This is a genomic window from Stutzerimonas stutzeri (assembly GCF_024448895.1).
In the GTDB taxonomy this organism is placed as follows: domain Bacteria; phylum Pseudomonadota; class Gammaproteobacteria; order Pseudomonadales; family Pseudomonadaceae; genus Stutzerimonas; species Stutzerimonas stutzeri_Q.
This window is the reverse complement of record NZ_JAMOIC010000020.1, coordinates 1-85153: the sequence shown is the minus strand read 5'-3', so window position 1 is coordinate 85153 and position 85153 is coordinate 1. Positions and strand designations below refer to the sequence as shown.

Sequence of the window (85153 nt, the reverse complement as noted above, 5' to 3'; positions counted from 1 at the left end):
ACACAGACCAATAAGCGACGCCGAATGCCCCATCAGGAGGGTGAGTGGAATCGTTGCGTAAGGGGTTGAGCCGCATGGATGCGGCGAAAGGCTTATAGGGCCATGGATGGCCCTTGTAAGCCGACCCCTGAAGCAGCGATGGAGCGAACGAACCCGGAGCGAAGCGCAGGGCCGTATGCAGGGGCACAGCGTTTTTGGTTACTTTTTCAGCGTTTGGAAAAAGTGACTCGCCCAGCAGGGCGAAACCAGCATTTCAGACCATGCCGAAAAGGGCAGCGGCACGAACCGAGCTCCCACAAATGCGTCACCCCGCCATCACCAGAACAGGTCATATCGGCAGCGTAGGGTGGGTTTCAGCCCACCGTGACGGAGTGGCTCCGTGCATGCGGTGGGCTAAAGCCCACCCTACGGGCTGAGCGCTGCGTCTCGAGCTGGTGGCAGGTCATATCAGCTCAATCCGTACCCCAAACCACCCCAATAACCGCCATCTGGCGCCCCAGCAAAAACCGCTGTCACAGAACCGCCATATCCCCCACCTACCGTCCGCTCCAGTTCCGGGATGGACCCGGTAAACAGCGTTCGGGGGATTGTTCATGAGCACATACCGCAGCGGCATTCGTCATGCAGGATTTCGCATCAGCCTGCTGGCGCTGGCCATCAGCGCCGGTTCGGCCTGGGCCGAGGAGCCGCTTGTCATGGAGCACGTCGAAGTGATCGGCCAGGCCGTCAGCATCGACGAAGCACTGAAGGAACAACGCAGCTCCGACAGCGTGAAAAGCGTGGTGCACGCCGACGGCATCGGCCAGCTTCCGGACGACAACGCCGCCGAAGCCCTACAGCGTATCCCCGGCCTGTCGGTCGAACGCGACCAGGGCGAAGGCCGCTTCGTCAGTGTGCGCGGCATCGCGCCGGATCTGAACAGCGTCACCATCAACGGCACCCTGGTGCCTTCACCGGAAAGTGGCCGTCGCGCCGTTGCGCTGGACGTGCTGCCTTCCGAGCTGGTGCAGTCACTGTCGGTGGTGAAGACGCTGACGCCGGACATTGACGCCAACTCCCTGGGCGGCACCATCGAGGTGGAGAGCCTGTCCGCCTTCGATCACGACGGCCTGTTCTACAGCCTCAGCACTGAAGGGAGCTACGACGAGAATGTCGGCGAGACCAGCCCAAAGTTCTCCGGCGCCTTCAGTAACCGCTTCAGTCTGGGTGACGGCGTGGACAACTTCGGTGTTGCCGCGGCGCTGAGCTGGCAGGAGCGCGACTTCGGTTCGGACAACGTCGAAACCGGCGGCGCCTGGGACTTCGAGGATGGCGCTCGACTTGGCGAGCTGGAGCAGCGTGACTACCAGATCACCCGTGAGCGCGCAGGGGTCGGTCTCAACTTCGATTACATGCCCGACGACGTCAGCAGCTACTACCTGCGCACGCTTTATAGCCGCTTCAAGGACACCGAGACCCGCAACGCGGCGGGTATCGAGTTCGAGGACGCGCAGCTGGCCGGCGAGCTCGGCGATGCGGAGGGCTGGCGCGAGGTGAAATCTCGCGAGGATACCCAGACCATCCAGTCCTACGTGTTTGGCGGCGAACGCATGATGGGGCTGTGGACCCTCAGTGGTCAGGCGGGTTACAGCGAGGCTCGCGAGCGCAACCCGGGTGGCATCTCCGGCGCGACCTTCGAAGGTGACTTCGGCGATGTCGGCTTTTCCAGCACGCGCAAGCCGCGGCTGACGGTCGATCCGTCCTTCTATGATCCGGCCAGCTTCGAGCTGGACGAGGTGGAGTGGGAGAAGACCGACGCGCGTGACAAAGAAAAGAACATCCGTCTGGATCTCGCCCGTGAATACGACATTGCAGGCTACGCCTCGCAGGCGAAGTTCGGCAGCAAGCTCAGCCGTCGCGACAAGAGCAACGAAGTCGATGTCTGGGCCTACGACGATTTCGATGACCTGACCCTGGCCGATTTCCAGGCTGGCAATGTTGACTACGCGCTCGGCCGCTTTGGCTCAGGCATCAGCGCCGGTGCCCTGGAAGGCCTGATTGGCGGGCTGGATGCCAGCGAGTTCTATGACGCAGAGCAGTCGCGCATCGGTGACTTCGACATGAGCGAGGACATCAACGCCGCCTACTTCATGAACACCCTGGACCTCGACAAGTGGCGCATCATCGCTGGACTGCGTTACGAGGGCACCGAGTTCAAGGCCAAAGGCACTGGGCTGCGCGACGATGAATTCGAGGCTGTTTCCAGCGATAACCGCTATGACCATTGGCTGCCGGGCTTGCACGCTCGCTACCAGCTGACGGACGACACCCTGCTGCGTGCGGCCTGGACCAACACCGTGGTGCGTCCAACCTTCGAGCAACTGGCGCCAGGGTTCGTTATCGACGGCGAGGATGCCGAGTTCGGCAACCCGGACCTCAAGCCGCTGGAGTCGATGAACTACGACCTCGGCATCGAGCATTACATGGGCCGCGCGGGCGCTGTGTCGGCCTATCTGTTCTACAAGGACATCGACAACTTCATCTACAACACCGATCTGGCGGGCAGCGGCCAGTGGACCGACTTCGACGAAGCGCTGAGTTTCGAGAACGGCAGCAGTGCCAAGCTCTACGGCGTAGAGCTGTCCTATTCGCAGAAGCTCGACTGGCTGCCGGCTCCCTGGAACGGTGTGTTGCTGGGCGCCAACGCCACCTTCAGTAAATCCGACGCGGACATCCAGGGCCAGGGCAGTAGCCGCAGTATCGACCTGCCGAACCACTCCGACACCGTCGGCAACCTGATGGTTGGCTGGGAAAATGACGTGTTCAACATGCGTCTGGCGGCCAACTACAAATCCGAATATCTGGCCGAGGTATCCGGTGTGGATGACGCCGCCTATGACCTCTATGCCGATGAGCAACTGTTCGTCGATTTCAAGGCCGGGTACTTCATCACGCCCAACCTGCAGTTGACGGTCGAGGCGCTCAACCTCACTGACGAGTCCTACTTCGTCTACACCGGGCGTAGCAACTACAACGCCCAGTACGAGGAATACGGTCCGACCTACAAGCTCGGCCTGACCCTGACGCACTTCTAACCGACCCCTTATTCATTTGCCGTCCCGCCATCGAACGACCTCCCGCTGGGTGGTGATGGCGGGCGGCTGCTGATTGGAAAAACCATGTACGTGACCTTGCATAAACCTTTGCTGCTGAGCCTTTGCATCGCGCTGGCAGCTTGCCAGTCCGGTGCGCGTGAGCCCGGTAAGCCTGTTTCGCCAAGCCTGACGCTGCCCGAAACCGCAATGCTGGACGCCGAAAGCGCTCAACTGATTGGTGACTCTGATTTCATGCCTGCAGCCTCTCAGCTGGTCGTTTGGCCGGATTCGCGAGGCCTGCAGATACTCGATGGCAATGGCGTTGTACTCAGCGCATTCGAGGGTCGTTTCGAGGCGCTCGATCACCGGGTCGGAAAGCGTGGACTGCTGGTCGCCACACTCGACCGCAAGCGCCAGCAGGCGATGCTGGTTGGATTGGACCGCCAGCATCGTTGGAGCCAGCCGCTCTTCATCCCGAAAACCAGCTTCGCCATCGAAGGGCTGTGCCTGTACCGCGATGCTGCGCAGAACGGTTTTGTCTTTCTGGTCGGCGAAGAAGGAATCGGCGAGCAGTGGCTGGTTGCTACCACACAACGCCTGCTGGCCCAGCCCAAGCGCGTGCGTGGGCTGAGCCTGCCGCCGGAAAGCGGTCATTGCCAGGTGGACGATGGTGCTGGCGAGCTCATCGTCAATGAAGAAGCCGTCGGCCTCTGGAGCTACGCCGCCGATGCCGAAGCACCGCTGCTGCGTCATCCCGTAGATATGGTTCAGCCATTCGGGGGCATGGCCAAAGCCGCCGCCGGCATGGCGCTGGTGCCGGGTGGCTTGCTGGCTCTTGACCCCGAAGCGGGCGCTCTGCATCTGTATGGGCGCGATGGCGGCACCTGGCGTAGCCATGCAGTGCTGTCGCTGGAAGGCTTCGACGAGCCGGAACAGGTCAGTGCCAGGCCGACCGCTCACGGCCTCGAACTGCTGCTCATCGACGAGCGCGGCGTGAACGCGGCAAGTATCGACTGGCAACCAGATGTACCCGCCGCGACGCCGGTTATCCCGGTGATTCCGGCGCAGATTCAGACCGATCCGGTGCCACATCTCGGCGATGCGGCGGATGACCCGGCAATCTGGATCAACCCGACCGATCCGGCTCGCAGCCGGGTGCTGGGCACCGACAAGAAGGGGGGGCTGGGCGTTTACGACCTGTCCGGTAAGCAGCTGCAGTATCTGCCGGTCGGGCGGCTGAACAACGTGGACGTGCGGCCCGGCTTCGTCCTTGGCGGCAAGCGGATCGACCTTGCCGTGGCGAGCAATCGCAACCACAACAGCCTGCACCTTTTCGCCATTGATCCGCGCCACGGTGAGCTGACCGATATCGGTCAGATCCCCACGCCGCTCGGTGAAATCTACGGCCTGTGCATGTTCAAGGACGCCCAGGGCGATATTCATGCGATAGCCAACGACAAGGACGGCACTTTCCAGCAATACCGCCTCGATGGTTCAAGCGGCTCGCCGCGCGGCGAGCTGGTGCGGCAGTTCAAGGTCGCCAGCCAGCCCGAAGGGTGCGTTGCAGACGACCGTAATCAGCGGTTGTTCGTGGGCGAGGAAGACGCGGCGGTCTGGACGCTGGATTTGAAAGGCGATGCGTCCGCGGCCCTGGGAAAAGTCATCGACGTTGGCGGCCCGCTGCATGACGACGTCGAGGGTCTTGCGCTGTACCAGGGTGAAAACGCTGACTACCTGGTGATCTCCAGTCAAGGCAACGACAGCTATCTGGTGCTCGACGCCCAGGCGCCCTATGCCGTGCGCGGCGCTTTTCGGGTTGGCTTGAACGCCGAACTCGGCATCGACGGCGCTTCGGAAACCGACGGTCTTGAAGTGACCTCGGCCAATTTGGGTGGAGTCTGGAGCCGCGGGATGCTGGTGGTTCAGGACGGCCGCAAGCGCATGCCCGAGGGCGCGCAGAACTACAAGTACGTGCCCTGGACTGCGGTTGCCGAGGCGTTGGGCCTGGACTGATTGCGGCTTAACCACAGGGTTACGCAGTGCTGTCATCGAGCGTAACCCCCCAGCACATTCAATGAGCGCCGTCATATAGGGCGGCCGGAGGAACACCGATGCAAAGTGAACACATGTCGGTCTGGGGCTTGGTCACCGAGGCCAGCCTGGTCGTACAACTGGTAATGGTCACGCTGGTGCTGGCTTCCGTTGCCAGCTGGTACCTGATCATCCAGCGCGGCACCGCGCTGCGCCGTAGTGAACGTTTGCTGAAAGACTTTCTGCAGCGCTTTCGCAGCGGCGGCGAGCTGGCGCAGCTGTATCGCGAAGGTGACGCGCAGACACTTCCTCGCGAGGCTGCGCTGCAGAGCATCTTTCTTGCCGGTTACCAGGCGTTCAGCCAGCTGCAGCGCGAGCCAGGCATCGCTCCCGATGCGGTGATCGAGGGCGTCGAGCGCAGTCTTTACGTCGCCATCTCCGAGCAGGAAGAGCGGCTAGAAACCGGGCTTCAATTCCTTGCCACGGTCGGCTCAGTCAGCCCCTATATCGGGCTGTTCGGCACTGTCTGGGGCATCATGAACTCATTCCTTGGTTTGTCGATGGTCCAGCAGGCGACACTATCAACCGTTGCACCGGGCATCGCCGAAGCGCTGATTGCCACGGCTATCGGCCTGTTTGCGGCGATCCCGGCGGTGATGGCCTACAACCGCTTCTCCGCCCGAGGGCAAACCCTGAGCGCACGCTACTACAGCTTTGCCAACGAGCTGCAGGCGCGTCTGCATCGTCGCCTGCATGCCGGTTCGCCCAACGTCGCCGTAGCCGCCTGATAGGAGCCAAGCCATGTTGGTCAAGCCGCAGCGTAAACACGGCCCCAAGGCCGAAATGAATGTGGTGCCCTACATCGACGTGATGCTGGTGCTGCTGGTGATCTTCATGGTCACCGCGCCGATGCTGGTGCAGGGCGTGAAGATCGAACTGCCCAAGGTCGCCGCCGAGGCCATGCCCGCAGAAAACGAGCGGCAGATCCTCACGTTATCGGTCAAGGCCGATGGGGGCTTCTACTGGAATCTCGGCAGCGAGCTGAATGCCGAGGACCAGACCGACAGCGCCATCAATCTGGAAGAAATGCGCGATAAGGTTGCAGCGATCATCGCAGCTCGCGGTGACACCCAGGTCTACGTGCGTGCCGATGACGCTGCGGATTACGGTCGTGTGGTGGCCGGGATTGCCGAGCTGCAGCGTGGGGGCGTGGTGAATCTTGGTCTGATCACCGAGGCGCCGCCTGGGCAGACGGCGCCATGAGCAGCCTGGCCATGACGTTGCCCGCGAGCTTTCCCGTCGCCCGTGCGCCGTGGCGCAGCCATGCCAGTGCAGCAGCGGTGACCTTGGCATTGCATGCGGCGGTCGCCGGCTTGCTGCTGCACGGCTGGACACCCGAACTGAGCGCGCCCGCAGCCACGCAGGTACTGAAGACGCAGCTGGTCAGCCTGCCGTCGCCTGAACCGGTAGCAGACACGCCAGTCGAGCCTGAGCCAACACCTGCGCCGGCTGAAGCGGTGGTCGAGGAGGTCGTTGAAAAAGTCATCGAGGAACCGCAGATCGATCCACGAATCGAACAGCAGCGTCTGGAGCAGGCTGAGCTCGCATACAAGCGCGCCGAGCAGGAGCGGTTGGACGAAGAGCGTCGCATCGAAGAGCAGCGTGCTAGAGAACAGCGACGCAAAGAGCAGCTGGAGCGCGAGAGCCAGGAGCGCGTTGAAGCCGAACGTCAGCAGCGTGAAGCTGAGCGCCGCGAGCAGTTAGCCCGTGACGCGCAGCAACGTGAGCAGGCGGCCCAGGCTGAGGCGACAGCCGCCGCCGAGCGGGCGCGTCAGGCTGAAGCCGAGGCGGCCGCCAGTCGCCAGTACCTGCCCATTGCCAAGGATGCGCCAGCCTATCCGTCACGTGCGCTGGACAAGGGCATTGAAGGCAGTTGTACGGTGAGTTACTCGGTCAATCCGCAAGGGCGAATCGAGAACCCCAAGGCGCTGGACGATTGCCATCCACTGTTCATCCGACCTTCGCTCACAGCTGCCAAGAGCTTTCGCTACCAGCCCCGAATCATCGACGGTCGCCCGGTGGCCGTCCCCGAAGTAAAGAACACCTTTCATTACCGCATCCAGTGATGCGCAGTAGAGCCATTTGCCAGACGAGCCATTGATGAAACAGGATTTTCAGAGTTTTCACGCCGACCTTTCCGCCCTCGACGATGAGGCGATCAACCCCAGTGGCAATGCGACGTTGGGGCAGGTGGTCGACCGCAGTCGCCGTAACCTCCTCAAGGGCGGCATGGGATTTGCCGCCCTGGGTTTTCTCGGCGGCAGTCTGGGTGCCTGTCGTGGTGCGGTGCAGAGCGATTCGCTGATTGGCTTCAGCGGCCTTCCTACTCAGCTCGATCCGACATTCGACGGGGTGCAGGTGGCGCCCGGTTACAGCGCGCGGACCTTCTTCTCCTGGGGCGACGCCGTGCTGGCCGACGCTCCGGAATGGAACCCCGATGCCAGCGACGATTGGCAGGCGCAGCTCAAGCAGGCCGGCGACAACCACGATGGCATGCATTTCTTCCCGTTCGCGGAGAACCCCGACAGCCACGGCCTATTGGTGATGAACCACGAATACGTCAACCCGCCGCTGCATCCCAACGGCATGACGTTCACCGATGGCAAGCGCCCGCTGGATGAGGTGCGCAAAGAGCAGGCGGCCCACGGCGTCAGCGTCATCGAAGTGAAAAAGGATGCACAGGGCCGATGGCAACGGGTCATGCCGTCACGCTACAACCGCCGCATCTCGGGCATGACGCCGATGGCAGTCGGCGGCCCGCTGGCTGGCAACGATGCCTTCAAGACCGCTTCCGATCCGAGCGGTCGCGAGATCATCGGCACGCTGAACAACTGCTCCAGCGGTTTCACGCCGTGGGGCACCTATCTGGTGTGCGAAGAGAACTGGCACAACTACTTCGTCAACCATGATGTCGCCGACATGGCCCAGCGTGTATCGCACAGGCGTTACGGCATCGAGGGCAAGGGCATGAGCAAGCTGTATGGCTGGGAGACCGCCGACGCCCGTTTCAATGCCACGCCGGACCCAACGCAACCTCACGGCGGTCATGTGCATGAGCCGAACCGGTTCGGCTGGGTCGTCGAGGTCGATCCGTTCGACCCAGAGAGCAAGCCGGTGAAGCGCACCGCCCTCGGCCGGTATTGCCGAGAATGCTCGGTGCTATCGCTTGGCGAAGATGGGCGCATGGCCTTTTATTCCGGCGACGACACCAAAGGTGAGTACGTCTACAAGTTCGTGCCCAGCGGGCGCTACGTGCCGGGCGCTGATCAGGCCAACCGCCAGCTGCTCGACAGTGGCACCGTTTACGTGGCGCGCTTCAATGCCGACGGCAGCGGCGAGTGGTTGGCGCTGGTCCACGGGCAGAATGGCCTGACTTCCGAAAATGGCTTCGCAGACCAGGCCGAGGTGCTGCTCAATGCCCGCGCAGCAGCCGATAAGTTGGGCGCGACGCCCATGGACCGGCCTGAGTGGGTGGCGGTGCATCCTCGCAGTCGTGAGGTCTATGTGACCCTGACCAACAACGATGGCCGCGGCGTAAAGCAGCCAGTCGATAAGGCCAACCCCCGGCCGAACAACCTGCACGGCCAGATCCTGCGCTGGAACGAGGAGGGCGCCGACCCGACCGCGACTGCTTTCACCTGGGAGATCTTTCTACTGGCTGGCGAGCAGCCAGGCGCCAAGGATGCGAACGGGCAGCCGGTGCCGGCCAATCTTACCGGCACCATCAACGGCGACATCTTCTCTTCGCCAGACGGCCTGGCGTTCGACGAGGCGGGGCGCTTGTGGATCGAGACGGACTACGGCGACGAGGAATCCGTAATGCAGGCCATGGGCACCAACCAGCTCCTCTGCGCCGACCCGCGCACGCGTGAAGTGCGCCGCTTTCTGGTCGGACCGCGCGGGTGCGAAATCACTGGCATCACCTGGAGCCCGGATTACCGCGCCATGTGGATCAACGTGCAGCATCCGGAGCTGAGCTTCCCTGCCAGTGATGGTAAGACGCGCCCACGATCCTCCACCGTCCTCATTACCAAGAATGACGGCGGCATTATCGGGACCTGAAACTACTGACGCTGAGTCCTCACGGCGAACGTTTTATAAACCCCCACCTCTAAAACATACGGATACATTTCTTTTTGTATGTAAAGGAGCTGGGCTATGACCATTCCGCAGCTGCGCGCACGCATCTCTCTCGCTGTCATCACTGCCTGCGTTCCGCTGGTAAGTCAGGCGGATCTCTACTCGCTGAAAATAGAAAACGACATCATCTCCACCGGCAGTGACGGTCACTACACCAACGGCTTCGAGCTGATGCGCTCATTCCAGCCTGATGCTGATCACTGGTCCCGACGGTTTGCAGAGTTCATGCCGGGCTGGCGTGCCGATCAGGTCGATAATGTTGCCTACCGGTTGGGACATCAGCTCTATACCCCCGATGATATTGACCGAGAAGGACTGATTGAGGACGACCGCCCTTATGCGGCGCTGCTGTTTGCGGGCATGTCGATCTTCTCCGATGACCAACATCAGGGCTGGCGAGGCGCAAGTGGCTTGCATCTGGATATGGGTATTGTCGGCCCTGCCGCTGGCGGTAGGAAGATCCAGCGTCGGGTGCATGAGATCACCAATAGCGACGAGCCGCGTGGCTGGGACAATCAGCTGCGCAACGAACCCTTCATCAACCTTGCTTATCAGCACCGCTGGTGGTTGCAGCAGCGCTTGGGCGGGCTGGAGTTCGAGTACGGGCCGAGCGCCGGATTTGCTCTGGGCAATCTCTACACTTACGGCTCTGCAGGATTCGGATTTCGCTTCGGGCAAGGTTTAGCGCGCAGTTTCAGCATTCCCGCAGTGGCACCGGCGCAGAGCGGAAGCATGTTTTTCGATCAAGGCGGTGGGTTCGCCTGGAGCCTCTTTGCCAACGTGGAAGGCCGGTACATGGCGCAGAACATGTTGCTTGAGGGCAATACCTTCAACAGCAGCCATTCGGTGGACCCGAACGAATGGGTCGGGGATGCAAAAGCTGGTGTGGCGCTGACCTGGAACAGCTGGCAGCTGGCGTTTGCCAGCGTCTGGCGTACGCGGGAATTTCAGGGGCAGGACGAACACGACCAGTTCGGCTCTTTGACGGTGTCGACTTGGTTCTGAGAGGTCCGCTCTGCAGAGTTAGATTGCGTGCCACGAAAGCCGATAAACAAAATTTAATGAAACAAAATATTTCACGAGCAGTCCCTTGAGTACCCAGACGAAATCTAGGCATCGGCGAGCAATAGTTGATTGATCTCGATAGTTCCTCGTTTCGCCAGTCTGGTGAGTGCATGGCCAGTTCGGTCTGCACATCACTTCAAGGGGCCCCGCATGAAACAGAACACTCCTCATGGACTGACTCGTCGTCAGCTGATTTTTTCGTCAATAACAGGCCTGGCTGCCGGCGCTGCGGCGACTGCCAAAGCCGCAACGCTCACTGGCATTCCTCCCTGGCAGCCGTTCAATCACAACGGCCCCATGCATTACGACTCGCCGGGTTGGCGGTTCTTCACTGAAGACGAGGTTCGCGAGGTGACTGCTATCGTGGATCGGCTTGTTCCGGCCGATCAGCTCAGCGTCAGCGGCAGTGACGCGGGCTGTGTAGTGTTCATGGATCGGCAGCTCGCAGGCAGTTATGGCGATGCCAGCCGTCTCTACATGGCTGCGCCTTTTCAGGAAGGAACACCGGAGCAGGGCGATCAATCCCGTTTCACGCCGAGAGAACGTGTGCGGCTGGGACTCACTGGGCTCGAAAAATTATGTCAGTCGCGCCATCAGCAGTCGTTTAGTGGCCTTACAGCTGAGCAGCAGGATGGACTGCTCGCCGACTTGGAGGAGGGCGGTATCGCTCTTGAAGGCATGGACTCGAAACTGTTCTTCGAACAGGTGCTCGGGAACACCATGGAAGGTTTTTTCGGGGACCCGATCTACGGCGGCAACCGCGACATGGTGTCCTGGAAAATGATCGGTTTTCCCGGCGCGCGATATGACTACCGTCGCTACATCACGCTGCATAACCAGAAGCTCGACCTGGTGCCGTTATCGATCATTGGCGGCGACTCCTGGAATGCGAGGGCGTCGAAATGATCAAGAAGCTTCCTTCAACAGACGTCGTGGTCATCGGACTGGGCTGGGCCGGATCGATCATAGCCAATGAACTGGCCGATGAGGGGCTCGATGTCATCGCCCTCGAACGGGGCCCCTGGCGCGACACGGCGCGCGATTTCAACATTGCTTCGGTGACCGATGAATTGCGCTACTTGCGCCGTCAGGAACTGATGCTGCGGCCGATGCAGAACGCCGTCACGGTGCGCAACAGCCCTTCCCAAACGGCGCTGCCCATGCGCGATTGGGGTTCGTTCCACCCCGGTAACGGTGTCGGCGGTGCCGGCAATCATTGGGCCGGCATCACTTTTCGCTTCCAGCCCGAGGAGTTTCGCCTCAAGAGCCACCTGACCGAGCGCTATGGCGCCGATGCCATACCCGATGAGCTGGTGCTGCAGGACTGGGGTACTGACTGGGCCGAAATGGAGCCGCACTACAGCGCGTTCGAGCGCCTGGCCGGTACGTCAGGCAAGGCAGGCAATCTGAACGGTGAACTTCAGGAGGGCGGCAATCCTTTCGAAGGCAGTCGTTCGATCGAGTACCCGACGCCACCGCTGGCGCAGCCATTCGGTCCCACCCTGTTTGCCGAAACGGTGCGCGAGCTGGGCTACAAGCCTTTCCCGGTGCCGTCATCGCTGGCCTCTCAGGCGTATACCAATCAACTCGGCGTCACCATGGGGCCTTGTACCTTCTGCGGCTTCTGCACCAATTACGGGTGCGCCAACTATTCCAAGGCCAGCGCGATCGTCAACGTACTGCCGGCGCTGATGCGCAAGCCTAATTTCACGGCGGTCACTCACGCCGAAGCGCTGCGCGTTACCCTCGACTCCAGCGGCAAGCGCGCCACCGGCGTGGTTTATGTCGATACCTCTGGCAACCAGTACGAGCAACCGGCGGACCTGGTGATTGTCAGCGCCTTCACGTTCGAAAACGTACGCCTGATGCTGCTCTCGGGGGTTGGTCAACCCTACGACCCGGTTACCAATACCGGCACTACCGGGCGCAACTACGCCTACCAGACAGCGAACAGCGTGCAGCTGTTCTTCGACAACAAGAACTTCAACCCCTTCATTGGTGCCGGCGCGGTCGGGATGGGTATTGACGAGTTCAACAATGACAATTTCGATCACTCGGGACTGGGTTTCTTTGGTGGCGGCAGTATCCGGGTCACTCCGGTTGGGGCATCGCCGATCGGCACGCGTCCGGTGCCGCCGGGCACCCCGCGCTGGGGCTCGAAATGGAAGCAGGCCACGGTCGACAATTACCTCAGCACGATGTCCATCGGCTGTGAGGCGAGCAGCTACACCACACGCAGCAATTATCTGTCGCTGGACCCGACCTACACTGATCCGCATGGCCGACCGCTGCTGCGTATCACCTTCGATTTTTCCGAGAACGATCGCAAAATGTCGCGCTTCTCGATCGAAAAGCTGGCCGAAATCGCCGCGCCAATGAATCCCCGGCATGTGGTCAAGACCTACCAGGACGGACACTGGAACAGCGGCCCGTATCAGTCATCCCATGTGGTCGGCGGCTTCGTCATGGGGGCCGACCCTTCCACTAGCTCGGTCAACAAACATTTGCAGGTCTGGGATGTTCCGAATCTGTTCGTCGTTGGGGCGAGCGCTTTCCCGCAAAACCCTGGCTATAACCCAACCGGGACGGTTGGTGCGCTGGCATTCAAGGCGGCCGACGCGATTCGCCGGCTCTATCTGAAAAATCCAGGGGAGATGATCGCCGTATGAGGACTCTTCCCGTTTTGTACGCCGGCATGCTCGGCCTCACTGCAAGCTTGGCGCAGGCAGGCGATGGTAGCGACTCCTATGATCTGGTGGCGCGTGGACGTTACCTAGCGGTGCTGGGCGACTGCACCGCCTGCCACTCGTTACCTGGCCAGCCAGCCTTTGCCGGTGGTGTGGCCATCGACACGCCGTTTGGCACGGTGCTGGGGGCCAATATCACCCCGGACCCTGATACCGGCATTGGGCGCTGGTCGTTCGAAGACTTCCAGAACACCATGTCCAACGGCCACGCCCGGGGTGGCAAACGCCTCTACGCGGCAATGCCTTATACGGCGTATACCAAGGTGACACGTGAGGACAATCGCGCGCTGTGGGCCTATCTGAATTCCCTGGAACCAGTCAGGCATGAAGTTGAAACCAATCAGCTGCCGTTCCCGTTCAACATTCGAGCAAGTCTGATCGCATGGAACTGGCTGGCATTCGAGGAGGGTGAATACGAGCCGGACCCTGATCAATCCGCCGAGTGGAATCGAGGCGCTTACCTGGTTCAGGGCCTGGGTCACTGTGGCAGCTGCCATACACCCAAGAGCCTGATTGGTGGCGACAAGGGTGACGAGTTCCTCACCGGCAGTGCCTTGCAAGGCTGGATGGCACCGGATATCACCGGCAACGCTCATGCCGGGCTGGGCAGTTGGAGCGAGGCGGAAATCGTTCATTACCTGAAAACGGGCGCCAACCGCTTCGATATGGCCTCCGGCCCCATGGCCGAGGCGGTGGAGCACTCGACCCAGCACTGGAAAGATGAAGATCTTTCTGCGGTGGCCACATACATCAAGAGCTTGGGCGATGAGCAACAGCCTCGGCCAGAGCCGTTGGCTGCAGAGGACGCGACCATGCGCACGGGCTCGCTCATCTACGAAGATCAGTGCTCGGCTTGTCATACTCCGGATGGGGAGGGCATCACCAACCTGTTCCCGCGCCTGGCGCAGGCGCCGCTGGTCAACAGTCGGGATGCAACGTCGTTGATTCGGGTGGTTCTCGCTGGCAGTCGTGCGGTTGCTACGGACGCCGCACCCACGGGGCCCGCAATGCCATCTTTCGCATGGAATATGTCGGATGAGCACATCGCCGCAGTCCTGACCTACGTTCGCAATAGCTGGGGTAACGCGGCCGAGCCGGTGTCCACGGGTGATGTAAAGGCTATGCGCGACGACATGAAGCCCTGAGGCAAGCGCAGAGACGGCGCGTGTGCCGCCTCTGCGGTCAGGTTTATTTCCTCACCCAGCTTCCGTTGAGCTGAATGATCTGGCCGGAAGGCGTCTTCTCGATGGCCTTCTTGCCGGCAATGGCTTCAACGTCGCTGACCTTGATGCCATTCTTCTGTGCCAACCGATGGTATTCAGCACGCCGCGCCTGGTTGATCTGGCTGGCGATTTCTTCTGCCTGACCGCTTGACTCGACGACGCCAAGGTAGCCGTCCGGCCGTTCGCCAAGCTGCCCGCTGGCCTTGGCCTGGCCCAGCGCCGACATGGCTTCGTTGAGTGACATGGCGGCAGCCGGCAGGGCGAGGCACAGCGCCATGAGCAGGGTTCCGAGTTTCAGATAGGTTTTCATGGTCAGAACAGTCCGCTGTCTTCGTTGATGATCGAATCGAGCTGCTTGTCGACCTTGATGTAGATCTCGTGCTCGATCTTGACGTTGAGATTGATGTTGATCGGCTCGTTGGGCACGGCCAGTTCCACCCGAGGGGTGCAGGCGCTGGCCAAGAGCGCCAGTGCCAGAATGCTGATGGGATTGCACAACCGCATGACCGTCTTCTCCTGATCGGTGTCGCCGCTACAGTGCCTCATCTAAGGCGCTCCTGCACGCGTCGTTGTATGGTTTCGCTGACGCGGTCGGACAATTGCAGACTGGTCAGCAAGGCGGGGATGTCTTCCTCGAGGTTGATCGAGAAGTTGATCGGTCGTCCTCCTTCCAGCGCCGGGTTGCGCCCGTGCAGCTTCAAGCCCAGGTCCAGCTTTCCGTCCGCTCCGTAGTGCAGGTCGCTGGAGAGCAGATCGTAGTGGAAGTCATCGAGTGCTTCGGTTACCAGGCGCATGGCCGGGTTGGACTGGCCCAGCGCCTGGATTTTCGCCGAGCGGAACTGCAGTGCACCACCCGGCTCCCGAGCCTTGAGCGAGCCTTGCTCGATGCTGATCCCGGCTTCGGCCCGCTGTAGCAGCATGTTGCCGTCGATCACGCCGGTGCCGGTCAGACCGTCCGCTGGGTAAGCTTCGAGCAACAGGGGTAATTGCAGGCCACGAAGATGCGCCTGCAGCCGCTGGGTATCTGCGGCAAGGTCGGCAGCGCCGGGCTCGAGCCAGAGGCGTCCGCCCAATAACCGCACTTCGGCGATGCTCCAGGCGAGGCGTCCTTTGGCGAGATTATCCAGGGGAGCGAGAAACTCGCCATTGAATCGTAGCGGACCAAAGGTGAAGCCCGGGTTGGCCTCGCGCAGTGTCAGCTCGGTGATATCCAACCGAAGCTGATCGCGCTGCAACGTGGCCGACAGCTCGGCATCCAGCCCGCTCAGCTCGGTACGGTCGTAGATCCCGCCCAGCCCCTTTGCACTGATTGCAGCAGTAGCGCCGAGCGGGCCGCTCGCCGGCACGTTCAGCTGTGCCTGGCCCTGTAGCCGGCCATTGCTCAACTCCAGCGCCTGCGGCCATTGGGCAAGGGTGGCGGCCAGGGGATTGCCGGCACGCAGGAATACTTCGGGGAGCGTAACGTCGAGGCGAGTCGAGCGGTTGGTCAGGTTCTGTGCAAGGGTGAGCGGCAGTGTGAGACCGGAATCATTGCTCAGCGGGCCATTCAGCGAGAGCTGCGACTGATCCGCGGCCAGGGTGCCGCTCCAGCGCCATCCCTGGGGGCGTAGTGCTGGGTGTTTCAACTCGCCCACGGTCGCTGCTGTCTTGCCCTTGGCCGCGAGGTTCTGCAGCCTTCCATCGGTGAAAGCGGCATCGATGCCGATCCCGGCAAGCTCTATCCGCAGGTTGCTGGCGACCAGATCCGCTCCGCTGGCAAGGCTGCTCAGGGCCAGCTTCGAGTCCTTGTCGAAGCGGATGCTGGCGGCGTTCTGGGAGACTTGTCCGCTCAAGCGCAGGTCCGTGTCGAGGCCCTTCAATACGATGTCCTGCTCTGTCAGCGACGGGCTGCGCAGGCGTAGTCGAGTCTTTTCGAATGACATGGAGTAGGGGTCGGCGGTGTTGAGCAGCACGGGGCCCTCGAGCGAGAGGGTCGTGGGGCCGGCGGTCGCCACCTGAATCTGCAAGGGCAGCGTCGTCGCATCGGTCGTACCCGTCGAGCGCGGGGTGACTTTCAAGCTGACGGCGGCCGGGCGCAGCGGCGCCGGCAGTTCGTCGGCAATCGCTTTCTCCGGGCGCAGCTGCAGATCCGCAGATAACGCGGTAGGTAACCAGAAGCCCTGGTCGGCTTTGGCGGCGATATCCAGTTGACCCTGAACCTGCCCGATGCCGAGAACCGGCCAGGGCCCAGGCAGGTTGGCAGACAGCCGAAACTCGCCATCCAGCGCGGCCCAGGTGCGGGACAGGTCAGTGGTGTCGATGTGCGTCGCCCAGCCTGCGCCGATCCGCATCTGCTCGGGCAGTTCAGGCAGCGTCTGGGGTTCATAGGGCAGCCACCTGTTGAGCCACTCCAGCAGCCATGGGGCTTCGGGTAGCTCGCTCATTGCCAGCGTTCCGCGCCACAAGGTCGAGTCGTCGTCTGGAGCGAACTGGTTCTGCATGGAAACCCGCTGCTGTCCATCCAGTAGTAGCCCGAGATCAATGTGGGTTTCGGACCGCTGCTCGGAGGCATTGACGCGTAGCTCGAGACGATGGGCCAGATGATCCAATTGCAGGTCAAATGAAGCAGCAAGCGGTTGGATGTCTGCAATCTGCCAGCCCAGTTGCCCATGTTCGGTGCAGTCGGAATTCCTGCATGGCATCGTCACGGCGAACGATTTGATCTGTCCCTCACGCGGCAACCAGGTCGCCCAGCGCTCCAGTTGCTGGCGGTCAGGCAGCGTCACGGGTTGGTCGGCCTCGACATCGTCGTCAACAGGTGCGGGCTGCCATTGGGCGTCGAGATGATCGATGGAAAGCGTCCGCAGCGGCAGCAGGCGCCAGGCATCGGCAAAATCAAGGCGGAGCTCCGTGAGGGTGACGGCCTGCCGTTCGTCGGCTGAGGGCTGCCGAACAAAAATGATTTCGCGGACTGCCACGTGCTGGGCTGACAGCCTCACGCCACTTATATCGAGCGAGACGATGCCCTGTTCACGCTTGAATTGTTGCCAGCGAAGGCTACCGTAAATCCCTGCGCCCAAAACGAGCAAAGCCACGCCAGCAACCGCCCAGACGAGGAGTTTTCGTCGCTTGGTCATGAGCCGTCCCGTAGAAATCGATGACCTAGCATAAGCCGGGTAGACGCCCGGATGCGATCTGCTCCTGATTAGCGCAGGCGATACCCGATTAATGCTGAAAAGTTCCGAAGCGAGCGGTTTTAGAGTCTCCTCATGTGCATTTCGGGGCGCTTGCGCACTACTGCGCCAAACTTGTGCACATTTCGCCTCAGCCCTTGTCAAGCGCTTATGACAATCTGTCGCAAACCGGCATGCGCGATAGATCGATAATAACGTACTGAAAAATAACGAGTTTTCCGTTTGGCCAAAAAAGCGCCAGTTTAACCGCAGCCCCCTGAACACAGGCGCTGCGTAAATCTGTAACCTGTTTGTCCACTGAGTTACCCACAGGATCTGTGGATTAAATTTAGATGTGATCTAGATCGCGGTTTTTCGGTTTTTGCAAGACTTTAACTCTGTAAAAAAAGGAGTAGAGTGCGCGCCCTTGTCCCCCCGAAGCATTCGGTGACCATGAGAACGCGTCCTACCGCCTCGACCAATGTCGAGAGCACTACATCTTCTCCACGCCTGCCCATGCGCATGGCGTTGTGGCTGCTGGACAGCCAGCGTCTAGGACAGACCAAAAGCGTCAAACGCATAGCCGGCCGGATGCTCAAGCAGCCGGCGCTCGAAGGCGTAGTCGAAGCACAGAGCCGCCTGGGACGGTTGCTTTGCCACGATTGCGACAGTCAGCGCGACCGGCGCATCGGCTTCGAGTTGCTGCGCCAGGCAGCGCGCGCTGGTGATCGGCAAGCTCAGCTCGAGCTAGGGCAGTTGTACTTCCAGGGCCAGTACCAGGAGCTGACAAAGGCACGCCACTGGCTTGAGCTGGCTGCGGCTCAAGGCTCAATCGACGCATCGCGCCTTCTTTCGCGGCTGATTGCCACGCGCTAAAGCTGCAGCGTAGACCGGCTGGCCTGACCTGCCGGGCCATGCTGGCTATACTGCCCGGCAATTCAGCCGGAGCCGTTCATGCCTCTCGATCCCCTCTATCTATCTGCCGCTCTTGGCGCGCTCTGCCTGGTACTGGCTGGTGTAGCGGTGCTGCTACAGCGGCGCCTGTCCCAGCAGCAGGCTGATTTGTCGCTCCTCGATGAGCGGCTCAGCCAGGCAGTGATGGCGCAGGAAGGCTTGAGTGCACAGCTCGAAACCAGCCGCCAGGATCAGGCGGATCTCAACGAGTCCCGCGCGGCACTGCAATCCGAAGCTGCCGTCCTGCGGCGTGAGTCCGAATGGTTGCAGGCCCAGCGCCTTGAAGCCCGCGAAGCCTTTGATGACCTGCAAGCCGAACGCGATGCACAGCAGGCCGAGCTTCGCGCACTGAGCGCTGCCCATGCGGCCGTCAAGGCAGAGCTGAATGAACAGCAGAAAACCCATGAACAGCGCCTCGAGGACCTTCAGGGTGCGCGTGATGAACTGCGCGCGCAGTTCGCTGAGCTGGCAGGCAAGATCTTCGAGGAGCGCGAGCAGCGTTTTGCCGAGACCAGCCATGAGCGGCTTGGCCAGCTGCTCGACCCGTTGAAGGAACGCATCCAGTCATTCGAGAAGCGGGTCGAGGAGAGCTACCAGAACGAGGCGCGCGAGCGCTTTTCACTGGCAAAAGAGCTCGAGCGACTGCAGCAGCTCAATCAGCGTCTGGGTGACGAGGCAACCAATCTGACACGGGCCCTGCAAGGGCAGAAGACTCAGGGCAACTGGGGCGAGCTGATCCTCGAACGCGTGCTTGAACATGCCGGCCTGGAGAAGGGACGCGAATATCACACCCAGGTCAGTCTCAAGAGCTCGGACGGCGAACGCTTCCAGCCGGACGTCTTGATCCAGCTGCCTGGCGACAAGCAGGTGGTGGTGGATGCCAAGGTCAGCCTCACGGCCTACCAGGCGATGATCAGCGCCGAAGACGATGCCAGCCGCGCGCTGGCGCTCAAGCAGCACGTGCTGTCGCTGCGCAATCACCTGAAAGGCTTGTCACTCAAGGATTATCAGCGTCTCGAAGGGCTCCAGAGCCTGGATTTCGTGCTGCTCTTCGTACCCATCGAGGCCGCTTTCGCAGCCGCGTTGCAGGGCGATCCCGAGCTGTTTCAGGAGGCCTACAGCAAGCACATCGTGATCGTCAGCCCGACCACGCTGCTCGCCACACTGCGGGTGATCGACAGCCTCTGGCGCCAGGAGCGGCAAAGCCAGAACGCCCGGGAAATCGCCGAGCGGGCGGGGGCGCTGTATGACAAGTTCGCGGCCTTCATTCAGGATCTCGACGAGATCGGGACGCGGCTGCAGCAGCTGGACAAGGCTTACCTGGGGGCGCGTAACAAGCTGACCGATGGGCGCGGTAATCTGGTAGGGCGCGCTGAACAGCTCAAACTGCTAGGCGCGCGGGCGAGCAAGCGGCTGCCGGCCGACTGGCTGGAGCGCGCTGGAGCCGAGACGCCCTTGGAAGAGTCCGAAGACTAGCGTCTGTCATCGACTTCAGACCAGCCACAGCACCGCAAGCCCGGCCAGCAGGCCGCCAAGCACGAACGGCAGCGTCAGCATCGCGATCGCACGCCCGCCAATGAACAGGATCAGTCCGGCTTTGACCAAGCTGTTGCTCAGCGCCGCGAGGAAAATGCCACGCACTGCGACTTCTTCGCTCAGATCCGTCTTGGCGCTGTTGGACAACGACAGGGTGATCGCATCGACGTCGGTCAGGCCGGAAAGTAACGAGACCAGATAGACCCCCGCATCGCCCAGCCACCGCTGGGCACCCTCAACGAGAAACAGAATGATCACCAGCAGCCCGGCAAACCGTAGTGCGGGGCCGAGCTCGAATGGATTCTTCAAAGGTGGTTCGGTGGCATTTTCCGGCTGCTTGCCGGCGCCCAGGTAATAGAACAGCGCGCCTGCGGCGTAGATCAGCCCGGCCGTCAGCATTGGTGCCAGCAGCGAGGGCAGCAGCGCCCGGTTGATCAGGCCGACCTCCAGCAATACCCGAGGAAACATCAGCGCCGATGTAGCCAGCAGGCCGGCCGCCAGTGCATGCCGTAGCTTTGGTGAGTCGAGTCGGGCAAGCGTGATGGTCATCGCCGTGGATGAAACGATGCCGCCCAGCAAAGCGGTCACCATCAGACCGTGACGAGTCCCCAAGAGTCGGATGGCCACATAGGCAGCGAAGCCGATGCCAGCGATAAGCACCACCATCCACCAGGTGGTGTATGGGTTGAAGGCTTCCCAAGGGCCATAACCCTGATTGGGCAGCGCCGGCAGTAGCACCACCGAAATGAACAGCAGCTTCAGCGCGCCGCTCAGCTCGACTTCGTTGAGTTTGCGCAGGGCACCATGCAGGCGCGATTTCAAACTCAACAGCAAAGCCACTACCACTGCGACCGAAGCGGCCAATATCCGGCTTTCAGCGACTGCCAGGCTGCCCAGCAGGAAGGTTAACAACAGCGCGACTTCAGTGGTCATGCCGCGGTCGGCATTGGTACGCGACTCGACCACATAGCCGGCGATCGTCAGCAAGGCGAGCACCACGAACATCGAAATCCAGGCGGCAGCACCGAAATGGCCGGCGCTCAGGGCCGCCAACCCGCCGAACAGACCGGCAAGGCCAAAGGTGCGTATTCCGGCCATTTCCTCGCCGTTCTGGTCACCGCCGCTCCAGCTGCGCTCCGTACCGATCAGCAGACCGACGCCCAGAGCGGTGGCCAGGTTCAACAACAGCTCGAGGGTCATCTTCAGGGTACGCCTGCGATCGAGGATTGCTTAAGTCTAGCCGTCTCGCTGCGCCAGCACATGCGGTGACGCTCTTCGGTCTAACTGCAGCGGCCGGTGACGGCATAACAGCACGACCGGTTCGACCGGATTGGCGCCGGGATCCAGTCCTGCCGCATGGATCGCTCCAATCAGCGAATTAGGTGCCCAGCGCGTTGGGTGGTGCCACGGAGCGCGGGCCTGAAGAGTATTCGTATCGGCCGATGTCTCCTTAATCTGGTTTCAGCCTGCAAGACACCTGTACGCAAGCGCGCCGCATAACATGTGGCTAATTCGGCCTGTAAAAAAAGCCCGGCCAAGGCCGGGCTCATATTGCGTGTCGCGCCTTACTGCTGAGTGAGGTTTGCTACGTTGCCATTGCCGGTCTGGGTGATCGAGGCAAGGTCGCCAATGGCTGACTGAGTGACGTTGGCAAGGTTCAGAGAGCCGGCCTGATCAATCATGGCTTCGTTCTGCGAGCCGGTTTGGGTCACATTCAGCTGGTTGTAGTCGCCGTCCTGAATCGCTATGGCGGAGTTGTCGACGCCTGCCTGATCCAGCTCGGAATCGTTTCCGACGCCGTACTGAACGAATTCAGCCTTGCCCAAATCGCCAGCCTGGCTGACATCGGCTTTGTTGCTGAAGCCATTTTGCTCAACGAACGCATCGGAATCACTAGCGTCTGGCGTCTGGCTGATGAGAGCGGAGTTCAGGTCGCCGGACTGGATGACGTCAAGTGAGTTGTTATTGCCGTACTGGCCAGCGCGCATGTAGTTGTCAGTGCCGTTCTGGTCAACGTAGGCCGTATGGAAGTTGCCGCCTTGAGCCAGCGACGTATCGTTAGAAGTGCCAGTCTGCAGGACGTCTGCAAAGTGGTCACCGCCGCCGCCTTGAACCACGCGGGCTTCGTTCAGATCGCCTTCCTGGGTGATGACCGAATTGTTGTTGCGAGAGGCTTGCAGTACCACATCAACCAGGTTTCCGTTGCCGGTTTGGTAGATGGCCGAATTTGAGTTGACGCCGCGCTGATTGGTCGTCGCATCGTTGGCAACGCCGTCCTGATAGATCGAAGTCGTGTTGCCGGCATTGGTCTGATCGACCAAGGCTTTGTTTGAATCACCACCTTGAACGACTTCTGCTGCCTGAGAAGTGCCAGCCTGGTTTACGGTCGCTTCTTGCTGCGTTCCATCCTGATCGACTGTTGCCGTGCTTCCAGCAGCCATGGCATTTGCTGAAGCGGCAGCGATAACCAGGGCAAGTAGCGTTTTCTTGTTAAACATGGTGTAGCTCCATATGAAAAGGGTGGTGACCATCCTGCTCCCACGACCAACCCATGCGGATTGGGGAATTTGGATCTAGGTGACGCGTTGGGAAAATAGCCCTTGTTGCGAAATGCCACCATGAACCGAACGGTTGAAAATTGATGGGTGCTCGGTTTTTTCGCATGCGGAGGCGCCTAAGCAACTAGAACCAGATTCAACAAGGTTCAAGGGCAGTCTTCAGGGCGCGAGTCGCGGGGGATTGCTCAAGTCTGGATGTCTCGCTGCGTCAGCATTGCGCTGACGCAGCTGGGCCTCAATGCAGCGGCAGGTGGCGGCTCATCAGGGCGCGCAGGGCAGCCGGTTTGACTGGTTTGGCGAGGAAATCCAGACCCGCTGCATGGATCGCTGCGATCAGCTCCGGTCGGCCGTCCGCACTGATCACCACGCCCGGCACCGGTTCGCCGAGACGGGTGCGCAGCCAGGCCATCAGCTCGGAACCGGTTTCGCCGTGGTCAAGGTGGTAATCGACCAGTACCAGCTGCGGCCGCACGTCTTCGCGCAGCAGTACCTCGCATTCGGCCCGGTTGCTGGCTGTCCAGACCTGGCAACCCCAGCGCGAAAGCAGGCTGTTCATGCCCACCAGAATGCTGTCTTCGTTATCGATGCACAGCACCTGAGTACCGGTCAGTGCGGTCTGCTGTGCTTCGCCTCTGGCGGCGATCTGCCGCACCACCTGGCTGGCGACCGGGACAGTGACGCTGAAGACACTGCCCTTGCCCGGCCAGGAACGTACCGAGAGCGGATGGTTGAGCACCTGGCAGAAACCGTCCGCAATGGCCAGTCCGAGTCCCAGACCTTTCTCTGCGCGGGTCTGATGGCTGTCCAGGCGTTTGAATTCCTCGAAGATCACGCGCAGCTTGTCCTCCGCGATGCCTGGGCCGCGGTCCCAGACTTCCAGACGCAGGGACGAGCCCTGGCGCCGCACGCCCAATACCACGCGACCCTTGGCGTAGCGGAATGCATTGGTGAGGAAGTTCTGCAGCACCCGGCGCAGCAGTCGGATGTCGCTGTCGACCCGCAGTCGGCTGCCATGTACGCGGAAGTCTACCCCTTGTTCCGCGGCGAGCACGGTGAACTCGGTGGTCAGGGTGTCGAACAGCGTCGCCAGCGGGAAGGGATTGCGGTCCGGAGTGATACGCCCGTTTTCCAGGCGTGAAATATCCAGCAGGTCGGAGATCAGGTCTTCGGCCGAACGCAGTGAGCTGTCCAGATGGCGGACCAGGTCCCGCGCCTCGGTCGGTAAGGCGTCGTGCTGATGCGACAGCGCCGCAGAGAACAGCCGTGCGGCGTTCAGCGGCTGCATCAGGTCGTGGCTGACAGCGGCCAGGAAGCGCGTCTTCGACTGACTCGCCGCTTCGGCCGTGCCCTTGGCTGCCGTCAGCGCCTGGTTCAGCTCGGACAATTCCTGGGTGCGCTCACTGACGCGCTGTTCGAGCCCTTCGTTGGCATCTTTCAGCGCACGTTCAGCGTCGCGGTACGCGGTGATATCACTGAAACTCATGACGAAGCCGCCACCCGGCATAGGATTGCCGATCAGCTCGACGACCCGGCCATTGGGGAATGTCCGCTCGGACGTATGCGCGCGGCCCTGGCGCATCCAGTACAGCCGTTTGGCCACATGGGTATCGGGGTCGCCGGGGCCGCAAAGCCCGCGCTCGGCGTTGTAGCGGATGATGTCGGCGATGGGGCGGCCGATGTAGACCAGGCCCTCGGGGTACTCGAACATTTCCAGGTAGCGGTGGTTCCAGGCCACCAGCCGCAACGACTGGTCCACCACGCTGATGCCCTGGGTGATGTTCTCGATGGCGCCCTGCAGCAGGGCCCGGTTGAACTGCAGTACCTCGGAGGCTTCGCCGACGATACGCACCACATCGTCGACCTGCATGTCGCGACCTTCCAGCGCGGCCTTGACCACTGCCCGGGTCGACGAAGCGCCCAGAACGCCGGCGAGCAAGCGCTCGGTATGGGCGATCCACTGACCGTCCGCTTGCTGCTTGGGCGAGTAGTCATGGCCGTGACGTCGGGCGAAGCGCTGGAAGCTAAGCTCCGCGCGTTCGGCACCAACGAAGCGTGAGGCCAGCAGGAGCAGATCCTCGACCTGCACGGCCAGCAACCGACGGCTGCTGGCAGACGCGTGTATTTCCTGGCCGATGAAACGGCTGGCCTGCCAATGCTCGGCGACCCGGGTCTGCGACAGGATCGACACCCAGAAGAACAGCGTCGCGTTGCCCACCAGCGACAGGGTGACGCCCAGGGTCAGCGCGCTGGTGTTGAAAGGCAGATCAGTGGTGTACATCCACAGCAGGCCGGGGAACATTTCCAGCGGCCAGCCGAGCAGCGGCAGGATCAGCGTGTACACCCAGATCAGCGCACCGGCGGCAAGGCCGGCAAACACACCGCGGCGGTTGGCCTGCTTCCAGTACAGCGCGCCGACCATGGCGGGCGCGAGCTGCGTCAGGGCGGCGAACGCGATCTGGCCGATGGTTGCAAGGCTGGCGCTTGAACCCAGCAGCCGATAGCTGACATAGGCCAGCAGCAGGATCGCGACGATGGTGATGCGTCGTACCGAGAGCATCCAGTGGCGGAACACCTCGAATGGCTGTTCGGCTTCCTTGCGACGCAACAGCCAGGGCAGCAGCATGTCGTTGGAGACCATGGTCGAAAGCGCGACGCTGGCGACGATCACCATGCCCGTCGCTGCCGACGCGCCGCCGATGAAGGCCAGCAAGGCCAGCGCCGGGTGCGATTCCGCCAGCGGCAGGCTGATCACGAAGGAATCCGGGCTGACGCCGCTGGGCAGCAGCAATTGCCCGGCCAGCGCAATTGGGATGACGAACACGGCAGCCAGGATCAGATACAGCGGGAATACCCAGCGGGCCAGGCGGAAGTCGCGCGGTTCGATGTTCTCTACCACCGTCACATGGAACTGCCGGGGCAGGCAGACAATGGCCATCAGCGCCACGGTGGTCTGCACCATCATTGCGGGCCAATTGACCGTTTCTTCCCAGAATGCCGACAGCTCCGGTGCGTCGTGCGCCTGGTTGAACAGATCGCCGAAACCGTTGAACAGGCCAAAGGTGACGAACGCACCGATCGCCAGAAAGGCGAACAGCTTGACCAACGATTCGAAGGCGATGGCCAGCACCATGCCGCGGTGATGTTCGGTGACGTCCAGGTTGCGCGTGCCGAACAGTACGGTGAACAGCGCCAGGGCCATGGACACGATCAGCGCGGTGTCCTGCGTGCCTGCGCCGGCGACCGCCTCGCTGTGCTTGCCGATCAGCAGGTTCACGCCGAGCACGATGCCCTTGAGCTGCAGTGCGATGTAGGGCAGCACGCCGACCAGGCAGATCAGCGTCACGACCACGGCCAAGGTCTGCGACTTTCCATAGCGCGCGGCGATGAAGTCGGCGATGGAGGTGATGTTTTCCTGCTTGCTGATCATGATCATCTTCTGGATGACCTGTGGCGCCAGCAGCATCAGCAGGATGGGCCCGAGGTAGATCGGCAGGAATGCCCAGAGTTGTTCGGCCGCCTGGCCGACGGCGCCGAAAAATGTCCAGCTGGTGCAATAGACCGCCAGCGACAGGCTGTAGACCCAGGCGCGCACCCGTGGAGACAGCTGGCCGCGGTTGCGATCGCCGTAGAAAGCGATGGCAAACAGCAAGGCCATGTAGGTAAAGGCGACCAGCGCAATCAGCCCACCAGACAACGACATGCGAACTCCATGACACACATATAAAAGCGGGCTCAGCCGTCCATTCCGACGGAACGGACAAGGACCGTGCAAGGCAGTGTCAGCGCATTCCCAAGGGTGAGCCGAGCGCGCCGCAAAGGCGGGTCAGCGGCTGCCGACGTGTTCGGGTCGGTCACCTTAGGGTTGCGCGAGGGCGCTGCTCTAGCTCGGCAGGTTATTGGATAACCGGAAGCTGCCACTTACTTGATAGAAGATTCTGCAAAGTTTCGCAGTAAAAGGGGGCGAGGTGTCGCGGCTGCGACCATGGTCGCATGAGGTGAGTGGTCGCGCCCGTCGCCGCTAAAAGGACTGCGCTAGACGACCCGCTAGGCCAGCTGATGCATTCATGAAAGCGGCTCGCTCGAATGATCGCTGGTGCCGGTGTGACCAAAGCCGGTAGCAATCCAGCCGACGCATCGCCGGGCACTTCCTGCCGGTGTTGCGATCACAACAGCGCCCCATCCACTTGCTGGAGAAGATCTGATGTTCACGCCGCGCCCGGTCACGTTGCAGAGGGGCGCCCTGCGCCTCGACCCACTGACGGAATCAGATATCCCGTCGCTGGTTGAAATCGCCGAGCGCAATCGGGACGAACTGATCTATCTGAACGGCCCGCTGCGCCCGGACTGGTATCGACTTGCTCTTGCCGATCAACGGGAAAGTCGGGCGGTGGTGTTCACGCTGCGGATGGCGGAGCGCATCGTCGGCACCACGCGTTTCGCCGACTTCAACCCCTTGCTACCGGCAGCCGAACTGGGCTGGACTTGGCTGGACAAGGCAGAGCATGGCAGTGGCCTGAATACATCGATCAAGTTTCTGCTGCTCCGGCATGCCTTCGAGGAGTGGCAGCTGGTGCGTCTGCAGTTGAAAACTGCCGCCAGCAACCTGCGCTCGCAGCGTGCCATCGAAAAGCTCGGCGCCCAGCGCGAGGGGCTGCTGCGCAACCATCGTCGACTTGCCGACGGACGTCTGGACGACACCGTTCTCTACAGCATCACCGACCGTGACTGGCCGGCGGTGAAGTCAGCTCTGGAAGCGGGCACCGCCGGATAATCAGCGCAGCAGGCACAGGTTGCCGGCGCACGAAACAGGAACAGAATCTACCCAGCTCCGGCGCTTCGACTCGGGCGTCGTCGCCCTCGACCCACGCATTAGGGTAATGTCTACCGCTTTCGCGGGCGGCTCGTCCCGCGTCATCTGTTCGACTTCGTATTCCCTTACGCTCCGGCCTCGATGGCGGTGCGTAGCTCATTTTTGTTGCGGTGCACAGCTAAGGAGCCCCGATGTCCCGCTCGCAAGAGTTCCTGCATGGTTGCCGCGATATTCTGCCGCTTATCGTTGGCGCCATTCCTTTCGGCATCATTTTCGGGACCCTGGCCGTTGGTGCGGGGCTGTCCGGCTGGCAGGCAATGGGCATGTCGGCCTTCGTGTTCGCCGGCTCCGCGCAGTTCATCGCTATCACACTGATCGCCGGAGGCGTGGGTGCGGCGGTGGTATTGCTCACCACCTTCGTGGTCAACCTACGCCACGCCCTATACAGCGCCTCGATGCAGCCCTTCGTGCGGCACCTGCCGAGCCGCTGGCGTGTGCCGCTGGCCTTCTGGCTGACCGACGAAGCCTTCGCCGTCATTCAGCACCGCTATGCGCGGGACGACACTTCCGCGCTCAAACATTGGTACTTCCTGGGCGCAGGTCTGACCATGTATCTCAGTTGGCAGCTCGCGACCCTGGCAGGCATCGCGTTCGGACAGGCCGTACCCAATGTCGCCAGCTGGGGACTGGATTTCGCCATGATTGCCACCTTCATAGGCATCGCCGTTCCCATGATGCGCACTCGGCCTCAGGTGGCATCAGCACTGGTGGCCGCGGTCGTCGCACTGCTGACCTGGGACCTGCCTTACAAACTCGGCCTGATCGCCGCAGCGCTGGCCGGTATCGTCGTTGGTGTCTGGCTCGAGCGTCGGGCCGAGCGTCAGCTGCAAGGGGAGGCCTGCTGATGCAAATCTGGCTGCTGATTCTGGGCATGCTCGCCATCACCTTCCTGACGCGATACAGCTTTTTCGCTTGGCCCAATCTGCGCTTTCCACGCCTGGTTGAGCAGGGGCTGCATTACGTGCCCGTCGCAGTGCTGACCGCCATCGTGGTGCCAGGAATGCTGATGCCTACCGGCGAATGGGCGCTGGATTGGCGCAACGCCTATCTGCTAGCGGGTGTGCTGTCGATTCTGATCGCAGCCTTGACGCGGAACCTGCTGGCGACCATTGCCGGCGGGCTTGTCTGCTTCTTTCTGTTGCGCTGGGCGCTCGGGCAGTTGCCGCTGTGACGGACCGCGCAGCCCGTGACATGACGGCAATAAGCATGTGCCCCTGGCCGAACTTTCAGGCTCCAATAACAGACGTCTTTTCCATGGAAGCGGATCGATGACCAAGCCCCATTCCCAATTCACCCTGTTCGGCAAACGGCGCTTTCTGCCGTTCTTTCTGACCCAGCTGTCCGGCGCCTTCAACGACAACCTGTTCAAGCAGGCGCTGATTCTCGCGATCCTCTACAAGATCGGCTCCAATGCGGACAGCAGCCTGCTGATCAATCTGTGTGCGCTGCTGTTCATCCTGCCGTTCTTCCTGTTCTCTGCCCTGGGCGGCCAGCTCGGCGAGAAGTACCCGAAGGAGCGACTGATCCGGGCGATCAAGGCGGGCGAGATCGCCATCATGCTTGCCGGTGCGGCGGGCATGCTGCTGGGCAACTTACCGTTGCTGTTGGCCGTGCTGTTCTGCATGGGTACTCAGTCGGCGCTGTTCGGGCCGGTCAAATATTCGGTGCTGCCCAAGCTGCTCGAGGATCATGAGCTGGTCGGCGGCAATGCGCTGGTGGAAATGGGCACCTTTCTGGCGATTCTCGCCGGCACCATCACCGCTGGCGTGATGATGGCCAGCGAGGGCTACGCCCAGCTCATCGCCGGCAGCGTAGTGCTGGTGGCTGTCGCCGGTTACTTTGCCAGCCGCAAGGTGCCGGCCACCGGCGCGTCATTTCCAACATTGCAGATGGACTGGAACCTGTTTCGCCAGACCGGCGCGATTCTGCGCATGGGCTTGGGCCAGCGCCTGTCAGTGTCGCGCTCGCTGATCGGCAACTCCTGGTTCTGGTTTCTCGGCGCGACCTACCTGACCCAGATCCCAGCCTATTCGAAGGATCTGCTGCATGGCGACGAGACTGTCGTCACGCTGATTCTGACGGTGTTCTCGGTCGGGATTGCCCTCGGCTCGCTGCTCTGCGAGCGGCTCTCCGGCCACAAGGTTGAAATCGGGCTTGTACCCTTCGGCGCCATGGGCCTGACGCTGTTCGGGCTCCTGTTGTGGTGGCATTCGGGCGGCTTTCCCCAGGGTGCGCTGCCCCACGACTGGCTGGCTTTGCTCAGCTTTGGTCAGGCCTGGTGGATTCTCGCCTCGGTGCTTGGCATCGGTGTATTCGGCGGCTTCTATATCGTGCCGCTGTATGCGCTGATCCAGTCGCGTACGGCTGAGCACGAGCGGGCGCGAGTGGTCGCGGCAAACAACATTCTTAATGCGCTGCTGATGGTGACCTCCGCGATTGTTGCCATCCTGCTGTTGAGTGTTGCGGGTCTGTCGATTCCGCAGCTGTTTCTCGTGGTGTCGCTGATGAACGTGGCGGTGAGCGCCTATATCTTCAGCATCGTGCCCGAGTTCAGCATGCGCTTTCTGGTATGGCTGCTCGGACATTCCATGTACCGGGTGCGCCAGCAAGGGCTCGACGCGATACCAGACGAGGGGCCGGTGGTGCTGGTCTGCAACCATGTGTCCTTTGTCGACGCGCTGCTGATCGCCGGTGCGGTGCGCCGGCCCGTGCGCTTTGTCATGTACTACAAGATCTTCCAGATCCCGGTGCTGAACTTCATCTTCCGGACTGCGGGGGCGGTGCCGATTGCCGCCCGACATGAAGACGAGGCGATCTACACCGAGGCGTTCGAGCGCGTCAGCCACTACCTCAGCAAAGGCGAAGTGGTGTGCATCTTTCCGGAAGGCAAGCTCACCGCTGATGGCGAGATCAATGAATTCAAGGCGGGGGTGGAGCGCATTCTCGAAGCGAATCCGGTGCCGGTGGTGCCCATGGCGCTGCGGGGGCTATGGGGCAGCTTCTTCAGTCGCGATCCAGATAAGGGCTTCTTCCGGCGGATCTGGTCGCAGGTGGAGCTGATCGCCAGCGCGCCTGTCGCCGCCAGCGAAGCCAATCGTCAGCAGCTACAGGCGCAGGTCAGCTTGTTGCGCGGCGACCGGCGTTAGATGCAGGCCGCCGCTGGTTTTTACTTGATCTCGATGCGTTCCAGCAGATAGGCCTTGGCGCTGGCGTCACCGACACGCGCGGCTTCGTCTGCCAGGCGTAGCGCGCGCTCCAGGTCCTTACTGGCCAATGCCGCATCGATGCCCTGGCGGTAATAGGCCTGGGTTTCCGGCAGCACGGCTGGAGCGGGTGTCGATGGCAGTTCGTTCCCCATTTCACGACCGGTGCTGTAGGCGGGCACATAGGTATTCGCCTGCTGCCCGGCGGCTTTGTCTTCGATCAGTACCATCTTGATCACACCGACTGGCGAATGCTGGGCGACCGGGTCGGGAATGCTGGGCGGCTCATTCCCCAAGGCTTTGGCATAGGCTTTGGCCGGGTGCTGGAGAACGGTCTTGCCGTCGGCATCCGCAGCGAATAGCACCAGATATTGCTCGTTGCCGGGGTTGTCGAGATAGAGACGGTCGACGCGCAGGCGCGCGTCGAGGCTGTCGCCCTTGAGGCCCTCGGCAGGCACATAAACGAAGTCATCGGCATCGAGCAGACGGGTCATGCGCAGTTGACCGTCGAGCAGCATGACGCTAGGGGCGAGCACCGTATCGCCCGCCTGGCTGTACAGCCGGATTTCGAAGGATTTGCTCTCGCGCGGCAGTTCGAAGGCGCGGAAGAAGCTCTTGCCGCTGTCGAAGCGGTAAGCCGGAGCCGACGCGTCCAGCGCCACGTCAGCTGAAAAACTTGCCGGAATGGGCTGAAAGGGAAAGGCCTTGATTGCATCGCAGCAGACCGGTGCATCCGCCAGTGCCTGGCGCGCCGTGCTTATCGGCATTTCCAGCGGGGGCGGAGTCTGTGCCAGCGCGTCCACACGACGCAGGGGGTCACTGCCGCAGCCGGTTGCCAGCAGTGCGGCGAGGCCGAGCAAGGGGAGTCTCAGCGTTTTCATGGGTAATACTCCAATCGCCAGATCGAAAAGACCCCGACCAGCCATGGTCGGGGTAAAAGCACCGCCGGAACGGTGGGAGCGAAACAGTAAAGCTGCCTAAGGTTGCTGGTCTGGCAGGTGCGGCGGGAGGAGAGAGACCGCTGCACCGCGTCTGACCTTCAAAGGCTTACCACCACGCCTCGGCCTGAACGCCAAAGGTCAGGCCGTCGTCCTCGCCAGCGTCGATGGATTCGCTGGCGGCCTGATAACGACCGCCGTCCCACTGGGCGTAGGTGGCGAACACACGGATCTGCGGGCGTGCCCAGAAGCTGCGGCCGGCCGACCACTGCTGGGCCAGGGTGAGTTTCTTCAGATCGCGGCTGCGCTCGCCATCGGCCTGAGGGTCGACGCGGTCATAGCCGAACTCCAGCGCGGTGCTCATGGTGTCGTTCCACTTGTAGACCGGACGCACGCCGAATGAGAGCCATTTCTGGCCGGAGTCATTGTCGAAGTCGCGGTCTTCGTAGATCTGCACGTACATCATTTCGATGGTGTCGGTCAGCCCGACCACGCCCTGGTTGACCACCCGGATCATGTCGCCGTCGCTGTTACCGGTGCTGTTGCGACCGCTGCTGGCGATGATGCCGTCTGTGGCGTATTGCACGGCGAGCTTGTTGTAACCGCCGAACCAGTTGCCCTGGGTGTGCTCCAGCGTGACCATGTGGCCCTTCTGGTCGAGGTAGCCCGGGTCGCGTTCCTGCTCGTCGGTGAGGTTGGCCTTGCCGTAGTCGTAACCGACTTCAAGCTTGCCGTCCGGGTTGACGTCGATTTCCCCAACGCGAATGTCCAGCGTGTCGTTGGCGATGTTGGTGCCGGTGCCTGACCCTTGATAGGTCCATTCGCCATCGGTGTTGCGGATCCAGGCGATGCTGCCCTTGCCGAAGCCCAGGTCGATGTCTTCAATCCCGGCACCTGGCCCGGATACGTCCCAGTAGTAGTAATCGTTGATGTGTACGTCGTGCCGCTTGTAGTAGCGCTTGCCCGCCCAGATATCGGCGCCCGGCAGGCTTGCAATCAGGTTGTGGCCGACCACGTTGAACTGGCGGATCGCAACATCGCCGCCCTCATCGAAGGGGTTGTTGGCATCGCCATTGGTGTCGGTGCGCGTCGCTTCATAGTCGTTACCCTGGCGGGAGACGTAGGCAATCATGCTGTCGACGTAGAAGCTCTGATCGCCTTCTTTCCACACCTCCTGCCCCAGGCCGATCTCGGCATAGGTTTCGCACTCGTTGCCGAGGCGATACTTGGCTGGCGCGCCCGCCGCCTGAAAGCAGGCCTGGTCCCCGCCGCCGGCGGTCGCACCGACGCCGGAGCGCATATAGCCGTGAAAATCCACCGCTTGCGCGGGTATGGCAGCCAGAACGGCGGCGCAGAGCAGGGTGGGTTGCAGAAGACGCACGGATTGTTGCCGGTTCATCGCGAAAGTCCTTTGTTCTTTTTGTTGGTCTGGTACTGCCGGCGGGTGACTGCCGGCCGCAGCGCCAACGGTGCTCCGGTCGATGCCGGGCTTGGGCTGGCGGTGAACGAAAGCCTGCGGATCGGCGATGTTCGCGACATCCTCCCGACAGTTATTTTTCGAGGCGGAGCGGCAGGGCGTAGCGGGGGAGGAGGGAGATCGGCATGTGCGGCCGTGCGCATTACGCCTGGCCACTAAGCCCGGAAAAAAAGGTGTGGGGAGGTATGGCCTGTGAGATCAGCAGCGCAGTCTGGGCCGGTCGGTGGTGTTCGCATCAGCGGCTGCGCCCGGTTACCCGGGATTGCCGGTAACCGCTGTCGGGTGCTCACAACAACTACAAGAGTGGAGCTACTTCGATGAAAGATCGCTTGTTTCCATCCCGCCTGACCCTGGCGGTTTCCTCCTTGCTGCTGACGCTGGGCACTGCCCAGGCTGCAGACCTTGCCGGTAAAAGCCCTGCTGGCGTTCGTTACCACGGTGGAGATGAAATCATCCTTCAGGGCTTTCACTGGAACGTGGTGCGCGAGTCGCCCAACGATTGGTACAACACCCTGCGCAACATGGCGCCGACCATTGCTGCAGATGGCTTCAGTGCCATCTGGATGCCGGTACCCTGGCGCGATTTCTCCAGCTGGAGCGACGGCGCCAAGTCCGGCGGCGGCGAAGGCTACTTCTGGCACGACTTCAACAAGAATGGCCGCTACGGCAGCGACGCACAGCTCAAGCAGGCGGCTGCTGCGCTGAACGGTGCCCAGGTTAAGGTGCTGTACGACGCGGTTCCCAATCATATGAATCGCGGTTACCCGAACAAGGAAATCAACCTGCCAGCCGGCCAGGGCTTCTGGCGCAACGATTGCTCCGACCCCGGCAACTACGCCAATGACTGCGATGACGGCGACCGTTTCGTGGGCGGCGATGCCGACCTCAACACCGCCAACCCGCAGGTATACGGCATGTTCCGCGACGAGTTCGCTAACCTGCGCAGCAACTATGGCGCCGGCGGGTTTCGCTTCGACTTCGTGCGCGGTTATGCCAGTGAGCGGGTCGATTCCTGGATGAGCGAGGCCCACGACAACGCCTTCTGCGTGGGCGAGCTGTGGAAGGCGCCGGCCGAATATCCGAGCTGGGACTGGCGCAACACCGCCAGCTGGCAGCAGGTGATCAAGGACTGGTCCGATCGCGCCAAATGCCCGGTGTTCGATTTCGCCCTCAAGGAGCGCATGCAGAACGGCTCCATCGCCGACTGGAAGAATGGGCTCAACGGCAATCCTGATCCGCGCTGGCGCGAAGTTGCGGTGACTTTTGTCGACAACCACGACACGGGCTATTCGCCCGGGCAGAACGGCGGACAGCACCACTGGGCGCTGCGTGATGAGCTGGTACGCCAAGCCTACGCCTATATCCTCACAAGCCCCGGCACACCGGTGGTGTACTGGTCGCACATGTACGATTGGGGGCAGGCGCCGCTGATCCGTCAGTTGATCAAGATCCGTCGTGCGGCGGGCGTGCGGGCTGATTCGGAGATCCAGTTCCACAGCGGCTATTCCGGGCTGGTGGCAACGGTACGCGGCACGGCACAAACTCTTGTCATCGCCCTCGGTTCGAACCTGAACGATCCAGCCCAGGTCAGCAGCGGCAGTTTCACACAGGCGCTGAACGAGGACAACGGACAGCTGAAGATCTGGTCAACCGGCGCGGGAGATGATGGGAACGGCGGTGGCGACGATGGCGGTCTGGTCAGCGTTAATTTCCGTTGCGAGAACGGCGTTACCCAGCCGGGCGACAGCGTCTATGCGGTGGGTAATCTGGCTCAGCTCGGCAGCTGGAGCCCGGCCAGCGCGGTACGTCTGACGGATGTCAGCAGCTATCCCACCTGGAAGGGCAGCATCAGTCTGCCAGCGCAGCAAGCGGTCGAGTGGAAGTGCATCGTGCGCAGCGAGGCCAATCCGACGCAGGTGAAAAGCTGGCAGTCCGGCGGCAACAACCGCGTCACCAGTGCGGCTGGCGCAACAACCGTTGGGCGCTTCTAGCCCTTATTAGCTGGGCGTCTAGCCCATGCCTGCCGGGCCCGTTCGGGTCCGGCTCCATTTCATTCATTAATGCATCCTGGGTACCTGGCCGATTCAGGCAACCTGCCAGCGCTTAGCCAGTTGTCTCGCCTGCCGCAGTTCCGTTAGCAGCCATTCTTTCGGCTCGACTGCAAGTAATCGAACCAGGTCAGCATGGCGCTCACGCGTGGTGCGTTCCAGCCAGCCGATGCGCGCGAGCGTCGAGGGCGTGCAAGTCTGGCCGCTGAGATCGTCGTGCAGATCCAGCCAGTGCGACCGCCAGGCCTCCTGCAGGTAAAGCCCTTCCAGATCGCCGCGCAGGGCGCGCTTCCAATTGTTGACAATGCCGCCCAGCCAATCGAGAACCGTGGCGCTGGCCCCGCGCGCAGCAAGCTCCGTCTGCAGCTGCCCGTAAGCCTCCAATGCAATGCGTTTCTCCAGAGCAAAGGCTGCAAGCGCAAGGCGATCGCCCTGGTGTTCCAACGCTAACAAGTGGGCGAAGTACTGGCGCGTTTCGAAGCGTTCGGCGGCGTGAAACTGCGGCATCGCGATGCCGTTGCTGTTGAACTGACGCAGCGGGTCGAAGCGGTACATGTAGCCGAAATCGAACAGCCGCACCTGACCGTCATCCAGGGTATTGCCGGGGCACAGGTCCCATTCGAACAGCCCACCAAGCAGCAGCGCCACCAGCGTGTCGAACAGCTGGGTGAGCTGTCGCTCGTTCCAGGCCAACACCGGCGCGCCCTCTATCCAGGGTGAAAGCAGCACGCCCTGGCGAAAGCTGGCGTAACGGGTATCGACGATGGCGCTCAGCCGCTCGCCGAGGATCGGGTCACGTTTGAGCTGGCGAAGGTCGGCACGGCGCTGGATCTCATTGAGAAAGCTGGTCTGCCCATCAACGTTCTGCACTTTGCACCGTTCCCGGGCGCGTTTGAGCGTCCAGTCCTTCCCGTCGGCGTGAATGCGATAGACATGCGCAGTGAGTCCGGCACTGAAGCGCTCGCGTACATAGGGCTCATCGCCCTGGGTGGCGGCCAGCTGTTCGACCGGCAGCGGGCAGTCCGCGGGCGTGCCGATCTGCAGCTCGGCCGCGCTGGCTACGAAGGCCAACTGAGCGGCGTGGCGTTGTTGTTCGGGTGTCATGCAGATTCTCCGGATCCTGTTCTAGCGCGCCTGTACCACGATGACCTTGTCCTCGCCGTGCTGGCGGACAAAGGCGTAGGGCGACTCGGACAATTGCCGATGAGTGCCTGCACCGATGGCCGGATGCCGGGCGCGGAACTGACCAAGGCGCTGCCAATGCTCGATGAGCGCGGCTATCTCCGGCTTGGTGTGATCAGCCCAGTTCATGTCCGAGCGGGTGCCCTGATAGGGATCGGACCCGGTGGGGCCGAAGGCGCGTGCACTCTCGTCGCCGTAGTAGATCTGTACCGCGCCGGGGCTCAGCAGGAGTGCACTAGCGAGGCCGTGCTGTCGCATCAGATCGCCGTTGTGCTGCGCGCTGAACAGCGATGTGTCGTGGGATGAGGCGTAGCTCATGAAGTTGTGCCCGGGCGTCGCCGCCAGCAGCTTGGCGTAGTGCACGTAACTGTTATTGGCGCGGCGCAGGCAGTCACTGGCCGAGCCGGCGACCTCCGCTTGGAAGGCAAAATTGATCAGCGCATTGAAGCCGTTGGCCTGGTAGTCACTGGTTTCCGGGCCGTGGCCGAAAACTTCGCCCACCATCCAGAACGGCTCGCCAGCCATCGGATCGTCCGGGTTGGCTGCAGACCATGCCTTGCGGGCCTCGTCCGCCTTCTGGCGCAGCTGTGCCCAGGCCGCTGGTTCGACGTGCATGACCGTGTCGGCACGAAAACCATCGACGCCAAACTCACGCACCCAGTTGGTCAGCCATTCGTTGAGGTAGTCGCGCACCCGGTAGCCGTCGCGCTCTACGGCGCGGGTCGGTTGTTTGTGGCGTAGGACTTCCGGCAGGTCAACCGGGCTCTCTGACTCGGTGCGAAAGTCCGGCAAGAACGCCAGCGATCCTTTCACCGGGTCCACCAGAACACTCGGCGGAGCAGGGTAGTCGGCAATACCGGCTCGCACCCACTCCTTGCCCCACCAGCGCGACCAGGACGGGTGATCGTAGTCGATCAGGTTGTGGTAGGCGTGCAGGCTCTCGTAGGGCTCTGGCTGCCAGTCTGTCCAGCGTTCCGGGAGGTATTGCGTCATGCCGTCGCGCAGGCCACCAAAGCCAAGGTTCTGCATGTCGGCCAGGGTCGAGTAGCCGGCATGGTTGAGCACCACGTCGAACAGCACACGGATGCCGCGCCCATGCGCCTGCTTGATCAGTTCGCGCAGGTCATCTTCGCTGCCCATGTTGGCGTCGAGCTGGGTGTAATCGAGCGCGTAGTAACCGTGGTAGGCGTAATGGCGAAAATCGCCTTTCTCGCCACCGCCCACCCAGCCGTGGATCTGCTCATAAGGCGCGCTGATCCAGAGCGCGTCCACACCCAACTCCGACAGGTAGTCGAGCTTGCCCGTCAGCCCTTTGAGATCACCGCCATGGAAGGTGCCAATTTCCTCTTCGCCGTCGGGCGCGCGGCCATAACTGCGGTCATTGCTCGGATCGCCATTGGCAAAGCGGTCGGTGAGGGCGAAATAAACGGTCGCGTTGCGCCAATCGCGGGGATGCTCGATAGGTTCGTCCACGGCTTCGATCAGCAGCAGCCCGTTACTGCCGGGCGCGGGCGTCATTTCGATTTCACCGTTGCGAACCCTTGCCGTTTTGCCGCTGTACGCGTCGCGCAGTTCTTGGCCGTCCTCGAAGACGCTGGCCACAGGGACCCGTACCGCTTCACCCGTCCATGGACGGCAGGCTTGTTCTTCCGGCTCGCTTGTTTCTCGCACAGGCACCAGCCGCACGTTGGCGTCCTTTCCGGTCTGCACCAGCAGGCGGAAACGGCCAGGTTCTGCCACGCTGAAATCAAAGCGGGTGTCGCTATCAAGCTCGTGCCGCTGAAAGGCTTTCAGGGGCTGCCGCGTGGCGTCGTCAGCACCCAGTTCCAGTGTGCCTTTGGGCAGGTCCAGCTCCGCCGCGAAGCGATCTTCAGTCAGGGTTTCCCAGGTCGGCTGCAGCGGCTGACCGTTCAGTCGGATAGGGACTTGCGGTTCCGCTTGCACAGCGGGTGCGAGCAGTCCGAAACAAAGGGCTAGGATAGATGGACTAACGGGCGGAAGAGGGCGCATGTCCGGCTCCGGCTGGGCGGGAAAGATGGGTCCATTCAAGCCTGTTTTCGGTGCGTTGTGCAGGCTGAGAAGGGCGATTGCAACGCTCTGCGATCACGGTGCTATGACAAAACTACGCCCTGCCTCTACGCCCCTCATCCTCCCCCGGAGGAGGATGTTTTAGCCCACCGGCAAGGCGAGTATGGATGCCCTGCAAGACCGCCAGGCGGCACGCAGAACGTTGTGGATAAAAAATAAGAAGCCACGAGGAAATACCTAAATGAATAAAAAGCTGTTTGCAGCGGCCGCGATCGGTCTCTCCGCAACCCTGAGCCTGCCGCTGTCCGTCCAGGCCGCCATCGAAGAAGGCAAGTTGGTCGTCTGGATAAATGGCGACAAAGGGCACAAGGGACTGGCCGAGGTCGGCAAGAAATTCACCGAGGAAACCGGCATCCCCGTCGAGGTGGCTCATCCCGACGCCGCTACTGACAAGTTCCAGCAGGCTGCCGCTACCGGCAATGGCCCTGATATCTTCATCTGGGCCCATGACCGCCTTGGTGAGTGGGCCCAGAGCGGCCTGATCACCGCGGTGACTCCGAGCGCCGAAACCAAAGGTGAGGTTGCCGATTTCGCCTGGGACGCCGTCAGCTACAACGGCAAGCTGTGGGGCTACCCCATGGCCGTCGAGGCACCCGCGCTGATTTACAACAAGGCGCTGGTGTCGACGCCGCCGAAGACCTTCGACGAGGTGCTGGCGCTGCACAAAGACCTCGCTGCAGACGGCAAACGCGCGATCCTCTGGGACTACAACAACACCTACTTCACCTGGTCCTTGCTGGCTGCCAACGGCGGTTATGCCTTCGAAGATACGGGCTCCGGGTTCGACGTCAGCAAGACCGGCGTCAATAACGAGGGCGCCAAGCAGGGCGCAGCGGTGCTCAAGCGTCTGATCGACGAAGGCGTGATGCCCAAGGGAGCTGATTACAGCGCCGCCGAGGCAGCCTTCAACAAGGGTGAGTCGGCAATGTTCATCAGCGGCCCTTGGGCTTGGTCGAATATCAAGAAGAGCGGTATCGACTTTGGCGTAGCGCCGATCCCGGCAGTTGGCGACAGCCCGTCCAAGCCGTTCTCCGGCGTGATGGCTGCAACCCTCAACGCAGCCAGCCCGAACCAGGCGCTGGCGGTCGAATTCCTGGAAAACTACCTGCTCGAGGTCGAGGGCCTGAAGGCTGTGAACGCCGACGTGCCGTTGGGCGCGGTGGTGAACAAGGAATACATGGCCGAGCTGTCGGATGACCCGATGATCAAGGCCACCTTCGAAAGCGCCCAGCAGGGCCGTCCGATGCCGAACATCCCGCAGATGGGTGTGTTCTGGTCGGCCATGGAGCCTGCCCTGACGAACATCACTTCCGGTCGTCAAACCGTGGATGCCGCCCTGGATGACGCCGCCAAACGCATCGTCAAGTAACCACCACCCGCAGCCGCAGTCGGGGACGACTGCGTCTTCGGCTGCGCGCCCCGAGGCTCAGATTCCGATGTCCGCCGTGAATGTTCCCGCCGAGATGCCCGACCGTGCCGTGCCGAAACTGTCCATGCCCAAGTTGCCGGCTGCGCTGCGCTGGGGTATGTGGCTGCTGTGCAATGCCTTCGCCCTGTATCTGATCGTCGCCCTCTACGCCCAGGGGCAAACCGTGTTTGCCCTGCTTGGGCTGGTGGTCGCGGGGATCGCCAGTTTCGTGTTCATCAATCGCCGCGCCTACGCCCACCGCTACATCTTCCCAGCAATCGCCGGGATGCTGGTGTTCGTCATATTCCCGCTGATCTATACGGTGGGCATCGGCTTCACCAATTACAGCGGCACCAACCTACTGAGTTTTGAACAGGCCCAGCGTTATCACCTCAGCCAGACCTTTCTGGCGGGCGAGCGTTATGGCTTCAACTTGCATCAGAACGAAGCGGGCGAGTTGCGCCTGCGCGTCGATCGGGGCGAGCAGGGCGTTTGGGTTTCGGCTCCGCTGGAGGGCGAACCGGTTGCGGGCGAGCCGATCGGCATGAGCCCTGAAGCCGAGGTAGACGACCTGGGCCAGGCGTTGCCGTTGCGCGATGTGATCCGCCAGCGCAAGCAGTTGGAACAATGGGTCATGCGTGGTCATGAAGGGCAGCTGCTGCGCCTCTATGGTCTGCGTGAAGTGGCTGCGGTGGAGCCGCTGTACCGGTTGCGCGACGACGGCTCGCTGGTCAACAACCAGACCGGCGACCGCCTGACCGCCAACGACGAGATCGGCTTTTACGTCGATGCCGAAGGGCAGAAGGTCGCGCCGGGATACACGGTGTACGCCGGCTGGAGCAACTTTTCCAAGGTGCTGACCGATCCGAAGATCCGCGGTCCGTTTCTGCAAATCTTCGTCTGGACGGTCTGCTTTGCCGCGCTGACGGTGGTGTTCACCCTCGCCGTCGGCCTGGTGCTGGCGAGTCTGTTGCAGTGGGAGATGGTCCGCGGCAAGGCGTTCTACCGGCTGATGCTGATCCTGCCGTACGCCGTTCCGGCGTTTATCTCGATCCTGGTGTTCAAGGGGCTGTTCAACCAGAGTTTTGGCGAAATCAACCTGATGCTCGACAGCCTCTTCGGGGTGCGGCCGGACTGGTTCAGTGACCCGACCCTGGCGCGCAGCATGATCCTGATGGTCAATACCTGGCTCGGTTACCCCTACATGCTGCTCTTGTGCATGGGGCTGCTGCAGGCGATTCCGCGTGATTTGTACGAAGCCTCGGCGATGGATGGCGCCACGCCGCTGGACAACCTGATGAAGATCACGTTGCCGCTGCTGATCAAGCCGCTGGCGCCGCTGCTGATCGCAAGCTTCGCCTTCAACTTCAATAACTTCGTACTGATCACACTGTTGACTCGCGGCGGGCCGGACATTCTCGGCACCACCACGCCAGCCGGGACGACCGATCTGCTGGTCAGTTACACCTATCGCATCGCCTTTCAGGATTCGGGGCAGAACTTCGCCCTCGCTGCCGCCATCGCCACGCTGATCTTCATCGTCGTTGGCGCCATGGCCTGGCTGAACCTGAAGCTTTCCAAGGTCAAAGTCTGAGGATTACGCACATGGCCATGGTTCAACCGAAATCCGTCAAATTCCGCGTCTGGATGACACACGCCGGGCTGCTCGCCTTTGTCGCGCTGATCGTGTTTCCACTGTTGATGGTGGTGTCCATTTCCTTTCGGGAAGGCAATTTCGCCACCGGCAGTCTGCTGCCGGATAACCCGACCCTGGAGCACTGGTCGCTAGCGCTGGGCATCCCTTATGTCCACGAAAACGGCGAGGTCAGCAACCCGCCGTTCCCGGTCCTGACCTGGCTCTGGAACTCGATGAAGATCGCGTTGATCAGCTCGGTGCTGATCCTGATGCTGTCGACCACTAGCGCTTATGCCTTCGCCCGCCTGCGTTTCGGTGGTAAGGGGCCGATCCTCAAAGGGATGCTGATCTTCCAGATGTTCCCGCCGGTACTCACGCTGGTGGCCATCTACGCCTTGTTCGACCAACTCGGCCAGCACATCAGCTGGCTGGGCGTGAATACCCACGGCGCAGTGATCATCGCCTCGCTGGGCGGTATGGCGTTGCATATCTGGACCATCAAGGGCTACTTCGAGAGCATCGACGGCTCATTGGAGGAGGCGGCCATCGTCGATGGCGCTACTACCTGGCAGGCCTTCGTGCACATTCTGCTGCCCATGAGCGTGCCGATTCTGGCGGTGGTGTTCATCCTGGCCTTCATCACCAGCATCACTGAATACCCCATCGCTTCGGTGCTGTTGATGGACGTCGACAAACTCACCTTGTCGGTCGGTGCCCAGCAGTACCTCTACGACCAGAACTACCTCTGGGGCGACTTCGCTGCGGCGGCGGTGCTCTCGGGTCTGCCGATCACTGCGGTGTTCCTGTACTGCCAGAAATGGATTGTCGGCGGGCTTACGGCCGGAGGTGTGAAGGGCTGACCGGCTGCGCACCTGACGATGCGTCATGACACCCGAACAGGGAACGAATCACGGGAGAGGACCATGAATGCCGCAATACCTGCACCGCTGCCGCTCATCCCGGCAAAGCTGAGCATGCCGTCGCTGCCGCGGGGCCTGCTGGCCCGGCCGCGGCTGGATGAGTGGTTTCAGCGCCTTGGCGAGGTCCGTTTGGCCGTGTTGCATGCGCCCAGCGGATTCGGCAAGACCACCCTGGCGTGCCAGTGGGCGCGGGCGTTCGATGGCCGCGTCGCCTGGCTGCAGCTGCATCCGGGTGATAACGATCCGATGCAGTTTGGCCGCTACCTGCTGCATGTGCTCGACGTGCAACTGGAGCATGGATGCCCGCGCAGCCTGTTGTTGGCCGGCCAGGGGCGTGAAGCTTTTGAAACGCTGCTCACGCATCTGCTGGCTGAACTGCCCGGCGAACATGAGCCCCTGCTTCTGGTGCTGGATGACTTCGAGGCGCTGCATAACGCCGAAGTGATCGCGGCGCTGCGTTTCTTCCTGCGCAACATGCCGTCGTGGATGACACTGCTGGTATGCAGCCGCGGTTTGCCGGAACTGGGGGTCGCCGATCTGCGGGTCAAGCACCAGTTGCTTACGGTCGACGCTCAGCATCTGGCGTTCGAAACCGATGAAGTGCAGGCGCTGCTGGATCTTGGCTTGCCCGTCTCGGTCAACCGCGAGCAGGTCGAACGGCTCAACCGGCGTATCGGCGGCTGGCCCTGCGCCTTGCAGCTCGTCTTGCAGGAAGTGCAGACGGGCCGCGGAATGGACCTGTTTCTTGAGAACTTGCAGCTCGGCCACCCCTATATCCGCGATTACATGCGTGAGCAGGTGATAGCCAGCCTCGGCACGTCAACGCTGGATTTTCTTCAGGCCACCTGCCTGCTCGAACGCTTCAATGCGCCGCTGGCCGATCGCCTGACTCAGGGCAACAATGCCCGCGACATGTTAGAACAACTCGAGCGACGAGGGCTGTTTCTGCATTCGCTGGACGGTTTGCGGCAGTGGTACGCGTACCACCCACTGTTCGCCACCTTCGTGCAGGGCGAATTGCGTACGCATCATCCGCAGCGACTTTCCGACCTGCATCTGCGTGCGGCCGAAGCGCTGATGGCCGAAAACCTGCCGGAGGAGGCCGCACGTCACGCCGTGCTGGCGGGTTGCCCGACGCGGGTCGGCGAAGTGCTGGAGCGACATGGCCGACAGTTCTATCGTCAGGGTCGGCTGGGCCTGCTTCAACAGTGCCTGGAAACATTGCCCGAAACGGTCATCGCTGGCTCGCCGCTGATGACCTTGCTGCAGGCCTGGGTGTCGCAGAATTCCTACCAGTTCGATCAGGTCGAGCGCTGGTTCAAGGCAGGGGAGCAGGCGCTTCAGCACAGCTGCACGGAGGAAGATTGGGCGCGCATCGTTGGCGAATTCAACGCTGTGCGCGCTCAGGTCGCGATGAATCGCGGCGACGAGCAACAGGCGATCGCACTGGCTCGCGAAGCGCTGGCGCGCGAGCCGCTGATCATGCGGACATCCAAGGTGGCGGCGCTCTCGGGGCTGGCTGAAGCGCACTTCGTCCAGGGCCTGTTGCCCCAGGCGCAGAAGCAGTACGAAGAGGCCGAACGCCGCGCGCGGGAGATCCGCGCCTCGCATCTGGTGGTGTGGAATCTCGGGCAGCTGTCGGAAATCGCCATCGCCCAGGGTTATCTGCAGAAGGCGTATTCGCTGCAGGAACGGGCGATCCAGTATGTCGAGCAGGCTGATCTGCAAGCCACGCCAATCATGGAATTCATTTACCGCGTCCGTGGCCAGGTGCTGCTGGAGTGGCATCACCTCGACGCTGCCGAGCAATGTGCGCTGCAGGGCATCCAGATTCTCGAAGACGTTGGCGACCGCTGGCTGTTGCAATGCTATGCGCTGCTCGCCGGCATCGCTCACGCACGCGGGCAACAGAGCGCCTGCGCGGACTATATCGGCAAGATGCAAAGCATGCTCGCCGACGATAACTACCACGTCGACTGGCTCGCTAATGCCCATGCGGTGATGCTCAGTTACTGGGATTCGACCCAGGACAAGACGGCCATCCAGCAGTGGCTGCTTACGGCGCCGGCGCTCGAACGCGGCCTCAATCATTTCGCTCAGTACAACGCTCGTAACCACGCACGTGCCTACCTGTCGCTGAAGCAGCCGGACAAGGCACTGCCGATCCTCCGGCAGCTGCAGATCGATGCCGAGCAGCACGGCCTGGTCATGGACCTGAATCGCAACCACATCCTGCTGGCCCAGCTGCATTGGCTGCGCGAGGAGCGTCAGCAGGCGCTGGACAACCTTCAGCTGGCGCTGACCCTGGCGAGCAGCACTGGCGCTATCGGCAGCTTCCTGCGCATCGGTAAGCTGCTGATTGCGATGCTCAAGGCCTTGCAGCACGAGAGGCGGCTGGATGAGCTCGAAGCCCAGCGTGCCGACCGGCTGATCCAGCTGGCACAACAGCAGCGCGACTTCAGCAGGGCGATTCGTATCACCCTGGATGAAGCGGTGATACAGGACATCATCAACCGCCCCGACGTGCCGGAGCTGATCCGGCATTCACCGCTGACGAGGCGCGAGTGGCAGGTGCTCAGCCTGATCCACGCCGGGCAGTCCAACGAGCAGATCGCCGAACATCTCAACGTTGCACCTACGACCATCAAGACGCACATCCGCAGCCTCTATCAGAAGCTCAACATCACCCATCGCAACGAAGCCGTGCAGCTGGCGCGCAGCCTGTTGAGCAAGATCCAGGGCGAGTAACCGCGGCGGTTCGACGAGCGATTGCGCATCCTGCCGGTCCAAGGCCGGGTGCGTTTCCATTCATGGCCACTGGAGCCCATATGTCGATGACCGAGAAACAGAAGATGCTTGCCGGCGAGCTGTACCGGGCAGGTGACCCCGAGCTGCAGGCCGACCAGGCAGCGGCCAAGGCCTGGATGGTGCGCTACAACGCAGCGCTCGCCGAAGCGCCGGCGGTGCGCCGCGCCTTGCTGAAGGAGCTGCTGGGAAGCGTGGGTGAAGGCGCAGTGATCCGGCCACCCTTTCACTGCGACTACGGCTACAACATTCACCTCGGCAACGATGTGTTCTTCAACTTCAACTGCGTGATTCTCGACGTGGTCGAGGTGCGCATCGGCAACGGCACGCAGATCGGGCCGGCTGTGCAGATTTACGCAGCGGACCATCCACGCGGTGCAGAAGAGCGCCGTAGCGGCCTGGAGTTCGGTCGTCCGGTGGTGATCGGTGAGAACGTGTGGATCGGGGGTGGGGCGATCATCCTGCCGGGCGTGACCATCGGCGATGACGCCGTTATCGGAGCGGGCAGTGTGGTGACGCGAGATGTGGCGGCGGGGATGACGGTAGTGGGCAATCCGGCCCGTATACGCTGAAGGATTTAGAAGGAGGATGGCAGCCGGCGCTGGGCCGGCTGCCGGTAACGCTTACTGCTGAGTAACGGTTGCCATGTTGCCCGAGCCCATCTGCGAAACGATTGCCGAGTCGCCCATGCCGCTTTGCATCAGCATCGCCTGGTTGCCTACGCCGCCCTGAAGCACGGTAGCCATGTTGTCCTGGCCATCCTGGGTCAGGCTGACTTCGTTGTCAGAGCCGTAGATCTGCTGGATGTCGGCCACGTTGAGGTCGCCGCCCTGCATCACGTCCACACGGTTGTCGTCGCCGTAGCTGGAACCGGTCAGCTCGTTGCCGTTGCCGCTCTGGGTAGCGGTCAGCAGGTTGTCAGCGCCGTCCTGAGCGAAGTCGATCCGGTTCTCAGTACCTTCCTGTGTAACGTAAGCTTCGTTGTATTCGCCGGTCTGCTGCAGCGAAGCAGTCAGCATGCTGCCGTCCAGCTGATCGACGACGGCGTAGTTGTTGTTGCCGGTCTGCTCTGTGCTGGCGGTGTTGCTCTCGCCGGCCTGGAAGATATCGGCGTTGTTGGACGTGCCTTCCTGGAAGATCGTTGCGGTCTGCAGCGAGCCGCTCTGGTCGATGTAGGCTTCGTTGCTCAGACCGTTGGACTGGATGTCTGCACTGTGCTCGGCACCTTCCTGGGCTACCGATGCAGTCTGCGAATCACCCTGCTGGTCGATCGTGGCGCTCGAGTCAAACGCGTTCGCCTGATAGATGGTGGCGTCGTTGACATTACCTTCCTGGTTGACCACGCCGTCGTTACGCGCACCGCCGTCTTGCCAGACCAGCGAGATGTTGTCGTTGCCGACTTGACGCTGTTCCGAAACGCTCAGCTCTGTGTTGGTCTGGATCGATTCGGCGAAGTTGTCGTTGCCGTTCTGATCGATCACAGCGGTGCTCAGGTCAGCGGCGGTCTGCTCAGTGATTGCAACGTTGAAGTTGCCTTCCTGATACTGACGTGCGGTGGCGCCGAAGGAATCGCTCTGGACGATGCTGGCGTCATGGCTGTCGCCATCCTGCAGCTGGATCGCCTCGGTCTGCTCGGTCGAGGTCTGCACGATGTCTGCGCGGTTCAGGTTACCGGTCTGGGTCTGAACGGCATCGGACATTGTCGCCTGGGTCTGGGTCACCATGCCGTCGTTGCCGGCACCAACCTGAGATTGATAGGAAATGTTGTCCTGACCGCCAGTCTGGGTCACTTCGACAATGTTGTCGGCACCGGACTGATTCTGTTCTGCGCTGTTGTCATCGGCATAAGCCTGAGTGGCCAGAATCGCGATGATGGCGGCTGCGAGGGGCTTGCACTTGAACATGTCATCTCTCCATGGATTTTGAATGCGTGTCGCTCCTGACTGAGCGGCTCCGTACATCTGCTGGGCGGCGGCTACTGCGGGGTCAGTCTTGGAACTGCATTGATCCTATAAGCCGCTCGTGACAGATAAGTGTCGATTCGCTTGTTTGTCGACATTTTTATGACGAATAACGAGCCGGCCAACTTGTGCGGCGAGCGATCCGCTCTACGCCCCCCATCTGAGCCGTCTCTACGCCCGGGCCATACGCCTCGCTATTAGTTGGCCGGGAGGATGTTGCGGCGGGTTGACGCACCTAGAGTGGCGGCGTGTTCCCCCAAACATCGAAGGTTGGTTGTATGAATCGCAATGACTGGTGGCGCGGCGGCGTCATATATCAGGTTTACCCGCGCAGCTTTTTTGACAGCAATGGCGACGGGGTCGGCGATCTGCTCGGTGTGGTCGAAAAGATCGATTACATCGCCAGCCTCAATGTCGATGCCATCTGGCTGTCGCCGTTCTTCACCTCGCCGATGAAGGATTTCGGCTACGACGTTTCCGACTATCGCGGCGTCGATCCGCTATTCGGCACGCTGGAAGACTTCAAGCAGGTCATCGATGTCGCCCACGCACGCGGCATCCGAATTCTCATCGATCAGGTGCTCAATCACTCGAGCGATCAACACGCCTGGTTCAAGGAAAGCCGCTCAAGCCGCGACAACGATAAAGCCGACTGGTACGTCTGGGCCGATCCGAAGGATGACGGCACGGTCCCGAACAACTGGCTTTCCGTTTTCGGTGGCCCGGCCTGGACCTGGGACAGCCGCCGCAAGCAGTACTACCTGCACAACTTCCTTTCCAGCCAGCCGGATCTCAACTTCCATTGCGAAGCCGTGCAGCAGCAATTGCTCGACGATATGGAGTTCTGGCTGAAGCTCGGCGTCGACGGCTTCCGGCTCGATGCCGCGAACTTCTACTTTCACGATCGCGAGCTGCGGGATAACCCGCCGAACCACGATATCCGCGAAGGCAGCATCGGCGTGCGTGCCGACAACCCCTACGCCTTCCAGAAGCATGTGTACGACAAGACCCAGCCGGAGAACCTCGACTTTCTGCGTCGAATTCGCCAGCTATTGGAACGTTATCCCGGCAGTGCCACTGTCGCGGAAATCGGCTGCGATCATTCACTGCGTACCATGGCGGCGTACACGGGCGGCAGCGATACGCTGCACATGGCGTACTCCTTCGATCTGCTGACCGAGCAGTGCAGCCCAGGCTTTCTGCGCCACACCATCGATTGCGTGGAGCGCGAGCTGGTCGATGGCTGGCCGTGCTGGTCCATCGGCAACCATGATGTGGTTCGCGTCATGAGCCGCTGGGCGCTGGCCAACCAGCCGGATCTGGCGCGCGGTCGCATGTTCATGGCGATGCTGCTGACCATGCGCGGCAGCGTGTGCCTCTATCAGGGCGAAGAGCTGGGGCTGGACGAAGCCGAGCTGCAGTTCGAACAGCTGGTCGACCCTTACGGCATCCGATTCTGGCCGGAATTCAAGGGTCGGGACGGTTGCCGGACGCCGATGCCCTGGCACGATCAGGACCTGCATGGCGGCTTCAGCCGTGAGCAGCCCTGGTTGCCGATGGCTGACCGTCACCTGCCGATGTCGGTCGCCGCTCAGGAATCGGTCCCGGACTCGATGCTCAACATCTACCGGCGCTTCCTCGCCTGGCGCCAGGATCAGCCTCTGCTGATCGAAGGCAGTATGCGCACCGTCTACCATGACGAAGCCTTGCTGGTGTATGAGCGCCGCCTGGATGACGAGGTTTGGGTGTGCCTGTTCAATATGGCTGAGCACGCGCGGCACTTTGATCTGTCGGCTCCGGTCGAAGGCCTGGACGTGCCCTCGGCGACTGCGGTTTTCGAAGGTCATGGCGTACATTTGCCGGCGCATGGATTCGGATTTGCCCGCCGGCTTGGGTGAATGAGCTGGTCGAGACGAGGCGCCTGCCTCGCTCGACTGGTCTGATGCCCGTTGCTTTGCTCGCCGCGATTCGTCGCGGCGGCTGTATCAAGGAGAACAACAAAAATGGCCAGCGTTACCCTGCGCAATATCTGCAAGAGCTACGACGATGTCCCCATTACCCGCGGCATCGACCTGGACATCGCCGACGGTGAGTTCGTGGTGTTCGTCGGGCCATCGGGATGTGGCAAGTCGACCCTGCTGCGGCTGATCGCCGGTCTGGAAGACATCACCGAGGGTGAGCTGCAGATCGACGGCGAACGTGTGAACGAGCTGCCACCGATGGACCGTTCAGTGGGGATGGTCTTCCAGTCCTACGCGCTCTATCCACATATGAACGTCGCGGAAAACATGGCGTTCGGCTTGAAGCTGGCAAAGGTCGAGAAAAGCGAAATCAACCGCCGGGTAAATTCGGTCGCTAAGATCCTGCAGCTTGACCAGATGCTCGACCGCAAACCCAAGGATCTATCCGGCGGCCAGCGTCAGCGCGTGGCAATCGGGAGGACCATGGTGCGTGAGCCCAAGGTCTTCCTGTTCGACGAGCCGCTATCGAACCTCGATGCCTTCCTTCGCGTACAGATGCGTATCGAGATCTCGCGTCTTCATCAACGTCTCAAGGCGACGATGATCTACGTGACTCACGATCAGGTCGAAGCCATGACCCTGGCGGACAAGATCGTCGTGCTCAATGCTGGCCGCATCGCTCAGGCGGGCCCGCCTCTGGAGCTGTATCACTATCCGACCAATCAGTTCGTGGCCGGCTTTATCGGCTCGCCACAGATGAACTTCCTGCCGGTGCAGGTGGTGAGTGCGAATAGCGATTCGGTGGAGGTTTCAATGCCGGGCGGCAGCACCCTGCGGGTTCCGGTAGACGGCAGTCAGGTCACGACGGGCGAAGCGCTGACGTTGGGCATCCGACCTGAGCACTTCGTCGATGCCGAGCAGGCCGATTTCGTCTTCAACGGCGAGATCGCGGTAGCTGAGCGGCTTGGTGATCACAATCTGCTGCATCTGACCTTCGAAGGGGTCGAGGAAATGGTCGCGGTAGCCAGTGATGGCAACCGGCGCGTTGCGGTGGGGCAGACATTCGCCACGGGCCTGCTGGCGAACAAGTGCCATCTGTTCCGCGCCGATGGCCAGGCCTGCGCGCGTCACTACCGCGAGCCGGCGCTGTTCGGCTGAGCTGCAAGGTCCGGGCTTGCAGCCCGGACCCGCAAAGAGCTCAGGCGCCAGGGCTCTTCGGGTCGTTATCCTTCATTCGCCGATAGAACGTGGCGAGCAGCGCGCCGGAGAGGTTGTGCCAGACACTGAACAACGCGCTGGGTACCGCTGCCAGGGGTGAAAAGTGTGCACTGGCCAAGGCTGCGCCGAGGCCGGAGTTCTGCATGCCGACCTCGATCGAAAGCGTCTTGCGCTGCGCCAGCGGCAGGCCGAACAGTCGGCCGACCAGATAGCCAATGCCGAGCCCCAGGCTGTTATGCAACACCACCACCGCCATGATCAGCAGGCCGGACTCCGCGATCTTGGCCTGACTGGCCGCTACCACAGCGGCCACGATAATCACGATGCTGACCACCGAAACCAGCGGCAGAATGTCGACCACGTGGTGCACACGATTGCCTAGCAACCGACGAACGACCAATCCCAAGGCGACAGGCAACAACACGATCTGCACGATGGACATGAACAGCGCGCCGAAATTGACCGGCAGCCAGGCTGAAGCCAGCAGCCATATCAATGCGGGCGTTACCAATGGGGCGAGGAGGGTGGTAACGGCGGTGATCGCTACCGAAAGTGCCACGTCACCGCGAGAGAACCAGGCGATCACGTTCGACGCGGTGCCGCCCGGGCAGCAGCCCACCAGAATCACACCGACGGCTATTTCGGCAGGCAGCCCCAGCAGTTGGCAGAGCACCCAGGCAAGCGCGGGCATGATCAGGAATTGCGAGCCCACTCCTAGCGCAACCCACAAAGGGCGACGCGCGACTTCGGCAAAATCCGCTGCCTTCAATGTCAGACCCATGCCAAACATGATCAGCCCCAGCAACGGGACGATCCAGGCGGTGGCGGGGAGGAACCAGCTGGGCTGGAAGAAGGCGAGAACGGCGAAGAGCAGGACCCAGAGGGCAAACGTGTTGCCGACAAAGCGGCTAAGGGCGGCGAGAGCGCGCATCGGGTTTACCTTGTAGTTGTAAGGGAGGGCGCCGCCAGCCAGGCCGGCGGCGCACAAGGCAGTTTAGATGCCCTGCGGAATCTCCTCACCACCCAGTGCCTCGAACAGCGCAGGCAGGAACTCGCCGAAGGTCAGCATCATCAACAGGAAGCTGGCGTCCTGCTGGCCGAGGTCGTCATCGCCACCGTCCTGTTCGGCCTGGTCCTGCAGCAATTCCTCGAAGCGCAGACGCTTGATCACCATCTTGTCATCGAGCACGAAGGACAACTTGTCCTGCCAGCCCAGAGCCAGTTGAGTGACCTGCTTGCCGACTTCCAGATGCTGCTGGATCTCATCGCTGGTCAGGTCCTGGCGCTTGCAGCGCACGGTGCCGCCGTCTTCATGGGTGTCACGCAGCTCGCATTCATCGAGCACGAAGAAATCATCGGCGGCTTTCTGCGTCTTGACCCAATCAGTCATGGTTGCCGCTGGCGCGATCTTGACGGTCAACGGTCGCACCGGCAGCGAGCCGATGGCCTCGCGCAGGGTGGACAGCAGGTCCTCGGCCCGCTTGGGGCTGGATGAGTCGACCAGAATCAGACCCTGCTCAGGCGCAATGGCAGCGAAGGTACCTGACTTACGAATGAACGCCCGTGGCAGAAAAGCCTGGATGATGTCGTCCTTCAGCTGCTCGCGCTCTTTCTTGTAAACCTTGCGCATCTGCTCGTTTTCGATCTCGTCGACTTTTTCCTTCAACGCGTCCTTGACCACGCTGCCCGGAAGGATGCGTTCTTCCTTACGCGTGGAAATCAGCAGAAAACCCTGGCTGGCATGTACCAGCGGGGCGTCTTCGCCCTTGCCAAAAGGCGCGACGAATCCATAGGTGCTCAGCTCCTGGCTGGCGCAGGGGCGGGCGGGCTTGGCGGCCAATGCAGCTTCAAGTGTCTCGACATCGAAAGGGACGTTCTGGGTGAGACGGTAGACGAGCAGGTTGCGAAACCACATGGCGATTTGAAACTCCGGTAAAAGCAAAGCGCGCATTATTCCCCTCCATGGCACTGAGGCCAACCCTCGAAAGCGGCAAGGTCGATGGAAACCGCAAATCGTCCAATAAAGGCGGCGGGTGGAGATACTCCGATCTCTTCAGAAAGCGGCTCGAATCATCGTGTGCTGCTGGCAAGCGCCTCTTCATCGCGTTTTAGGCATGTCGTAATCAAGCGTCACGGCGGGCTTTGGCTGTCGTCAGTCCTTCGCTACCCACCTTGGTCAAAGCCCCACAACAACCGGTTTCCTAAGTCTTTGTAAGTTCTTCAATTTTTTTTTCAAAAGGGGGTTGCCAAGGTCAGGAACCCTCTCTAGAATGCGCCCCACTTCGAGAGCAAACGGGTGATTAGCTCAGCTGGGAGAGCATCTGCCTTACAAGCAGAGGGTCGGCGGTTCGATCCCGTCATCACCCACCACTCGAGGTTTAGCGCAGCGGTAGTTCAGTCGGTTAGAATACCGGCCTGTCACGCCGGGGGTCGCGGGTTCGAGTCCCGTCCGCTGCGCCATATTTGCTTCCTAGGCCCGCTGAACGCCTGGAAGCCACAAAAGAAGCGGCCATTGGCCGCTTTTCTTGTTTCTGCCTCCCACTAAATATCCCTCGCAGCCACACCCCCCCTCGCAACCACGAATGCTTTCGTTGCTAGACGTCGATTCGTGACCCTAGTAGCGGCCGTCGCGCTTACCAGCCCCGCTATTCGTCAAGCTGAAACCGCTGCCAGATATGCCGTCCTTTAGCGAAAACCTGAGCCTTGGGCTTTTTGGTGTTTGCTCTGGGATCAAAGCAGTAACGCTGGCGGAGATCTCTGCTTGAACATCAATCGTTCGGTGCTGCCAAGCGCAAGAGCTGAGGATCCAGGGGCTGCCCCTTGACGCAGTTGTTTTATCTCCGACCCACAACTGTGTCTTTTGAGGGTGTGAAGCAAGTTTGCCGACGCGTCCGATCAAAAAGCCGGCGATATGCACCTGCCTGATGCTTTTGTCTTCACAAGCAATGCCGCTCAGTGCTTTGCCCTGGTCGATGTACAGCACAACGAGTAAAGCGTGCTGATATCAAAGATCTGCTATGCGCTGGGCGTGCGTCCCGACAGCTCCTGCCCAACGCTCCAAGTCCGGTTAGCAGACCGATCCTTGGGCCTGGCGACCCCGGCCCCGACCGTGCGAAAGCGTGAAGTGGTCCGCTTCCAATCGCTTTAACAACCTTTAACAACACGGCCTGTTTTTCTGCCCCTAGGATTTGAAGCGTTGCAAAGCTACATAACTCGGTCCGACTACGAGTTGGACGCCCAGCAATCGGTAGCACCTATTTGGGCGTTACCGCCAATGCAAACTACTCAATGCAGATGGAGATATCCCATGGCTGATACACCACCAGTAAGCAGCGGTAACTCTGACGCCGCTATCGACAAGATGTCCGCTGTTTTTGATATGGCCATTGAGAAGTCGGCCAAGATCACCGAGATCACGACCGCTAAGAAAGCTGAGCTTGACGCTACCAAACAGCGTCCGCAGAACTGATTCAGGTCTGCAGGCGGTGTATTACACCGCCTGCACCCTGGCTCATTTTTCCGTTTTTATGCGTATGTGCGAGCCCACGTAGCGCGTGCATATCTGTTTAACGCCTGATGCCGTTCCCGGCAGTAGGCGGGGTGGGTCGAATGACAGCCATGGCATCCCATTTGTCCAAAGCGGATAACGACAGCCCGACGTTACAGGTCGTCGCCGGTATGCACCATGGAGTGTCGCTGCCGATGGACGCGCCCGTTTGCGTGATCGGCGCCGGCCCAGGCGATGATCTGGTGCTGGGCGATCCTGGTATTGAAACCAAGCATGTGCGCCTGCGTTTTTCCGCATCGCACGTCACTATCGAGGCGCTGGGCGGCGACATTCAGCTGTTCGCGGCCGGCAAGACGACGCGCATCGCCCGCGGGCATGGCTTTCGGGCAGCGTTACCATTCGAAATCCAGCTGGGCCAGGCAAGCATTTCACTACAGGCGCCTTTCGGTGCGCCCCGCCCGGATGCGCCGGTATGGTATGGCAAGCCGCAATGGTTGATCGCCGGCGCTTTCATGTTCATTTGCGCCAGCGCGCTCGCGATGTTTAGCGACGCCCAGCCGGGAGAGTCGCTGGACATTATGGACAACTTGACCGCTACCGGCGTTGATCGCCCTGTCGAACAGGTGCCTTCGCTGGACAAGGTGCGTGCCGACCTCGCCGCCAGAGCGAGCAAGGCTGGTCTGAAAGACTTGAATCTGCTCGTCGTCAATGGCCAGCTCAAAGCCAAGGGCACCCTCACACCTGAGCAGCGCCCGCAGTGGGTAGCGCTGCAGCAATACTTCGATGGTCACTACGGTCGGCACTTTGTCCTGCAAAGCAGCGAGGTGGCGGTTCGCGAACCCGGTGCTCAACCGCGGGTGAGTTTCCAGGCGGTGTGGTTTGGTGAAGACCCTTATGTCATCGATTCGTCTGGCGCTCGCCTGGACGCAGGAGCGCCGCTTAGCGACGGCTGGGTGATAAAGGACATCAGAGATGAAATGGTGGAGTTGGCGCGTGGTGACGAGATCTTTTTCTTCACCTTGGCTGCAGCTCCGGCCGACGAAAGCTAAGCGATGAAGGTCGATCCGCGCGCCGTCCCCACCGACACGTTGCTCACTCCTCTAGATGGCGCAGGCGCGCAGCGCGTTGAGCGCAGTCGGGCAGCGTTATTCGATGCGTTGCTGCCTACCCCGGTCGGCGATCTGGCGCGTCGCTCGCTGCGCCGCGATGTGGAGCGCCTCGGCGAATTAGGCAGCATTGATCCTTCTCTATTTGCCGGCTCGCGCCCCGGCGAAATTTTGGAGGACATTCTGGACCGCATCCTGCCGTCTCTGGAACTCGATGAAGACACCAAAAACCTGGCTATGACCCTGGTCCGCGACGAGCTCGACACCCGTCGCTCGCTGGATCAGCAGCGCGCTGACTCGGGGGAATGATGCAACGGGAAAATCGTGATGCGGCGCACCTGCTCCATGGTCTGGCGGATATCTACCAGCGTGCAGGCCAGTCACCCCGAGCGCTGGTGATGCTTTTGCTGGCCACGCAAATAACCCCTGACGACCCGATACTCTTGCGTCGACTTGCGGTGGTGTTTACCGCGGTCGGCGATGGCGAACGTGCACTGGCGGCCCTGGATCGCATCTCTCAACTTACCGTCTCGTCGCCTGAGCATGAGCCCACCGAGCTGTTGCTCTTACGCAGCCGCGCGCTATTGCGTGCCGGGCGTGGCGCCGAAGGCAGGCAGCTGTTTCGCCACTACCTGAGCCGACGCGGGAGCAACGCCGCATGATGGGCCGTGTCAGCGCCTTCGCTCGACTGGCCGCCAAGCGCACGGATGTGGTGATCGCCGCGTTCATGCTGATGGCCGTTGTGATGATGATCATTCCGCTGCCCACCTACCTGGTGGACTTGCTTATAGGCGTGAACATTGCCCTGAGCATCCTCATTCTCATCGTCGCGTTCTATATCGCCAAGCCGGTCGATTTGTCGGCATTGCCTCCATTGATTTTGCTCAGCACGCTGTTTCGCCTGTCGCTGTCGATCACCACCACGCGTCTCATTCTTCTGCACGGCGATGCCGGCAACATTGTCGAGGCGTTTGGTGAGTTCGTAATTGCTGGCAAAGTGGTGGTGGGGCTGGTGATCTTCATGATCATCACGATTGCCCAGTTCGTGGTCATCACCAAGGGCGCCGAGCGCGTAGCGGAAGTAGCCGCGCGCTTCACGCTGGATGCCATGCCCGGCAAGCAGATGGCCATCGACAACGACCTGCGCAATGGTGATATCGACCAGCCGGAAGCACGCCGTCGGCGCTCCAACTTGCAGCGCGAAAGCCAGCTGTTCGGCGCTATGGACGGGTCGATGAAGTTCGTCAAAGGTGACGCCATCGCCGGCCTGGTGATCCTTTGCGTCAACCTCATTGGCGGCTTGATGATCGGTATGCTGGAGCGCGACATGACCTTCGCCGACGCTGCCCATACCTATTCACTCCTGACCGTGGGCGACGGCTTGATCGCGCAGATTCCAGCGCTGCTGATTGCCGTGGCGGCGGGCACGGTAGTCACTCGCGTCAACAATGAAGATATCGAAGAGGACCTCGGCACCGAGATCATGCGGCAAATGGGTGCCAGCCAGCGCGCGCTGTCGCTGACTGCCTTTATTTTGCTGGGCGTAGCGTTTATTCCCGGTTTTCCCGCCGTTGTCTTTCTGAGCCTGTCGGCCTTACTCGGTGCCTGCGCCTATTCCCTGCATCGCCGCGAAAAGTCGAAGCTGGCTGCCGAGCTGCAGGAACCGCTGCAACCGGTTGAAGAAATCGCCCCGATGGCGCAGCCGGAGGAGACGGACGAGCCCAGTACCGCCCCCGACAGCCGAGTGTTGCTGGTGATCAGCCCTGCGCTGGCTGAAGCAGCGCCGCTGCACCCGTTGCGCCAACGTCTGGAGGAGTTGTGCAACGACCTGCGCGCCGATCTGGGGATCGAGTTTCCACTGCCGGCGGTGCACGTTGACCAAGCTGGGGTCGGCGGCCATTTCCGCATTGTCCTGGAAGGCATACCCGTCGATGAAGGCGAGCTGCACCTTGAGCACGTGTTGTTTCAGGACGACCCCATACATCTGGACCTAGTCGACGTGCCGGGCCGTGAAGCGCAGTCGCCCCTGAACCGCCGCCCAGCGTTGTGGATCGCCCAAGAGTATTGCGCGCAGCTGGACGAGGCGGCCATTGCCTACCTGCGCCCGGATGAACTCCTGCGAGAGCTGATGGCGCGTGCACTGCGCCGCTATGCCGGAGATTTTCTGGGTATACAGGAAACCCGTCAGTTGCTGGAGCAACTGGAAGAGCGCGCACCCGAACTGGTGAAAGAGGCCTTGCGCGTGGTGCCAGTGCAGCGCATGGCGGATGCGCTGCGGCGTCTGGTAGCCGAGAACGTCTCGATCCGCAACCGTCGTGCCTTGCTGGAAGCCATGGTGGAGTGGAACGGAGAAGGCGATGTCGGCCGCCTTTCCGATCATTTACGCAAGGCCTTGGCCCGGCAGATCAGCCACCAGTACGGCGATGGCAACAGGGTCATCGCAGCCTTCGTGATTGGCGCGCGCACCGAAGCGCAGATGCTCGAATCGTTGCGAGTACAGGACGGCGCGCGCGGCGATTCGCGGCCCAGGGATATTGCCCGTCACTTTATGAAAGAACTGCGCGCCCAATGTGCCGCGCTGCCCGATCCGCACAAGGCGGTGCTGGTGGTCCACCCCGAATTACGCCGCCATATAGTGCGCTGGCGTGCCCGTGATGAACTGGAGATTGCCGTGTTGTCGTTCACCGAGTTAGCGCCCGAATACAGCCTGCAAGCGATCAAAGTCATCAGCCAGGGAGCGCCGGCGCCGCGGCCGTCATTGGCCAAAGAGGGCCAAGCCAACACCTTGGCGAACGCATCTTGAGCGGCCTGTGGATGCGCAGATGGTTAGCTGCGTTAAGCCTGTTGCCGGCTTTGGCCGTTGCGCAGAGCCAGGATGCCGTGATTGATCTGGGCAGTGGCGAAGGGCGGGTCATTCGCTTTGCCCAACCGGTGGATTCGGTGCTGGTCGCAGAGCCGGCAATTGCCGATTTGCAGGTGGTTTCTCCAGGCGTGATCTACGTATTCGGTAAGCGTCCAGGCAATACCACCCTGGTCGCGCTCGACAAGGACAGTAATCAGATTGCAGGCATGAGCCTCAATGTAGGCGCCAACTCCCAGCCGGTCAGCCGCGCACTGAATGCCAAAGGCCGGGTGCAGGTGACGGGCGCCGGCAATCGCCTGAACGCTAAGGGCCAGGTAAAGGACGTCAGCGAGGCGATCAACCTCAACGCCCTTTTGGATCCCGAAGGGCAGGACTGGGAAAGCTCGGTCAATACGGCCCAGTTCACCGGAGGCTCGGCGCAAGTGAATATCCGCGTGCGTTTTGCCGAGGTGTCCCGTGACGAGCTGCTGCGTTACGGGGTGAGCTGGAATGCCCTGTTCAACAACGGCACCTTTTCCTTCGGTCTGCTAACCGGTGGCTCGTTACCGGCGCAGGCTGCTGCCGGGGCGTCGAACCTGGTCGGTTTGGGTCTTGATTCCGGGCACTTCAACATCGACTCGGTGCTGGAGGCGCTGCAGAGCAACGGCGTGCTGGAGATTCTCGCCGAGCCCAATATCACCGCCAGCACTGGCGAGACTGCGAGCTTCCTGGCCGGTGGGGAAGTACCGGTGCCGGTGCCCGTCAACAGCGATCTGGTCGGGGTGCAGTACAAGTCCTACGGCGTCTCGCTGGTGTTCAGTCCGACGCTGCTGCCCAACGACCGCATCGCGCTGCAGGTGCGACCCGAGGTGAGCACCTTGATGGGCAGTGCTTCTCTATCGATCTCCGGTTACCAAGTGCCCTCGTTTCGGGTGAGGCGCGCCGATACGAGGGTGGAAGTTGGCAGCGGGCAAACGTTCGCGATTGCTGGACTGTTCCAGCGCAACAGCTCGCAAGACCTGGAAAAACTGCCATTGCTCGGCGACATGCCAGTGCTCGGCAACCTGTTTCGCTCCAAGCGTTTTCAGCGAAATGAAACTGAGCTGGTGATCCTCATCACTCCGTACTTGGTCGAGCCCGTTCAGACCGCCAAAGCGACGTTGTCACCCACCGATAAACCGCCGCAACCCGCCACTGCCGCGCTAACCCGCGATGGCGGCCCGTTCGGGTTCTACATGGAATGAGGTGTCGTGCATGAGCAAGGCTCTTTTGCCGTTACTGGCACTACCGACGGCCATGCTGCCGATCTTCCTACTGCTTGCGGGTTGCGAGACAAGCCTTCAGCAATCTGACTATTCCCGCGACTACGTGAACATGACTGATGCTAACGGACGGCAGGTCTTGTTGCCCGAGGCCTGCCTGGGTGCCCCTCAGGTTGAAGCGCAACTGCACGAAACCATGAAGCTGGCGCCTGGCTGCGCCAACAGTTTCAACCTGCTGCAGATGGTTGAGCAGCGCGAAGACCTTCAGCGCGGTCGTAACACCGGCGCCACCCTGGCCGCGCCGGTTGGCCGGGCGGCGCAGTACTACTTGCAGGGCAGTGAGGCGGAACTGCAGCGCCGCCGCCGTGAAGCGCAGGAAGCCATGAGCGACACAGGAGGCTTGCAGTGAGCAGGGGTGCAATGAATCAGCAGGCAATGACCGAGCATTCAGTGACGTTCAACCAAGCCCATGGCCTGCGCTCTGGTCGCGGGGTCCTTGATCGCAGCGATACGCTTGGCGTCGTCGATCAGCGATTGCCGCTGTTGAGCATCAATACCGTCCAGACGCACCTCGGCGGGGTTGCCCGAGCGGCCGACCAGCACTTGCACCAGCAAAGTGTTGCGTTGGTGGCGCGGTTGCGCGGCAGGGGCCGTGTCAGCGCCGCTGATCTCATCCAGAGCCAGGTCCGGTTGGTTATTCAGAACGTAGGCCAGCGCCAGGTTACAGCGGCTGTCCAGGTTATTGGGCGCCAAGGCTTTGGCATTGAAGAAAGCGTCCTGTGCGCGGCCGGTATGCCCGAGCAAGGCTTCGGCGACGCCCAGTCGAGTGAAGGCAGTTACGCTGTTCAGCCGCGGTGCGGCGCTCGCCAACAACGGTTGAGCATGCTCGGCGTAACCGAGGCGCAATTGCGCTGTACCCAGGCCGAGCAGGCTTTGCGGTTTATCCGGGTCGAGCGCCAGTGCTTGTTGAAAGGCGGTTTCGGCGCCTATGGCATCGCCGGTGGCCAGCTTCAACTCGCCCAGCCGGTTCCAGGCTTCAACACCCGCACCGGGCTCCTGAGTCGCGCGCAAGTAAAGGGTGGCAGCGGTGCCGTGGTCGCCGCGCTGGTCAACATCATCGGCCAGTTTCATCAAGCGGCCGTAGCTACTCTGGTCGGCTGGGGTGGGCGGGGGAGTGGGGCTGTTGTTGCTGGTGGAACTACAGGCAGAGAGTGCGACGCTGACAGAAAGAAATGCCAGTCGAAAAACAACGGGGCTGAGCAAATTCGGTACTCCCAATGTACTGGCCAATTGACCGGGCGCGGCGGCTATTCTAACGGCGTGCTTGAAGGCGGGCGCATTGCCAGCGTGAGAAAACTTGTGATTTGTGCGGCCAGTGCCTGGTTTCGCCGGATAGGTCGCGTATTCGCCTCAGCCCTCTGCGCTGTCGGATTGTTTTCGGTGATACCGGCGGCGAGCGCGCAAGGCCAGCCAGAATGGGCCTCCCGGCCCTATGCCTACGTGGTCATTGATCAGGATGTGCGCGGTGTACTTCAGGCGTTCGGTCGTAATCTGGGGGTGCCGATGGTGATTTCGGCCAAAGTCAAAGGTCGTGCGCCAGCCAACTTTCGTGCGGCGAACGCCGGCGCATTCCTCGACAAACTCACAACAAATAACACGCTTACCTGGTTCTCAGACGGCAACATGTTGTACGTCGACAGTGAGGACGATCTGCAAATTCGCAACTTCGAAGCGGTAGGGCTGAGTGCGAAAGATCTGCAAGCCAGCCTCGATGAACTTGGTGTCAGCGGAAAGCACTTGCATGTGCGCAACAGCTTCCAGGGCGACGGACTGATGGTCTCCGGGCCCCCTGCTTTCATGGCGTTGGTCGAGCAGCGCATCGAGCAGATTGCCCGCCCCGAGCCCGGCCCGGTGGTACGTGAGCACGGTGTGAGGGTGTTCCGCGGCAGCGCCGCCACTGAGTTGGTGGAAGCGAGATCCAAGCAGTAGTCACAAACCCAGTAACTACCCAGGAGAAAATCATGGCAGTGAATCCCGTAGATGGCGCAACCGCCGGGCAGGTGAACTCGGCAGATGATTTCGCCGAAGCATTGAATAGCGCGCAGAACGATGAAGAGCTGATGGATCAGATGATCACTCAGGCAATCGTGCTCGGTGGTCAGTTCATCATCATGCCGCGCGCTCAGGAAATACTTAAAGAAGCCCAGGCCGACGACGAAGAATAGACGCGAGGTCGTACATGCTTCCAAGTGCAGCTGTAGCCACGCCGCCAGTCGCCGGGCAAGACGCGATGGCGCAGGTTTCCCAGAACCTGTTCGAACACATGGCGAGCCATTCCAAAGGTATGCCGGCAGGCGCTGGGCCTAATCAGGTTGGTGAAAATCTGATGCAGCGTCTGAACGGTTTTATCGACCGTTCGCAACATTTTTCCGAGCGCGCATCCAGCACGTCCGCCACCAATCAGCGCTACACCAGCAGCAGCCCCGACTACGCGGGCCAGGCAGACAAGTCCGGGACGGTGGAGCCAGGCAAAACCAGCGAAGCCCAGGTCGATAAATTGATGAACTCTCTGAGCAGGGTGTTCGACTATTCGATTGAAACCCAGATGGTGGTGCGTGGCGCGACGCAGATTTCTGGCTCAGCCAATACCTTGATGAAAGGGCAGTAAGTATGGCTAGGCGCGGCTGGCATGCGGTGCTGCTAGTTGTCTTCACTATCCTGCTGCAGGGTTGTGATTCGACGCTTTACACCAACCTCAGCGAGCGCGAAGCGAACAAGATGGTAGCCGCCTTGTTGCGCGATGGCATCGCTGCGCAGCGCAAGGTGCAGGACGACGGCAAGATGACGGTGACCGTGCCGGAGGAACGCCTCTCAGAAGCCGTCACCTTGTTGGACGACATCGGTTTGCCCGAGCAGAAGTTCTCCAATATGGGCGATGTGTTCAAAGGCAACGGCCTGGTGTCCTCTCCCGTGCAGGAGCGCGCGCAGATGGTCTATGCGCTTAGCGAAGAACTGTCTCATACGGTGTCCCAGATAGATGGTGTGTTGTCAGCACGGGTGCATGTGGTGCTACCTGACAATGACCTGCTGAAACGAGTCATCTCGCCGTCATCGGCCTCGGTGTTGATCCGCTACGAAGCCAGTACGGAAGTGGACAAGCTGGTGCCTCAGATCAAATCCCTGGTCGCTAGCAGCATCTCCGGGCTGGGCTACGACGGCGTTTCAGTTACCGCCGTCGAAGCCGCGGTGCGCTCCCAGGACAACGCACCGCCGCTCAAATCCTTCCTTGGCTTGTGGATGCTCGAGGCCAGTATTGCCAGAGCCAAAGTCATGCTTTTTTCCGGGTTGATTCTATTGCTTGGTATGGCGGGCGCGATCGGGTGGCACTTCTGGCGGCAGCGCGAAACGCCGGGTATCTACGTCTTGAAGGAAAGTGAATGACTGCTCAGCCCTCTCTTCAAGAGCAGTGGCGGGCCGTCGCTGCGCAGCCGCTGAGCTATGTACTGCCCGCCAGCCTCAACCAATGTTTTGCAGGTGCCCTGAACACCGAGCAGCTCAATGCGTTGTTGAGTGAATCGCGCTATCGCACCCGGCTGGAACGTCTGCTCCTCGATCACTTCAAGTTGACGCCGCTCGCGCAGCCGCGCGTTGAGGCGGACGTTCACATCATGCTGCTCGCGCCTGAGCACCTACCTCGCCTGGCGCTGTTATGCGGCGCGACCTGGCATGCCAATGCGCTCGCGCGGGAGATTCGTGGCGCAGCCGTTCAGGCGCTCAAGGACAAGCTGGGCGCCGATGTATTCGAGTTCGCCCTGGCCCATCGCGATAAGGCCGGTGCGATGGATTTGCTGTTTGACGTCGAGCAACTGCTACAGGCCATCGAGCGCGACGGCGACGCCTGCGTCAGGGCCTGGCTGTGCTCGCTACCAGATGATCTACAGCGCTGGTTGCGCTTGCGGCTGGATCCCAGGTGGCTGCAGTTCAGCGACTTTCCACCCCAAGGCATCACTCTGATTCGCGAGATCGCAGCCAAGGAATTCCTGGAATGAGCGAACTACCGAGCCGGCCACCGCAGAAAATCATTCGCCAGGACGATGCGACTCGCTGGGTCGAAGGCTATGCCTTTCTGCAAGCGGCGCGCGAGGAGTCGAACACCATCCGCGCCAACACCCGGCGTGTCGTTGAAAAGGCGCGCAGCGAAGGATTAGCGCAAGGTCGCGATGAAGGACTAGAGCAGGCCTCGGCGTTGTTGGCGCAGACCTCAGCCAAGGTCGATCACTACCTGGCTGGCCTGGAAAGCAGCATGGCTGACCTTGCCCTGAATATTGTTCGCCAAGTACTGGAACCCATGGACTCCAGCGAGTTGTTGCTTGGCTGCACGCGCAAGGCGCTGACGGCATTCCGCGACAGCCAGGCACTGACGCTGTATGTCGCGCCGGCCGAGCTTGAGGCGCTGGTGAAACGAATCGAGCCGGACTTGGCCGCCCGTCTCTCCCTCGAGGCGGATGCGAGCGTCGAACCCGGTCAGGCACGCCTGAGCAGTGCCATCGCCAGTGTCGAACTTGGCGTTGAGGCGCAGCTGCGCGCGATCCGCCAGAGCTTGTTGCCTCATACCACCGAGCCGCAAGCATGACAGTTGCGCTGGACAGCTTGTTACCAATCTTGGCCAAGCGCCTGGGTGATGCTCAACCTCGGCCCATGCGCGGGCGCATCCGCAGCATCCGTGGCACCCTGGTACACGCCAGTGTGGCGGGCGTTGGCATCGGCGAACTGTGTCACCTGAGCGACCCTTTGAGTCAGCGCGCCCTGCAGGCGGAAGTGGTTGGCTTTGATGGCGACGAGGCGATTCTCGCGCCGATAGGGTCGCTGGAAGGGCTGTCCACCCGAACTGAAATTGTTGCCACGGGGGAGCGTTCCGGTGTGGTGGTGGGCGATGCGTTGTTAGGCCGCGTCATCAGCCCACTTGGTTCATGGCTGGACGGCGCAGCACCTGCGACAGCCGGCTTGCTGCGCTACCCTTTGCAGGCCGAACCGCCTGCGCCGTTCGCGCGGCAATTGATCAGTGAGCCGATGCCGTTGGGCGTTCGCGCTATCGACGCGTTGCTGACGGTAGCGCGTGGGCAGCGGGTGGGTATCTTCGGCGAGCCAGGGGTGGGTAAATCCTCGCTGTTGTCGGCGATCGTCACCCACTGCAAAGCCGACGTGATTGTCATCGGTTTGATTGGTGAGCGTGGCCGAGAGGTGCGCGAACTGCTGGATGTGCACCTTGGCAAGGCGGCGCGAGCGCGCACCGTGGCCGTGGTCTCGACCTCGGATCGGCCAGCCACTGAGCGGGTTAAAGCGGCCTATGTGGCCACCGCCCAGGCTGAGTACCACCGCGACCAGGGGCGCAATGTGGTGTTGCTGTTGGACAGCCTTACCCGCTTTGCCCGGGCCCAGCGCGAGATCGGTTTGGCCGTCGGCGAACCGCCCACCCGGCGTGGCTACCCGCCCTCGTTTTTCTCCGCGTTGCCGCGTTTGCTCGAACGAAGCGGCCCTGGCGAGCGTGGCAGCATTACCGCGCTCTATACGGTATTGACCGAAGGCGATGCCGACCTGGATCCGGTAGCCGAAGAGGCGCGCTCGATTCTTGATGGCCATATCGTGCTGAGCGCCGAACTTGCGCAGCGTAACCATTTCCCTGCTATCGACGTGCTGCACAGCCGCAGCCGCCTGATGGACAAAGTCGTCAGTGCGGAACAGCGCCAAATGGCAGCCCATGTGCGAGGGCTGATGGCGCGCCACGCCGATATCGAGCTGTTGATGCGCACCGGTGATTACGTCGCGGGCAGTGACGCTCTGGCCGATGAGGCGATTGCCCGCCACGACGCCATTGAGGCGTTTCTACGCCAGGACGGTGACGACCACAGCAGCTTTGAAGACAGCTTGCAGCGTCTGCGCACGGTGCTGACATGAAGGCCGACGCGGTTTTGCAATTGCAGCAGTTGCGCCAACTGCGCCAACTGCGCGAACGCCGTGCGCAGCACCAACTCGCCAGTCAGCTGGAGCGATGTCTAGCCGCGACGGCCGCATTGCAGCAGGCGCAAGGCGCCATTGATGAGGCACAGCAACAGCTGCATCGCGAAGCTGAGGCCCTGCAGCAATTGCTTGGCGCCGGCGCGCTGGCCGTTGGCACCTACCAATCGGCCTTGGAGGTGCTGGAAGCATTCGACCAGCATCGTCTGCATCTGCAAGAGCAGCTGCTCAGCGCCGAACAGAACAGTGCTGCCCAGCAACGACAGAAAGTCGCGTTACAGCGCGCCCTGATGCTCCGGCGACAGCAGTCTGACGCTCTTGAGCCGCTGCTTGAAGAGCATGCGCGAGCAAGACGGCGTATCGACGAGAGCATCGAAGAAGAGCTGTATGACGAGCGTGCTGCGCTGCGCTGGGAGGCGCCGCTATGAATTGCCGCAACCCGGCTTTCGCCGCGCCTCAGGTGCAGGCTATACGGCCGCTGCTGGACGCAGTTCCCCAGGACACCGTCGCCTTGCACAACCGCTTGCAGGTGCGTCGCCAATCCGTCCAGGCGGTCTGTGGTGGACAGGCGATAACCCTGAACTGGGCGGCAGCGTCGGGGGCCGCCGTTACTGATATCCACCCACTATGGCTTTCCAGCGGCGAGTTATCCGCCCGCGTGCTATTGCCACGCAGCCTGCTTGACCAGTTGCTGGCTAGCCAAGGCGTGCTGGACGTCTTTGACGAAGTCGCTAAAGAAGCCCAATCGATTTTGCTCGAACAGGCCCTGTTGCCGTTGTTGGAACCTCTGGAAGCGGAGTTAGGGCAACTGATAACGGTGGATGTACAGGGTAACGCCGAAGTGATGGCGCCGCTGACACTCAGGTTGGGCGTGCAGGTGGCCGATGGCGAGTCGCACACCCTTGTGATCGAGTTGTCGGTTGCGGCGGCGCAACTCGTCTCCGATCTGCTCGACCGCTGGGTACCAGTCCAGCCTCAAAAACTGCCAAACCTGAACTTGCCGCTGGTGCTGCAAGCGGGCTGGCAAGCGTTGAGCATCAGCGAGTTGCGCAGCTTGCGACCTGGCGATGTGCTAATGCTCGAGGTGCCCGCCAAAGCCGATATGTGGGTGTCTCTGGCCAATAGTCGATGGGCCCGTGCCCGTCGCGAGGAGCAGGGCATCCGCCTGCTCGAGGCGTTCAATCGTAGTCAGCCAATAAGGGAACACCCGATGAGTCAAGGAACCTCCAGTCACAGAGCCACTGATCAAAGCGCGGCAGAAGAAAGCGCTGACGTCTCCTTGGGCGATGTGCAGCTGAACCTGGTATGTCAGGTGGGCAGCGTGCAACTGTCGCTGTCCGAACTCGAGCAGCTGGGGGAGGGCAGTGTGCTGGCGCTGCCTGATGGCGGCAGCGACTTTGTCGACCTGACGGTCAATGGGCGCAGCGTGGGGCGTGGAGAGTTGGTGAAAATGGGGGACGGTCTGGGGGTCCGCCTGACGCGTTTCGCTAGCCTATGACCGGCTGAAAAGAATGACCGACTACCAACCCAATTTGCTTGAGATCATTCTGGTCGTTACCACGATCGGTTTGATTCCGCTGGCCGTCGTCACGCTGACCGGCTTTCTGAAAATCTCAATCGTGCTGTTCTTGATCCGCAATGCCCTGGGCATTCAACAAACGCCGCCCAATATGGTGCTGTACGGCATCGCCCTGATCCTCTCCGTTTACGTCACCACGCCGTTGATTGCTGATATGTACCGCCAAGTGGAAGGGCGCTCACTCACCTTCGAACAGGCGGATGAGTTTCGCGACCTCGGCGAGGCATTACGTACGCCATTGCAGCAACACCTATTGCGCTTCGCCAACCCATCCGAGCGCGGCTTTTTCATGCAGGCCACCGAAAGCGTGTGGTCCGAAGAAGCCCGCGCCGACCTGCGCGATGACGATCTGGTGGTGTTGATTCCGGCCTTCGTCAGCTCCGAGCTGACGCGTGCCTTTGAGATCGGCTTTCTGTTGTACATCCCCTTCTTGGTCATCGACCTGTTGGTGGCCAATGTGCTGATGGCGATGGGCATGATGATGGTCTCGCCGACACTGATATCCATCCCACTGAAGATCTTTCTTTTCGTGGCAGTGAGTGGCTGGTCACGGCTGATGCACGGCCTGATCCTTAGTTATGGAGGTGGATAGCCATGGGAGATGACGTCTTTCTGGGACTCATGAAGCAGGCCCTGATGACTGTGCTGATTCTGTCCGCGCCTGCACTGATCGTGGCCATCGTCATTGGGTTCGGTGTAGGCCTCTTGCAGGCGCTGACGCAGATTCAGGACCAGACCTTGCCGCAGGCGGTAAAGCTGGTGGCCGTGTTGTTGGTGGTCATGCTGCTGGGCCCACTGCTGTCGGGTCAGGTGGTCAATCTGATGAACCAGGTGCTGGATAATTTTCCCGCCTGGACCCGGTAGGTAGCAGCTGAAACATGGATGCTGAACTCGGTCTGAGCTTTCTCGAAGTGGCCTACCCGATCATCGCCGCTGGGGCGTTGGCGGCATCCCGTGCCATGGGGTTGGTATTGATCACGCCGGCCTTCAATCGATTGGGACTGACGGGGATGATCCGCAGCTGCGTCGCGGTAGCAATCGCGATTCCCATGACCCTTCCTATCTACATTGCATTGACCACCCAACCGGATTACACCGGCTTCTTCCTGGCCGGGTTGATGGTCAAGGAGATGCTGATCGGCTTGACCGTAGGCCTGCTGTTCGGCATCCCCTTCTGGGCGGCGGAGGCTGCTGGCGAAATGATTGACCTGCAACGTGGCTCGACCATGGCGCAGTTGGTCGACCCACTGGGCTCAGGCGAAGCCGGGGTGACAGGGACGCTTCTGACGGTGGTGATGATTACCCTGTTTTTCCTGTCCGGCGGCTTCATTCTGATAGTTGATGGCTACTATCACAGCTACAACCTGTGGCCGGTGATGGCCTTCACGCCGGTCATTGCGGTGTCTTCGCTGGATGCCGTACTGGCGATTCTGGATCAGGTGATGCGCATCGGCCTGATGATCGTGGCGCCACTGATCATCGCCCTGCTGGTGGCCGACATGATGCTGGCCTACCTGTCGCGTATGGCGCCGCAGCTGAATATTTTTGACCTGTCACTGGCTGTGAAGAACCTGATCTTCACCTTCTTGATGGTCATCTATTGCTCCTTCTTGATCCCGTTGATGCTCGATCAATTGGCGGATTTCCGCGGGGTAGTGGAAGTGTTGAAAACCTTGTCGGGGGCGGGGTGATCCATGGCAGGCGATAGCAGCGAAGAGAAATCGCAGCCGGCGTCAGACAAAAAGCTCGACGAGGCGCGCAAGAAAGGCCAGCTGTCCAAGAGTCAGGACATGGTCTCGGCGATGGTGCTGCTGGGATGCACCCTGAGCATTGCCTACCTGGCATCAGGCACCGAGGCGCAGCTGCGGGCGCTGCTGGATATGGTGGCGGGCATCTACACCGAACCCTTTGCCACGGTCTGGCCAAGGGTCATTGATACCGCTGAAGATATTCTGCTGGCCACTGCCTTGCCTATTTTGGCAATCACCGTGGGCTGCGTGATACTGACCAACATCATCACAATGAAAGGTATGGTGTTCACCGGAGAACCGATCAAGCCTGACTTCCAGCGCATCAACCCGGTGGAGGGGTTCAAGCGCATTTTCTCCATGCGCAATTTCATTGAGTTCCTCAAGGGGCTTGGGAAAGTTGCGGTACTGTCCACCGCGTTCTACGTGGTGGGGCGCGTGGCGTTGCAGGCGCTGATGGAATCTTCGCGTTGCGGCGGCTCGTGCATTGAGTCGGTGTTCTATCTGCTGCTCAAGCCTCTGGTGGCTACGGTGCTGATCACTTATCTGGTCATGGGCGGGCTGGATCTGCTCATGCAGCGCTGGCTGTTCAGCCGTGAGATGCGCATGACCAAAAGCGAGCAGAAACGCGAGCGGCGCGATGCAGATGGCGACCCATTGATCAAGCAAGAGCGCAACCGTCAGCGTCGCGAGCAGCAAACTTTGACCAGCCGTAAAGTCGGCCTTAACCATGCCACCTTGATGATCGGCGTGGCGGGCGGCTGGTTAGTCGGAGTGCGCTATGTACGCGGCGAAACGCCAGTGCCGGTCGTGGTTTGCTCGGCGGACCCGGAAAATGCCCGCGGCATGTTTGAGCAGGCGGCCAAACTGGGCGTGCCGCGTTCCGCAGACGACCCTCTGGCCGCTCGCATCGGCCGTCTGGCTAAACCCGGTGAGCCGATTCCAGCCCATGCGTTTCAGTCGGTGGCGGATGCGTTAGTGGCGGCGCGCCTGATCTAAGCGGCTTCAGGCTGGGGATTCAGCGCTTCGTCATCCGTTTGCAGTGGGGCTGTTCTGCGCTTTGGCGGTGAGACCCAGGGCCGCCATTTTCAATTCCAGGCTTGGCGAACCCTCGCCAGGTACCGAACACGCCTGGGCCAGAGCTGAGCGCACGAGATCGCCTTCGGCGCCGAGAATAAGCTGCCAGGTCTCTGGCAAATCAGTTCTGTCGATGGCGGCATTGCGTACTACTTCGAGGGCGTAAACGGCATGCCGAATAACCGCTCTCTGTGTACCGCCCGCTTCCTCCAGCTTGCTCGTTGCATACAGCCGGGTACTGCTCAGGAGGTGATAACGGCCGCTGCCGTCGCCCTCTGCTAATAGCAGTGATTTGTCCACAAGGCGTTGCACAACGTCTAGCGCCTCGTCGCCGGTTAGCGGTAACTCACTGCCAATCAAGGTTCGGATCGCATTGAGGGTGAAGGAGCCACTGAAGGTCGAGGCCAGACGTAATGCTGCCTGCTCGCACGGCCGCAGGCTCATGTAGGACCAGTCAAGCATCGCGCCCATCGACCGATGGCGTTTGGCTGCGGTGCGCCGTCCGGCCATTTGCAGACGAAACTCACCATCGAGCATGTTGAGTAGGGGCCCGATACCAAAGCTGCCCATTCGCGCCGCAGCGATTTCGATTTCCAGCGGTACCCCGTCCAGGCGTTGGCAGAGCTGGTTGAGGCCGACTGCATCTTCTTCGTGCAATACATAGTTGCTGTCCTGCGCGCTGGCGTGTTCGACAAGCATTTGCACAGCCGGTGAGCGCAGCAGTTCGCTAAGGCGTGTTTCCATGCTGCTGGGGAGTGCCAACGGTGGCAGGCGCTCCAACCGCTCGCCCTCAGACTGAATCGGTTCACGGCTGGTGGCCAGAATGCGACAGTCCGGTGCACGCTCCCGCAGGCAGGCAACGACGTCCTTTACCACGCCGAGCATGTGTTCACAGTTGTCGAGCACTAACAGGATGTTCCCCTCCTGCACTTCGGCCAGAGCTTGATCCCAAAGGTCCTCATCGTTAGCCGTCAAACCCAACGCTTTGCTCACTGCAGCCTTGACCGTTGCAGAGTCTTTAGCGTCGCTGAGGTCGATGAAACGCGCACCTCGTTTGAAGCGTGCTTCAAGGCGCTTAGCCACTTCCAGGGCGACGGTGGTTTTACCTATGCCGCCGGGGCCGACCAGAGAGGTCAGACGGCTATTGGTAACCTGTTCGCAGAGCCGTTCGATGACCGCGTCGCGGCCGATCGTTTCGCGAATCAGGGCGGGCAGGGTGGAGTGTTTTGCACCCACCGGCGTACCGTACTGGCTGGCCGGCTCTTTCTGTCTGCTGGGGATCACCACGAAGCGATAGCCACGCCCTGGAACGGTGGCGATGCAGTCATTGCCGCCTTCATTGAGCAAACGGCGCAAGGCGACTATTTGCGCGCGCAGGTTGCACTCTTCAACTACTACCCGAGGCCAGGCGAAGGCGATCAACTCTTCTTTTTCCACCAGCTCACCAGCACGCGTGGCCAGGGCTATCAGTAAGTCCAGCGCACGGCTGCCGAGCGCGACCAGCTCACCGTTCTTGAACAATTGATGACGCTTGGGATGCAGAGTGAACGAGCCAAAAGTCAGTACGTCATGTTCGATTGCAGGGGGTGCAACGTCCGACGGCGCAACGGTGACATACGGGTGAGTGGCCAAGATGTTGGTCATGCTCGTGCTCATACGTACAGCCCTTTTTTTGTTGAGGAGAAGCGCAACGTGCGTGGGCTTAATCAGGCTCAGTTAAAGGGGCCTGATCTAAAAGCTCCGCACGGCGCAACGCTGTGCGGGTAGAACCAGTAAGCGCAGACGTGTCCTCCGATCTCGTTGGCTGAATGCGACCAGCATGTTGGCCGGCATGTGTTGCAGGGTCTTTACAGTTGGCCAAACGCGCCCCGGTCACGTGCAGATGTGACCGTAGCTTTGTGAGAAAAGTGGTTGTATAGCAAGATTTTACGAAGGGTGGCGTCGCGATCTGTGGGGTAGTTGACGGTCACTGGTATGCCGCGGAAATAACGTATCGAACGGATATCGAAATAGTATCTGTCGCGTGCCGGCACGAGCGTGCTGAGTCCGGCCCGATGACCTGGTCGGGTATTAAGCTGAGCGGGCAGGATCGGTTGTTCAGCTGTCTCCCTGAGCCAAACCCAATGCGGTAAGTGTCAGGTCGAGACCAAGCAGTTGATTGCCTTTCTCGGAGACCGCCCACGATAACGCGGCTTTGACGGTTTCACTTTCTGGACCAAACAGATGCTCCCACGCTTCCGGCGCGCTGGCTTCAAGGCGCTCGGCAAAGGTCTGGAGCACGCTTACTGCATAGGCCGCATGTTGCGCTGAGACACGCTGAAATTGCCCCGACAGCTGCAGCTTCTCCAAACCATATAGCCGAGTGGTTTCCAGCATCTGGTAGCTGCGTGTTTCACCGCCCTTATGGACAGTCAGCAAGGATTTTTCCACCAGGCTATCGAGCGCCGTCAACACATGTTCGGCGCTCAGGTTTGAATCGTGCTCCACCAGCGCCAGTACGGCGTTGATCGAGAAGGAGCCCTTGGTTACAGACAGCGTGCTGATGAGCTGCTGTTCATAAGCCGACAGCGCATCGTATGACCAGTCCAACGATGCGCGCAGTGAGCGCTGCCGCTCGCAGTCGCGCTCGCTGTGCATTTGCAAGCGGAACTCCATGTCGAGTAATTGGTTGAGCATCTCCAGCGGCAACGAAGCGGCGCGCTCGGCAGCGATCTCTATATCCAAAGGCATGCCATTGAGCTTGGCGCAGATGACCGCCACAGCTTCGAGGGCGGTTTCATTGAACTTGATGGTGGGATTGTGAAGATGTGCGTGCTGGATGAACAACCGGGTAGCCGGTGACTGCTTCGAGTCGGAGTCGGGTTGGCTTAGCGGTAGCAGTGCTAGCGGCTCGATACGTTCGATCATTTCACCATCGGCGCGTAGGGCTTCGCGGCTGGTGGCCAAAATTGCACAGTTGGGGGCCCATCTCAGTATGGTTTCAGCCAACTTCGCCACCGCGCCGACGGCTTGTTCGCAGTTGTCGATTACCAGCAGCAGACGGCAGCCACCCAATTGCCCGAACAGCTCTTCCAGGCTCGAGTGAGCATCTGCCCGCAGGCCGAGGGATTCGACCAGGGTGGCGAGAATCCCTTCCAGGCGCAGGTAGTCGAACAGCTCGAATACCAACACGCCATCCGGGAATTCATCCACCAAGCGGTGCGCCACCTCGATGGCGACGGTGGTCTTACCGACGCCGCCTGCGCCGGTGAGGGTGATGAAGCGCGAATTTCGCAGTTGCTCGGTCAGCCGCGCTATCAAGTCTTCACGCCCAACAATGGCCGGATTTCGTGGTGGGAGTGGCTTGCGCACGATGGTGGAGGTGTGGGTGCGTGCGTGAACGGGCTGTTGCGCAGCGTGGGCGGTGAACCGGTAGCCACGTCCGGCGACGTTGGTGATGTATTCGTTGTGCGGATCCTTTCCCTTCAAGACTCGCCGCACCGCGACGATCTGCGCGCGCAGGTTGCACTCGGCGACAACGGTGCGCGGCCAGGCCATGGCGATCAGCTCGTACTTTTCCAGTAACTCCCCAGGGCGCTTTGCCATGCAGATCAGCAGGTCTAGCGCACGGCTACCCATCGACAAGGGGACGCCATTGCACATCAGCACGTGTTGCTGGGTGTAAAGGGTAAAGGGGCCGAATCGAATCGGTGCTTCTTGCGGGGGACGGGTTGCTTTCTCTGTGTTGTCGCGGCCGTTGTTTGGGGTGCTCATGGGCATACCTTATTGGCTAATCGCTGGCGTACAGAAACGTCTAACGTCGGCGACGTCAGGACGCGTTAACTCCCCGTCCAGAGCCTTTCTCAGGTGTTGCCGCAACAGTTCCCGCAGCTGCTTTTAGCGGTGAAAAGTTGCGAAACATTATCCCTGGCGATTGTTACAACTCTGCATCGGCTGTTGAATGCTATTCAGAGCATCAGTGCTGTCTTGCCGAGCAACTAGCGCTCTGCCTGCTTCGGCAGAGGGCTGAGCCCCGCGATGCGTAACGGGTGAGCTAGCTCAAGAGCGTCTTCCTTCCTTACCAGTTGGGCGGCCCGCCAGCAACCTCTGATGGTTTGTGAGCGACACGATAAAAGTGATGTTGTGAATTTCATCACTCGGTGGTGGATGGCCCCAGATATCGCACGGTGTACCAGGTGCTGTTGGGCGATCAACCGCAAACGTACGGCTTTTCATTTTGGGCAGCGTTGTGCCTGACCGCCTTTGGTTGGCGAGGGTCTTTGCAGCGGCCTTATTCAGCTTTCACCGTCCTAGCAGCCAGGAGCACACCCATGAGTACAGCGAGCATCAATCCCGCAGACATAAAGATCCCGCCACTTTTGGGTAATGAATTTGAGGGCGTGCTGGGTCTAGCTAGGAAGACTGTTGAGAAACCTAAGGACGAGCCTAAGAAGCAAGAAACCCTGGACCCGCAGGCTTATGAAGACGCGCTAAATGAGTTGGCCGTAAGCATGGGTGAGAGCGTCAACGTCAAAAAGCGCAACCTCGTTGGCATCGATGGCAGTGAGCGGCATAGAGAATTGTTCAAGGCGCTGGTCGAGTACAAGCTCAAAGAGCAGGCCAAAAACGGTAAGCAAGTCAGCGTCGAAGCGGCCATGGAGGATGCAATCAAAGACTTGCGTGGTCGTTATGAAAATGCCGTTGGCGGCGGCAAAGATGGCAAGGATAGATTGAACGTGCTGGACGGCTACTGGGACAAGAAGGCCGGGAAAGATAACGCTGCCGATTTGGCGGTTCAGGCCTATAGAGACTATTTCTCCGAAAACCTGCCTGATACCGCCAATAGTAATTACGAAGACAATCTCAATGCGCTGGCGGCAGCCTTGGTCGGTGGGGTCAATACCGATAACCGCACGCTAGCGGTGGCCGTTGGCACTAAGGGACCACTGGCCGAGCTGTATAAGAACCTGATCACTGCGAAGCTCAAGGAGCAAGGTTCAACCCTCAACCTTGAAGAGGCCATAGAGGAAGTTGAGCAAGAGCTGTTCGACCGGTTCGAGAGCGCCGCCTCGAAATCCGATACGGATTCCGGCGATATCGTCGATGTGATCAAAGGCCATTGGGACAGACATACCGGCAGGGATAATTCTTTCGAGCTGGCCAGTAGTGCTTATGGCGGTTATTTCTTAGCCAACCCGCCCGATATTGGCAACAGCAACTACGAAGACAACTTGAATGCACTGGCGTCTGCCTTGGTCGGAGGCGTCATCACAGACAATCGCACCCTGGCGGTCGCGATTGGCACAAAAGGGCCATTGGCCGAGCTGTACAAAAACCTGGTCACCGCGAAGCTCAAGGAACAGGGCTCGGCTATTAGCCTCGATGAGGCCATCAAGGAAGTAGAAAAAGAGCTGTTCGACCGATTCGATAGTGCGGCGACGAACATCGGTGCGGATTCCGGCGATGTCGTCGATGTGATCAAAGGTCATTGGGATAGGCATGCCGGCAGGGATAATTCTTTCGAGCTGGCCGGTAGCGCCTTTAGGGATTACTTTTCAGCCAACCTGCCCGATACCGGCAACAGCAATTACGAAGACAACTTGAACGCGCTGGCGGCTGCCTTGGTGGGTGGCGTCAACATCGATAATCGAACCTTGGCTGTCGCGATCGGCACGAAAGGACCATTGGCCGAGCTGTACAAGAACCTGATCACCGCGAAGCTCAAGGAGCAGGGCTCGCCCACCAACCTCGAAGAGGCCATGAAGGAAGTCGAGAAAGAGCTGTTCGATCGGCTCGGTAGCGCGGCCACGAACGCCGGTGCGGATTCCGGCGATGTCGTCGATGTGATCAAAGGCTACTGGGACAGGCATGCCGGTAAGGAGGACGTCGATGGTCTGGCCCGCGAGGCGGCGAAAGAGCTCAGGGAGAGCACACCGACACCGACGTCCCAGATTTCCGAGATCGATCCCGACATCAATTACGACGACACCCTCAACTCTGTGGCCTCGAACATGGCCGACGGCACCAATACCACCGCCCCCAGCGTAACGCCGTTCACCGACAAGAGTATTCGCGACGAATATGCCAGCCTGATCTACCACAAGCTCCAGCAGCAGAAAGAGCGTGGCGATCCGGTCAACCTCGATGCCGCTTACGACGAGGTCAAGAGTGACCTCTACGACCGACTACCCAACGCCCTGCGTAATGATCCAAAAGCCGATGAGAAGATGGAGTTGCTCAACGACTACTGGAACAAATCCGGCAGTAATGGCAAGTCCAATGCCAGTGCTGTGGCGCGTGAGGCCTACGCCAAGTTTCTCGCCGAAAACACCGTCACCAACAACCCCGATTACGAAGACAATCTGAATGCCCTGGCGCTTGCTCTTGGTAACGGCACTATCGACGAGACCCGTACCTTATCCGGCTTGAGTGACCCGACTCTGAGCAAGCTGTACCAGAACCTGATCACCGATAAGCTCAAAGGCGAGGAAGGTCTGCCACTGGACGATGCCATCGCTCAGGTCAAAAAAGATGTGATTGGCCGCCTTGACCACGCCCTTGATGGCGATGGGATCAAAAACGAAAAAATCACCATGGTGAAGAATTACTGGGACAAACACTCCGGCGCCAAGGACGCCACCAGAGCCGCCGAAACGGCCTATGCCGCTTATGTAGAGGCAGGCAAGCCGCTGAAGGAAGGAGGCTTGAGCGATGAGGAGAAGAAGAACCTGCTCGCGCCTTCGTCCACGGACATCATGAATGCCGATACGGCTGACGGTAAGACGGTCAACCAGAAGTACATGGAGAACCTTGAGAAGGAGTACGAGAACGAACCCGAGGGGTCGGATAAAGCCAAGTTCCTCCTGTTACTACAAGCGCAGAACTCCCTGGCAGGCGGTTTCGGTTACCTCCCGTACTACTACGAAAAAACCAAGGACCTAACCATATACGCCGATGACTCGACGATTATGGACGGTGACAATTTCCGCGGGCTGGTGGACGAAGACAAGCTCAAGGCAGAAATCGAAAAGCTTGCGCAGGACCCCGAGATCGCCGCCGATACGCAGGAGGCGTTGCAGGCCGCCGTTGGCGAAATCAAGGACAAGCAAGGCCTGGAAGATCGCATCGTCGCGACCATGACTTCACCCACCTACAAGGATGAACTGGAGAAGGCAGATCTGGCAGCCGAGAACGGCGCATTGATCCGGTACAGCGGCGATCTCAACTCACTGTCCATGCTTAACCCGGAAAAGGCCCAGGAGGTTAAGCTGGAGCTATCGATGACGTCGACCGTTGAGGAGTTGAACAAGATCATTGAAGCCGGCCCCGGCGGCATTGATGACGACGTGTTGGATACTGCTATTGGCGATGTGGTGACCACCACCATCAAGGCCTCGGTGTTAGGTGCCTACGGTGGAGAGGCGGCCGGTGGTTTGGCTGGGGCGTACGACGACTATATGGACGGCAAAAAGCTGGAGGACATCCGCAAGGATGGCGGCAAGGTGCTGACGCAGGAGGAAATGACCAAGCTAAAGCAAGCCAAGTCGGCAGCTGATGCCATGAAGTCGATGTTGCGCGATGCCCTTGTGCCCAACTTCTCAAAGCCATTGAACGCCCCTGGACAGCCAGGCGGCTGGGACAAGGCGATCAGGGACTTACTCAGCAGCAGCGACCTGGACCAGAAGATCGACAAGGCGCTGGAAAAAGGCAAGGTACCAGACCTCGAGAAAAGCAAGGTCAAGGAAGTCCTAAAAAACCTGTCCAAGGATGGTGTTTTCGGTACGGCGGGCGCGTTGATTTCTATCGTTGCAGCCACGCTGACCCTGACCAACGCGGGTGGCAATGCTGAAGCCACACCGGAAGAGCGCATGACTGCCGCATTCTACCTGTTGTTTGCAGTGTCTTCGTCACCTACCGCGGTTAGCGCCATAGGCGATCCGCTGGCCAAACTGCTCGGTAGGAACGGCGTGACCCAGGTATTGGGCCTCGACAAGAATATGGCCGATGCGCTGAAAGGTCGCTTAGGACCGGATTTCAAAGTCCCAGACCCGAGTGTGAAGAACCCTGGCGATGCTTCTAAGCTATTTGCCGATATGAACGCTAATAGCCGCACCCCCGCAGGCAACCAAGTTGTCGACGCCTTCGAGAAGATGCCGAAAAGCGAACAAAACGCGATCATGAGAAGCGTCGACAAGATGGCCCACTCGGCGGGCACTGCGTACACGAATCTGAGCCAGGCGGAGAAACTCAAGCTGTTTGGGCCGGGCCTCAAACTGATCGCCAACACTTCTTACTTGGGCGGTGCATTACTGGGCGTGTACATGGGTGCTGACGCGATATCCAACCTGACCAAGGACAGCACCGACATTGAAAAGACCCAGGCAGCCCTGAGTTTGGCGGCAGGCCTGGCTTGGACTGGTGCAGGGGGGGCAGGCTTTGCTGCCTGGGCTGGTGCGGGTGCAGCAGCGGGCACGGTAGGCACTGCATTGGGTGCGGTCGGCATCATACTGTCAGTGATCGGTTTGGGCATCGCCTCGGCAATTCAATACGAGAAGCAGGAGAAGGCTGCGGACGAGGTGCGCGACTACTTCACCGCCCTTGACGGAATGGGCGTGATGGAAGAGGACTGGGGTGACAAGTTCAACTACCTCGCCAACGTGCAGTACAACTACGTCGAGAGCGATGAGCCGGAAGTCACGGACGAGTGGTTTGAATATTACTTCCCCGACGATATGCCGGTCTGGGAGGCTCAGCCGGAGCAGTACGAGGCCTTCACTGAGATGAATGGTGAAACCACCAAGAACTGGTGGAGCTTTGTCAGTGGGGATTCTGAGGATCTTCTCACTGGTCACGGTGAAGAACCCGAGGGTGATATGTACAAACCAAGCAATGAACCCGCCTGGCGGACAATGAGGGGCTAATCAATCGATTAAATCCTAACCAGCCTGCTGCCAAGCGACACCTCGATCAGCAGGCTGATTACGCCGCAACGACATAAGTTAACAGCGCCGCGAGCAGGTATCGATTGAGTGAATCTTCAATCAGTACCTGCCGCGGCGTTTTTATTTGTTGTTGCAGACCGCTAGAGAAGATTGAAGGTAGTCCGGCAGTGTCGGATTACTGCAGTGCTTGCCGAGGGCGGAAGCAGGCTCTTTTTAAACAACTTTTAACGAGGCAAACCGGTTACCAGGGGGTAACGTCGTTTAATCAATACTGCGATCGGAGTTGCGAGCATGGCTGTTGATAACGTGGGGCAACCAAACACCGTTAGCCCGGGTCAGAGCGATCCGCAGACCGAATTCGATGCAGCCGTCACCGGTGCTTGGCAGAGCGAGTGGACGCAACGGGAGCAGGCCCGCGATCAGGCGAGCGCTTCGGGCAACGAGGCGTTGGCTCAGCATTTTCAAAACGAATTAGACGTACTGCGGCTGATGATGCCGGGAGCCGTGCCCGACGCTGCTCCGCCAAAGGTTGCGAATATCCCGCAGGTGCCGCTTCCCCCGCAGGACTCGGCGACGGTGGAAGGCGTGCCCACCAAGCAAGATCCACAGTCCATGGGATACAACGTGCCGAAGACTGCAGCGCTGCCCGCCAGTGAGCGCGTGGCGCCGGAAGGCAACAGCCTGACGTTCGTGAATGAGAGTGAAAAGCCGCTGGTCATCGAGTTCACCGCGAATGCCGGTGAGGCTGATATTCCGTCGATGACGTTGCAGCCAGGAGAAACGATGGTGCAGACCTTTCCTGAAGGTTGGTCCGGCAACTTCCGTAGCACGGCTGGCGACGGTGCTCATGTCACCTTGGGTGAGGTGGCATTTAACGGTGGTGTGAATGGCGATCAGACCTTCTATGACGTCAGCTATATCGAAGGCAACAATGCTCGCATGACCATCACTCCGAGCGAGGGCGGACCGGTCTCCGGAACGCTGGACGATATCGTCAGCTACGCGCCGGAAAGCATTAAAGCGCGGGACCAGGACGGCAATGTCTACGGCATCAGGAAGACCACCACATCGGAAGTCTTCGATGAATCAGTGATTGACTACTACCGCTCGGCCGTGGAAGCGGGGGAGGGGTACGTGGTGCCGAAGGATGACGTCAGTACGCTGGGTACCGATTCCGACAGCCTGACGGTACGCATCGCCTGAGTCAGCGGCGTCATTCGCGTCGCGTTTATCGAGCGCAGCGGATATGCAGCGAGCCTTTGCGTAGGTGGCGCTTAGGCGGCTGTGGCTCTGACCGCTTCCGGTCTAGCGCGGTATTCCGGTGGCACCTGTCATTGCACGTCGGGGAGCAGTGCCCCTTTCTCTGGCGCCGGCCCTGCAAAGGCTTCTGTATGTATCACCACGATTGCCCAGGCGTGCGAGGGCTGCGGCGTTGGCGTATCGATGCTTTTTGTCTGCTGTCCATGTGCTGATGCTTGATCGTGCGAGGCAAGCTGATGTGCTTACCCGCCTTCCACGCTGGGGGAGGCCGCGGTTATTTTCGACTTGCAGTACGTCAGACCTGCGCCGCCGCCGAATGGCTTGCCGCTCTAAGGTTTGGTGTAGTGGGCTTTGGTGTTGATCGGGTCTGCTTCGCCGTGGCAGCGGCAGCCTTTGCGTCAGATCGAAGATGTCCGCACGCTCTGACAGGTGGCCGATTGATCGTCGGTCTCCTGTGCTACACGAGCGCCGTCCGCCAACATGGAACTGATAGTTCAAGGCTCGGGCTGGTGAAACGGTTGTAGGTCACTGGTGGGAAATTGATAGAGGTGCAGGCATCAGGGCGGGATCGACCTGATCCTGCATCCGCTGGCGTGCCGGGGTTGCCTTGCTTGCGCCTGGACTTAGCGCCCGCATCGCTTAAAGCGGTACGCCATATATCGGCCCTCCAAAGCGAGCGCTAGGCCGACGGTCGGGTCGGCCAGGCGCTGCGCTTATCAAGTACGCCGTTTGAGCGTTAGCGACCCTTAACTGCCTACAGTGCTCCCCTTATCCAGCTGGGTCTGCAGGTTACTGCCATCGCCTTTGTAGTCCGCGTGTGCAAAGTCGCCAATGTGTTGATTGTCATCTTCTGCAAAAAACTCGTACTCCTCTTTGCGGTACTCGAAGATGCTCTGGTCGTCGGGCGCGTCGCGCTGGCCGTAGCTGTACATGTATTCGTCGAGGAATTCGTACCGTTGCAGCCCGTCTTCGGTCAGCAGCCCCTGCTCGTTAAGATCGTTGAACAGTTGGTTGAGGTCGTCACGGTGGGCATCCATGCGGTTGTTGTGCTTGATGTCTTCAACGATCAGGAAGGGCGTCAACGCCACGGTGAGTGCAGCGCCCACCCACAGCAGGGGAGCCGCGATGGCCCGGGCGGCATTAGAGCCCATGAGCGCCGCGATCTGCGCGCCGCCGCCAGCGAAATTGAACGCCCCGGAAGCTACCGTAATCGCCCCTTGCGCCACCGCGACCTTGTCATTGCTGTTCAGCCCGGATTTTATCTTCAGCCCACCCAGTACCAGATCGGCCACGCCGGCGAACGTGTTGGCTCCGGCATCCATGACACGCAGGAATGACGAAATACCTCGGCTGGTGGGCGTGCTGCCGTTCAGGCCGGGGTTCCTGGCGAAGCCGTCGCGGAAGCCTTCATTAAGCGTCGTCCATTGCTCAGGCGTGAAGTCCAGTTTCTGCGCCAGCTTTTCCTTATCGGGCACCGGAGCGGCATCGATTGCGCTATTGAAGCCCTCGAAGATTTTCTTCAGGTCGCCTTCAACCAGGCTGAGATTTCGGCCGGAGCCTTCCGGAACATCCTTGCCGAAGATCTGCGGCAGGGACTTGTCCAGGCCAAGCATCTGGTTGACCTGTGTGCCGCGGACGCTGTCGACGATATTGCTGCCCAGGTTGACGAAATGTTGCCCTGCGCCCAACACACTGACGAAGTCCTTGGCGATGGCCAAACGCTCCTCCGGCGTATCGGCCAGCGTGCCGCCCTTGCCGGCAATCTGATAGATGCCCGACGCCAGTGAAACCAGGCCGCCAGCGGAGCCCAGCACACCGTTGCTGTTGAGCTCCGAAAGAGTCTTGAGCATGCTGCCGTGGGCTCCTTCACCCAAGGTCTTGTAGATGTCCTTGCCCATGACCTTGTTGATGTCGGCGTCGGTCAAGGTGCCGTTCTTGCTGAATGTCGCGCCCAGCTCTTTCAAGGCTTCGCCGAATGCCTTGGCGGTCTGCTTGTTACCCAGAAACTCCTGCACGAACCGTTCGGTTTCCACGGTTCGTCGGGTGATGTCGACACCGCCTTTTTTCAGCGCGGCCAACAGCGTCTTCACGGTGTCCTGGGTCGCAAGCACGGTGTTTTCGTCGTTAATGCCAGACGGGTCCGCCAGCAGCGCGTCGAGGTCCATGGTCATCGCGTCGATCATCATGTGCTGCGAAAACTGAGCGGCTTTGTCAGGATCGAACGCTGCAATCGATGCGTAGGTCTTGCCGATATCGGCTTCGGCCAGGTCAGTCTGGCCGTTCGCCTTGAGGTCGGCGATATAGCGCGAGTACTCCTCGGAGAAGGCCATGGTTTCCAGCTTCTCCAGCACGCCGTCCTTGTCAGGCAGCGCATCGAGCGCCTTGTCCTGCTGGGCCTGGAAGTCTTTCTGAACACTGGCGGCGGAGAACAACTCCGCCGTCTGCTCATCGACCTTCGCACGGTCGATAATCGACGCGAAGTCCTCGCCGTTGACTTTCGTGGTGCTCTGGCCCATCGAAATGTCCAGTGTCACCATGTCCAGGCCCTCCTCGCTGGCAGCCTGGGCACGCAATGCGTTGTACAACTTTGCCCGGTCGTCATCCTTGGCGATGCTGCCGTTGGTGATCCCGGTCTTCCATTCGCTGATCAGGTTCTGCCAAGTCATTTCGCTGACCGTGAGCTTGCGATTCTTGTCTTTTGGGTCCGTTGTAGTGGTTTCCAGGTTGGCGATGTCGGTCTCGGCGCTCAGCGGAAGGCCGGCGCTTTCGCGGGCGAAATCCAGCTTGCTGTCCTCGGTAGGCTCCGGCCCTTTGAGGCTGACAAACCCGTATTTGCCGAAGTCCTGAAGGCGGCCCGCTTCGGTGCCGTTCTTTGCCTCGCCACTCTTGGTGATCCCGTTGATGGTGCCGTTACCCACGTCCTGGCCAGACAAGATCTTGCCGTCGCCATCGTGTTTCTCGATGTGCTCTAGCACTTGCGAGGCTCGGTATGCGGCGTCAGCGTCCGTTTCGAAGTCGCCAACCTGTTCTTTCAACCTGTCCTTGATACCACTCTGATTACCCAGATTCTTGAGCAGTGGGTCGTCGTCGATGATGTCCTGCGCAGAGCGATCGTCGTTCTTTGGCCGCACCCACACGATGCCGAGGCTTTCTGCCTGCTCGCGGGCGGCTTGGTCATCACCCGCCGCCATGGTGTCTTTGAGTTCACCTTTGAGGTGAGTAAATCCGTACTTGCCGAAATCCTGAAGGCGACCCGCCTCGGTGCCGTTTTTCGCATCGCCACCTTTGGTGAAGCCGTCGACGCGGCCGTTGGCGACGTCCTTCCCGGCAATCCGCTCGCCTGAGCCGTCCAGCGTTTCGATGTGTTCCAGGACCTGCATTGCTCGGTAAGCGGCGTCGGCATCGGTTTCGAAATCGCCGACCCGCTCCTTGAGCATGTCCTTGACGCCGCTCTGGTTACCCAGATTCCTCAGCAGCGGACTGTCGTCGATGATGTCCTGCGCCGAGCGCTCATCGCCTTCGGGGCGCTCCCACTTGAACCCCAGCTGTTCGGCTTGCTCGCGCGCTTCGGTGTCGTCCCCGGCGTTGGACACGTGTTCGAGTTCACCCTTGAGATGGGCGAACCCGTACTTGCCGAAGTCCTGCAGACGTCCGGCTTCGGTGTGAGGTTTCGCCTGACCGCTATTGGTGAAGCCGTTGATGCTGCCGTTACCGACATCGTCGCCCACCAGCCGGTTGCCTTCGCTGTCATACTTCTCGACGTGTTCCAGGACCTGCATCGCTCGGTAAGCGGCGTCGGCATCGGTTTCGAAATCGCCAAAAACGTGCTCCTTGAGCCTGTCCTTGACGCCGCTCTGATTACCAAGATTCTTCAGCAGCGGACTGTCATCAATGATCTCCTGCGCCGTGCGGTCGTCGCCGCTGGGGCGTTGCCAACGTATGCCTGCATCCTTTGCCTGCTTGGCCGCCTCTTCCCACTCTTTTGCAGAGCCTGATTCCGTTTTCGAATTGGCGTCTGCGTGAGTAATCGACTTGACGGACATTGTTATGCCTTTTCGTGAAGCGCCGGAAAGGGCAGTGACTGCTCGAGCTCACATGGGCTAGGTGCAAGCTCTCTACTGGATGAGTACGGTGAACGCTGTGTGCTCCATCTATCAGACCGTTTGCAGGTGACAGGACGATGACATGATCCCTTGGATAGCTTGACGCAGAGCAGCTGGCTTGCTTCGTCATATGCTCTGAAGGCAGCGGTGCCGGGTATGTTGAATTCTTTGGAGCCGTGTTCCTCACGAACTCAACTTTTGCAATCGCTCGAGACTCATCGTTGAAATTCGACCCAGCCCCGTGGTCTGCCGCCTATGGCCACCAACGCTTCGGCAAGTTGTTTACGCCTGCTCTAAATGTCCGTTCGGCGATTCACACGTTTCGTGCGGCACTTCCTTACTTTGCATTGTCTTTACCTACTCCCCGGGTGGGTTCGGTAGCTACTGACGAGGGCGGCTGTTAAGCTCCGGCAACTGTTTAGCTTCACCCCTTCAAAGCGTAATAAGGATAAAGAATGAGACATCAACGTTTGGCGTCTGCGATAGCCCTGGTTGGCCTGGTTCTGGCCGGCTGTGATTCGGAGACCAGCGCCAAGCTGGAGACCCCGGCGCAGAAAGCCTCTTATGGCATCGGCCTGAACATGGGCAAGAGTCTTGCTCAGGAAGGCATGGCCGATCTCGATTCGAATGCTGTGGCGCAAGGCATTGATGATGCCATTGGCAAGAAAGACCAGAAGCTGACCGACGAAGAACTGATGGAAGCTTTTGCTTATCTCCAGACTCGTGCTGAAGAGCGCATGGTTGAGATGAACAAGGAAGCCGTCGAAGCCGGTAAGAAATTCCTTGAAGAAAACGCCAAGCGTGACGGCGTGAAGACCACTGAATCCGGCCTGCAGTACGAAGTGGTCAAATCCGCCGAAGGTCCGCAGCCGACTGCCGACGACGTGGTCACCGTGCACTACGAGGGTACCCTGACCGATGGCACCGTCTTCGACAGTTCCATCAAGCGCGGTAGCCCGATCGACTTGCCTGTCGGTGGTGTGATTCCGGGTTGGGTCGAAGGTCTGCAACTGATGCACGTTGGTGAAAAGTACAAGTTGTACATTCCAAGCGAGCTGGCGTACGGCGAGCAGAGCCCGAGCCCGCTGATTCCTGCCAATTCGGTTCTGGTTTTTGATCTTGAGCTGCTTGGCATCAAGGGTGACGAAGCTGAAGCGGCACCTGCTGCTGAAGTCGAGCCCGAAGCTGCTGAAGAAGCTGCCGAGCAGTAAGCAATCCGCAGTACCTAGACGCCCCGCTTATGCGGGGCGTTTTCGTTTAGGCACCAGCCCAACCTTGCCGAGCGCTGGTAGCGTGCTAGCTCTTGATTCGGTGGCGGGGTAGGGGCGTCCAGCCGGAGCGCATCGCCAACTAGCTATCTTCTGCCGGCTGATTGTTTAGCCGAACACATAAGCCCAGTTTCTCACCTGACGCTTCGAATTTGGCTCCGCGACCTGGACTCGACTGCGCAGCAGAGCGCGCTTTAGCGCGGCTCCGG

At 60.7% G+C, this 85153-nt stretch carries 64 protein-coding genes and 2 tRNA genes; 49 read left to right on the top strand and 17 right to left on the bottom strand.

Annotation, left to right across the window (positions count from 1 at the left end; all coding sequences use genetic code 11):
• The first annotated feature begins 593 nt into the window (after positions 1-593).
• The 10 genes from NA619_RS19960 (at position 594) to NA619_RS19915 (ending at position 14262) form a co-directional block, all read left to right on the top strand.
• Positions 594-3074 carry a TonB-dependent receptor gene (locus NA619_RS19960; RefSeq protein ID WP_255963555.1) on the top strand — a complete coding sequence of 827 codons (2481 nt, stop codon included), beginning with the start codon at positions 594-596 and terminating at the stop codon, positions 3072-3074.
• 84 nt (positions 3075-3158) lie between these two features.
• On the top strand, positions 3159-5087 hold the full coding sequence (locus NA619_RS19955; protein WP_255963554.1) for a phytase: 1929 nt from the start codon (positions 3159-3161) through the stop codon (positions 5085-5087).
• Positions 5088-5185: 98 nt separating this feature from the next.
• Complete coding sequence (tolQ, locus tag NA619_RS19950; RefSeq protein WP_255963553.1) at positions 5186-5893, top strand: protein TolQ; 708 nt, start codon at positions 5186-5188, stop codon at positions 5891-5893.
• A 13-nt stretch (positions 5894-5906) separates the two neighbouring features.
• Positions 5907-6368, top strand: coding sequence for a protein TolR (tolR, locus tag NA619_RS19945; protein ID WP_255963552.1), 462 nt, complete (start codon positions 5907-5909; stop codon positions 6366-6368).
• Positions 6365-7231, top strand: a complete 867-nt coding sequence (locus NA619_RS19940; RefSeq protein ID WP_255963551.1) for an energy transducer TonB — start codon at positions 6365-6367, stop codon at positions 7229-7231. Before tolR ends, NA619_RS19940 begins: the two co-directional genes overlap by 4 nt.
• A 34-nt stretch (positions 7232-7265) precedes the next feature.
• On the top strand, positions 7266-9227 hold the full coding sequence (locus NA619_RS19935; RefSeq protein ID WP_255963550.1) for a PhoX family protein: 1962 nt from the start codon (positions 7266-7268) through the stop codon (positions 9225-9227).
• A gap of 96 nt (positions 9228-9323) precedes the next feature.
• Complete coding sequence (locus NA619_RS19930) at positions 9324-10310, top strand: lipid A deacylase LpxR family protein (RefSeq protein WP_255963549.1); 987 nt, start codon at positions 9324-9326, stop codon at positions 10308-10310.
• Positions 10311-10520: 210 nt separating this feature from the next.
• Positions 10521-11276, top strand: coding sequence for a gluconate 2-dehydrogenase subunit 3 family protein (locus NA619_RS19925; protein WP_255963548.1), 756 nt, complete (start codon positions 10521-10523; stop codon positions 11274-11276).
• Positions 11273-13039, top strand: coding sequence for a GMC family oxidoreductase (locus NA619_RS19920; RefSeq protein WP_255963547.1), 1767 nt, complete (start codon positions 11273-11275; stop codon positions 13037-13039). The genes NA619_RS19925 and NA619_RS19920 overlap by 4 nt, the downstream gene beginning before the upstream one ends.
• Entirely contained in the window at positions 13036-14262 is a 1227-nt protein-coding gene (locus NA619_RS19915) for a c-type cytochrome (RefSeq protein ID WP_255963546.1), read from the top strand. The genes NA619_RS19920 and NA619_RS19915 overlap by 4 nt, the downstream gene beginning before the upstream one ends.
• Before the next feature lie 43 nt (positions 14263-14305).
• On the opposite strand, the gene NA619_RS19910 is transcribed toward NA619_RS19915, so the two are convergent.
• Genes NA619_RS19910 through NA619_RS19900 form a run of 3 tightly spaced genes read right to left on the bottom strand, consistent with a single transcriptional unit; the run spans position 14306 to position 17456 of the window.
• Positions 14306-14650 (bottom strand): YdbL family protein, encoded by a 345-nt coding sequence (locus tag NA619_RS19910; protein ID WP_255963545.1) that lies wholly within the window; start codon positions 14648-14650, stop codon positions 14306-14308.
• Positions 14651-14652: 2 nt separating this feature from the next.
• Positions 14653-14844 carry a YnbE family lipoprotein gene (locus NA619_RS19905; protein ID WP_255963558.1) on the bottom strand — a complete coding sequence of 64 codons (192 nt, stop codon included), beginning with the start codon at positions 14842-14844 and terminating at the stop codon, positions 14653-14655.
• A 38-nt stretch (positions 14845-14882) separates the two neighbouring features.
• The gene (locus NA619_RS19900) at positions 14883-17456 is read right to left on the bottom strand and encodes a YdbH domain-containing protein (RefSeq protein ID WP_255963544.1); all 2574 of its coding nucleotides are present in this window, start codon (positions 17454-17456) and stop codon (positions 14883-14885) included.
• A gap of 558 nt (positions 17457-18014) precedes the next feature.
• Between NA619_RS19900 and NA619_RS19895 the strand changes: the two genes are divergently transcribed.
• Together NA619_RS19895 and rmuC are read left to right on the top strand one after the other, a co-directional pair.
• Positions 18015-18368, top strand: a complete 354-nt coding sequence (locus NA619_RS19895; RefSeq protein ID WP_255963557.1) for a tetratricopeptide repeat protein — start codon at positions 18015-18017, stop codon at positions 18366-18368.
• 78 nt (positions 18369-18446) lie between these two features.
• Complete coding sequence (rmuC, locus tag NA619_RS19890) at positions 18447-19922, top strand: DNA recombination protein RmuC (RefSeq protein ID WP_255963543.1); 1476 nt, start codon at positions 18447-18449, stop codon at positions 19920-19922.
• 15 nt (positions 19923-19937) lie between these two features.
• On the opposite strand, the gene NA619_RS19885 is transcribed toward rmuC, so the two are convergent.
• The 3 genes from NA619_RS19885 to NA619_RS19875 all read right to left on the bottom strand — a co-directional run bounded on the left by NA619_RS19885 (position 19938) and on the right by NA619_RS19875 (position 26240).
• Positions 19938-21182 (bottom strand): MgtC/SapB family protein, encoded by a 1245-nt coding sequence (locus tag NA619_RS19885; RefSeq protein ID WP_255963542.1) that lies wholly within the window; start codon positions 21180-21182, stop codon positions 19938-19940.
• A gap of 365 nt (positions 21183-21547) precedes the next feature.
• Positions 21548-22480 (bottom strand): hypothetical protein, encoded by a 933-nt coding sequence (locus tag NA619_RS19880; protein WP_255963541.1) that lies wholly within the window; start codon positions 22478-22480, stop codon positions 21548-21550.
• A 295-nt stretch (positions 22481-22775) separates the two neighbouring features.
• A complete protein-coding gene (locus NA619_RS19875; protein ID WP_255963540.1) occupies positions 22776-26240 on the bottom strand; it encodes a hybrid sensor histidine kinase/response regulator in 3465 nt (1154 codons plus the stop codon).
• A 501-nt stretch (positions 26241-26741) separates the two neighbouring features.
• Between NA619_RS19875 and NA619_RS19870 the strand changes: the two genes are divergently transcribed.
• The 4 genes from NA619_RS19870 (at position 26742) to NA619_RS19855 (ending at position 30556) form a co-directional block, all read left to right on the top strand.
• The gene (locus NA619_RS19870) at positions 26742-27311 is read left to right on the top strand and encodes a GNAT family N-acetyltransferase (protein ID WP_255963539.1); all 570 of its coding nucleotides are present in this window, start codon (positions 26742-26744) and stop codon (positions 27309-27311) included.
• Between the two features lie 230 nt (positions 27312-27541).
• Positions 27542-28255: an AzlC family ABC transporter permease gene (locus tag NA619_RS19865; RefSeq protein WP_255963538.1), complete on the top strand. Its 714-nt coding sequence runs from the start codon at positions 27542-27544 to the stop codon at positions 28253-28255.
• Positions 28255-28581: an AzlD domain-containing protein gene (locus tag NA619_RS19860; protein ID WP_255963537.1), complete on the top strand. Its 327-nt coding sequence runs from the start codon at positions 28255-28257 to the stop codon at positions 28579-28581. The genes NA619_RS19865 and NA619_RS19860 overlap by 1 nt, the downstream gene beginning before the upstream one ends.
• A 97-nt stretch (positions 28582-28678) precedes the next feature.
• Complete coding sequence (locus NA619_RS19855) at positions 28679-30556, top strand: MFS transporter (RefSeq protein ID WP_255963536.1); 1878 nt, start codon at positions 28679-28681, stop codon at positions 30554-30556.
• A gap of 20 nt (positions 30557-30576) precedes the next feature.
• On the opposite strand, the gene NA619_RS19850 is transcribed toward NA619_RS19855, so the two are convergent.
• Positions 30577-31494, bottom strand: coding sequence for a MalM family protein (locus NA619_RS19850; protein WP_255963535.1), 918 nt, complete (start codon positions 31492-31494; stop codon positions 30577-30579).
• Positions 31495-31660: 166 nt separating this feature from the next.
• Positions 31661-32950, bottom strand: coding sequence for a maltoporin (locus NA619_RS19845; protein WP_255963534.1), 1290 nt, complete (start codon positions 32948-32950; stop codon positions 31661-31663).
• Positions 32951-33345: 395 nt separating this feature from the next.
• Between NA619_RS19845 and NA619_RS19840 the strand changes: the two genes are divergently transcribed.
• Positions 33346-35019, top strand: a complete 1674-nt coding sequence (locus tag NA619_RS19840) for a glucan 1,4-alpha-maltotetraohydrolase domain-containing protein (protein ID WP_255963533.1) — start codon at positions 33346-33348, stop codon at positions 35017-35019.
• 93 nt (positions 35020-35112) lie between these two features.
• On the opposite strand, the gene NA619_RS19835 is transcribed toward NA619_RS19840, so the two are convergent.
• A complete protein-coding gene (locus tag NA619_RS19835; RefSeq protein WP_255963532.1) occupies positions 35113-36180 on the bottom strand; it encodes a hypothetical protein in 1068 nt (355 codons plus the stop codon).
• Between the two features lie 21 nt (positions 36181-36201).
• Positions 36202-38268, bottom strand: coding sequence for an alpha-amylase (locus NA619_RS19830; RefSeq protein WP_255963531.1), 2067 nt, complete (start codon positions 38266-38268; stop codon positions 36202-36204).
• 259 nt (positions 38269-38527) lie between these two features.
• Between NA619_RS19830 and malE the strand changes: the two genes are divergently transcribed.
• From malE to NA619_RS19805, 5 genes are all read left to right on the top strand, one after another.
• Positions 38528-39715, top strand: a complete 1188-nt coding sequence (gene malE / locus NA619_RS19825) for a maltose/maltodextrin ABC transporter substrate-binding protein MalE (protein WP_255963530.1) — start codon at positions 38528-38530, stop codon at positions 39713-39715.
• Positions 39716-39782: 67 nt separating this feature from the next.
• Complete coding sequence (gene malF / locus NA619_RS19820; protein WP_255963529.1) at positions 39783-41348, top strand: maltose ABC transporter permease MalF; 1566 nt, start codon at positions 39783-39785, stop codon at positions 41346-41348.
• Between the two features lie 11 nt (positions 41349-41359).
• Positions 41360-42250: a maltose ABC transporter permease MalG gene (malG, locus tag NA619_RS19815; protein ID WP_255963528.1), complete on the top strand. Its 891-nt coding sequence runs from the start codon at positions 41360-41362 to the stop codon at positions 42248-42250.
• 63 nt (positions 42251-42313) lie between these two features.
• Positions 42314-45058 (top strand): HTH-type transcriptional regulator MalT, encoded by a 2745-nt coding sequence (malT, locus tag NA619_RS19810; protein ID WP_255963527.1) that lies wholly within the window; start codon positions 42314-42316, stop codon positions 45056-45058.
• Between the two features lie 80 nt (positions 45059-45138).
• Positions 45139-45687: a sugar O-acetyltransferase gene (locus NA619_RS19805; RefSeq protein WP_255963526.1), complete on the top strand. Its 549-nt coding sequence runs from the start codon at positions 45139-45141 to the stop codon at positions 45685-45687.
• A gap of 51 nt (positions 45688-45738) precedes the next feature.
• Here NA619_RS19805 and NA619_RS19800 read toward each other — a convergent pair whose 3' ends face one another.
• Positions 45739-47019: a hypothetical protein gene (locus NA619_RS19800; RefSeq protein ID WP_255963525.1), complete on the bottom strand. Its 1281-nt coding sequence runs from the start codon at positions 47017-47019 to the stop codon at positions 45739-45741.
• 335 nt (positions 47020-47354) lie between these two features.
• Between NA619_RS19800 and NA619_RS19795 the strand changes: the two genes are divergently transcribed.
• Together NA619_RS19795 and malK are read left to right on the top strand one after the other, a co-directional pair.
• The gene (locus NA619_RS19795; RefSeq protein WP_255963524.1) at positions 47355-48974 is read left to right on the top strand and encodes an alpha-glucosidase; all 1620 of its coding nucleotides are present in this window, start codon (positions 47355-47357) and stop codon (positions 48972-48974) included.
• A 105-nt stretch (positions 48975-49079) separates the two neighbouring features.
• Positions 49080-50195: a maltose/maltodextrin ABC transporter ATP-binding protein MalK gene (gene malK / locus NA619_RS19790; protein ID WP_255963523.1), complete on the top strand. Its 1116-nt coding sequence runs from the start codon at positions 49080-49082 to the stop codon at positions 50193-50195.
• A gap of 40 nt (positions 50196-50235) precedes the next feature.
• Here malK and NA619_RS19785 read toward each other — a convergent pair whose 3' ends face one another.
• Positions 50236-51186 (bottom strand): bile acid:sodium symporter family protein, encoded by a 951-nt coding sequence (locus NA619_RS19785; RefSeq protein WP_255963522.1) that lies wholly within the window; start codon positions 51184-51186, stop codon positions 50236-50238.
• Positions 51187-51249: 63 nt separating this feature from the next.
• On the bottom strand, positions 51250-52170 hold the full coding sequence (rdgC, locus tag NA619_RS19780; protein ID WP_255963556.1) for a recombination-associated protein RdgC: 921 nt from the start codon (positions 52168-52170) through the stop codon (positions 51250-51252).
• Between the two features lie 379 nt (positions 52171-52549).
• Here rdgC and NA619_RS19775 point away from each other — a divergent pair.
• The 9 genes from NA619_RS19775 (at position 52550) to NA619_RS19735 (ending at position 59382) form a co-directional block, all read left to right on the top strand.
• Positions 52550-52625, top strand: a tRNA-Val gene (locus tag NA619_RS19775).
• A gap of 13 nt (positions 52626-52638) precedes the next feature.
• A tRNA-Asp gene (locus tag NA619_RS19770) sits at positions 52639-52715 on the top strand.
• Positions 52716-53562: 847 nt separating this feature from the next.
• Positions 53563-53724 (top strand): hypothetical protein, encoded by a 162-nt coding sequence (locus NA619_RS19765; protein ID WP_255963521.1) that lies wholly within the window; start codon positions 53563-53565, stop codon positions 53722-53724.
• 149 nt (positions 53725-53873) lie between these two features.
• Positions 53874-54812 carry a SctD/MshK family protein gene (locus NA619_RS19760; RefSeq protein WP_255963520.1) on the top strand — a complete coding sequence of 313 codons (939 nt, stop codon included), beginning with the start codon at positions 53874-53876 and terminating at the stop codon, positions 54810-54812.
• Between the two features lie 3 nt (positions 54813-54815).
• Positions 54816-55178 (top strand): hypothetical protein, encoded by a 363-nt coding sequence (locus tag NA619_RS19755; protein WP_255963519.1) that lies wholly within the window; start codon positions 54816-54818, stop codon positions 55176-55178.
• Entirely contained in the window at positions 55178-55531 is a 354-nt protein-coding gene (locus NA619_RS19750) for a tetratricopeptide repeat protein (RefSeq protein ID WP_423836853.1), read from the top strand. The genes NA619_RS19755 and NA619_RS19750 overlap by 1 nt, the downstream gene beginning before the upstream one ends.
• On the top strand, positions 55528-57672 hold the full coding sequence (gene sctV, locus NA619_RS19745) for a type III secretion system export apparatus subunit SctV (protein WP_255963517.1): 2145 nt from the start codon (positions 55528-55530) through the stop codon (positions 57670-57672). The genes NA619_RS19750 and sctV overlap by 4 nt, the downstream gene beginning before the upstream one ends.
• A gap of 11 nt (positions 57673-57683) precedes the next feature.
• Positions 57684-58955: a type II and III secretion system protein family protein gene (locus tag NA619_RS19740; protein WP_255963516.1), complete on the top strand. Its 1272-nt coding sequence runs from the start codon at positions 57684-57686 to the stop codon at positions 58953-58955.
• A gap of 10 nt (positions 58956-58965) precedes the next feature.
• Positions 58966-59382 (top strand): hypothetical protein, encoded by a 417-nt coding sequence (locus NA619_RS19735; RefSeq protein ID WP_255963515.1) that lies wholly within the window; start codon positions 58966-58968, stop codon positions 59380-59382.
• Positions 59383-59420: 38 nt separating this feature from the next.
• Here NA619_RS19735 and NA619_RS19730 read toward each other — a convergent pair whose 3' ends face one another.
• Entirely contained in the window at positions 59421-60104 is a 684-nt protein-coding gene (locus NA619_RS19730) for a tetratricopeptide repeat protein (protein ID WP_255963514.1), read from the bottom strand.
• Between the two features lie 216 nt (positions 60105-60320).
• On the opposite strand from NA619_RS19730, the gene NA619_RS19725 reads away from it, so the two are divergent.
• From NA619_RS19725 to NA619_RS19665, 13 genes are all read left to right on the top strand, one after another.
• Positions 60321-60962: a type III secretion protein gene (locus NA619_RS19725; RefSeq protein ID WP_255963513.1), complete on the top strand. Its 642-nt coding sequence runs from the start codon at positions 60321-60323 to the stop codon at positions 60960-60962.
• A gap of 32 nt (positions 60963-60994) precedes the next feature.
• Positions 60995-61198: a hypothetical protein gene (locus tag NA619_RS19720; protein ID WP_255963512.1), complete on the top strand. Its 204-nt coding sequence runs from the start codon at positions 60995-60997 to the stop codon at positions 61196-61198.
• 98 nt (positions 61199-61296) lie between these two features.
• Positions 61297-61641, top strand: a complete 345-nt coding sequence (locus NA619_RS19715) for a hypothetical protein (RefSeq protein WP_423836854.1) — start codon at positions 61297-61299, stop codon at positions 61639-61641.
• Between the two features lie 2 nt (positions 61642-61643).
• Positions 61644-62414 carry a type III secretion system inner membrane ring lipoprotein SctJ gene (sctJ, locus tag NA619_RS19710; protein WP_255963510.1) on the top strand — a complete coding sequence of 257 codons (771 nt, stop codon included), beginning with the start codon at positions 61644-61646 and terminating at the stop codon, positions 62412-62414.
• On the top strand, positions 62411-63022 hold the full coding sequence (locus NA619_RS19705) for a SctK family type III secretion system sorting platform protein (protein ID WP_255963509.1): 612 nt from the start codon (positions 62411-62413) through the stop codon (positions 63020-63022). Before sctJ ends, NA619_RS19705 begins: the two co-directional genes overlap by 4 nt.
• Entirely contained in the window at positions 63019-63606 is a 588-nt protein-coding gene (gene sctL / locus NA619_RS19700; RefSeq protein ID WP_255963508.1) for a type III secretion system stator protein SctL, read from the top strand. Before NA619_RS19705 ends, sctL begins: the two co-directional genes overlap by 4 nt.
• Positions 63603-64928 (top strand): FliI/YscN family ATPase, encoded by a 1326-nt coding sequence (locus tag NA619_RS19695; protein WP_255963507.1) that lies wholly within the window; start codon positions 63603-63605, stop codon positions 64926-64928. Before sctL ends, NA619_RS19695 begins: the two co-directional genes overlap by 4 nt.
• Entirely contained in the window at positions 64925-65416 is a 492-nt protein-coding gene (locus tag NA619_RS19690; RefSeq protein ID WP_255963506.1) for a hypothetical protein, read from the top strand. The genes NA619_RS19695 and NA619_RS19690 overlap by 4 nt, the downstream gene beginning before the upstream one ends.
• Positions 65413-66486: a type III secretion system cytoplasmic ring protein SctQ gene (sctQ, locus tag NA619_RS19685; RefSeq protein ID WP_255963505.1), complete on the top strand. Its 1074-nt coding sequence runs from the start codon at positions 65413-65415 to the stop codon at positions 66484-66486. Before NA619_RS19690 ends, sctQ begins: the two co-directional genes overlap by 4 nt.
• Positions 66487-66499: 13 nt before the next feature.
• A complete protein-coding gene (sctR, locus tag NA619_RS19680; RefSeq protein ID WP_255963504.1) occupies positions 66500-67159 on the top strand; it encodes a type III secretion system export apparatus subunit SctR in 660 nt (219 codons plus the stop codon).
• Between the two features lie 2 nt (positions 67160-67161).
• Positions 67162-67431, top strand: a complete 270-nt coding sequence (gene sctS, locus NA619_RS19675) for a type III secretion system export apparatus subunit SctS (RefSeq protein ID WP_255963503.1) — start codon at positions 67162-67164, stop codon at positions 67429-67431.
• A gap of 14 nt (positions 67432-67445) precedes the next feature.
• On the top strand, positions 67446-68258 hold the full coding sequence (sctT, locus tag NA619_RS19670; protein WP_255963502.1) for a type III secretion system export apparatus subunit SctT: 813 nt from the start codon (positions 67446-67448) through the stop codon (positions 68256-68258).
• 3 nt (positions 68259-68261) lie between these two features.
• Complete coding sequence (locus tag NA619_RS19665) at positions 68262-69314, top strand: EscU/YscU/HrcU family type III secretion system export apparatus switch protein (protein ID WP_255963501.1); 1053 nt, start codon at positions 68262-68264, stop codon at positions 69312-69314.
• 30 nt (positions 69315-69344) lie between these two features.
• On the opposite strand, the gene NA619_RS19660 is transcribed toward NA619_RS19665, so the two are convergent.
• Positions 69345-71036, bottom strand: coding sequence for an ATP-binding protein (locus NA619_RS19660; protein ID WP_255963500.1), 1692 nt, complete (start codon positions 71034-71036; stop codon positions 69345-69347).
• 453 nt (positions 71037-71489) lie between these two features.
• On the bottom strand, positions 71490-73145 hold the full coding sequence (locus NA619_RS19655; RefSeq protein ID WP_255963499.1) for an ATP-binding protein: 1656 nt from the start codon (positions 73143-73145) through the stop codon (positions 71490-71492).
• Positions 73146-73558: 413 nt separating this feature from the next.
• Here NA619_RS19655 and NA619_RS19650 point away from each other — a divergent pair, with 413 nt between their 5' ends.
• Positions 73559-78292, top strand: a complete 4734-nt coding sequence (locus tag NA619_RS19650; protein WP_255963498.1) for a type II secretion system F family protein — start codon at positions 73559-73561, stop codon at positions 78290-78292.
• 312 nt (positions 78293-78604) lie between these two features.
• On the top strand, positions 78605-79516 hold the full coding sequence (locus tag NA619_RS19645) for a thaumatin family protein (protein WP_255963497.1): 912 nt from the start codon (positions 78605-78607) through the stop codon (positions 79514-79516).
• An 803-nt stretch (positions 79517-80319) separates the two neighbouring features.
• Here the strand turns inward: NA619_RS19645 and NA619_RS19640 are convergent.
• A complete protein-coding gene (locus NA619_RS19640) occupies positions 80320-83616 on the bottom strand; it encodes a hypothetical protein (RefSeq protein ID WP_255963496.1) in 3297 nt (1098 codons plus the stop codon).
• A gap of 515 nt (positions 83617-84131) precedes the next feature.
• Between NA619_RS19640 and NA619_RS19635 the strand changes: the two genes are divergently transcribed.
• Positions 84132-84887 carry an FKBP-type peptidyl-prolyl cis-trans isomerase gene (locus NA619_RS19635; RefSeq protein WP_255963495.1) on the top strand — a complete coding sequence of 252 codons (756 nt, stop codon included), beginning with the start codon at positions 84132-84134 and terminating at the stop codon, positions 84885-84887.
• Positions 84888-85153: the final 266 nt, after the last annotated feature.

Excerpts from the sequence above, each read along its gene's own strand:
- NA619_RS19705 (WP_255963509.1), top strand. The coding sequence starts at position 62,411 with ATGACTGCTCAGCCCTCTCTTCAAGAGCAGTGGCGGGCCGTCGCTGCG.
- sctQ (WP_255963505.1), top strand. The coding sequence starts at position 65,413 with ATGAATTGCCGCAACCCGGCTTTCGCCGCGCCTCAGGTGCAGGCTATA.
- rmuC (WP_255963543.1), top strand. The coding sequence starts at position 18,447 with ATGCCTCTCGATCCCCTCTATCTATCTGCCGCTCTTGGCGCGCTCTGC.
- sctR (WP_255963504.1), top strand. The coding sequence starts at position 66,500 with ATGACCGACTACCAACCCAATTTGCTTGAGATCATTCTGGTCGTTACC.
- NA619_RS19765 (WP_255963521.1), top strand. The coding sequence starts at position 53,563 with ATGGCTGATACACCACCAGTAAGCAGCGGTAACTCTGACGCCGCTATC.
- NA619_RS19760 (WP_255963520.1), top strand. The coding sequence starts at position 53,874 with ATGGCATCCCATTTGTCCAAAGCGGATAACGACAGCCCGACGTTACAG.
- NA619_RS19920 (WP_255963547.1), top strand. The coding sequence starts at position 11,273 with ATGATCAAGAAGCTTCCTTCAACAGACGTCGTGGTCATCGGACTGGGC.
- NA619_RS19915 (WP_255963546.1), top strand. The coding sequence starts at position 13,036 with ATGAGGACTCTTCCCGTTTTGTACGCCGGCATGCTCGGCCTCACTGCA.
- NA619_RS19735 (WP_255963515.1), top strand. The coding sequence starts at position 58,966 with ATGAGCAAGGCTCTTTTGCCGTTACTGGCACTACCGACGGCCATGCTG.
- NA619_RS19785 (WP_255963522.1), bottom strand. The coding sequence starts at position 51,186 with ATGCGCGCTCTCGCCGCCCTTAGCCGCTTTGTCGGCAACACGTTTGCC.
- NA619_RS19795 (WP_255963524.1), top strand. The coding sequence starts at position 47,355 with ATGAATCGCAATGACTGGTGGCGCGGCGGCGTCATATATCAGGTTTAC.
- NA619_RS19635 (WP_255963495.1), top strand. The coding sequence starts at position 84,132 with ATGAGACATCAACGTTTGGCGTCTGCGATAGCCCTGGTTGGCCTGGTT.
- NA619_RS19800 (WP_255963525.1), bottom strand. The coding sequence starts at position 47,019 with ATGTTCAAGTGCAAGCCCCTCGCAGCCGCCATCATCGCGATTCTGGCC.
- NA619_RS19805 (WP_255963526.1), top strand. The coding sequence starts at position 45,139 with ATGTCGATGACCGAGAAACAGAAGATGCTTGCCGGCGAGCTGTACCGG.
- malF (WP_255963529.1), top strand. The coding sequence starts at position 39,783 with ATGTCCGCCGTGAATGTTCCCGCCGAGATGCCCGACCGTGCCGTGCCG.
- NA619_RS19845 (WP_255963534.1), bottom strand. The coding sequence starts at position 32,950 with ATGAACCGGCAACAATCCGTGCGTCTTCTGCAACCCACCCTGCTCTGC.
- NA619_RS19910 (WP_255963545.1), bottom strand. The coding sequence starts at position 14,650 with ATGAAAACCTATCTGAAACTCGGAACCCTGCTCATGGCGCTGTGCCTC.
- NA619_RS19750 (WP_423836853.1), top strand. The coding sequence starts at position 55,178 with ATGCAACGGGAAAATCGTGATGCGGCGCACCTGCTCCATGGTCTGGCG.
- NA619_RS19895 (WP_255963557.1), top strand. The coding sequence starts at position 18,015 with ATGGCGTTGTGGCTGCTGGACAGCCAGCGTCTAGGACAGACCAAAAGC.
- tolR (WP_255963552.1), top strand. The coding sequence starts at position 5,907 with ATGTTGGTCAAGCCGCAGCGTAAACACGGCCCCAAGGCCGAAATGAAT.
- NA619_RS19690 (WP_255963506.1), top strand. The coding sequence starts at position 64,925 with ATGAAGGCCGACGCGGTTTTGCAATTGCAGCAGTTGCGCCAACTGCGC.
- NA619_RS19730 (WP_255963514.1), bottom strand. The coding sequence starts at position 60,104 with ATGAAACTGGCCGATGATGTTGACCAGCGCGGCGACCACGGCACCGCT.
- malG (WP_255963528.1), top strand. The coding sequence starts at position 41,360 with ATGGCCATGGTTCAACCGAAATCCGTCAAATTCCGCGTCTGGATGACA.
- NA619_RS19935 (WP_255963550.1), top strand. The coding sequence starts at position 7,266 with ATGAAACAGGATTTTCAGAGTTTTCACGCCGACCTTTCCGCCCTCGAC.
- NA619_RS19885 (WP_255963542.1), bottom strand. The coding sequence starts at position 21,182 with ATGACCCTCGAGCTGTTGTTGAACCTGGCCACCGCTCTGGGCGTCGGT.
- tolQ (WP_255963553.1), top strand. The coding sequence starts at position 5,186 with ATGCAAAGTGAACACATGTCGGTCTGGGGCTTGGTCACCGAGGCCAGC.
- malK (WP_255963523.1), top strand. The coding sequence starts at position 49,080 with ATGGCCAGCGTTACCCTGCGCAATATCTGCAAGAGCTACGACGATGTC.
- NA619_RS19855 (WP_255963536.1), top strand. The coding sequence starts at position 28,679 with ATGACCAAGCCCCATTCCCAATTCACCCTGTTCGGCAAACGGCGCTTT.
- NA619_RS19860 (WP_255963537.1), top strand. The coding sequence starts at position 28,255 with ATGCAAATCTGGCTGCTGATTCTGGGCATGCTCGCCATCACCTTCCTG.
- NA619_RS19850 (WP_255963535.1), bottom strand. The coding sequence starts at position 31,494 with ATGAAAACGCTGAGACTCCCCTTGCTCGGCCTCGCCGCACTGCTGGCA.
- NA619_RS19645 (WP_255963497.1), top strand. The coding sequence starts at position 78,605 with ATGGCTGTTGATAACGTGGGGCAACCAAACACCGTTAGCCCGGGTCAG.
- rdgC (WP_255963556.1), bottom strand. The coding sequence starts at position 52,170 with ATGTGGTTTCGCAACCTGCTCGTCTACCGTCTCACCCAGAACGTCCCT.
- NA619_RS19880 (WP_255963541.1), bottom strand. The coding sequence starts at position 22,480 with ATGTTTAACAAGAAAACGCTACTTGCCCTGGTTATCGCTGCCGCTTCA.
- sctS (WP_255963503.1), top strand. The coding sequence starts at position 67,162 with ATGGGAGATGACGTCTTTCTGGGACTCATGAAGCAGGCCCTGATGACT.
- NA619_RS19740 (WP_255963516.1), top strand. The coding sequence starts at position 57,684 with ATGCGCAGATGGTTAGCTGCGTTAAGCCTGTTGCCGGCTTTGGCCGTT.
- sctT (WP_255963502.1), top strand. The coding sequence starts at position 67,446 with ATGGATGCTGAACTCGGTCTGAGCTTTCTCGAAGTGGCCTACCCGATC.
- NA619_RS19660 (WP_255963500.1), bottom strand. The coding sequence starts at position 71,036 with ATGACCAACATCTTGGCCACTCACCCGTATGTCACCGTTGCGCCGTCG.
- NA619_RS19720 (WP_255963512.1), top strand. The coding sequence starts at position 60,995 with ATGGCAGTGAATCCCGTAGATGGCGCAACCGCCGGGCAGGTGAACTCG.
- malT (WP_255963527.1), top strand. The coding sequence starts at position 42,314 with ATGAATGCCGCAATACCTGCACCGCTGCCGCTCATCCCGGCAAAGCTG.
- NA619_RS19835 (WP_255963532.1), bottom strand. The coding sequence starts at position 36,180 with ATGACACCCGAACAACAACGCCACGCCGCTCAGTTGGCCTTCGTAGCC.
- NA619_RS19695 (WP_255963507.1), top strand. The coding sequence starts at position 63,603 with ATGACAGTTGCGCTGGACAGCTTGTTACCAATCTTGGCCAAGCGCCTG.
- NA619_RS19665 (WP_255963501.1), top strand. The coding sequence starts at position 68,262 with ATGGCAGGCGATAGCAGCGAAGAGAAATCGCAGCCGGCGTCAGACAAA.
- NA619_RS19960 (WP_255963555.1), top strand. The coding sequence starts at position 594 with ATGAGCACATACCGCAGCGGCATTCGTCATGCAGGATTTCGCATCAGC.
- NA619_RS19640 (WP_255963496.1), bottom strand. The coding sequence starts at position 83,616 with ATGTCCGTCAAGTCGATTACTCACGCAGACGCCAATTCGAAAACGGAA.
- NA619_RS19840 (WP_255963533.1), top strand. The coding sequence starts at position 33,346 with ATGAAAGATCGCTTGTTTCCATCCCGCCTGACCCTGGCGGTTTCCTCC.
- NA619_RS19955 (WP_255963554.1), top strand. The coding sequence starts at position 3,159 with ATGTACGTGACCTTGCATAAACCTTTGCTGCTGAGCCTTTGCATCGCG.
- NA619_RS19870 (WP_255963539.1), top strand. The coding sequence starts at position 26,742 with ATGTTCACGCCGCGCCCGGTCACGTTGCAGAGGGGCGCCCTGCGCCTC.
- sctL (WP_255963508.1), top strand. The coding sequence starts at position 63,019 with ATGAGCGAACTACCGAGCCGGCCACCGCAGAAAATCATTCGCCAGGAC.
- NA619_RS19865 (WP_255963538.1), top strand. The coding sequence starts at position 27,542 with ATGTCCCGCTCGCAAGAGTTCCTGCATGGTTGCCGCGATATTCTGCCG.
- NA619_RS19875 (WP_255963540.1), bottom strand. The coding sequence starts at position 26,240 with ATGTCGTTGTCTGGTGGGCTGATTGCGCTGGTCGCCTTTACCTACATG.
- malE (WP_255963530.1), top strand. The coding sequence starts at position 38,528 with ATGAATAAAAAGCTGTTTGCAGCGGCCGCGATCGGTCTCTCCGCAACC.
- NA619_RS19655 (WP_255963499.1), bottom strand. The coding sequence starts at position 73,145 with ATGAGCACCCCAAACAACGGCCGCGACAACACAGAGAAAGCAACCCGT.
- NA619_RS19930 (WP_255963549.1), top strand. The coding sequence starts at position 9,324 with ATGACCATTCCGCAGCTGCGCGCACGCATCTCTCTCGCTGTCATCACT.
- sctJ (WP_255963510.1), top strand. The coding sequence starts at position 61,644 with ATGGCTAGGCGCGGCTGGCATGCGGTGCTGCTAGTTGTCTTCACTATC.
- NA619_RS19715 (WP_423836854.1), top strand. The coding sequence starts at position 61,297 with ATGGCGAGCCATTCCAAAGGTATGCCGGCAGGCGCTGGGCCTAATCAG.
- NA619_RS19905 (WP_255963558.1), bottom strand. The coding sequence starts at position 14,844 with ATGCGGTTGTGCAATCCCATCAGCATTCTGGCACTGGCGCTCTTGGCC.
- NA619_RS19755 (WP_255963519.1), top strand. The coding sequence starts at position 54,816 with ATGAAGGTCGATCCGCGCGCCGTCCCCACCGACACGTTGCTCACTCCT.
- sctV (WP_255963517.1), top strand. The coding sequence starts at position 55,528 with ATGATGGGCCGTGTCAGCGCCTTCGCTCGACTGGCCGCCAAGCGCACG.
- NA619_RS19925 (WP_255963548.1), top strand. The coding sequence starts at position 10,521 with ATGAAACAGAACACTCCTCATGGACTGACTCGTCGTCAGCTGATTTTT.
- NA619_RS19900 (WP_255963544.1), bottom strand. The coding sequence starts at position 17,456 with ATGACCAAGCGACGAAAACTCCTCGTCTGGGCGGTTGCTGGCGTGGCT.
- NA619_RS19940 (WP_255963551.1), top strand. The coding sequence starts at position 6,365 with ATGAGCAGCCTGGCCATGACGTTGCCCGCGAGCTTTCCCGTCGCCCGT.
- NA619_RS19830 (WP_255963531.1), bottom strand. The coding sequence starts at position 38,268 with ATGCGCCCTCTTCCGCCCGTTAGTCCATCTATCCTAGCCCTTTGTTTC.